We start from the raw sequence: 83,421 nt of genomic DNA, 5'->3' as shown, positions 1-83,421 counted from the left end.
CAACGCTTGCTGAAGCGCTTGAACGACCTCGGTTGCGAGGTTCAACCCGTTCTCGCTCCATAAGCGTTTCTTGCTAGAGAGTGGGCCTGCGATGGCTGTGGTGTCGTGCATGATCGTGATACCAACGCTGCGCTGAACATTCTCCGATGCGGACGTGCATCGCCAGGTGTGGGAATCCTCCGCCTTTAGGCGGAGGAGGACGTCAAACCCTCTCCGGTAATCAGGCGGACGGCACGCGTTCGGCGGCATGCGCCCACAGATCAAAGCAAACGCCGACGTGCGCGCGACGCATGGTAGCGATCGGTACCCGGCAACACGGCGCCCAACCCCGTCGGCGCGTGTTACCACCCCATCATCCTACGCGATGAAAATTCCCGTTGCATCGCCTATACTTAGCCGCATGGCTAACTTTCAACCCGGTATCAGCGACGTATTCCACGCCCTCGCCGATCCGACGCGCTGCGCGATCGTCGGCGCGCTCGGCAATGGCGGGCGGACCGTTTCGGAACTGGCCGCGCCGTTCGACATGGCGCTGCCGTCGTTCATGAAACATCTGGCGGTGCTCGAGCGCAGCGGCCTCGTCACGACCCTGAAAACCGGCCGCTCGCGCACCTGCGAGCTGGTCGGCAGCCGGCTGGCGGAAGCCGAGCAGTGGCTCGCCGAGCAGCGCGTGCTGTGGGAAGCGCGCGCCGATCGCCTCGTGGAATTCGTCGAACGCCGTCACCAGGAGGAACACGCGCATGTCAACCAGCCCCGTCGACCCCGCCGAAACCCATGACCTCGTCATCACCCGCACGCTGCGCGCGCCGCGTCAGGCGCTGTGGCGCGCGTGGACCGATCCTGAACTACTGAAGGAATGGTGGTGCCCGAAACCGTGGACCACCGACGTGCGCGCGTTCGACCTGCGTCCGGGCGGCGCCTTCCACACGTTCATGCGCGGCCCCGACGGCGGCACGAGCGACAACCCCGGCTGCTTCCTCGAAATCGTGCCTCAAGCGCGAATCGCGTTCACGTCGATGCTCACCGGCGGCTGGCGGCCACAGGTGCCGTGGCTGGGCTTCACGGCCATCATCACGATGGCCGACGACGCCGCCGGCTGCCGCTACGAGGCACGCGTGATGCATCCCGACGCCGCGACGCGCGAGCGCCACGAGGCACTCGGGTTCTTCGAAGGCTGGAACATCTGCATCACGCAGCTCGACGAATTCGCGGCCGCGTTGCGCTGAACGCGGGCGCGTGTACGGTCCGATTGCATGCCGTCGCGCGCGCGCCTAGGATTCCTGAAGGAAGCGTGACGACACGCCGGCATCCGGCGTGCACCGTCGCGCGCATCCCGCGGGAGGCGACATGCTGCACATGCACACGCATTCGACCCGGGTCAGCCGGCACCTGAACGCACCGCGCGGGCGCGTCTATCGCGCGCTGCTCGACCCGCACGCGGTCGAGCAATGGAAGGTGCCCGACGGCATGACATGCCGCGTCCACGCCTATGACGCACGCGAAGGCGGCGCGCTGCGCGTGTCGCTGAGCTACGACGAACCGTCGGACGGCGCCGGCAAGACCACCGCGCACACCGACACCTATCACGGCCGCTTCGTGACGCTCGTGCCCGACGAGCGGATCGTCGAAATAGACGTGTTCGAAACCGACGATCCGATGCTGCGCGGCGCAATGACGATCACGATCACGCTGTCCGACGAGGCAGGCGGCACGCGCGTCGAGGCGGTGCACGACGGTGTGCCGCCCGGTGTGCCGGTCACCGACAACGAAGCCGGCTGGCGCATGGCGCTCGCCCGGCTCGCGGCGCTGGTCGAGACGGGTTGAGCGCAAGGCGGCGCGCGCGATACGCGTCAGCCCCGAGCCGGTAGATGGGGGCGGCGCTCGCGATGCTGTTGCCGCTCGCACAGAAGGCCACCGTCGCGCTCGGCGGCGCAGGCGCGCGCTACGACGCGCAAACGGTGCGCGACAGTCTCGCGCGGTTCGCGGCGGCAGCGCACGACACCGCGCAGCCGTAGCCGTAGCCGCAGCGGGCCACGCGCGTGCGGCGTCGCGACTGCGCAAACGGCGGCCGCATGCGACACTGGCGGCCCACGCATGCACCGCGTCGCCCGTCGGCGTGATGCACGCAACCGCCGTCCGGACACGTACAAGGGCCACCACCATGAACGCCGCGCGCACCGCCACCTGGTATTTCGATTTCGTTTCGCCGTTCGCGTACCTGCAGCAGGAACGGTTCGACCAACTGCCGACTGCCGCCGCATACGAGCCGAAGCCGATCGTGCTCGGCGCGCTGCTCGCGCACTGGGGCCAGAAAGCGCCGGCCGAGATCGCGGCGAAGCGCGTCTTCACCTATCGCCACGCGCAATACCGCGCGGACAAGCTCGGCATTCCGTTCCGGATGCCGCCCGCGCACCCGTTCAACCCGATCCGGCCGCTGCGGCTCGCGATCGCGATGCGCAACACGCCCGATGCGATTCGGCGGATCTTCCGGCACATCTGGCGCGACGGCCAGGACGTGTCGACGCCGGAGGGCTTCGCCGCGCTGTGCGAGGCGGTCGGCTTTCCCGAAGGCGTGACGACCGTCGACGCCCAACCGGTGAAGGACGCGCTGCGCGCGAACACCGATCAGGCGATCGCGCACGGCGTGTTCGGCGTGCCGACCTTCGAACTCGACGGCGACTTGTTCTGGGGCGAGGATGCGACCGACATGTTCGTCGACTGCGCGACGTCCCGCGCATGGCTCGACTCGCCCGAAGTGCGCCGCATCAGCGCGCTGCCCGAAGGCATCCGGCGCGGCTGACGGCACGCGCGACGGCGCCTACCCGTCGCGCCCTTCGACGAGCGGCGGCACGGCGTCGCGCATCATCGCGACGAAGCGCACGAGCCGCGACGGATAGAACTGCGCGTGCGGGTAGGTGATGTAGACCGGCAACGGCGCGGCGTACCAGTCGGGCGCGAGATGCACGAGCTCGCCGCGCGCGAGATGATCCGCCAGCATCCAGGACGAACCGACGCACGCGCCGACACCGAGCAGCGCCGCGCTGCGCAGCGCGTAGAGGTTCGCGGTCGTGATGCGCGGGCGCATCGCGATGCGGCGCGTGTCGCCCGTGACGGTGTGCGTCAGCGTCAGCTCGGTCCGGTAATACGTGCGCAGCGCGAGCCACGGCAACGCGGCGAGCGCGTCGGGATCGGCGGGCACATCGGCGCCGTTCAGCACGGACGGCGCGGCCACCACGAAGCGCGGCACCTTGCTCAGCCGGATCGCGACGACGGACGGATCGGTCGGCTCGCCGACCTGGATCGCGCAGTCGATCCCGCTGCCGACAAAATCGCGCACCTCATCCTGCAGCAGCCATTCCACCGAGACGCGCGGATAGTCGCGCAGGAACCGCGCGAGCGGCTCGACGAAGCGCTCCTGCCCGAACGCATGCGGGACCGCGACCCGCAGCAGGCCGTCCGGCTCCTCCTGCGCGCCGCGCAAGTCGGCCTCGAACGCCGCCCAGTTCGTCAGCAGCTCCTTCGCGCGGGTGAAGCAGCGCTCGCCGTCGACGGTCAGCCGCATCGCATGGGTCGTCCGCTGCAGCAGCCGCATGCCGAGCGAGCGTTCGAGCGCCTGCAGCCGCCGGCTGATGGTCGGCTGCGTCGTGTGGAGCTGCGCGGCGGCGGCCGATAGGCTGCCGGCCTCGACTATGCGCACGAAGGTTTCCATCAGCTCGAAACGATAGCCGGCGCCGTCGACAGGCACGGCCTGAACGCGCGCAGACCCGCCTGTGGCGGGAAAATCCGGGATTTTCTCGGTCATTCGTCAAGCGTATAACAAATCTGCGCCCGACGGCACTACCGTGGCCGGCCCCGGGCCGGCACACTCGCGTCCATTCGATACCCGAACAAGGATGTACGCGATGTCCACTCCGACCCATCTCGACGCCGCGCCCCGCGCGGTGCATGCACCGGCCCCCGCGGCCGCTTCCTCGCTGCTCGATCGCCGGCTCGTGCTGCTGCTGGCCGCGGCCGCCGGCCTCGGCGTCGCGCCGCTCTACTATGCGCAGCCGATGCTCGCCGCGCTGGGGCCCGATCTCGGCGCGTCGGCGCGCGCGATCGGCTTCGTGCCGACGCTCACGCAGCTGGGCTATGCGCTCGGCATCCTGCTGCTCGCGCCGCTCGGCGACCGCTTCGACCGGCGCCGCGTGATCCTGACGAAAGCCGCCGCGCTGGTCGTCGCGCTGCTGCTCGCGGCGGTCGCGCCGTCGCTCGGGCTGCTGCTTGCCGCGAGCTTCGCGATCGGCCTGACCGCGACGATGGCGCAGGACGTCGTGCCGGCCGCCGCGACGCTCGCGCACGACGCGCATCGCGGCCGCATCGTCGGCACGGTGATGACGGGGCTGCTGCTCGGCATCCTGCTGTCGCGCGTCGTCGCCGGCTTCGTGGCCGAAACGGCCGGCTGGCGCGCGATGTTCGCGCTCGCGGCGGCCAGCGTCGCCGCCATCGGCATCGTGGCCGCACGCGGGCTGCCGCGCTTCGAGCCCACCACGCGGCTGTCGTACCGCGCGCTGATCGGGTCGCTCGGCGAACTGTGGCGCCGTCATCCCGCGCTGCGCCGCGCCGCGCTCGCGCAAGGGCTGCTGGCCGTCGGGTTCAGCGCGTTCTGGTCGACGCTCGCGGTGATGCTGCACGGCGCGCCGTTCCATCTCGGCAGCGCAGCCGCCGGCGCATTCGGCCTCGCGGGCGCCGCCGGCGCGCTGGCCGCGCCCGTGGCCGGACGCCTGGCCGATCACCACGGCCCCGAGCGTGTCACGCGGCTCGGCATCGGGATCGCGACCGTGTCGTTCGCCGCGATGGCCGCCGCGCCGCTGCTGACGCCGCATGCGCAACTGGCGCTGCTCGCCGCCGCGACCATCGGCTTCGATCTCGGCGTGCAGGCCACGCTGATCGCGCACCAGTCAATCGTCTACCGGATCGACCCGGCGTCGCGCAGCCGTCTCAACGCGGTGCTGTTTGTCGGCATGTTCATCGGGATGGCGACCGGTGCCGCGCTCGGCAGTTCGTTGCTCGCGCAACTGGGCTGGAATGCGGTGATCGTGCTGGCCGTGGCGACGTCGCTGGCCGCGCTGGCCGTGCGCATGTGGCGGCGGTAATGCACGGTGTCGCGAATGCGGGGCGGGCTTGCCCGCCTTTTCTTTTATTTTCTTTCGGTGCTGCGCGGCCGGGCGCGGCGCGATAGATCCACGCGAGACGCGGAGCGCTTTCGGTCATTCGGTGCAAGGTCCGCGACGGCTCGCCGAATTGTCCAGTTCAACCGATTATTTTTCGCCGGTGTGCAGAGATCCGCGGCCAACCGTCAGAGGATTCCGCATCGCCGCGCCGCACGGTCCGCTCCAATCCGGCCCCACCTGGAATTCGCGTTTTCTCAGGGGATTCCCGGTATTTTTTCCCATTTTCTTCGACATTACCGATGACATACTTGCCCCCCGTTGCGCTCCGGTGCGAGCGCGCTTCCTGATCCTGCCGGCCGCGTGTCATGTGTCGTGCGTCCGCCGGGATCGCAGAACATGAACAATTTCGACACCACGATCCAGACCTTCCTCACCCACATCACGTTCGGACCGCTGATGAACCATGCGATCCGCGTAATCGCCGGCCTCTATACGTTCAAGGGCTTCGTGCTCATCCCCGTGCTGTGCTGGCTATGGTTCCAGCCGGGCCCCGAACGCGAACGGCAACGCGAGCTGGTCATCGCGACCGTCGCGAGCGGGCTCGTCGCGCTCGCGTTCGGCCGATTGCTCGCGAAAGCCCTGCCGTTCCGCGTGCGACCCATCTACAACCCCGACCTGCACCTGCATTTCCCATCTGAGGAACTGCGCGCGGCCACGCTGCAGGCGTGGAGCTCGTTTCCGAGCGACCACGCGATGCTGTGGATGGCGATCGCGACGGGGATCTTCATCATCGCGCGCCGCCTCGGCGTGCTCGCGCTGCTGTATGCGATGGTGTTCATCTGCGTGCCGCGCGCGTATCTCGGCTTTCACTACCCGACCGACCTGATCGCCGGCGCGGCGATCGGCATCGCGATCGCATGGCTGCTGACGCGCGAAGCGATTCGCACGCGCTTCGCGCCGCAGGTGCTGGAGGCGATCCGGCGCTTCCCCGCGCCGGCCTATACGCTCGCGTTCTTGCTGTGCTTCGAGTTGATCACGCAGTTCGACGAACTGCTGACGCTCGCGCAGTCGGTCAAGCACACGACGATGTAACGGGACGGCGCCGCGATGCATCCGCTGCTGTCGTCACGACGCCCGGGCACGCGCTGCCGGCCCTGCGCGGCGGCATCGCGTCGTGCGCATGCCGCCGCCCGCGTCGCCTCCGCCGCAGCGATCGCCACTGTGAACGTCAGTCGCGATCGGGCGCGCCGAGCGGGAAGAACGCGCGGTACGGCCGGGCTTCGTCGACCGCACGCGCGAACGACGGCCGCGCCAGCAGCCGCTTGCGATACGCGATCACGTTCGCGAACGACGGATCGATCCGGTGTGTCCAGTCCGCGTAGAACAGGAACGGCGCCGCGCCGCAGTCGGCGAGGCTGAAGCGGTCGCCGGCCGCCCATTCGCGATCGGCCATCGTTCGATCCAGCCACGCGTACGACGTTTCGAGCATCGTACGTGCATCGGCGACACCCCGCGCATCGCGCTCGTGCTCCGGCCGCAGCGCGTCGTGCACGACCTTCTGCTGCGGCGTCGATACATAGTTGTCGAAGAAACGATCCATCGTCCGCACTTCCAGCGCCGCGCGCCGGTCGTCGGGCACCAGCCGCAAGGGGCCCGGATGGTAGAGGTCGAGATACTCGATGATGATCGTCGCCTCGACAACGGGGCGGCCCGCGTCCACGAGCACGGGGAACCGCTTCAGCGGCCACAGCGCAGCCAGTTCCTGCATCGGCTTCGGATCGTCGTGCGCGAGCACGCGATATTCGAATGGCGTGCCGTTCTCGTACAGCGCGGTCAGCACCTTCTGGCAGTAGGACGAAAAAGGATGGGCGTATAGCGTCGGTGTCATCGGGGGGCTCTCAGGGTGTCGGCGCCGCGTCGTGCGGCGCCATGGGATCGGATAACTTGACGACGAACGGCGCCACGCCAATTCGACAGCGAGCCGAATTTTTTTCGTTGCGCGACTTCGTGCCGCTACGACCGGCCGTCCATCACGACGCGACCTTCGCCCCGCCAGCGCAGCATCCCGCCGCCGAGGTTCGCGACGGCGTCGAACCCGGCCTTCAGCAGAATCACGGTCGCCTGCGCGGAGCGGCCGCCGGCGCGGCACACGGTCACGATCGGCCGGTCGCGCGCCAGTTCGCCGGTGCGCGCCGCCAGTTCGCCGAGCGGAATCGGTGTCGCGCCGGGCAGGTGGCCGAGCGGGCCGGTGAATTCGTCGGGCTCGCGCACGTCGACGACCTGCACCGCCGGCAGGTGATCCTCGAGCCACTGCGGATCGATTTCCCAGAAACCGGCGAACGTGTAGACGAGTGGGGCCCAGTCGGGTGCCGCATGCGTATCGGGCGCGTTCGCGGCGACGCCGCACTGCAGGTTCGCGGGCACCGCGACGTCTATCTGGCGCGGGTGGGCGAGCCCGAGGTTGCGCATGTAGCCGGCGAAATCGTCTTCGCTGAGATCGCCGCCGAGGCGTGGATTGAAGCGCCGCTCCTCGCCGACGCTCGTCACCGTCAGCCCGCGATAGTCGTGCGCGGGATACAGCAGGCAGGCGGCCGGCAGCGTGAAGAGGCGGCCATGCACCGCGCGATACAGCGCGCGCGGGTCGCCCTGCTGGAAGTCGGTGCGGCCGGTGCCGCGAATCAGCAGGCAGTCGCCGGTGAACGCCATCGATTCGTCGTCGAGCACGAGGCTGATGCAGCCGCTCGTATGGCCCGGCGTCGCGCGCACGGTCAGGTAGCGCGTGCCGAATGCGCAGCGGTCGCCGTCGTTCAGGTAGCGGTCGGCGCCCTGCGCGCCGCTCGCGGCCGAAATCGCGATCGTGCTGCCAGTGCGCTGCTTCAGCAGCCATGCGCCCGTCACGTGATCGGCGTGCACGTGGGTGTCGACGGTCGCGACGAGCCGCAGCCCGAGCTCGTCGAGCAGTGCCGCGTCGCGGCGCACCTGCTCGAACACGGGATCGATCAGCAGCGCTTCGCGCGACGCGGGATCGGCGAGCAGATACGTGTAGGTCGACGATTGCGGGTCGAAAAGTTGCCGGAAGATCATTGGGAAGTTGCTCCGTCGGCTGGGGGTGTCGGTTGTGCGGATGGCGTGGATGGTGCGGATCGTGCGGATGGTGCAACCCGGTCGGCATGCGTCGCCGGGGCGCGCGTTCCTACAGCGTAGTTCAAAACACACGTGGCGCCGGCCTCGTTGCATGCGGCGTCGTGCTGCGCCCTGATCGTCGCCAGCACTGCCTTACACTACCGCCTGTTCTCGTCTTACGTTCACAGGAATTGCGGCGATATGTCTCTGACGATCGATCCAAAGCAAGCCGCCGCGCTACTGGCCGTCGCCGACACCGGCAGCTTCGAGCAGGCCGCCGTGCGCCTGCACGTGACCGCGTCCGCCGTCACGCAGCGGGTCCGCGCGCTGGAGGCGAGCCTGGGCACGCCGCTCGTGCTGCGCACGCGGCCGTGCCGGCCGACGGTGGCCGGGCAGCGCGTGCTGCAGCATCTGCGCCGCGTCGCGCTGCTGCAGGCCGACCTGCAAAGCACGCTCGCGACCGAGCGCGAATCGCCGATCTCCGTCACGATCGCGTTGAACTCCGACAGTCTCGGCACGTGGTTCCTGCCCGCGCTGACCTCGGTGCTCGCGGGTGAGCGCATCCTGTTCGAGCTGATCGTCGAGGACCAGGACCACACGTTCGCGCTGCTCGAAAGCGGGATGGCCGTCGGCTGCGTGACGACCGAGCCGAAGCCGATGCGCGGCTGCGTCGCGACGCCGCTCGGCACGATGCGCTACCGGCTGCTCGCGGCCGCCGCGTTCGCGGGGCGCTGGTTTCCGCGCGGCCTGAACCGCACGAGCGCGCGCGATGCGCCGGTCGTCGCGTATTCGCGGCGCGACACGCTGCAGTCCACGTTCCTGAAGGAGAAGTTCGGGCTGCCCGAAGGCGCATATCCGTGCCATTACGTGCCGGGCACGCACGCGCATTTCGCGGCGGTGCGGCATGGGCTCGGCTACGCGATGGTGCCGGAGCCGCTGCTCGGCGGCGCACCGCTCGATGCCCAGGGGCTCGTCGATCTCGCGCCCGCGCACCCGACCGACGTCACGCTGTACTGGCACGCGTGGACGGTACAGTCGCCGACGATGGCGTCGCTGTCCGCACGGGTGGTCGAAGCGGCGCGCCGGTTGCTCGCGCCGCTGCCGTGACAAGCGGGTAATCGACAGCATTGGCGGGTCACGCGGTGCGGTACACACGGCGGCGAGGAACACCGCCGCGCCGCCTATACTTTTTGCATCGGCCTCGCGAACGCGCCGCGCGGCCGATCAGGCCAATCCGGCCGCTCGCTTTCCCGTGAGGAGAACATCATGTCCCGCCGCTATATCGATTGCCGCGACTTTCCCAGCGCGATGAACTGCTCGGTCGCGATTTCCGCCGACTCCGACAACGAACTGCTGGAGGCCGCCGTCCAACATGCGGTCTCGGTGCACCAGCACACCGACAGCGCCGAACTGCGCACGCAGTTGAAAGCGCTATTCCGCGACGGCACGCCGCCCGTCGATGCGCCCCGGCAAGCGTAATCCGCCGGCACGACACATTCGACGCACGCGTTGTAGCGTCACCCTCCCCCGCTTCGCGCCACATCGCGCCGGCGCTCCCCCGCCGGCCGGCGCATTCCGCTTTACGCGCGACGCTGCGCGAAATACGCGCCGACCGCGTCGATGAAGGTGTCGACGTCCGCGCGCGACACGTCGCGGTGCGTGACGAAGCGCGACGCGTACAGCATCTGCGTCAGGATCCCACGCTCCTTCAACCACGCCTCGAGCGGCGCGCAATCGGCTTCGGGAAATTGCGCGAACACCATGTTCGTCGCGTGCGACAGCACCTTCACCGGCTCGATGCGCGCGAGGCCTGCCGCGAGATGCGCGGCGTTCGCGTGATCGTCGGCCAGCCGTTCGACGTTGTGCTCGAGCGCATACAGGCAGGCCGCCGCGAGGATGCCCGACTGCCGCATCCCGCCACCGAGCACCTTGCGCCAGCGCTGCGCGCGCTCGATCGGCGCGCGATTGCCGACCAGCACCGAACCGACCGGCGCGCCGAGCCCTTTCGAGAAGCAGATCGACACGGTATCGAACGGTGCGCACAGTTCCGCGATCGGACGACCCGATGCGACGGCGGCATTGCACACGCGCGCACCGTCGAGGTGCGCGGCCAGCCCGCGGCTGCGCGCGAACGCGACGGCTTCCTGGACATAGCCTTCCGGCAACACGAGGCCGCCGATCGTGTTTTCGAGCGCGAGCAGACGCGTGCGGGCGAAGTGATTGTCGAGCGGCTTGATCGCGGCGGCGATCTTCGCGAGCGGCAGCGTGCCGTCCGGCGCGTTCTCGATCGGCTGCGGCTGGATGCTGCCGAGCACGGCCGCGCCGCCGCCTTCGTACTTGTAGGTGTGTGCGAGCTGGCCGACGATGTATTCGTCGCCGCGTTCGCAATGGGCCATCAGCGCGGCAAGGTTGCTCTGCGTGCCGCTCGGGAAGAACAGGCCGGCTTCCTTGCCGGCCCGCTCGGCGGTGACCGCCTGGAGGCGCAGCACGGTCGGGTCGTCGCCCCACACGTCGTCGCCCACTTCGGCGGCAGTCATCGCGGCCAGCATCGCCTGGCTCGGACGTGTCACGGTATCGCTGCGTAAATCGATCATGTTCGTGCCCTGAGTGAACGCGGACCGGAACCAATGCGCCCGGCCCTGCCGAAACGAGACTCAGAGTGTACGCAATTCACCCAGCGGCTGCCGACGACAAGCGCACCGCGATCCCGCATGCACGCGGTCGTTCCGATGATGCGACGCGCCATATTGACGCACGTGCGGCAGACCGCCACGCCGGGGCCGCCCCCGGGACGAACGACGTTCTTGATACGAATCAACGATTTATCCCGAAAACGCGCGCGGCGGGCTGGACATCTGCGACGAGTTGGCACATTTCGCGGCGCAACATCGCGCTCCATACTCCAGCCAACCCCGACGCCGGGTTCGGCCGGGGTCCGCCGGCACCCGCCGGCGGGTATCGTCAGCCTCGGTCAACTGGTATGGACACCGCTCTTTCGGCCCTCGATCTGGCCCGCCTGCAATTCGCGTTCACCGTTTCCTTTCACATCGTCTTCCCGGCGCTGAGCATCGGCCTCGCCAGCTTCATCGCCGTGCTCGAATATCGCTGGCTCAAGACCGGCAAGCAGTACTACAAGACGCTCTGCCTGTTCTGGTCGAAGATCTTCGCGGTCGCGTTCGGGATGGGCGTCGTCTCCGGCGTCGTCATGAGCTATCAGTTCGGCACCAACTGGTCGGGCTTCTCGAGCTTCGCCGGCGCCGTCACCGGCCCGCTGCTGATGTACGAGGTGATGACCGCGTTCTTCCTCGAAGCCGGCTTCCTCGGCATCATGCTGTTCGGCTGGAATCGCGTGAGCCCGCGCGCGCACTTCGGCGCGACGCTGATGGTCGCGATCGGCACGCTGATCTCGACGTTCTGGATTCTCGCGTCGAACAGCTGGATGCAGACGCCGCAGGGCTTCGAGATCGTCGACGGCCGCGTCGTGCCGACCGACTGGTTCGCGATCATCTTCAACCCGTCGTTCCCGTACCGCCTGTTCCACATGGCGATCGCCGCGTTCATCGTCGCCGCGCTGGTCGTCGCCGCGACGGGCGCATGGCACCTGCTGAAGGGCCGCCGCGACAAGGGCGTGAAGAAGATGTTCTCGATGGCGCTGTGGCTGCTGCTGGTGCTCGCGCCGCTGCAGGCCGTGATCGGCGACCAGCACGGCATCAACACGCTGAAGCACCAGCCCGCGAAGATCGCCGCGATCGAGGGGCTGTGGGATACCGAAAAGGGCGGCACCGCGCTGAACCTGTTCGGCATTCCGGACATGAAGGCCGAAACGACCCGCTACGCGGTGAAGGTGCCGCACCTCGGCAGCCTGATCCTCACGCACAGCTGGGACGGCGAGATTCGCGGGTTGAAGGATTTCCCGCCTGAAGACCGCCCGAATTCGACGGTCGTGTTCTGGAGCTTCCGGATCATGGTCGGCCTCGGCTTCGCGATGATCGGCCTTGCCGCGCTTGCGTGGCTGCTGCGCCGCCGCGGCAACCTGTATGAATCGAAGTGGTTCCAGCGCTTCGCGCTCGTGATGGGCCCGACCGGTTTCGTGTCACTGCTCGCGGGCTGGGTGACGACCGAAGCAGGCCGCCAGCCGTGGGTCGTGTATGGCGTGATGCGCACCGCGCAGGCCGTGTCGCCGCTGTCGGTGCAGCAGGTCAGCCTGTCGATGATGACGTTCGTGATCGTGTACTTCCTCGTGTTCGGCACCGGCGTGTACTACATGCTGAAGCTGATGAAGGCCGGCCCCGCGCTGCCCGACGCCCCGCACGACGCGGATCACGACAGGCCCGACACGCGCCTCGATCACACCGCGCGCCGCCCGATGTCGGCTGTCGACGAGCTGATCGAGACCGTCTGAGCCCACCCTTTTCGCAAACGAGAAAACCTATGGACGTCACCGTAATCTGGGCCGCGATCATCGCGTTGGGGCTCTTCATGTACGTCGTGCTCGACGGCTTCGACCTCGGCATCGGCATCGTCTTCCCGTTCTTTCCGGACGAGAAGGAACGCGACCTGATGATGAACACCGTCGCGCCCGTGTGGGACGGCAACGAAACGTGGCTCGTGCTCGGCGGCGCCGGGCTGTTCGCGGTGTTTCCGATCGTCTATTCGACGGTGCTGTCGGCGCTGTACCTGCCGCTGATCTTCATGCTGGTGTGCCTGATCTTCCGCGGCGTGTCGTTCGAGATCCGCGCGAAGGCGCGGCGCACGAAGCAGCTGTGGGATCTCGCGTTCATCGGCGGCTCGGCCGGCGCGACGCTGTTCCAGGGGATCGCGCTCGGCGCGTTCCTGCAGGGCATCAACGTGAAGGACGGCGTGTTCGCGGGCGACGCGTTCGACTGGCTCACGCCGTTCAGCCTGCTGACGGGCCTCGGCCTGATCGTGACGTACGCGCTGCTCGGCTGCTGCTGGCTCGTCGCGAAAACGGAGGGCGATCTGCAACGGCGCCTGCATCGCGTCGTGTGGCCGCTGACCGTCGTGCTGCTCGGCTTCATCGCCGTGGTCAGCCTGTGGACGCCGCTGCAGGATCCGGCCATCGCGCAGCGCTGGTTCGATTCGGGGCTGTTCTGGCGGCTGCTGCCGGTGCCGTTCCTGGTCGCCGGGTGCGCGGTGTGGATGCGTCGCGCGGTGCGCGAGCGGCACGACATGACGCCGTTCATGCTCGCGCTGGCGCTCGTGCTGCTCGGCTATGTCGGCCTGCTCGTCACGATGTTCCCGTATGCGATTCCGCAGACGATGACGATCTGGGAAGCGGCGGCGCCGCGTTCGAGCCAGACCTTCACGCTGGTCGGCGCAGCGGTTATCCTCCCGATCATCATCGCCTACACGACGATGGGTTACTGGGTATTCCGAGGCAAGGTGCGCCATGAAGACCAGCATTACTACCACCACTGATTCCGCCGCTCATTCCGCCGCTCGCCAACCCGACGCGCCGCGTCCCCGGATGCGCGGCTGGATGTGGTTCGTCGTTCTGTGGGCGGGCGGCGTGATCGGCGCCGTCACGCTCGGCTATGCGTTCAAGATCTTCATGAACCTGACGCTGTTTGCGGTGAAGTAGGCCGGCCGGCTGACCGGCATTCCGCCATCCGGCCGCATCGCGCATCTGTCGATTACCCGACGGATGCGCCACCACGGTACGGGTTATTGCGGCGCGCGCCGCACGACGCCGAGCTTCAACCCCAGCGTGCCGAATATGCGGTTCATTGTCTGGACGGTCCCGTCGCTGCGGCCCTGAAATGAAAACCACGCTGCTCCGCTGGCGTGGTGTGCCGCCTACCGCCGCTCGCCCAACGCCGCTTCGATCTTGCGGTCGGTCTTGTACTGGCTCAACGCATACACCGACCAGATCGCGGCGGGCAGCCAGCCGATGATCGTGATCTGCAAGAGCAGACAGATGATCCCGGCGATCGGGCGGCCGATCGTGAAGAACTGGAACCACGGCAACAGCAGGGCAAGCAAAAGGCGCATCGGGAATCCTCCGGGGGCGTCGTTGAAAGTTCAGGCGCAGACAATATGACGGGCCGCGCGCCCCATTTCAAGTCCGAACCGGCACTTGCCTGCCGACGCAGCGGGCGGTCAGTGCATTGCGCGTGATGCCGAGCCGCCGTTCGACGCACCGGTCGACGTGCACGTGCACGTGCAGGGCCACTACCTGTGCTACGCGCCGGAGCGCGTCGAAACGAGCGATGCGGTGCGGCGCTTCAGGGAACGGATGCTGGACGAATCCGCACGCGGGTGACGCGCACCGCGGCTACGCGAATCGCCATGGGGAAGGCGCCGCACGCGACCGCCCGGCCGCGCGCCCCCCGCGCCGGACGCCGCCGGTCGGCGGCATCCGGCCTGCTGCATCAACGCCCGATACCCAGCCCCGGCAACACGTGCGTGTTCTCGGCCACGACCGCGTTCAGCAGACGCGGTTCAGCGCCGAGCAGCCCGAGGATCGTCGGCGCGACCTGCTTCGTGCCGACGAGATCGCTCACGGTGCGCGCGCGATGGAGGCCCGGATACGACACGAGCAGGCCGAGGTGGCTGTCGTCGGGCGCGTTGCCGCCGTGCTCCTCGTCCTTCTTCGTGCTCGACGTGTAGATCACGCCCGGATTCGGCTGGACGATGATGTCCGGCGTACGGCCGTTGGCCGGATCGCCGAACCGGTCGGCCAGCGCCGCGCCGTACAGGATGGTCGCCTGAGCGCCGTCGGCACAGATCCCCGGCGCGTTGCAGCCGAGGTTCGCCTTCAGCGTCTGCACCACGGCCGCGCGCTGGCCGCGGTCGCGCAGCCAGATCAGGCCGACGTCGTCGGTCTGCACCAGGCCCGTGCCGACCAGGCCCGAACCGTCGTTCGGGTTGCCCGTCGTCGTGTTGTTCTGACCGAAGCTGCCGTTCGGGTCGATGTAGTTGTTCGCCTCCAGCAGCTTCGTCAGCGTGTCGCCGTTCTTCACGAGCTTGGTGTGATCGGCAGGCGACTGGCCGTGCTTCGCCGTGACGATCACCGCCGTCGACGAATACAGGTTGGCCTGCTTCAGCGCCGCGACGATATGGCCGATCGAGTTGTCGACGTACGTGATGGCGTTCGCGACCTGCCCGTTCGGCGTGAAATTCGCATCGAGGTAGCCGCCGCCCTTCGTCACCGGCGCCTTCTGCGCGACGCTCAGCGTCTGGAAGTCGGCGCCGAACAGCGTGGGCACCGGCGCGATCTTCGTGCCCGTCGAGTCACGGCCGTTGATCTGGTTGATCAGCGCCTGCACGTGCAGGTTATCGAATTGCGCGGTATGCGAATAGACGTCCGTATAGGCCGTTTGCGTCGCCGGATCGATCGAGTTGATCTCGGTGCGCATCAGATCGTCGACGCCCTTGCCCGACGGGCCGTTCACCCAGTCGTAGCCCCACGCATGCTTGTCGGCCCACGCGGTGTACGCATTCGGCACGCCGGCCTTCACGGCTTCGAACACCGTGTTGGTCTTCACGTAGTTGTGCGGGTACACCGGCACGCACTTGCCATTGACCTTCGCATGCGGGATCGCCTGCGGGTTGAACGCGCCGCCGCCGTCGAGGTGCACGAGCGCGCCGCCGTTGAATGCATCGATGCCGGTCGTCTCGTCGAACACGACGTTCCAGCCCTGCTTGCCCGCGCAGGTGGTGTCGCCCGGCGCGTACAGGTTGCGGTCGTACGACACGTCGTAGAACAGGCCGGCCGTCTTCGGCGAGCCGCCCGTCACGAGCGCCGCGAGGCCCGGGAACGAGTCCGACAGGCCCGGCGTATACGCGTTCGTGTACGTGACACCGCTTTGCGCGAGCACCGCGATGTTCGGGCACGTGTTCGCGCCGACGCAGCGCGCGAGATCCTGCTCGTGCAGGCCGTCGACGCTGATCAGCAGCACGTGCTTCACGACACGGCGCGCGTGGCCGCCGTTCTCGCCCTGGCTGTTGCCGTCCTGCTGCGCCGCGTAGGCGCCCACGCTGGCGAGCGCCAGCGCGCCCGCCACCATCACCGCCATTTTTCGTTGCTTAGCGAAACTGGAAATCATCACCCCACCTCATCGATTGACGTTGAACCGCATGACTTGCCAACAGGCGCGCCAAATATCGGCGCGTCGTGCGGCGGTCGCATGAAGCGGGGCTTTCTGTTTTCTATCAAACGTAACCAAACGCAATTGCCATCGCGCAGTCGCAATGCGGTGCGTGCCCGGCGCGGTCGCGCGCGACCGTATTTTTTTCCCGGTTGGCGCACGACTATTGGCGTGCGATAAAGGGTTTTCCCCTAGCCCGGAGCACGCGTATGTCGACCCTGGAAGCTCTCCGGTTCGTGCTGGACGATGCACGTACCCCCGAAATCATTCGCCACCACGTCGTTGACGCGCTGCAGTACGCGCTGCGCAACTACGGACAGGTGTTCACCGCGAAGGAAATCGAATGGCTCACGCAATGGGACGATGCCCGCCTGCCGCTGGCCGCGAAGAAGGAACTGGACAAGCGCGAACCGGCGATCGCCGCGCGCTGACGGGAAGCGCGCCGCCGCGCCCGATTGCCGGTCGGACGCGGCGGCGGCGGATGATGGATTGACCCGCGTTACTGCAGGCCGAAGTCGACGCGCGTCGTCGCGCCCTTGTCCTCGATGCCCTTCGCATCGAGCTTCGACGCCACGACGAACATCCGGCTCGAATCGATCTTGCCGTCGAGATACTGGCGCACGGCCTGCGCGCGCTGTTGCGCGAGCGCACGCAGCGCGTTGTCGTCGGCCGGCGCATGATCGGCCAGCGCCTGCTTCATGTCGGCCTCGGGCAGCGTCTTCTGCAGGCCGACCAGGTTGCGCGGCTTCTTGAAGTCGGCGGCCTTGTACGCACGCGTCAGGTACTTCGCGTACTCGGCCTGGTCGACCTTCACCGACATCGGATCGACGCTCTCGCCCTGGCCGATCACGTCCTTCAGCTTCTGCTGGCGCACCAGCCGGTCGACGTACGCGTCGCGCAGCCCCGGCGTGTCCTTCGCCGGATCGACGCGGCCGATCAGGTCGAGGCGGATCGACGGCTTCTCGGTCAGCATCTTCACGACGGTGTCGAGCTTCTTCTGCTGCGCGTCGGTCAGCTGGTACGAGCCCGGCGCGAACTCGACGTAGCCGAGATCCTCGCCGCTGCCGCCGAACGCATTCGCGAGCAGCGAGAACGGCGACGTGACGGCCTTCGCGATCAGGTTCAGCACCGCGCGCCAGATCAGCCCGCCGACGCTGAATTCCGGATTCGACAGCGAACCCGACACCGGCAGGTTCACGTCGATCTGGCCGCGGGTGTTCTTCAGCAGCGAGATCGCGAGCTTCACCGGCAGCTTCGTCGCCGTGTCGTTGTCGACGTGGTCGCCGAACGTGAGCTGGTCGATGAAGATGTGGTTGTTCGCCTGCAGCTGGTCGTTCGCGAGCTGGTAGTGCAGATCGACGTTGAGCTTGCCCTTCGTGATCGGATAGCCCGCGTACTTCGCGGAATACGGCGTCAGGTTGGTCAGCTCGATGTCGTGCGCGGTCGCCGTCAGGTCCAGCGCCGGCTTCTCGATCAGCGGATTCACCGAACCCTTGATCGAGATCGGCCCGTTGCCCTCGAGGTTCGCGGCGACGTCGACCGGTGCGGACGTCGTCGAATCCGTGCCGAACGCGCCGACCGTGCCCTTGATCGCGACGAGGTGTGCCGTGTAGTTCGGCTTGATGAAGTTGTCCGTGTACGTGACGCGGCCGTTCTGCAGCAGCAGCTCGCCGAAATGCATCCGCACCGGGTTCTGCGGCGGCGGCGCGGCCTTCACGACGACCGTCGCCGATGCGGCGGCCGGCGCGGATGCCTGCTGCGCGACCGCGGCCGATGCGGCGGCCGGTGCGGCGGCCGGCGACGTCACGCCCGGCGACAGCGGCACGGGCTCGCCCTTGCTCGCGTCGCGCGTGAGCGATTGGGCGGGGCCCGTCTCCTTCGCGACCACGTCCTTCAGGTTCAGCCGCCCCTGCGCATCGAGCAGCACGCGACCGTAGAAGTTCGAGAACGTCACGCGCGCGGCGTCGACGTCGGTGCCCTTCTCGTCGTAGTTCACCTTCAGGTTCGACAGCGCGAGCGAGCGCCAGCCCGCGAACGGATCGGACGTCGCCTTGTCGAGCATCCGCACGTCGACCAGCGCGGCATCGCCGCGATAGGTCGCGCGCGGCGCGTCCTTCACCTGCGCGAACGTCAGGTTGCCTTGTGCGTTGAGCAGCGCGCTCGCGATGGTCGCGTTCAGCGCGCTGCCGAAGTACGGTTCGAACGCGGCCGCGTCGAGGCGGTTGCCGTTGATCTTCAGGCCGAGCTTCAGCGGCTGCGCGGTGACGTCGCCCGACACGTTCAGCGCGCCCTTGCGGTTCAGCGTCGCCTTCAGCTGCACCGGCAGCGGCTTCGTCATGTCGTCGCTGATCTTCTGCACCGACAGGTCGAGCGGCTTGATCGCGAGCTTCACCGGGCGCGGCGTCGACAGGTCCGTGAAGTTCGCCGCAGAGTCCTTCACGTTCAGCGCGTCGATCCGGTAATGCCACGACGGCGCGGCCGCCTCGGCCTTGCGCGCGACCGTGCGCTCGGGCACCGCTGCCTGCGCGGGCTCGGCCAGCGCCGCGAGATCGATCTTGCCGTCCTTCAGGCGCTTCACGTCGAGCGCGAGCCCGGTCGCGTCGACGCTCGCGATTTGCGCGGTGCGCGCGGCGACATCGACCTTCGCGATCTTCGCGCTCGCGTCGGGCAGCACGATCGCGGGCGCCTTCGCGTCCGGCGTCGCGACCTTCAGCGACTTCAGGCTCACCGTGCTGTCGGCGAGCTGCGCATCGAGCGGCGTCTTGCCCCAGTCGGCCTTCGCGTTGACGATCGCGCCGAGCGTGCCGTCGAGCACGCGCGCACGGGTCGCCTCGCCGAGATACGGCTGCAGCGCCGGCAGCGCGAGCGCATCGACCGTCAGCTTCGTGTCGGCCTGCTTCGCCGCGACGCTGAATGCGCCCTCGGCCTTCACGTCGCCGCCATGCGACAGCGACGTCGACAGCGTGTACTTTGCCGGCGTCTTGCCCTGCAGCGTGAAACCGTCGAGCGTCGCGGCGAGTTTCGTCAGCGACATCACCGTGGGCGTCGCGGGCACGCGGTCGTCGACGTTGATCGTGCCGCCGTCGATCGCGAAATGACGGATCGTCAGGTCGAGCGGCGGTGCTTCCTTCGCGGCGGCTTCGGCTTTCGCACCGCTTGCACCGCTCGCGCCGTTCGCAGCGACGGTGGCGGCGGCCGTCGATGCGGCGGCGCCCGACGCGGGCGGCTTGCCCGCGGCAGCCTTCGGCGCGGCGGCCGGCTGACCGGCGAGCTTCTCGACGTTCAGCACGCCCTGCTTGTCGCGCGACAGGTCGACGACCGGCTGGTCGATCCGGATCTCGTCGAAATGCAGCACGTTGCGCAGCGGCTCGAGGCCGGCGGCCGCCACATGCACGCCGCGCGCGGCGAACAGCGGCTCGGACGCGCGGCCGGTGACCTTCGCGTCGTTCAGGTCGACGGTGCCCGACACGCGCAGCGCGGGCGTGTCGCCGCTCATCACGAAGTTCAGCGTGAGGTCGCTGCTCAACAGGCCGCTCGTGACGATCACCGGCAGCTTCGCCGGCGCGTACGAAATCAGCTTCGGCACGTCGAGCCGGTCGAACTTCAGCGCGACTTCCGACTCGCGCGACTGCGCGAACGGCTTCGTCTTGCCGTCGATCGCGATCGGGCTGCCGTCGAACCGCGCGCGCAGCTTCGGCTGCACGAAGATGTCGGTCTTCGACGCGAGCGTCGCGATGAACGGAATGCCGAGCGTCCAGTTGTCGACCACGTGCTTTTCGTTCAGCAGGCGGTCGTCGAAGTCGATCCGGCCGTCGTTGACCTGGATGTTCGACACCGAGAACTGCGTCGGCTTGCTTTCGGGCTTGGGCGACGGCTTCGAGAACTTCTCGATCAGGTCGGTGAAGTTGAAGCGCTGCGCGTCGTAGCGGACGATATGGAAGCGCGGCGAGTCGACGCGCACTTCGTTGACGATCGGCGCGCCGCGAAACAGCGACGACCACGACGGCCGCACGACGAGCTTGTCGATGTCGATGAAGCCGCCCTGGCCGCCGCGCTCGCCGACGTGCACGCCGTCGGCTTCGAGATTCAGCGTGTACGGGTTCAGCGCGATGCGCTGGATCGTTGACGGCCGGTCGAGCTGCTGGCTCAGTTGCTGTTCGGCGATGTGGCGGATCAGCGGCGGCGCCGCGAAGAACCCGAGCAGTCCAAATAAAACGATGAAGATCAGCACGCCAAGGCCGATACGCCGGGCCCGGCGCGAGCGTGCAACGCCGCCGAGGGTTTGAAGGGTCGAGGGTACGGTTTCTTTCTCTGCGCTTGCCATGCTTGAATATCTCGGAAATGGATGCCGGCCGCACCGGAAAACCGGCACGGCCGTGCACGCAATCCCGAAAGTATAGGCTCAGGTGGTGACGGGACGGCGTTCGGGTGCGAGCGCCGCGCCCGCGGATCGGACAGCGGCGGCGCCTATCCGTTCATTTCCGGACGACGGCGGGCGGCATCCACGAGCTATCGGTCGCTTGCGGCTTCGGCGCGTAGAGACGCAACGCGAGCGCGAAATCGGTGCGCGGCGCCGGCAGCCAGTTGGCCGCATGCGCGCCGCCCGACGACGCCGATACGACCACGTCGATCGAGCCGTCGTGATTGCGGCGCAGCCGGTCGCGGTCGCCGAGCGAGCGGCGCGCCGAGCCGACGTCCGGCAGCGCGCCGTTGGTGGAGTACGGTGTCAGCGTCCAGAACCCGCGCACCGGCGGCAGCGCGCCCGGCGCGAAGTGCAGCACGTAGCGGTTCGCGCCGTTCAGCGGATGGCCGTCGCTGTCGACGCGCACGAGCGCGAGCGTCTCGTCGTCGCGCGTCGCGGTGCCGAACTGCGTGTAGGCCGCGTATGCGCGCAGCGCGTAGTCCTGGCCATACTTGCCGGCCGCGTCGCCGATCCAGCTCCAGCCGTTCGCGTTCAGCAGGTTCGGCGGCGGCGCCGCGAGCCGCGCGCGCGCTTCGGCGACGCCGGCCGTCGCGGCGCTCAGGCGATCGCCCGTCCACGGCACCGGGTAGCCGGCCGACACGCCGATGTCGTTCAGCAGCTCCTGCGCGTGCGCGTCGTCGGCGGGCGCCGGGTTGTCTTGCAGCGCCCGCGCGAAACGCGTGAAGAACGCCTTCGGGTCGAGCGCGGCGACCTGCTCGGCCGGCGTACCGCCGCTCGCCGCTTCCGACGGCGCGCTGCCCGCATGGACCGCGACCGACGCGCCGCGCGCGCTGCCCGTATAGACGGACAGCGGCACCACGCGGATCGCCCGCTGCAGTTTCTTCACGTTCGTGAGGTCGCGCCCGCCGCTCGTCTGCAGCCGCACTTCGAGCCAGGCGTTGGCCGACGGCACGTCGACACGCAATACGCCCTTCGGCAGCGTGCCCTGCCAGTCCTTCGCGGCAAAGGCAATCGTTTGCGATCGCGCGGCGCCGCGAGCGCCACGCGCCGCAACACTCGACGACGACCACAGCACGTTCGTCCACATGTCGAGCGCCCGGGCATCCCAGTAGCGGCCGCGGGTGTCGGGCAGCGTGACGATCACCGGCTCGGCGCCGACGTCGAGCCAGCCGGTCGAGTCGAGCGTGTCGACGCCCGGCAGCGGCGGGTTGAGCGCGCCGACGGGCGGCAGCGCCTGCGCGTGACGCAGCGTGTTGAGCGGCGCCTGGCCCGGCTGCGCGCCGTCGCCGCCCGTCGCCGCTTCCTTCGCGACGTCCATCAGCACGAGCGGATACGCATAGATATAGGAATCGGCTACTTCGGCGCGCAGCCAGCCGGTTTTCCGCTGGATCGCGTCCGGTTGCGACGCGCAGCCCGCCAGCAGCGCCGCCAGGGCCAGCGACGCGCCCGCCGCGCGCCGCAGCGAAATTGATTCTCGTAGGTTTTCAATCATTGTGTACTGGCCGAATATCGTTCTTGTCAGTCAACGCCTTGTTCGACTCACGATCGGCGAAAGCAAGGCACCTCAGCCTGCCCGGTCGCCGCTTCGCTATGCGGGCGCTGATGTCAGGCCGGTATCATAGCGCCTAAGGGCATCCCCCAATATGCCGAATAACGGGCGGAGCGGTAGTTACGGCGTCGACAGTCCCCAGGCAGCGGAAGGCGAACCAGTCCGGACGCAATGCACTGGCTGCCCGGGCTCCGGCATATAAGGGGGACGCATCAGCAGCCCCCTGGCCGGTACGCACGTCCGTGCGTTGCATCGTCGCCCCCTTGACCTTCCCATCATGGGAACGTTGATACTGGGGCCATTCGCGGCACGAACCGCGCTTTTGGGGAATCCGACATGACTGAACCACTCGCGTCCGCGGGCTTGCAAACGATCGAACTGACGGTCGACGGCATGCATTGCGGCGGCTGCACGGGCCGCGTGCAGCGTGCACTCGCCGCCGTGCCGGGCGTCGTCGAGGCCGCGGTCGACCTTGACGCGCAGGCGGCCACGGTCACCGCGCAGGATACGGTCGAGCCCGCGCAGCTCGTCGCTGCAGTCGGCGCGGCGGGCTATCGCGCGACCGTGCGCGAAGCGGCGTTCGAAGCCGTTGCCGCAGCGCAGGCGCAGCCCGCGGCACGCGCCGAAGCACTGCCCGCCACGCCGGCCGCACTGCCGGCGAGCACCGCCACGATCGAACTCGATATCGACGGCATGACCTGCGCGTCGTGCGTGTCGCGCGTCGAAAAGGCGCTGGCGAAGGTGCCGGGCGTCACGCGTGCGTCGGTCAACCTTGCGACCGAGCGCGCGACCATCGACGCGGCACCGGACGTTTCCGCGTCGCGACTGGTCGAAGCCGTGCAGCAGGCCGGTTACGGCGCGACAGCGGTCGCAGCCACGCCGCCGGCCGCTTCCCGCGATCTCGAATTCGACATCGGCGGGATGACGTGCGCATCCTGCGCCGGCCGCGTCGAAAAGGCGCTGGCCGCGGTGCCAGGCGTCGCGCGCGCGTCGGTCAATCTCGCGACCGAGCGCGCGTCGGTGCACGGCGGCGGCGCGCTCGACGCCGCCGCGCTGATCGCGGCGGTCACGACGGCCGGCTACCGCGCATCGCTTGCCGCCGCGCCGGACGCCGGCGCCGCAGCCACCGCCGCAACCGAAGTCCGCGCCGGCGACACGGCGCAAGCCCCCGAGGCCCGCAAGCGCCGCGAAGCGATCCGCGAACGCAATCTGGTGATCGGCTCGGCCGTGCTGAGCGCACCGCTCATCGTGCCGATGCTCGTCGCGCCGTTCGGCATCGACGCGATGCTGCCCGGCTGGCTGCAGCTCGTGCTCGCGTCGATCGTCCAGTTCGGCTTCGGCGCGCGCTTCTACCGCGCCGCCTGGCACGCGCTGAAGGCGCGCACCGGCAACATGGACCTGCTCGTCGCGCTCGGCACATCGGCCGCGTTCGGCCTGAGCCTGTGGATGCTGGTGCGCGACCCCGTCGACCCGGGCCACCTGTATTTCGAGGCATCGGCCGTCATCATCACGCTGGTGCGCTTCGGCAAATGGCTCGAAGCCCGCGCGAAACGCCAGACGACCGAGGCGATCCGCGCGCTGAACGCGCTGCGCCCCGACCGCGCGCGCGTCGTCGAGCACGGCGTCGAACGCGACGTGCCGCTCGCGCAGGTGCGCGTCGGCACGACCGTCAGCATCCGTCCCGGCGAGCGCGTGCCCGTCGACGGGCGAATCGTGTCGGGCCGCTCGCACGTCGACGAATCGCTGATCACCGGCGAAAGCCTGCCGGTGCCGAAGGACGACGGCGATCCGGTCACGGCCGGCTCGATCAACGGCGAAGGCGCGCTCGTCGTCGCAACCACCGCGATCGGCGCGGAAACGACGCTCGCGCGCATCATCCGCCTCGTCGAATCCGCGCAGGCGGAAAAGGCGCCGATCCAGCGGCTCGTCGATCGCGTGAGCGAAGTGTTCGTGCCGGCGATCCTCGGCATCGCCGTGCTGACGCTGATCGGCTGGCTGATCGCCGGCGCCGGCACCGAAACGGCGATCCTCAACGCGGTCGCGGTGCTCGTCATCGCGTGTCCGTGCGCGCTCGGTCTCGCGACGCCCGCGGCGATCATGGCCGGCACCGGCGTCGCGGCGCGCCACGGCGTGCTGATCAAGGACGCGCAAGCGCTCGAACTCGCGCAGCGCACGACCGTGATCGCGTTCGACAAGACCGGCACGCTGACCGAAGGCAAGCCGTCCGTGACGGCGTTCGACGCCGTCGGCATCCCGCGTGAGCAAGCGCTCGCGCTCGCGGCCGCGGTCCAACGGCAAAGCGATCATCCGCTCGCGCGCGCCGTGGTCGCCGCGCACGAAGCGGACGTGGTGGCTCGCGGCGGCGGCGCAGGTTCGGCCGATATCATCGGGGCCGACGGGCGCGCGGTGGCTGGACGCGGCGTGCAAGCGCGCGTCGACGGGCAGCTTCTCGCGCTCGGCAGCACCCGCTGGCGCGATGAGCTCGGCCTCGTCGTGCCGCCGGAACTCGACGCGCGTGCCGCGGAGCTCGAACGCGCGGGCAACACGATTTCGTGGCTGATGCGCGCCGAGGCGCCGCGCGCGTTGCTCGCGCTGATCGCGTTCGGCGACACCGTGAAACCCGGCGCGCGCGACGCGATCACGGCACTGTCGGCGCGCGGCGTCGCGAGCGTGCTCGTGACGGGCGACAACCGCGGCAGCGCGGCGGCCGTCGCGGCAGCGCTCGGGATTAGCGAAGTGCATGCGCAGGTGCTGCCCGACGACAAGGCGCGCGTGGTGGCCGAACTGAAGCGCACGCACGGCGGGATCGTCGCGATGGTCGGCGACGGGATCAACGACGCGCCCGCGCTCGCCGCGGCCGACGTCGGCATCGCGATGGCGACCGGCACCGACGTCGCGATGCATACGGCCGGCATCACGTTGATGCGCGGCGATCCGGCGCTCGTCGCCGATGCGATCGACATCTCGAAGCGGACGTACCGGAAGATCCAGCAGAACCTGTTCTGGGCGTTCGTCTACAACCTGATCGGCGTGCCGCTCGCGGCGCTCGGCTGGCTGAACCCGGTGATCGCGGGGGCGGCGATGGCGTTCTCCAGCGTCAGCGTCGTGACGAACGCGTTGCTGCTGCGCAGATGGAAAGGACGGGCAAGGTGACGAGAGGAGGCGCGAATACGGGCGGAACGGGAGTCCGCCCGCTGTTTGGCGGTTTCATCGGCTTCGACGGATCCACCGCAGTACGCACCGATCGCGACCAACATCGCTGCGTCGATGACACCGGGAAACGGAAGCGGGCTCGTCCCTTTGTCCATATTGGTCGTGCGGGAGTAGTACGGCGGACCGTCGACGTATGCCTCGTTCAGATTGATCGCGTTGAATGCCAAAACGGAATTGACCTCAGCAGGGCCGCCCTGATCACGGTGCGCGACAGGCGTTTTCGCATGTCAATATTGAACCGTCAGCGGAACATAGCACCCGGGCATGCCCTTCGTTGCGGCTTCGATCTCGCGAACGAAATTTTCCATTCCCGAATGGAGATTGATGCATCCGGCGGAACCGGCATACGTGCCCCCGTGGATAAAGAATCCGCCGCGACCGAACGTCCGGGTCCCGGGCACGACGTGGATAGTCAGTCGGTAATCCCCGCACGCTACGCGCGAAGCAAGGTTGGACCCACGATTCGTCCACATTTCGGAAGGCTGAATCCAGTATCGACCTGATGGTATAGGCCCAACATTTTCCATCTGGTGGCGAGCGCTCGGATAATCGAAACTGCCGCGATTGTCGTGACGGCCGGAAACTGCAGGATAGACGCCCGTTGTATTCCCCGTCATGACCAAAAAACGCCCATCGAATCGGAGCGAAACGGAAGCGCGTGCGCAAGCGGGTAAGGTCGGAGTACCGCGTTCGGCGGCATACCTCTTCTCCATCGTTCGTTATCCTCGTTTATTGATGATTTGAGTACGCCGACTTATCGGCGACACATCATAAAAGGACAACGCTGGATTTCAGTCGCGGCGCAGAATGGCGCACACCGTGTTCAATGAGCTAAATGGGGCTGACGGGCCAGTCCAGAGCGCCTCGCGACCCCGGCGCGCTCCCATGTGAAAACATGTCGAATCGCAAACAGTGAGCGTCCGATACTCGTTTCTTCGCGGCTAGCCCGGGACGACCGGCTTGATCAGCGTCGTCGTGATCGGTGCGAAACCGCACGCCCGATAGAGCGCACGTGCGGCTGTGTTGTGATTGAACACCGACAGCCCGATTTCGGTGACGCCGTGGCGGCGTGCCTCGGCCTCGAGTGCATCGAGCGTGCGCGTGGCCCAGCCCTGGCGGCGCCGGGACGGGACGATGTCGAGGTCGTAGATGAACAGCGTGCGGTTCGGCCCTTCGGGCACGATCGCGTACCAGAGGTCGCCGACCGTGTCGCCGGTGGCGGTGTCGATCAACTGAACGAGTGTCTGGCCGGAGGTGAGCAGGCCGTCGGGCAGCAGCGTATCGAAGCAGGCGCGGGCGCGGCCCGCCGCGTCTTCGCTCGCGTTCTGCCCGGAGGACACGAGATCGCGCGCGTAGCCGTCGATGGCGCGCGTGCGGTATGCGTGGAATTCGCCGGCCGTCATCGGCCGCATCTGCAGCATGGCCCGGTGTCGCGAAGGAAGTCTGACTTCCAGTGTAGCGGGACGGTCGCACCGGCGCGCGATGCGGCGGTGAAAAACGGGCAGGCAATTGCGGCAAGCGCCGCGCCGAATCAGCGAATCAGCGAATCAGCGAATCAGCGAATCAGCGACGGTACACGACGATCGGCGCGAAGTTCGCACGACGCATGCGATCGGCTTCGGCGCTACGCGCAGCGTACGAGTATTCCGCGTCGAGCGGCAGGTGCGGGGAGACGAACAGATCGTCGATCTTGTGCAGCAGGGCAAGAATGAAGCTCATGTGAGACTCCTGAGAGGGTCTAGGGTTTTCCCTTAGATGGACTCCATTCTAAGGGTTTTCCCTGAACTTCGCCAGCTCACCGCATCAGTTTGCCGCACCCGCGCCACCCGGCGACGGAGGCGCCGCCCCGCCGGCCCCGTGCGGCCGAGGGTTGCGGGTAGGGTCGGAAGAGTCAGTGCGTTCGACGCGCGCGCTTCGCGGCCGCCGCGTCACGGTTCGCGTTGCGCTGAAGCCGGTCGACCTGCGACAGCATGGCTTCGTGGTGTTCCGCGAGTGTCATCAGCGTTGCCTGCTGCGTCGACAGATCGGCAGCTAGCCGGTCGATCCGCTGTTGCCGGGCTTCCAGATCCTGCTTCAGGTGCGCGATCTGCCGCGTTTGCAGCACCAGCGCGACAAGCCCAGCGAGCACGACGACCGCCAGTGCCAGCAGCAGCCGGTTGACGCGGCGCATCTCACGATCGGCCGCCTGCTTCAAGCCGGCCGTCTCGGCCTGCAGCGTGGCAAGCCGGTCCGACAGCGGGCGCAGATGAGTGTCGGGATCGAAGTTCGGCGCGCTCGGCCCACCCGGTTGCACGCGATCCGCCGACGGCTTCGTCACGAACGACGCGGCGGACGCCACCGGCTGCACCACCGGCGAGGCCGACGCTGCGGTTGCTCGCGCAGCGTCGCGGGGGGGCGCGGCGGGTGCGGCGGGTGCGGCGGGTGCGGCGGGCGCGGCGGGCGCGGCAGTCGCGGGAATCGCGGGAATCGCGGGAATCGCAGGACTCGCGAGACTCACGGAAATCGCGGCACCCGCGAGTTCGGCCGCCGCCTGCGGTTCAGCAGAGGGCGCGGCGTGCGCCGGCGTCGATTCCGGCTCCGCGCCGACAGCCGCCGCTTCCGGCGCGCCGGGCACCGCTGCCGTGTCGCGTCTGCCGGCGGCCGCACGTCGCCTGCCGCCGGAGGATGCGCGGCGCCCCTTCGTGGTCTCGCCGGGCGTCCGGACTGCTTCATCGTGCGTGACCGGCGCAGCGGCACCTTCCGCCTCGCCGTCCGCTTTCACCGGGCGGTCGCCAAGCGCCGCGTCGAGCGCACCGCCCACCGCCGCGGTATTCGCCGTCGCATGATCCGCGTTCGGCCCGGCCGCATCGCCCGCTTCCGGCACGCTGCCGGCCTTCACCTGGCCGTCGCCGCTTGCCGGCTCACCGGCCGCAGCCGTGGCGACGCCATCGGCGTGCCGCGCATCGGCGCGCTTCGTTGCGTCGGCATCGGCATCGGCATCGGCCGCGTGCGCGACCTCGGCATCGGCCACATCACCGTTTCCACGCGTCGATGTCGACGCTGCCGTCGTCGCAACGTCGGCAGCCTGCTCCCCCGCATCGACAGCGTCGCCGTCCGCATCGAAAGCGTGACCGGGCGCGGTGAATCCGTCCAGCATCGCCTGGCGACCGGCGTCCTCGCCGGCCGCAACAGCGTCCGTCTCGACGTCCGCCATTGCGTCATCGCGCGCGACGGCCGGCGCGCGCACAGCCGGCTCGAGCACCGGATCGCCAAACAGGTCGAGCGTGCGTTCGTCCCGCGGCGCATCACCGCCCGCCGCGAGACCGGACCGCGCGGTCGCCTTGGCGGCGGTGTCTGCCGCGGCCGCGGCGGAGCGCGGGCGCGAACGGGCCGACGAGCGGTCGGAGCGGGAACGGGGGCGAGGCAGGGAAACGGATTCGGTCATGGAGTCGGATTACAAGCCCGCGAACGCGGAATCGGAGGTCGAACGGAATCAGCGACGGCCATTGTCGCATGACCGATCGCCGATCCGGCCGATCCGATGCCGTCTATTCGTCGCCCGACAACCCGTTGCCTTCGTCGAACCGCGTCACGCACGACAGCGCGCGCAGTTTGTCGCAGATCGCGCGGTATTCGAGATCCGACACGCGGCCGAGCGCGATGCGCACCTCGTCGTGCTCGCCGGTGTCGTCGGCGCGCTGCACGATGAATTGCTTCACGCGCGCGCTGTCGGGGCCGAGCGCCGCATGCAGCGAATCGAACGTCAACGCGCCGCTCACGACCGTCAACGCGAACTGGCGGCGCTGCCGCACCGTGAAGTAGCGCCGCTCGAGCGGCTTGATGCCGGCCAGGATGATCAGGATGATGATCGTCGCAGAGATCGACGCGACGTACAGGCCGCCGCCCACCGCGAGGCCGATCGCGGCGACGGACCACAAGCTCGCGGCCGTCGTCAGCCCGCGCACGATCTCGCCGCGCAGCAGGATCGAGCCCGCGCCGAGGAAACCGATGCCCGACACGACCTGCGCGGCGATCCGCGACGGGTCGAGCACGATGTGGTCGTTGCTGCCGAGCACGTCGGCGAAACCGAACGCCGACACGATCATGATGAGCGTCGAGCCGACACAGACGAGCATGTGCGTGCGCAGGCCGGCTGCCCACGAAAGGCGCTCACGCTCGAAGCCGATGACGCTGCCAAGCGCCGCCGCGAGAACCAGCCGCATCACGAGTTCCAGGTTGCCGAGCATCCGATTTATCTCCTTTTTTTGGGGGCGGCCGCGCGGAATGGTTTATCCTTGGGCCCGGCCGCGCCGCTCCGGGCCGCGCCGACTCGATTCGATTCGATCCAAGCGCTCGATCCCGCCATGTCCGTTCCCGATTCCGCTTCCGCCCAGACCGCCCGATTGCGCGACCATTTCGCGCACGTCATCTTGCCGATCTGGCAGGGTTCAGGGTTCGACCACACGTTGCGGCTGCCGTTCGAGGCCGTCGATCCGGCCACCCATGCCCCGCTGCCGGTCACCCGTTATCGCGCAATGGCATGCGCGCGGCAACTGTTCGTGTTCGCACAGGCCGGCGACACCGCGCACGCGGCCACGCTGTTCGACTCGCTGTGCAGCCGCTTCCGCGACCCGCGCCACGGCGGCTGGTTCTACAGCGTCGACGCGCAAGGCGCGCCGCTCGACACGACCAAGGATCTCTATACGCACGCGTTCGTCGTGTTCGCGTGCGCCGCATGGCACGCGGCGTCGGGCGACGCCGCGGCGCGCACGGTCGCCGAGGACACCGCTGCACTGATCCAGGACCGCTTCGCGCCGCAGCCGGGCGACGCGCTGCTCGACGCCGCGCGCCACGCCGATTTCTCGTCATCGGGCAGCGGCGCGCTGCAGAACCCGCTGATGCACCTGACCGAAGCTTGGCTCGCGGCCGCCGATGCGTTCGGCGACGCGGCGTTCGACGATGCGCTCGCACGCACCGCGCAGGCCGTCGAGCGCACGTTCGTCGATCCGGCCACCGGCTGCGTCGCCGAGCTGCCGCTCGGGGCGCCCGACAACCGCTTCGAGCCCGGCCACCAGTTCGAATGGTTCTATCTGGTCGACGCGGCCGGCGCCCGGCTCGCGCAGACCGGGCTTCCCGCCGCACTCGCACGCGCGTTCGCGTTCGCCGAGCGGCACGGAATCGATCCGCAGACGGGCGCCGTGTGCGCGGCGGTCGACGCGCAAGGCGCGTGCATCGACGGCACGCAGCGAATCTGGGCGCAGACCGAATACCTGCGCGCGCTCGCGACGCACGGCGGCACGCCGGCCTCCGCGCCGCTCGCGCGGCAGATCGAGCGCTTCGCCGCGCGCTTCCTGCATCCGCGCGGCTGGTTCGAGTGCAAGACGGCCGACGGGCAAGTATCGCGCGCCGACATGCCGTCGACGACGCCCTACCACCTCGCGACCGCTTACGCGGCGCTGCCCGCCGCTTCGTAACCCGCGTCGGCAAACGACGACGCGCGCGCGTCGCGAACCTCGCGAGTTGCGCGCGCGTCGCCCAGTTCGAACACCGACACCGCCTGCATCAGGTGCGCGGTCTGCTCGTTCAGCGACGCGGCCGCCGCCGCGACTTCCTCCACCAGTGCCGCGTTTTGCTGCGTCAACTGGTCCATCTGCGTGACGGCCTGGTTCACCTGCTCGATGCCGACGCTCTGCTCGACCGACGCGGCCGTGATCTCCGACATCGTCTGCACGACGCGCGTGATCGACGCCGATACCGTCCGCATCGCGTCGCCGGCACGCTCGACGAGTTCCGAGCCGCCGTCGATCTGCGCGACCGACTCCTCGATCAGCGCCTTGATCTCCTTCGCCGATTGCGCGCTGCGCTGCGCGAGCGAGCGCACTTCGCCCGCGACCACCGCGAAGCCGCGCCCCTGCTCGCCCGCACGCGCGGCCTCGACCGCCGCGTTCAGCGCGAGGATGTTGGTCTGGAACGCGATGCCGTCGATCACCGAAATGATCTCCGCGATCCGCCCGGAGCTCTGCGCGATGCCGCGCATCCGGTCGATCACGCTGTCGACCACGCCGCCGCCGTGGCGCGTCGCGTCGAGCGCCGCGTCGGCCAGTGCGCTGGCCGCGCGCGCGCTGTCGGTGTTCTGGCGGACGGTCGCGGTCAGTTCCTCCATGCTCGCGGCGGTTTCCTCCAGTGACGCGGCCTGCGTGCCCGTGCGCGCGGACAGGTCCGCGTTGCCGCCGGCGATCTCGCCCGCGCCGAGGTGGATCGCGTCGGACGCGTGACGCACGGTGCGCACGGTGTCCGCGATGCTCGCCTGCATCGCGGCGAGGCCGCGCAGCATCCGGTCGATCTCGAACACGCCAGCCGCCCGCACGGCTTCGTCCAGCCGGCCCTGCGCGATCCGCTCGAAATGGCGACCGGCTTCGTCCAGCGGCGCGACCACCGCGCGCCGCGCGCCCGCGTAAATGGCGGCGCTCGCCGCCAGCATCGCCACCAGCAACACGATGCCGACCCACTTGAACCACTGCATCCCGCTGTCGATCGTGTCGAGCGCGGCGCGGCTCGACGCGCCGCCGTAGTCGGCGAAGCGGTGCAGTTCGGCGAGATACGCGTCCTGGAAGCCTTGCGTCGGCTGGTCGAGGAACGCCTGGATGTTGTCGGCGTCGAGGAACTGCACGAGTTCGCCCAGCGCGCCGCGCAGCGCGCGATAGCGCTCGGCGAGCGCCGCGACGCGCGCGCGGTTCGTTGCGTCGACGGCCTGCGCGGCCGTCAGCGCGGCGAACGCCTTGTCCGCTTCAGCGAGCGAAGCGCTTGCATGACGGATGATGTCGTCGGGTTTCGGGCCGCCGCGCACCATCCGCGTGCCGGCACGCGACAGGTTCACGCGCGCGTCGAGCAGGCGCTCGGTCGCCTGACTGGCCGCGTCGACCTGCGCGATCGCGACGTTCGACAGATCGTCGACGCCGCTGCGCGTCGACGCGAGCGCCCAGAAGCCGAGCGCCTCGATTGCGACGAGAAAGAGGCAAAACACGGTCAACACGCCGAGCAGACCCGACGCGAGCTTGATTTTTCCGAACATGGGGGGAGATTCCTGGAGAGCCGACGATGGAGCAATGCCCCGGCATTAGCGGCATTTCTTCGTCGGACTTTAGGCTCCCGGCCCGGCGATCTCCGTCATTCCCGCCGAATCGCCGGCAAACGAGCATGACTCGCGCGTTCGACGCAATAATCGCGGCGCATCGCGCCGGTAATTGCAAGAAACGTGGACGAATTTCCTTGCTTATCCGCAGCCCCCTTCCTAGAGTTCAGCGCAAGCGGACACGGATTGCGAGGAAGTCGATGACGGACATCACGGACCACGCGCGCGGCGCATTGCGCGCGCAACCGTTCAGCATGCTGCTGCGCACGGAGCTGATGCATATCGGCGACAACGAGGTGTCGCTGTGCCTGCCCGTGCGGGACGAACTGCGCCAGCAGCACGGCTTCGTGCACGGCGGCGTGATCGGCTATCTCGCCGACAACGCGCTGACGTTCGCCGGCGCGCTCGTGCTCGGCCCGCGCGTGATCACCGCCGAATACAAGATCAACTACCTGCGGCCCGCCGTGAACGGCACGCTCGTCGCGCGCGCGAAGGTCGTGTACGCGGGCCGGCATCAGGCGACCTGCCAGTGTCACGTGTTCGTCATCGACGGCGATCACGAGCGGCTCGTCGCGATCGCGCAAGGCACGATCAACCGCGTCGGCGACGGCAAGATGCCGGATTCGCCGGAGGAAACGGCGTGAGTTGCTTTGTACCCAAAGGCCGGCGGATTGTCGATCGCACGTCCGGACACCGGCGATGCAACGCGGCCCGCAAACCGCGGCAGCACACGCGTCGCGCGTCGTCCGGCCTACCGCTTCATCGCGGCAAGATAGACGGCATCGCGGTCACGGCGACCGACTGCGACAACCAGTACGATCACTTCCGTATCGCGCACTTCGTAGACGAGTCGGTAGCCGACGCTGCGCAGCTTGATCTTGTAGCGATCCGGATGGCCATGCAGCTTGGCCGACGCAATGCGGGGATTCTCGAGCCGCTCGGCGAGTCGGGATTTGAACTGGTCGCGGATGGTGCGATCGAGCTTGTTCCACTCCTTCAACGCAGGTTCGAGAAAGGCAAGCTCAAAGGTCATTCAGCTTGACCTTGACGACCTTGTCCTTCGCACGCGTATTGGCAAGCGCGTTGTCTTCCATATCTTCGAGACGTTCGACCATCGCTTCCCACGTCTTCGCCGGGACGCAATAGAACGCGGGCTCGTTGTGATTCAGAATCGCAACCGGAAAGCCCTCGCCCGCCGCGACGGTTCCCATCGGATTGCGCTTCAGTTCCGAAACGCTCGCCGTAACATTGGCCAGAATGGTGTGAGGCATATCGGCTCCTTCGTCGATCGAGGCCCGATTTTACTCTCTTTCGCACCAAATTTGATGCCATATTTGGCACCCACCGAATTGGCTGTCCTGTGCGCAAGCGCGTATTGTGAGTAGCGCTTTCGAATCGGCGAGCCGGCGCCACCTATTCCGTTTCGTCACCCCTCAACGGCAAAAATCGCGGCGCCACGCGCGCCCGAACGTTGCCGTTTCCGTCGACGCGATAAATCCCGCGCGCCGCATTGTGCGGGTGCTCCACCGCTTCGGCCACGCTCAGCACCGGCGCAAAGCACGCGTCGCTGCCTTCGAGCAGCGCGCGCCAGTGCGCGGACGGCTGCTGCGCGAATACCTCGGCGAAGCGCGCCTTCAACGCCGGCCAGCGCGCGCGGTCGTACTGCGACGCCGGATCGACGTCGGCCAGCCCGAGCCGCTCGACCAGCAGGGCATAGAACGGCGGCTCGAGCGCGCCGATCGTCACGCATTCGCCGTCCGCGCAGCGATACACGTCGTAGAACGGCGCGTCGTGGAAGAGGCTGGGCTGCGCGCCGTCGAGCTGGCCGTTCGCTCGCGCCCACAGCGCGAGCGAGCCGAGCATCGACACGATGTCGACGATCGCGCCGTCGACCACCCGTCCCGGGCCGCCGCCGCGCACGTCGAACAGCGCGCAGACGATCCCGAACGCGAGCCCGAGCGCGCCCCCCGCATCGCCGACGACGGTAGGCGGCACGCCGGGCCGGCCGTCACGCGGCGCCGACAGCGACAGCAGCCCCGTCAGCGCGACGTAGTTCAGGTCGTGCCCGGCGGCCGTCGCGAGCGGCCCGTCCTGGCCCCAGCCCGTCATCCGTCCGTACACGAGCTTCGGATTGCGGCGGCCACAAGCGTCGGGCCCGAGGCCGAGACGCTCCATCACGCCCGGTCGCAGCCCCTCGATCAGCGCATCGGCATGCGCGATCAGCGCGAGCGCCGCATCGCGGCCGTCCGGTGTCTTCAGATCGAGTTCGACGACCGTTTTGCCTTCGCGCAGCAGGTCGCCGTCGCGGCCCTGCAACGCGTCCGGCGCGCTCGTGCGGCCGGCCGGACGCGCGATCAGCGTGATGCGCGCGCCCATTCCGGCGAGCATCCAGCCCGCGAGCGGGCCGGGGCCGAGACCTTCGAATTCGACGATATGGATGCCGGAAAGCGGCGCATCAAGCGACATACGATTCTCCTGTCGACCACCGTTAGCGCTTCAGCGCTTACGCCTGCCCCATCCTTCGCGGTCGACCAGCGCCAACGACCCGCACTCCAGCGCGACACGTTTCCCACCAGATCGCATGCGTCAAATGAAAAAATCCCCGCGCAGCGGTTCCGCTTCGCAGGGATCGGGACGACGTTTGCTCGTGCAGGCTTGCACGTGAAAACCATCGTGCGTCAGAACGCATCCCCCGGCACGCGCACCCACCCTTCCATCAGCACGCGCGCGCTGCGGCTCATGATCGCCTTCGTGACGGTCCACTCGCCGTTCTCGAGCTGCGCTTCCGCGCCCACGCGCAGCGTGCCCGACGGATGCCCGAAGCGCACCGCGTTGCGCGCACCGCCGCCCGCCGCGAGATTCACCAGCGTGCCGGGAATCGCCGCGGCCGTGCCGATCGCGACCGCCGCCGTGCCCATCATCGCGTGGTGCAGCTTGCCCATCGACATCGCACGCACCAGCAGGTCGACGTCGCCCGCATTCACGCGCTTGCCGCTCGACGCGACATAGTCGGCCGGCTTCGCGACGAACGCGACCTTCGGCGTGTGCTGGCGCGTCGCGATCTCGTCGAGCGTGTCGATCAGGCCCATGCGCAGCGCGCCGTGCGCGCGGATCGTCTCGAACTTCTCGAGCGCCTTCGGGTCGCTATTGATCGCGTCCTGCAGTTCCGTGCCCGTATAGCCGATCGCTTCAGCCTCGACGAAGATGGTCGGGATCCCCGCGTTGATCATCGTCGCCCTGAGCGTGCCGATGCCCGGCACGGCCAGGTCGTCGACGAGGTTGCCGGTCGGGAACATCGAGCCGCCCGCGCCTTCTTCCTTGGCGGCCGGATTCATGAACTCGAGCTGCACTTCGGCGGCCGGGAACGTGACGCCGTCCAGCTCGAAGTCGCCCGTCTCCTGCACCGCGCCGTTCGTGATCGGCACGTGCGCAACGATCGTCTTGCCGATGTTCGCCTGCCAGATCCGCACGGTCGCGACGCCGTCGCGCGGCACGCGCGATGCATCGACGAGGCCGCCGCCAATCGCGAACGGACCGACCGCCGCCGACAGGTTGCCGCAGTTGCCCGTCCAGTCGACGAACGCGCGGTCGATCGCGACCTGCCCGAACAGGTAGTCGACGTCGTGGCCGGGCCGCGTGCTCTTCGACACGATCACCGTCTTGCTGGTGGACGACGTCGCGCCGCCCATCCCGTCGATCTGCTTGCCGTACGGATCGGGGCTGCCGATCACGCGCAGCAGCAGCGCGTCGCGCGCGGCGCCCGGCGTCTGCGCGGCATCCGGCAGATCCTGCAGCCGGAAGAACACGCCCTTGCTGGTGCCGCCGCGGATATAGGTCGCCGGAATCCTGATTTGCGGAATGTGAGCCATGTTTGCGTTATCCCTGTGCGATGCCGTCAAGCCGCCTGCGACGATTCGAGGAAGTCCTGCGCGAAACGCTGCAGCACGCCGCCCGCGTCGTAGATGGACACTTCCTCGGCCGTGTCGAGCCGGCACGTCACCGGCACCTCGACACGCTCGCCGTTCTTGCGGTGAATCACGAGCGTGAGATCGGCGCGCGGCGTACGCTTGCCGATCACGTCGAAGGTCTCGGTGCCGTCGATGCCGAGCGTGGTGCGGTTGGTGCCCGGCTTGAACTCGAGCGGCAGCACGCCCATCCCGATCAGGTTGGTGCGGTGGATCCGCTCGAACCCTTCGGCGACGATCACCTCGACGCCCGCGAGCCGCACGCCCTTCGCGGCCCAGTCGCGCGACGAGCCCTGGCCGTAGTCGGCGCCGGCGATCACGATCAGCGGCTGCTTGCGGTTCATGTACGTCTCGATCGCCTCCCACATGCGCATGACCCTGCCTTCCGGCTCGACGCGCGCGAGCGAGCCCTTCTTCACCGCGCCGTCGACGACCGCCATCTCGTTGATCAGCGTCGGGTTCGCGAAGGTCGCGCGCTGCGCGGTCAGGTGGTCTCCCCGGTGCGTCGCGTACGAGTTGAAGTCTTCTTCCGGCAGGCCCATCTTCGCGAGATACTCGCCGGCCGCGCTGTCCGCGAGGATCGCGTTGGACGGCGACAGGTGGTCGGTCGTGATGTTGTCGCCGAGCACCGCGAGCGGACGCATGCCCTTGAGCGTGCGCTCACCGGCCAACGCGCCTTCCCAGTACGGCGGGCGACGGATATACGTGCTCTGCGCGCGCCAGTCGTACAGCGGCGCCGCACGCTCGCCCGCATCGGCCGTGCGCGCGAACATCGGTTCGTAGACCTTGCGGAACTGCTCGGGTTTCACGCTCGACGCGACGATCGCATCGATCTCCTCGTCGGTCGGCCAGATGTCCTTCAGCGTGACGGGCTTGCCGTCGCGGTCGTGGCCCAGCACGTCCTTCTCGATGTCGAAGCGGATCGTGCCGGCGATCGCATACGCGACGACGAGCGGCGGCGACGCGAGGAACGCCTGCTTCGCGTACGGGTGGATGCGGCCGTCGAAGTTGCGGTTGCCGGACAGCACGGCGGTCGCGTACAGGTCGCGATCGACGATCTCCTGCTGGATCTTCGGATCGAGCGCGCCCGACATCCCGTTGCAGGTCGTGCACGCGAACGCGACGATGCCGAAGCCGAGCTTCTCCAGCTCCGGCAGCAGGTTCGCTTCTTCCAGATACAGCTCGACCGCCTTCGAGCCCGGCGCGAGCGAGCTCTTCACCCACGGCTTGCGCGTGAGGCCCTTCGCGTTCGCGTTGCGCGCGAGCAGCGCCGCGGCGATCACGTTGCGCGGGTTGCTGGTGTTCGTGCAGCTCGTGATCGCGGCGATGATCACCGCGCCGTCGGGCATCTCGCCCACCTTTTCTTCCCACTGGCCGGCGATCCCGCGTGCGGCGAGATCGGACGTCGGCAGCCGCTTGTGCGGGTTCGACGGGCCGGCCATGTTGCGCACCACGCTCGACAGATCGAACGTCAGCGTGCGCTCGTATTGCACGTTGCCCAGCGTATCGGCCCACAGGCCCGCCGCTTTCGCGTAGGTCTCGACCAGCTTCACCTGCTCGTCGCTGCGGCCGGTGAGGCGCAGGTAGTCGGTCGTCTGGCCGTCGATGAAGAACATCGCGGCCGTCGCGCCGTATTCGGGCGCCATGTTCGAGATCGTCGCGCGGTCGCCGAGCGTGAGGCTCGCGGCCCCTTCGCCGCGGAATTCCAGATACGCGCCGACCACCTTTTCCTTGCGCAGGAACTCGGTCAGCGCGAGCACGACGTCGGTTGCGGTGATGCCGGGCTGGCGCTTGCCGGTCAGCTCGACGCCGACGATGTCGGGCAGGCGCATCCACGATGCGCGGCCGAGCATCACGTTCTCCGCTTCCAGGCCGCCGACGCCGATCGCGATCACGCCGAGCGCATCGACGTGCGGCGTGTGGCTGTCGGTGCCGACGCAGGTATCCGGATACGCGACGCCGTCCTGCGCCTGGATCACCGGCGACATCTTCTCGAGGTTGATCTGGTGCATGATGCCGTTGCCCGGCGGAATCACGTCGACGTTCTCGAACGCCTTCTTCGTCCACTCGATGAAGTGGAAGCGATCCTCGTTGCGGCGATCCTCGATCGCGCGGTTCTTCGCGAACGCGTCCGGATCGAAGCCGCCGCACTCGACGGCGAGCGAGTGGTCGACGATCAACTGCACGGGCACGACCGGGTTCACCTTCGCGGGGTCGCCACCGCCGTCGGCGATCGCGTCGCGCAGGCCGGCGAGATCGACGAGCGCCGTCTGCCCGAGGATGTCATGGCACACCACGCGCGCCGGGAACCACGGGAAATCGCGGTCGCGCTTGCGCTCGATGATCTGCTTCAGCGAATCGGCAAGGATCGCCGGATCGCAGCGGCGCACGAGGTTTTCGGCGAGCACGCGCGACGTATACGGCAGCGTGTCGTAGGCGCCGGGCGCGATCGCTTCGACCGCGGCACGCGCGTCGAAATAGTCCAGCGACGTGCCGGGCAGGGGTTTGCGGTAGGCGGTATTCATCATGTGGGGCGGGAAATCGGGGTATGACGTCCGGCGCGCGCCGGCGCCCGTCTCGCGGGGCCGGCGCGCGGCTGGCGGATCAGCGCTTCTCGATCGGCACGAACTGCAGGTCTTCCGGCCCCACGTAGTTCGCGCTCGGACGGATGATCTTGTTGTCGACGCGCTGCTCGATGATGTGCGCGCTCCAGCCGGACGTGCGCGAGATCACGAACAGCGGCGTGAACATCGCGGTCGGCACGCCCATCATGTGATATGACACGGCGCTGAACCAGTCGAGGTTCGGGAACATCTTCTTCGCGTCCCACATCACCGATTCGAGGCGCTCGGCGATGCTGTACAGCTTCAGGTCGCCCGCTTCCTTCGACAGCTTGTGCGCGACGCCCTTGATCACCTTGTTGCGCGGATCGGAGATCGTGTAGACGGGGTGGCCGAAGCCGATCACGACTTCCTTGTTCTCGACGCGGCGGCGGATGTCGGCTTCGGCATCGTCCGGCGAGCTGTAGCGGCTCTGGATTTCGTACGCGACTTCGTTCGCGCCGCCGTGCTTCGGCCCGCGCAGCGCGCCGATCGCGCCGGTGATCGCCGAGTAGATGTCCGAGCCCGTGCCCGCGATCACGCGGCCGGTGAACGTCGATGCGTTGAACTCGTGCTCCGCGTACAGGATCAGCGACGTGTGCATCGCGTCGACCCACGACTTCGACGGCGTCTTGCCGTGCAGCAGATGCAGGAAGTGGCCGCCGATCGAATCGTCGTCGGTTTCCGTCTCGATGCGCTTGCCGTTGTGCGAGAAGTGATACCAGTACAGCAGCATCGAGCCGAGCGACGCCATCAGGCGGTCGGCGATGTCGCGCGCGCCCGGCAGGTTGTGGTCGTCCTTCTCCGGCAGCACGGTGCCGAGCACCGACACGCCGGTACGCATCACGTCCATCGCGTGAGCCGATGCGGGGATCTGCTCGAGCGCGGCCTTCAGCGCGTTCGGCAGGCCGCGCATCGCGCGCAGCCTGATCTTGTACGCGGCCAGTTCGGTCATGTTCGGCAGCGTGCCGTGCACGAGCAGGTGCGCGATTTCCTCGAACTCGCACGACTCGGCGACGTCGAGAATGTCGTAGCCGCGATAGTGCAGGTCGTTGCCGGTCTTGCCGACCGTGCACAGCGCCGTGTTGCCGGCCGTCACGCCCGACAGCGCCACCGACTTCTTCGGCTTGAATGCGCCCGCGGCGGCCGGTGCTGCTGCGTCTTTCGTCTCGCTCATGTTTCCGTTCTCCAATAGGTATCTGGGTAGCTGTCGACCGCAGTTGGCGCTTCAGCGCTTTGGCGCTCGGTGCGGTCGCGTGCAAAGCGTTCCGGGAACCGTGTCCCGGTGCGCGGGCCGCGTTACTTCTTGCCCTGCGCGAACAGTTCGTCGAGCTTCTGCTCGTACGCGTGATAGCCGAGGAAGTCGTACAGCTCCGCGCGGGTCTGCATGGTCGGCACGGCGGCCTTCTGCGTGCCGTCGCGGCGCAGCGTCTCGTAGAAGTTCAGCGCGGCCTTGTTCATCGCGCGATACGCGCCGCAGCAGTACAGCGCGATGTCGACGTTCGCCTCGCGCAGCTCGTCGAGCGTGAACAGCGGCGTCGAGCCGAATTCGGTCAGGTTCGCGAGGATCGGCACCTTCACGGCTGCCTTGAAGCGGCGGTAATCGTCGAGCGTCTTCATCGCTTCCGGGAAGATCATGTCGGCGCCGGCTTCCACGTAGGCAATCGCGCGCTCGATCGCGGCATCGATCCCTTCGGCGGCGGCCGCGTCGGTGCGGGCCATGATCACGAACTGGTCGTCGGTGCGTGCATCGACCGCGGCCTTCACGCGATCGACCATTTCCTCGGTCGGCACGACTTCCTTGCCCGGCCGGTGGCCGCAACGCTTCTGGCCGACCTGATCCTCGAGGTGAACCGCCGCGACACCGGCCTTGATGAACGAGCGGACCGTGCGCGCGATGTTGAACGCGCCGCCCCAGCCCGTATCGATGTCGACCAGCAGCGGCAGGTCGGTCGCGTTGGTGATCCGGTTCGCGTCGATCAGCACGTCTTCCATCGTGCTGATGCCGAGATCGGGAATCCCGAGCGAATTCGCGGCGACGCCGCCGCCCGACAGGTAGACGGCCTTGAAGCCGACGGCCTGCGCCATCTTGGCCGCGTACGCGGTGATCGCGCCGACTACCTGCAGCGGCTGCTCGGCCGCGACTGCTGCGCGGAATTTCGCGCCGGCGCTCTGAAGATGCGTGTTGCTCATGAACGGCCTCCTGAAGGAATGCCCATTAACAGCAAGGACCGGGCCAGGTCGCGAAATACCGCTAACCCACTGATTCTTAAGCAACCAACAGAGGCGGCGAATCGCCCGACGATTTCAATTCGGCAATTTCATGTTTCAAAATTGAAATCGCGCGCGCATAATCGGTCGCCATGGACCTCTCCTCGACCAAGCCCGTCGGCCCGGCCGACCGCACGGTGCGCCCGCGCATCTGGGCGATGGGCATCAGCCGCCTGCGCGACCTGTTTCGCGAGATCGCCGGGGAATTCGACGAACGCGCCGACGTGCGCATCGTCACGCGGGCCTACGAAGACGCGCTCAGCGCGATCGCGGAAGCCGGCACCGCGCGGCCCGACGTGATCGTCGCGGCCGGCTCGAACGGCGGCTTCCTGAAAACGCGCGCGCAAGTGCCGGTCGTGGTCGTGTCGCCGACCGGCTTCGACGTGATGCAGGCGCTCGCGCGCGCACGGCGCGACGCATCGCGGATCGCACTCGTCAGCGCCGGCGAGACGCCGCCCGAGGTGCGCCGCTTCGTCGCCGCCTACGGCCTCGACGTGCAGTTTGCGTCATATCAGTCGGCGCAGGAAGCGGAAGCCTGCGTGCACGACCTGCACGACCGCGGCATCGAGACGATCGTCGGCCCCGGTCTCGTCACCGATCTCGCGGCGAGTGCCGGTATGGGCGCGGTGTTCCTGTATTCGCACGCGTCGGTGCGCAAGGCGGTCGAAACGGCGCTCGAAGTCGCGTACGCGACGCACGCCGAGGCGTTTCGCCGTCAACGCCTCGACAACCTGTTGCAGCACCTGCGCGACGGCGTGGTCGCGCTCGACGCGCGCGGTCGCGTCGAGGCGATCAACGAGCGGCTCGCGTCGGCGCTCGGGGTCGAACCCGCGGCGGCGGTCGGCCGCGCGCTCGTCGACCTGCGGCCCGAGTTGCGCACGCTGCGGGGCGAGGACGGCGACGCGCTCGCGACGGTGCGCGGCGTGCGCTACGTCGTACATCGCGGGCCGCTCGTCGATCGCGGCGTCACGTCGGGCAGCGTGCTGACCTTCCAGGAATCGCGCGCGGTCGAACGGCTCGACCGCGCGCTGCGTTCGCAGCCGAACACGCAGCAGTTCGCGGCGCGCTATGCGCTCGACGACGTGGTCGGCGCGTCCGCGCCGATGGCGCGCGTGCGCGACCTCGTGCGCCGCTACGCGAAGTCCGACGCGACCGTGCTCGTGCTCGGCGAGAGCGGCACCGGCAAGGAGATGATCGCGCAGAGCCTGCACGCGTTGTCCGTGCGGCGCAGCTATCCGTTCGTCGCGATCAACTGCGGCGCGTTTCCGGAAGCGTTGCTCGAGAGCGAGCTGTTCGGTTACGAGGAAGGCGCGTTCACCGGCGCACGGCGCGGCGGCAAGACCGGGCTGTTCGAGGCCGCACACCGCGGCGCGCTGTTTCTCGACGAGATCGGCGAGATGCCGCCGTCGCTGCAAAGCCGGCTGCTGCGCGTGCTGCAGGAGCGCGAGGTGATCCGCCTCGGTTCGACCGAGCCGATCCGCATCGACGTGCGCGTGATCGCGGCGACGCACCGGCCGCTGCTCGCGGCCGTCGAAGCCGGCACGTTCCGCGCGGACCTGTATTACCGGCTCAACATCCTGAACATCGGCCTGCCGCCGCTGCGCGAGCGCGCGGCCGACATTCCGGCGCTCGCGGCCACGCTGCTCGTGCAGGCCGCACGGCGCGAGCCGCGGCTGGCCGAACGCGTGCGCGAGGTCGGCGATGCGATGCGCGTGCTCGGCGCGACGCAGGCGACGCTCGCCCGCTACCGCTGGCCCGGCAACGTGCGGGAGCTGCAGAACGTGGTCGAGCGGATCGCGGTGGAACTGGCCGAGGAAGTCGACGAGCAGGATCCGGGCGCCCCGTGCGCCGCGCTCGCGCCCGATGCGCTGCAGGCGATCGCGCCCGAGTTGTTCGCGACACCGCCCGAGGCGACGGATCCCGACGACGCGCAGACGCTGCATGCACGCCGCCGCCGCGCGGAAGCCGACGAGATCCGCGCGGTGCTCGACGCATGCGGCGGCGACCGCGATCGCGCGTGCACGATGCTGGGCATCAGCAAGACGACGCTGTGGCGCAAGCTGTCGGCGAAATAGGTCCGGGCGCGATACACGGGATGCGCGGATTGCGCGCCCCGGGCGGGACGCGCGCCGCCGTCAACCGGCCTTGTGATAGTGCCGGTATGCCTTCGCGCGATTGCGAGCTGGACAACGTCGTCTGATCGGCTTCGTACGGACGCGGATGAACGACAAGGGCCGATTTCCGCATCGCGCGGAATCGGGCGCTTGTCTTTGCCGCATCGGTGTCCGGTTCGCGAGGGTCGCCGCCGGCGATCATCCGGGGCAATCGGACCGCGCGGCGGGTTGCGGCGCGTGACGGCCGGTTCCGCCCGCCACGCGACCCGCGCGAGCGCTTACTGCGCGTTGCGCGTGCTCTGCAACTGCTCGCCGAGCCCGTCGATCCCGAGGCGCACCGTCTGACCGGCCTTCAGGAACACCGGCGACGGCTTGATCCCCATCCCGACGCCCGGCGGCGTACCGGTCGTGATCACGTCGCCGGGTTGCAGCGTCATGCAGGTCGACAGGTAGGCGACCAGTTGCGCGACGGTGAACACCATCGTGCGCGTGTTGCCGTTCTGATAGCGGTGGCCGTCGATCTCGAGCCACAGGTCGAGGCGCTGCGGATCGGGCACCTCGTCGCGCGTGACGAGCCACGGGCCGATCGGGCCGAACGTGTCGAAGCCCTTGCCCTTGTCCCACTGGCCGCCACGCTCGATCTGCCATTCGCGCTCGGACACGTCGTTGACGACGCAATAGCCGGCGACGTAATCGAGCGCACGCGCTTCGTCGACGTCCTTGCACGTCGTGCCGATCACGACACCGAGCTCGACTTCCCAGTCCGTCTTCACGGAGCCGTTCGGAATGTCGATGCCGTCGTTCGGACCGCAGATCGAACTCGTCCACTTGCCGAATACCACCGGCTCCTTCGGCACCGGCATGCCGGCTTCGGCCGCGTGATCGGCATAGTTCAGACCAATGCCGATGAATTTGCCGACGCGCCCGACGCACGCGCCGATGCGCGGCTCGCCGGAGACGAGCGGCAGCGCGGCCGGGTCGATCGCGCGCAGGCGCGCGAGACCGGCGTCGGACAGCGCGTCGCCGGCCAGATCCGGCACGTGCGCGGACAGGTCGCGAATCCGGCCGTCCGCGTCGAGAATGCCGGGCTTTTCCTGGCCGGACGGGCCATAGCGAAGCAGTTTCATCGTGCTCAACCTCTGTTGTCGAATGGGACAGGATACCGGCCGACGCAGCCGCGTGCAGCCACGCGCCGGACTGAATGTCGATCGTCGATGACGCGCGTCGGCGCCGCATCCGGCACACCGTTCGACACGCGAGGCTCGCGCGGGCGCAGCGATCGCGGCGTCGCACCGAAGTGCGACGCGCATCGAACGGGCGGCCGCCGGTCTGCGCATCGGCGACGACGGCCCGGTATCCGCGGCATGTGCCGGCCTGTGCCGGCCGGCTTCACGCGCGGCCACGCCGTCGCTGGCCCGCCGCTCTTTGTACCATCGGCGGCCCGCCGTGAAATGGCGCACGACGGATACCGACTATCGGTGTGCCTGCGGGTGTTGCATCGCAGCATCGGGGGCCTGTGCAACGACACGATGTCGCATGGCGCCTTGCGTTGCCGTCGGACCACGAATACACAGTATTTGTTGCGACCCTGTCATCTGAAACCGCGGTTGATCCGTTCTTGTTCGATAACGATCGGTAAAAACACGCTGCATTGCACACTCAAAGTTTGTTGTTAAGCTCGCGCGGACGGCGGTCAGAACCGCATGCGGCTGCCCGAATCCGCGTGTCAAGCCGGTCAGCGTGCGTCGCCCACCGATTGGCAACTCCCGGACTTCCTACTCATGACGCAAACGACCACTGACCCGCTCCCCGGCAGCGACGCACGGGAGTCGATGGGCGCAGCCGACCGCTATCGCGCGCCCGCGCTCGACAAGGGTCTCGACATTCTCGAACTCCTGTCGGAACAAAAGGAAGGGCTCACCCGCACCGAAATCACGAAGGAGCTCGGACGCAACGCGAGCGAGATCTACCGGATGCTCGAACGTCTCGTTGCGCGCCGCTATGTGATGCGTTCGAGCGGCGGCGACCGCTATACGCTCAGCTTGAAACTGTTCGCGCTCGCGCATCGGCATCCGCCGATGAACCGGCTGATCGCCGAAGCGTTGCCGCTGATGCAGCGCTTCGCCGACGCCGCCGAGCAGTCGTGCCATCTGAGCGTCTACGATCGCGGCAACCTGCTCGTGATCGCGCAGGTCGACGGCCCCGGCCCGTGGGGCGTATTGGTGCGGCTCGGCTCGCGCGTCGGGCTCGCCGACACGGCGTCGGGGCGGATGATGCTGTCGTTCCAGGGTTCCGAGCAGCGTGCGCACATGCTGGCCGAGCATCGCAAGGTCAAGGGCGAAACGCCGCTCAACGAGCAGGAACTGGCGTACGCGTGCCAGTCGATCCGGCAGGCCGGCTACGTGCGCCAGGACAGCCGCCAGGCGTACGGCGTCACCGACCTGAGCGCGCCGATCCTCGGCCCGTCCGGCCATGCGATCGCGGTGCTCACCTGCCCGTACATGCGCCGGATCGACGCGCACACGACGCCGTCCGTCGATGTGGCCGTTGCAGGGCTGCGCGATACGGCCGGTCAGTTGTCGATGTGCCGCGTGGAAATCAGCTGAATGTGCGAGCGCCGCGCGCCCGGCGCTACGCTAGAATAGCGGCCCTCTCAAAAACTACGGCGGCCGGCTGTTGCGGCCGTCGTGTCCGATGGATGTCATGGCCAAACTTCTGAACGATCAAGAATTCCAGCGTTTCTCCGAACTTCAGCAGAAGCAGGCGAGCTTCACGATCACCCCCGAGGAAGCGGACGAGCTGCGCGACATCGTCGCGCGCGCCCAGAAGAAGCGCGACGATCGTGCCGCGGCGATGCAGGCGATCGAGAACTACATCGAGCAATTCGGCATCACGCCCGACGAACTCTTCTCGCCCGAGCAGATCGGCGACGCCGCGCGCACCTACGGCCTCATCACGGCCACCAAGAAGGAACGCACGCTGCCGCCGTCGATCACGTTCAACGGCAAGCCGTACCAATGGACCAAGACGCTTCCGGACGACGTGCGCGGCGCGCTGTTCGACGCGTTTACGTCCGGCGAATCGGTCAAGCGCTTCATCGCGATGCCGAAGGACACCGCGCGTTGCGCGCTGACCATCGCCCGCCTCGAGCGTGAAACCGGTGGCGTTTATGCGGACGCGCACCTGGAGGAACTCGCGATTTCGCGTGACCAGGTGAACGACGCGGCGTCGAAACTCGCCGCGTAAACGCTGTCGCGGGCACGGTTCATGCGTGCCCGCACCGGCGCGGACGCCGGCAAAGGCCGGCGCCGCGCGTGGCGGAGCACTGCGTTCGCAGGCTCCCGAAAAGCCTCACCGAAGCGTCCCGTAAGCGCTCACCCGGGCATCCCGTAAAAGCTCACCCAACGCTCCCGAAGACGCTCACCGCGCCCTCCCGAACGTCCTCACCGACGCCTCCCGCAGACGCTCACCGCCCTTTCCCGGAAAGGCTCACCGGGGCTTCCCGCAAGGGCTCACCGGCCGTTCCCGGGAAGGCTCACCGAGTGCTCCTGTATCGGGTCACCCAGCCGCTCCCGGAAAAGCTCACTCGCGGCTCCCGAAAAATCTCACCTTCGCTTTGTTTCCGATGCTGCCGCGCGTTGCGCTGGTGGGTCGAGCAGCTCGATCGCCCCGATCTCGTCGACCGGTTCCTCGCGCTTGCGTGAGTGTGAATGCGGGTGTCAGCATGCCGCGCTACGCCACCCGAATCGGCGAAATGCGAAGGCCGTCGACGCACGCAACTCGCCCGCCGCGGATGCAGTGACTCGATGCAAACGCCTTTCCCCACTGGTCACAGAGCGTCGCATCGCTTCACGGATTCGATCGAACGCGCCGAATGATCTGCATCGCGAACCATGCAGAATCCGCGCAACCGCAGCCATGCGTCACGCGGCATCATGCGTTCCGCGTCGACAGCGCGATACTGCCGCACGTTCGCACGCCTCACCCCTGCGACTACGATTGCAGCTTCATCCTGAACCCGACCACGCCGGGTTCCTCCGTGGTCGACACCGCGAAACCGCATGACTTCGCCAGCGAAATCATCGCGGTGTTCTCGCGCAGCGCCTCGCCGATCATCCACGCGGTGCCGCGCGAACGCGCGTAGTCAATGATGCGGGTCATCATCAGCCGCCCGAGCCCCTTGCCCTTCTGATCGGGCCGCACGGCAATCGCGAACTCCGCCGTCTCGTTGTCGGGATCGGCGACCGCGCGCGCCACCGCGAGCGTGTGCGACCGGCCCGACACGTCGGTAAACGACACGATGAAAGCCATCTCGCGGTCGTAGTCGATCTGCGTCATGCGCGCGACTTGCGAATGATCGAAGCTGCGCACCGCACCGAAGAACCGCATTCGCAGATCGTCCGGCGTCATCGCGCCGAGCAATTCGTTGTGTGCCTCCTCGTCTTCCGGACGGATCGGACGGATCGTCACGGTCTCGCCGCGCCATTCGAGCGTCTGTTCGAGATGACGCGGATACGGCATGATCGCGAGCCGGCTGCGCCCCGCCGCCAGCGTGAGGCGCGGCGCGATGATGTAGGCGCGGTCGGACAGCACGCGCAGCGTGATCGACATCGCGACGACTTCGCGCACGTCGCAAACGACTTGCGACAGCGCCGTGAGCGCATCGAGCGTGGGTTCGACGGGCGCACGGCGCGCGTAGGGCGAGCGCTCCATTACCGCGCGGGCGAGCACCGTATTCAGCGGCGGCAGCCCGTACACGATGAATGGCGCCGATACGCCGTCCGCCGGCGGCACGGCATAGCGGAACACCGGACCGAAGTTCGAATCGTCGTACATGTCGACCGTGACGTCGACGACTCTGGCGGCCGCCGACGCGTCGGCCGGCTCACCATGCATCCCGAAGTGAGAGAGCCAGCGCAACGCTGCTTCGCCGGCCAGTTCATGCTCGCCGGCCTCGACCATCCGGCGGGCCTCGGTCTGGGCGGACGCGACGCACTCGACCGGCTGCAGCGGCGTGCCCTCCGGCGTCTGCATCAGCAACTGCCGCCCGAGGTTGTAGTCGACCAGCCGCGCGTATGCGCGCGCAAGCCGCTGCGGCGTGGTGTACACCGGGATCCCGTTTGCGTGCAGGGCGTCGCGCGTCGCCGCGTCAACAGCACCGAAGAAGCACGCGAGGATGCCGCGGTATGCGTATTGCCGCGATTCGATCAGCGTACGCGCGACCGCATCGGCCGGCGCGCTGTGGGACGTCGAATGCACGACGAACAGCGTGCCCGTTTGCGGAAACGGCGCGAGCGCCTTGACGGCGGCGCCGAAATGCTCGGGAAGCGCATCGTCGCCGAGCATCAGCGGATTGCCGGGCCCGGCGAGATGCGGCAGCGCGGCCGCTACCGCCGACGTTGCCGCCGCCGGCCAGTCGGCCAGCACGTCGCGCACCTCCGCGACCGCATCGCCCGCAAGCTTCGCGACGCCCGCGTCGCTCGTCACGAGCGTCGCCGAGCCATGCGCGGTGACGCGACCGACGCCGAGCGTCTCGATCTCGTCGAGCAGATCGTCCAGCGCATCGACACGCACCATCCCCGCACGCTGGAACGCCGCCGTGTAAAGCGCATCGCCGGGATCGGCGCGCCCGGTGCGCAGCGCGAGCACCGGCTTGTTGCGCGCCGCCGCGCGCGCGGCCGACATGAACTTGCGCGCGGCGCATACGGTGTCGAGCTCGAGCAGGATCGCGCGCGTGCCGGGATCGCTGGCGAGGTAGTCGAGCACATCGCCCGCATCGACGTCGGCCTCGCTGCCGAGCGCGACGACATGCGAAAAGCCGAGGCCCCGCGCATCGGCCCAGCCCAGTACCGCGTTCGTCAGCGCGTTCGACTGCGACACCCAGGCGACGCCGCCCGATCGCGCCGTATAGGCCGGCGCGCCGAAATGGGCACGCCGCGCGGGCGACAGCACGCCGAGACTGCCGGGCCCGACGATACGGAGCACGAACGGCTTCGCGGCCTTGAGCGTGCGATCGAGTGCCGCGCGATCGGCGTCGGTGCGCGCTTCGCCGACGATCACCGCGACGCGCGTGCCGAGCTCGCCGAGCTTGCGCACGATCCCGGCCCACGTGGCAGGAGGCGTGCAGATCACGGCGACCGATGGCGGCGCGGGAAGGCGATCGACATCGGCCACGACCGCATGCCCGTTCAGCCCGCGGTACTTCGGATTGACGGGCCACACGGGCCCATCGAACGCACCGTCGAGCACGCGCGCCCACACCATCGCACCGATACTGCCGGCGCGCGACGATGCACCGACGACGGCAACGGACCTGGGCTGGAACAATGCATCGAGATGGCGGACGGTCACATCGGCTCCCTGCGGTAACGAAAGACGATTCGACCGGCACACGGACCAGATGGCCACGTGCCGGCCGACGCGAACTCCAAGCATAGGCGAACGCGATGCGGCTGCCTATATGCCGAACGGCCGACTGTGCGACGCGCATCAATGCCCTCAACATGAGCCGGTAACCGACGCCTTCGCACGATGCGGCGGGCGAAGGCGACACGACGCGGTCATCCGGTCGCCGCTTCAAAGGTGAGGATTTACAGGAGCCATGGTGAGCAAGTTCGGGAATAGCATGGCGCAGCGTGTAAATACGCGAGAGGTGAAGGCAATCGGCCGTCCGTCAGCACCGCCAGGATCGAGCATGCCAATGCGCGCATGCCGCATCATTGCGCGATTGTTTACGGGAATTCGCGGTGATATCCGCGCGAATCGCAGCGAGTTCGCAAAAAGGTATCCGTTAATCGCACGGCATTGCCGCTCAATTCGCAGCCCCGAATCGCATTGCGGCGACCCAAAAACAAAACGGTGCGACGGCCGCAGGGCCGTTCGCACCGTCAGTCAGCGCACGAAAGGTGAGGATTTTCGGGAGTCAGTCCTTGATCAGGAAACGCGCGCGGTTCTTGCCGAGCCACGCCGGCGCACGCCCGCGGCCGCTCCACGTTTCGCCCGTCTTCGGGTTCAGGTACTTCGGCGGCAACGGACGCTTCGGCTTCGCGGCAGGGGCGGTGCCCATCGGAAGGAAACCGAGCTCCTCCGCCGTAATGTCGAATTCCTCGATTTTCGCCCGAATGGCGGCAATCGCATCGGTAATCGCCTTTTCGCGTTCCTTGTCGATCTTTTGCTGAAGTCTTTCGAGCTGCGCAGTCAGTTGCCTGTAGGTCGCCATATGGATGGGACTCCGTGAGTGTTATTCATGAAAAATAGCCGACTCCAAGCGAATAGAAAAGCGCTTCACCCGATCATGGTTTCCTCAGCCGGTCATGGCGGGATCAATAACCGCTTTTCTTCTTGCATGCGAAGAGAAGATTTCGCACGGCGTCATCGGTCGATCGCTGGATGACATCGAATTCCCCATTGCAGAGGGCTCGGGCGTTGTCCGTGCAATTGCTCCAGTCGCCGCCGGTGCACTGCACCTGCGTAGTGGGGCGTCCGTCCGAAGTGAACAGTGGCGCCCCGCCGCCGCACCCGCCGAGCCCCGCAACCAGGGCCAACAATCCGGCCCGACACCAATGCGTTCGAGGCCACCGACAGACCGCCGCAAGCATGTGTTTCATTGTTGTTTCCGTCAACCTATTTTTGAATGTCGCGAGTATGCCATGCACTGTCGCCCCGCGTTCAGTCAGGTGCCCGGTCGGGGCGTCCGCGTGTCTTGTATGGCACGGCCCGGTGCGGATCGTCGGTGATGCGAACGAATACCTGCTCGACGTCGGGAAGCGCGCCGAGTTCGCGCGCGAGCGCCTGCCGATCGAATGCGGGATCGGCACACCCTTCGACGTAAATGAAGCGCCGCTGCACGGTGATCCACAGGCTCGTGCCATGCAAACGATCGGTGCCCGCGAAATGCGCCTTGGCCGCCGCCGCGATCGGCGCGTCATACATATAGGAATTCTGTTTCGTGCAGCGGTGGGCGAGCCAGCAGGTGGTCCCGCGCTCGACCCGGTAGTGCGCGTCGTCCTCCATCTCGGCGTGCGTCATCCACGGGCCGAGCGGCAGCGGGCATTCGGCGAAATCGCGCGACAGCACGACGAACGGATCGTTGTACCAGTTGCGCCGCGCCGCCGGTACATCCGCGCCACTCGACTGCGCGAACGAGGATGTCGTCACCAGTACGGCCAGCCATCCGACGATGCCGATTCGCTTCATCGTTGTCTCCTGTCGGGCACTTCACCGGTGCCGTTGCTCATGTCCGCGCGCCTCCGCCGCCGCTGGCCAACGGTCGATTCCCAGCGCCGCCAGTTTCTTGTAGAGCGTCGCCCGACCGATGCCGATGCGCGCGGCCGCTTCCACCACCTTGCCGTCGCAAGCGGCCAGCGCATCGATCAGGAACTGGCGCTCCCACGCGGCCAATGCATCGGTATACGAAACGACCGGCGCACCAGCCGCAGCCGCAGCCGCAGCCGCAGCCGATGCGTCGCCGGCATCCCGGCCGGCCGGCGACGACACAACCCGCGTGCCTGCCGGCACACTGTCGGGCGCCACGCGCACGGGCCCGAGAAACGGCGCGAGCGCACGCGCGTCGATCACCGAGCGATCCGACAGCATCAGCGCACGCTCGAGCGTGTTGCGCAGCTCGCGCACATTGCCCGGCCACGGGTATGCGCACAGCACCCGCAGCGCATCGTCGGTCAGTTCGCAGTGCGCGGCGCGGCCATGCTGCGCGGCCAGTTCCTCGAGCGTCGCGTAGACGAGCGCCGCAATGTCGGATGCGCGCTCGCGCAGCGGCGGTGCGTGAATCGTCAACACGTTGAGCCGGTAATAGAGATCCGCGCGAAAGCGGCCGGCCTCGACCAGCGCGGGCAGGTCGGCCGACGTCGCGGCGATGATTCGCACATCCGCGCGCACGATCCGGTTCGAGCCGAGCGGCTCGAATTCCTTGTCCTGCAACACGCGCAACAGCTTGCCCTGCAGCGGCAGCGGCATGTCGCCGATCTCGTCGAGAAACAGCGTGCCGCGATCGGCCAGCTCGAACTTACCGACACGCCCCTTGCGGTCGGCGCCGGTATACGCACCCGGCGCCGCGCCGAAGAATTCGGTTTCGAGCAGCGTGTCGGGAATCGCCGCGACGTTGACGGTCACGAGCGGCTGGAGCGCGCGCGCCGACGCCGCGTGGATCGCATGCGCGAGCAGTTCCTTGCCGGTGCCCGTCTCGCCGAGCAGCAGCACCGGCGAATCGACCTGCGCCGCGCGCCGCGCCTGCCGCTTGGTTTCGAGGCTCGCGGCGCTCGTACCGACAAAGCTCGCGAACGTGTATTTCGCTCGGCGCGCCTGCGCGAGCGAACGCTGCGTCGCGATCAGCTGCTGCTGAAGCTGCACGTAGCGGGAAAAGATCGGCGTGAGCGTCTTCAACTGGTCGAACAGCGCGAAGCCGATCGCGCCAACCGTCTCGCCGGCCTCGTTCTTCAACGGCAGGCGTGTGACGACGAGCGGCTCGCGGCCCGTCTCCATGATGTCGAGCAGGATCGGCTGTCCGGTCGACACGACCTCGCGCATGAGGCTGTTCGGAATCACCGCCTCGCAGTCGAGGCCGACCGCCTGCTGCGGATCGGCGAACCCGAAACGCGCCGCATAACGCTCGTTCATCCACACGACGCGCGCGTCGCGATCGACGACCACCGTGCCCGCACTCGAATCCTCGAACGTACGAAACAGCGACTCGGCGGCGCGCCGCAGCACGTCGCCGTAATTGACGGGCAGGCGGGCCCAGTCGTTCATCATCGTGTCGTCGTCTCCGCATATGTGTGGCCGGATGTCTCCGGAACGAGACGAAGTATCTCACTTTGGAGACACACCGGAATGCCTCGTCGGGGAAAGCCCGGGCCGATTCGACCGGTTGTCCGGACGGCCAAATCGTCTCCGGATGGAGACGTTTTATGTAGAATCTTCAGACATGGGCCGGCGCGGGCCCGTCGGCCTGCACCGGATCCATGTCCGGCGGCGCAATCCGGCCGATGGCACGAAACCTGCACGAACCCGTCCCGGTCCGCGGCGCGTCCCGCGATCGAACAACAACCAAAGCCATTCCAAGCAATTAGGAGACTCCCTTGTCTTTCGTGATCGTCCTCGCCGCGCTGGCGTTCCTGATGTTCGCCGCGTATCGCGGCTACAGCGTGATCCTGTTCGCGCCGATCGCCGCGCTGGGCGCGGTCCTGCTGACCGACCCCGCCGCCGTCGCACCGGTCTTCTCCGGCATCTTCATGGAGAAGATGGTCGGCTTCGTCAAACTCTATTTCCCGGTGTTCATGCTCGGCGCCGTGTTCGGCAAGGTGATCGAACTGTCCGGCTTCTCCGAGTCGATCGTCCATGCGGCGATCCGCTACATCGGCCGCTCGCGCGCGAATGCGGTGATCGTCGCGGTGTGCGCGCTGCTCACCTATGGCGGCGTGTCGCTGTTCGTCGTGGTGTTCGCGGTGTATCCGTTCGCGGCCGAACTCTATCGCCAAAGCAACATTCCGAAACGATTGATGCCCGGCGCGATCGCGCTCGGCGCGTTCTCGTTCACGATGGACTCGCTGCCCGGCACGCCGCAGATCCAGAACATCATCCCGACCACGTTCTTCAAGACGACTGCCTGGGCCGCGCCGGTGCTCGGCACGATCGGCTCGCTGTTCATCGTCGTCGTCGGCCTCACGTACCTCGAATGGCGCCGCCGTTCGGCGATGGCGAAGGGCGAAGGCTACGGCACGTCGCTCGTCAACGAACCGGAACGCGTCGAAGCGAAGTCACTCCCGCATCCGGCGCTGGCGATCCTGCCGCTGATCCTCGTCGGCGTGTCGAACTTCGCGTTCACGAAACTGATTCCGCAGTGGTACGGCGCCGCGTCGTACACGGTCGCGCCGGAGGTGCTGCCCGGCGTGCACGCGCCGGTCACGACGTCGATCAAGACGGTCGTCGCGATCTGGTCGGTCGAGGCCGCGCTGCTGCTCGGCATCGTGCTGGTCATCCTGACCGCGTTCAAGCGCGTGAGCGGCCGCTTCGCGGACGGCTCGAAGGCGGCCGTCGCCGGCGCATTGCTCGCCGCGATGAACACCGCGTCGGAATACGGTTTCGGCGGCGTGATCGCCGCACTGCCGGGCTTCCTCGTCGTCAGCGATGCGCTGAAGAGCATTCCGAACCCGCTCGTGAACGCGGCCGTATCGGTCAGTTCGCTCGCCGGCATCACCGGTTCGGCGTCAGGCGGCATGAGTATCGCGCTCGCCGCGATGTCGGACCTGTTCATCAAGGGCGCGCAGGCGGCCAACATTCCGCTGGACGTGCTGCACCGGGTCGTCGCGATGGCCAGCGGCGGCATGGACACGCTGCCGCACAACGGCGCGGTCATCACGCTGCTCGCGGTCACGGGCCTCACGCACCGCCAGTCGTATCGCGATATCTTCGCGGTCACCATCATCAAGACGCTCGCGGTGTTCTTCGTGATCGCCGTGTACTACACGACGGGCCTCGTGTAAGCCTGTGCATCGGGCGGCGTTCCGCGCCGCCCCACCCCTCGGTCGGCCGCATCGACGCGGCCGGCGCTTCGTTCCCCCGCACCCTCTCGACCGCCCTGCATCGCCGTAACAGGCAGCGCAGCGCGCCGTCCATCACGCTGCACCTTCCCGGTAGATCCGCATGCAAACTGGGCGAACCGCCCCGTATTCGCCTCCACCGATCCGCTCCCTGACCGACCGGAACCGCCCAACGCCACACCGCTGCACGGCTCGCACGGCTCAGCATCCGCCACGCGCCGCCATCCGGCACCGCCGCCGCCGCCGCCACTCCCACTCCCACTCCCACTCCCACTCCCACTCCCACTCCCACTCCCATTGTTACCAACAGCAGAACACTGCATTGGGAGCGCTCGCATTTTTCCCGCGCGTGGCCGGGCCTACACTGTTTTCAACCGCAGCCGCTTCGTCGAACGGAGGCCGGCCGCCCAGTCGGAAACATGGAGGTCCCTATCATGAAGCGCCTGATTCATGCAGTTGCCATCGCCCTGGCCGTATCCGCCCCGCTTGCCGCGCACGCGCAGTCGAACCCGCCGCTCACGCGTGCGCAGGTCCACGCCGAAGTGAAAGCGCTCAAGCAAGCCGGCTTCCAGCCGAGCGACTGGTTCTATCCGGCCAGCATCGTTTCCGCCGAAGCGAAGATCGCCCGCGAGCAGAGTGCCGGGTATGGCAGCGATCGCGGCGCGTCGTCGGAATCGAGCCAGTAATCGCGGCCTCCGCTCCCCCAGCCCGCCCGACCGCACCCCCGGCCGCCTTTACGCCTTCACCGGCTGAATCAATTTCGCGCATGCCGCCGCCTGCGGATCGCCCGTCGGCAGCTTCGCGCATACCCCATCAAACTCCTTCACGACCGACCTGACCGACGCATCGTGCGCCCCGCCGCCGCGCCAGCGGTTCAGTTGCGTGACGACCTTGGTCAGCGCGCGCAGGTTCGCCCCATAAAACGCATCCCTCGTCTTCCCGGCCTGCGCGAGCACGCTCGCGGCGATCGCCTCGATCCGCGCCGAATCGTCCGGCGCCAGCGCGACCGCATTCGCGAAGTAGGTCGCACCCCAGCGCAGTTTCGTCGCCGGTCCGCTCGCCGAGTCGTACGCCTTGCGGTACCAGTCGAGCGCCGCGGCCTTGTCGCCGCGCGCCTTCGCATTCGCGGCCAGTCCGGACATGAAGTAGTACGGCGTCGCCGAACGCGGCAACTCGGCTCTCAACAAGACATCGGATTCGTCGTATAGCCCTGCGTCGGTCAACGTGTCCGCCGCTTCGCTGACGAGCGCCTGCCGCTCGTACGGATTCGCGGCGCCGTGCACCGATGCCGCGATCTGCTTGCGTGCGGCATCGACCAGCGCCGGCGCGGCAAGCGGCGCGCCGTCGTGCGCGTCGCCGCGCGCGAGCAGCACGCGGCCATGCAGCGCCATCAGGCGGTCGATCGACGACAGCGTCGTGTCGGTCGACAGCCGCGCGAGCGCCGCGTCGTACGCGCCGCGCAGCTTCGCGCGCTGCGCGGCATCGCCGCCGAGGTAGGCGACCACGCGCGCGGGCGCCGCGACGAGCACATCCGAATCGGCCCGCGCCAGCGCCGGCTCGCGCAGCACCGCGCGCAGTGCATCGGCGAGTGCGGCCTTGTCGAGCACGCCGGCCTGCGCGGGGTCGTCCGAGGCCGCGACCACCGCCGACTTCAGCGCGAACCGCGCGGCGTCCGCCTTCGCGCCGGCCGCACGCGCACGCTGCGACAGCGTCTGCAGCGTCACCGCGACACGATCGGCCGGCACCGGCAGCGCGCCGTCGGTGTCCCATGAATAGTCGGCGAGCAGATGCCATTCGTCCGGCGTCAGCGACGCGCCGTTGTTCAGCGCGGTCGTGAGCGTCTGCCGCACCGGATGCGCGGCCGTCATCCCGAGCGACAGCGCCTGCATGTAGCGATCGAGATCGGCTTCGCCCGGCAGCCGCGTCACTTCGGTGCCGTCCGGACGGAACAGGATCATCGTCGGATAGCCGTGCACCTTGAAGCGCTCGCCGAGCTTCTGCGCGCTTTCGGTATCGCCGTCGAGATACACCGGCACGAAGAACGACGAGCGTGTCTTGAACGCCTGCTGGCTGAAGATCGTCGACTTCACCTGGTTGCACGACGGGCACCACACCGCGCCCCAGTACAGCAGCAGGGGCTTGCCGGTGCGCTTCGCCAGCGCGAACGCGGCATCGACGTCGCCCTGCTGCCACGCGATGCCTGGCGGCAGATGCGCGCCGTCGCCCGACGGACGCGACACGGCGGCGCCCTGCGGCGCGGGGGTGGCGAACGCCGCGCCCGCGGCGGCGAACAGGCAGGCGGCAGTCAGGTTCCGGAGAACGGTTTTCATCGAGGGGGTTTCCGTTGAAAGAGACGGTTGCGGAAGCGGCGTCGCGCGACGATCGAAGCCGGCCTATCAGCGACGGCCGGCCCATGCGTGCGAAGCGGCGAGGCGAAAACACGACGAAACGGCGAAACAACGAAGGGCGTCGACGGATGGCGCCGCGCATGCCGGAACCGGCCGTGCGCGTCGTGCACGCATCGACGCAGAAAGCCGCGAGCGGCAAATCGCTCGACGATACGATTCACGCGGCCGGTTGAAAACGAACCAATTCTCGAATGGATATGACGTGCGGCATCGTCGTGGGCGCAACGATGCACCGCACTGCACGCTAGCATCCATTACTGCCGCCCTTTGATCCGCGCCATCTGATACACCGATGCATACGCGCCGTCGCGCAGCGCATAGTCAGCCGCCTCTCCCTCGATCCGGAAACCATGCTTTTCATACAGCGCGATGGCCGCCGGGTTGTCGACGAATACGGTCAATTCGAGGCGCGTGACGTTCAGCCAGTTTTCGGCGAGTTCGATGGCGGCGGCCAGAAGCCGGCCGCCGATGCCGCGACCATGATGCGACGCATCGACCATCATCCCGAGCGACGCCGCATGACGCCGGCGCGGGTTCTGCTCCGGATGCAGTGCGAGATGGCCGACCACCGCGCCGTCGAGCTCGGCGACGAGGCTCACGCCCTGTTCACCGAGGCGCTCGAGTCGCTGCCGCCATTTCTCGTGCGATGGAAACGGTTGCTGGAGCGTGTTCATGTACACCGCGGGATGCGCGACGATTTGCCGGATCGCGTCGACGTCGTGCGTCTCGCTGTGCCGGATCGTGATATCGGTCATGACTGGGTAGAGTCGAAAGTATCGGGCCGGGGCACGTTGCCGCGCGAACGCAACAACGCATCGAGCTTATCCGATTTCACACGAATGAAACATGGTCGCCGCGCAACGCGATTCCGTTGCACGCACAACCACACCGCATCACGCCGGCTTCACGCAATCGGTAATTCCTGACCACTCCCGTCCACCCGAATCGGTAATTTCCGACCCTTCCGATATCTTCGCTGCGCGTCGCCGATTAGTTGCGCTCGCAACGTCGCCGCCATCGGCACCGCACGTCATCGCGTGTCATCTGCGCATCACGTCGACGTCATCTGCGCTGCCTAGACTGGGCGCCGCCCCGCCCGGCACTCGCCGGGCACGCGTGGGCCGACATCCTGCTCCGCGCATCACGAGCGTGCGGCACGCAGGATCGCGACAACGGCCGACGCGCCGAAACGCACACGCATCGCGAGCCGTCCCTGAGGGCGGACGACGCACGGGCGCAACAGACGAAGTCACGAACGCTCCCATCATCACAGGATCAGAACGCCATGACGTCACGCCGCAAATTCCTTCAGCAAACCGCGACTTCCGGCCTCGCCGCCGCCGCGCTGTCCGCGTTTCCGCCAAGCATCCGCCGCGCGCTCGCGATTCCCGCGTTTCACGAAACGGGGACCATCAAGGACGTCAAGCACGTCGTACTGCTGATGATGGAAAACCGCGGGTTCGACGGCTACTTCGGCACCTTCAAGGGCGTGCGCGGTTACGGCGACCGCTTCGCGGTGCCGTCGCCGAACGGCCGCGACGTGTTCCACCAGACCTACACGAAAGCCACACCCGCCGCGACCATCACGCCGTACCACCTCGATGCGCGCCAGGGCAACGCGCAGCGCGCGGGCGGCACGCCGCATACGTGGGCCGACGCGCAGGCCGCATGGGACCATGGCCGGATGAACCGCTGGCCGGACGCGAAGACGCCGCTGTCGATGGGCTATTACGACGCGGCCGAAGTGCCGTTCCAGCGTGCGCTCGCCGACGCGTTCACGCTGTGCGACCACTACCACTGCGGGATGCACACGGGCACGATCGCGAACCGGCTGTTCTACTGGAGCGGCACCAACGGCCCGAACGGCATCAGCCCGGCCGACGGCGGCCGCGTGAAGCTCGCCGCGCTGAACAACCAGTTCAACGGCGGCAACGACATCGGCCCGTCGAGCCAGGGCTGGACGTGGACGACCTACGCGGACCGGCTGCAGCAGGCCGGCGTGCACTGGAAGGTCTACCAGAGCCTGATCGACAACTTCGGCTGCAACGAGATGATGAGCTTTCGCCACTGGCGCGCGGCCATCGAGCAGATGCCGGCCGCACGCCGGCCCGCGTACGTCGCGTCGACGGACATCACGCAGCCCGTGACGGCGGCCGGCGCGTTCTACGATCCGGCGATCGACGATCCGTTGAGCCCGCTCGCGAAGGGTTTCGGCAACACGATGCCGTACGGCTTCCTCGAAACATTCCGTGACGACATCCGCAACGGCACGCTGCCCGAGGTGTCGTGGATCATCCCGCCGTCCGTGTACAGCGAACATCCGGGGCCGTCGAGCCCCGCGCAGGGCGCGTGGTACGTGCAGGCGGTGCTCGACGCGCTGACCGCGAACCCGGACGTGTGGAGCAAGACCGTGCTGCTGATCAACTACGACGAGAACGACGGCTTCTTCGACCACATGCCGTCGCCGGCCGTGCCGTCGCGCAACGCGGACGGCTCGCTCGCGGGCGGCCATACGCTCGCGGCTGCCGACGTCGCCGTCGAGTATCACGACTTCGCGCCGGCCACGTCGAGCCAGCCCGCGGCCGACGGCCGTCCGTACGGTCCGGGCCCGCGCGTGCCGATGTGGGTCGTGTCGCCGTGGAGCCGCGGCGGCTGGGTCAACTCGCAGGTGTTCGACCATACGTCGACGCTCCTTTTCCTCGAGAAACGCTTCGGCGTGGTCGAGCCGCAGATCAGCGCGTATCGCCGCGCGGTGTGCGGCGACCTGACGAGCGCGTTCAACTTCCGCGCGCCGAACAACGAACCGCTGCCGACGCTCGCGGGCCGCACGACGAAAAGCCAGGTCGACGCACTGAGCGCCGCGCAGCAGAGCGCGCCGAAGATCACACCGCCTGCCACGCCGTCGCTGCCCGCGCAGGCTACCGGCGTGCGCCCGTCGCGCGCGCTGCCGTACGAGCTGCATGCGAGCGCGCAGGTCGATGCCGGCAAAGGCACCGTCACGCTGAAGTTCGCGAACACCGGTCGCGCGGCGGCGGTGTTCCACGTCTACGACAAGCTGCACCTCGACCGCGTGCCGCGCCGCTACGTCGTCGAGCCGGGCAAGGCGCTGCGCGGCGACTGGGCGGCGCTGGCCGACGACGGCGGCAAATATGACCTGTGGGTGCTCGGCCCGAACGGCTATCACCGCCGCTTCACCGGCGACCTGGCCCGGCTGGCCGGCGGGCGGGCGCCGCATCCGGAGATCCGCGTGGGCTATGCGGGCGCGAGCGGCAACCTGCATCTTCGACTGCGCAACGACGGCGGCAGCCCCGTGCGCTTCACGGTGAAGTCGAACGAGGTGTACGGCGCGTTGTCCGGCCGCGGCGCGAATGGCGATCACGGCCACGGCAACGGCAACGGCAACGGCAACGAGGACGACAACCGCACCGGTACGACGTGGACCGTCACGGTGCGCGCCGGCGGCCAGTCGGAACTGCACTGGAACCTCGACTCGACCGGCCACTGGTACGACTTCGTCGTCACGGTCGACAGCGACGCGAGCTTCTCGCGCCGCGTGGCCGGCCGCGTCGAAACGGGCCGCCACTCGGTCAGCGACCCGGCGATGGGGCTCGCCGACCGCTTCTGACGGCAGCCGCGCCCGCGCGGCCCGATTACCGGCCGGGCACCGGGCGCAGCGCACCCCGATCCGGCTGAAACGCCCGCCCGGCGCGGCTCAAACATCAGAAGGATGGGTGGTACAACCCTCTTTTCGCACCCACGAAAATGCTCCGTGTTGCGGCCCGTTCGCGTTAAACTTCGTCAAGCTGCATTCAACAACGACATCTTCGCCAATCTGGCACACACACGACACGAGGATAGGTTCGATGCGCACTACCGGCTCATCCGGGGCAATGACCCTGCTCACCGAACACGACCCGGCCGACGGCCGCGAACTCCGCTCGCTCAGGCTCGAATCGACCAGCGACGGCAAGAGCGTGCTGCTGATCGAGATCGACGAACGCAAGCCCGGCATTCATCGCGAGGTCCGCTACGAGATCACGCCGGCCGAACTGATCGCGGCGATCCGCTCGCACGGCGCCGAGCTGCCCGGCGAAAACCACGGCGCCGCATCGCTCGCCCGCACCCCTTCCTGAAGTCCGACGGTGAGCCGCGTGCAACGCATCGGCTCACCGTTCTGCCCGCATCTCCCTGCCGCCGTCAGGCGCTTTCCGTCATTCCCCGACGCACGGTTGAAAATGGCCGATAATCGGCCCATCTGTGTAGTCTCCCCACGCGCTTCCTTTTCGGCCAGCCGTCATGCTCCGTGACCTCGTCGCCCAATACGGGCCGCTTCTCGTGTTCGCCAACGTACTCGCGGCGGCCATCGGCCTGCCGGTGCCGGCAATGCCGACGCTCGTGCTGTTCGGCGCGATGGCCGCGATGCATCCGGCGATGATCGGCTCGCAGCTCGTGACGGTGCTGGCGCTGTCGGTGCTCGGCGCGCTGATCGGCGACACCGTGTGGTACGTCGCCGGGCGGCGCTACGGCGGCACGACGCTGAAGACGATCTGCCGGCTGTCGCTGTCGCGCGATACCTGCGTGAAGAAGACCGAACGTTTCTTCGGCCGCTACGGCGTGCGCGTGCTCGCGGTCGCCCGTTTCATTCCGGGGCTGTCGCTCGTGTCGGTGCCGATGGCCGGCGCGCTCGGCACGCGCTATCGCACCTTCGCCGGCTACGATGCGCTCGGCGCCGCGCTGTGGACGATCGTCGGGCTCGTCGCGGGGCTCGTGTTCTACCGGCAGATCGACTGGCTGTTCGCCGGCGCGGGCCGGCTCGGCCGCGCGGTGCTGCTGGTGATCGTCGCGCTGCTCGCGGTCTATGCGGCCGTGCGCTGGATGCGCCGCCGCGCGCTGATCCGCCAGCTCGCGAGCGCGCGCATCGGCGTCGACGAACTCGATCGCCTGCTGACCGATGCGTCGGCGCCCGTGGTGCTCGACGTGCGTTCGCCCGAGCACCGCAAGCTCGACCCGTTCACGATTCCCGGCGCGCAGTTCGCGGACGAGCGGCGCATCGCCGACATCGTCGCGCGCTATCCGCTCACGCAGAAGTTCGTCGTGTATTGCTCGTGCCCGAACGAAGTGACGGCCGCGCTGATGGCCAAGCGCCTGCTCGACGCGGGCTTCACCGATGCACTGCCGCTGCGCGGCGGCCTCGATGCCTGGCGCGACACCGGCCGCCAGCTCACGTCGCTGGTGGAAGAGATGCCGGCCGCGAACGACCCGGTGGCGGGCTTGCACAAGCCGGCCTGATCGAACTGACGGCAGGCCGGCCGCGCAAGACGGGAAATACCGCGGGGGACGTTGCATCCCCCTTCGATCAGAACGCGTGCAGCGGCACGTTCACGACCAGGCGATACTCGCGGTTCGTCGCGTCCGAAGAGTGCATGGAACCGTTGTGCCACATCGCGATGAACGTGACCTTCGTGTCCTTCAGCTTGCCGCTCTGGAACGTGTACGACGGGATGAAGCCGAACTCGTGGTGACGGCCCTGCACCGGTGCGCCGTTGCTCCAGTAGATGCTCGATTTGCTCGGATCGTTCGCCGCACCGGCGCTGCCGTCCGCCCCCCAGCCCGTCACGCCCCACACCATTGCCTTGAACCCCGGCAGGCCCGCTTCCTTGCCGTAGAACGTGTAACGCAGCTGCAGCGACTTTTCGTGCGGCGCGTTGTAGTCGACGTCCATCGAGTTGGTCAGGAAGATGCCGTTGGTTTCGTTCAGGTAGTCGAAGAACTGGTCGCCGAGCACCTGCTGGAAGCCGAGCAGCAGCTCGTGCGGACCGTGCTGCGCGGCCAGCGACAGGCTGTATGCGTTGTTGTCGATCTTGCCCTGCAGCGCGTCGCCGGTGTCGTGCGTCGAATAGACGTTGCCGAAGCCCGTCCACTTGATCGTCTGCGGGCTGCCGATGCTGTGCTTCACCGACGCGTAGTACTGGCGCCACACGTCGTCGGCCTGGTTCGCGTACAGCGCGACTTCGCCGTTCGGCGAGTAGTCCCACGTGCCGCCGACGTAAGTCAGGCGGTTGATGCGCGTGCCGCCGTATTGCGTCGTGAGGTTCGTGAGCGTCGTGTGGCCGCGTGCGTCGGTCTTCGTGAAGCTGCCGGCCTCGAGCATCACGTTCTTGAATTCGTTGCTGACGATCGTCGCGCCGAGGAAGGTCGGCGGCAGTGCGCGGTTGTCGTGCTGCTCCATGAACGGGTTGTCGACGGCCTGCAGGCCGTACTTGACCACCGTGTTCGAAATGCGCGCCTTGATGTCGTAGATGCCCGGGTACGCCCACGCGAGCTGGTTGCCGCCGCCGCCGCCCTTCGCGATGTGCACCATGCTGCCGGCGCCCTGGCCGCCGTCGAGCTTCAGCGCCGCATACAGCGACGCGTCGAAGCCAATCCCGATCAAGCCCGTCGTGAAGCCCGACTCGAAGTTCGCCATCGCGCCCTGGACCCACGCGTGGCGGTGCGGGCCACCCTTGCTGTCGAGCACGTCCGAGTAGTTGCGAAACAGGAAGTCGAGATGGCTGTCGGCAATGAAGCCCTTCGACTTCGACTGGGCCGACGGCTCGTCAGGCGGCGTGACGGCCTGCGTCGCTTCGGCGTTGATAACGGCGTTCGGGGTCGTTGCCTGCGCAACGGTCGAGCTCGCGCCGGCGGACGGCGCAGCCTGCGCGACCGTCAGCGGTGCGGGGGCCGCGTCGTCGGCGTGCGCGACGCCGGTCAGCGACACGCCCGCGAGCGCCGGCAAGCCCCATGCAAGCAGCATCTTCGATGCCGTCCCGATCGTCTTTTGCTTTTTCATCGTCATTCTCGTCTTGTGTTGATGTCGTCCACGCCGGTTGCGATCCGCTTCCAGCCCCCCGGCGAGCCCGGTTAAGGACGCGCCTTTACCCGCGGCGCGAAGGTCGTTCGCGCCGCACCCTACCCCTGTTGACCTGCCTGGTTATGTTTGCTGCGTCACTTCACGCCGCCACGCCCGCCCGGATGCACGCGACACGCGCCGCCGAGCCGTGCCGCACTTCCGGCAGCGGCACGTCCTGCGCGCACGCGTCGATCGCGACCGGGCAGCGCGTGCGAAACGCGCAGCCGGACGGCGGGTTGAGCGGCGACGGCATCTCGCCCGCCAGCAGCATCGGACGGCGAGCACGCTCGCGCGCCGGCTCCGGCGTCGGCGCCGCATCGAGCAGCGCCTTCGTGTACGGGTGCTGCGGCACGCCGTACACGTCATGCCGCGTGCCGAACTCCATCACGCGGCCGAGATACATCACGAGCACGCGCTGGCTGATGGCCTTCACCACCGCCAGGTCGTGCGCGACGAACAGATAGGACAACGACAGGTCGCGCTGCAGATCGCGCAGCAGGTTCACGATCTGCGCCTGGATCGACACGTCGAGCGCCGAGACGGGTTCGTCGCAGATCACGAGCTTCGGCTCGCTGATCAGCGCACGCGCGATCCCGACGCGCTGGCACTGCCCGCCGGAAAATTCGTGGGGATAGCGCAGCAGGTGATGCGCATTCAGGCCGACGCGCTCGAGCATCGTGATCACGCGGCGGCGCACTTCGGTGCGGCCGAGGCCCGCGTGGTGCGTGACGAGCGGCTCCGCGACGATCTGCTCGATCGTCATGCGCGGATCGAGCGACGCGAGCGGATCCTGGAAGATCATCTGGACTTCGCGGCGCATCGCGGTGCCGCGCAGATGATCGGGCGCGACGGCCTCGCCGCGCCAGCTCACCGTGCCGGCCGTCATCGGCACGAGGCCGATCAGCGCGCGCGCGAGCGTCGACTTCCCGCAGCCCGACTCGCCGACGAGCCCGACCGTCTCGCCGCGCTTCACGTCGAACGACACGCCGTCGACCGCGCGCAGCGTGCCCTTCGGCGACCACGGATAGCCGCCGAGCGGCACGCGGAAATGCACCTTCAGATCCTCGACGGACAGCAGCGTGTCGCCCGTCGCGCCGGCATTGCGGCGTGCTTCGACGCTCATCGCAGACCTCCCGTCAGATCGGCCAGCGGTCGGTGGCACGCGCGCACCGCGCCCGCCGCGCCATAGGTTTCGAGCGCGGGGCGCGCCGCACCGCAGCGCTCCTCCGCATACGTGCAGCGTTTCGCGAACGCGCAGCCAGCCGGCGCGGTGCCGGGCATCGGCGGATTGCCGGGAATCGCGACGAGCGGCGCATCGTCCGCGTCGGTCAGGCGCGGCAGCGCGTTGAGCAGCCCGATCGTGTACGGATGCGACGGCGCCGCGAAGATCGAATCGGCCGGCGCGTATTCGACGGTGCGGCCCGCATACATGACCATCACGTCGTCCGCGAGGCCCGCGACCACGCCCATGTCGTGCGTGATCAGCACGATCGCGGTGCCGCGCTCGCGGTTCAGCTCGCGCAGCAGGTCGATGATCTGCGCCTGCACGGTGACGTCGAGCGCGGTGGTCGGCTCGTCGGCGATCAGGATTTCCGGCTCGGACAGCAGCGCCATCGCGATCATCACGCGCTGCCGCATGCCGCCGGAGAACTCGTGCGGATACATGCGGATGCGGCGAGCCGCATCGGGAATGCGCACCGATTCGAGCGCCTCGATCGCGCGCTTGATGGCTTCCTTGCGCGACAGCTTGCGATGCAGCTGCAACGTCTCGGTCATCTGCCGCTCGATCGTCAGGAACGGATTGAGCGACGTCATCGGATCCTGGAAGATCATCGCGATCCGGTCGCCGCGCACCGCGTTCAGCGCGCGCGTATCCATCTCGAGCAGGTTGTCGCCGCGATAGCGCGCCGTGCCCGTCGTCGTGCCGTTGCCGGCCAGCAGGCCGAGCAGCGCCATCACGGTCTGGCTCTTTCCCGAGCCCGATTCGCCGACGATGCCGAGCGTCTTGCCGGCCTCGAGCGAGAACGACACGCCGCTCACGGCGTCGACGGGCGGTGCGTCCTTGCGCGTGAAGCGCACGCCGAGGTTGTCGACTTCAAGTAGTGATGTCATCTCAGCGATCCTTCGGGTCGAGCGCGTCACGCAGGCCGTCGCCGACGAAGTTCACGCAGTAGAGCGTCACGCACAGCATGACGGCCGGGGCCAGCAGCAGCCACGGCATCGATTCCAGTTTCTGCGCGCCGTCCTGGATCAGCACGCCCCAGCTCGTCATCGGCTCCTGCACGCCGAGGCCGAGGAACGACAGCACCGATTCGGTCAGCACGATATTCGGCACCGAGACCGTCGCGTACACGACGACCACGCCGAGCAGGTTCGGCACGATGTGGCGCAGCACGATCGAGGCCGGCGACACGCCGATCGCGCGCGCCGCATCGACGAACTCGCGGTTGCGCAGCGACAGCGTCTGGCCGCGCACGACGCGCGCCATGTCGATCCACGAGAACGCGCTGATGGTCAGCACGACCAGCATGAACGAACGGCCGAACAGGGTCATCATCAGGATCGCGATCAGCAGGTACGGGATCGCGTACATCATGTCGACGACGCGCATCATCACGGAGTCGACGCGGCCGCCCGCGAAGCCCGCGGTCGCGCCCCACGCGACGCCGAACAGGCCCGACACGAGCGTGCCGAGCAGGCCGACCTCGATCGATACGCGGCCGCCGATCAGCGTGCGCACGAGCAGGTCGCGGCCGAGCTCGTCGGTGCCGAACCAGTGCTGGTTGGTGAACGTCGGCGGCAGGCTGATCGAGGCCCAGTCGCTCGCCGCGGGATCGGCCGCGAGCAGCCACGGGCCGGCGAAGCACGCGAGCGTGATCAGCGCGAGCAGCACGAGGCTGAACACGGCCGCGCGGTTGTGAAGGAAGCGCGCGAACGCGAGCGCGAGCGGCGAACGCGAACGCGGCGGCGAGTCGGTCTGCACGGGCAGACTGACGACGGGAGTAGTCGGGGTCATCGCAGTGCCTCGCTCAATAACGGATGCGCGGATCGAGCCACGCGTACGCGAGGTCGACCAGCAGGTTGAACAGCACTGCAAACACGGTCGTCATCACGACGAGACCGAGCACCAGCGTGTAGTCGCGGTTGATCGCGCCGTTCACGACGAGCTGCCCGACGCCCGGCAGCGCGAACACCGATTCGGTGACGACGGCCGCCGTGATCGACGTGATGCAGACCGTGCCGAACAACGACACGACCGGCATCAGCGCGGGCTTGAGCGCGTGACGCAGCACGATCGTCGAGCCCGGCAGGCCCTTCGCGCGCGCGGTGCGGATGTAGTTGCTCGACAGCGTCTCGATCATCGAGCCGCGCATCACGCGCGCGAGCAGCGACACGTTGATGAGGGTCAGCAGCGCGATCGGCAGCAGCCGGTACTGCCAGCCGCCGTCGCCCCAGCCGCCCGCCGGCAGCCAGCCGTTGCCGGCCGACGTCTTCAGCAGGATCGCGAAGATCCACACCATGACGGGGCCGAGCACGAACGGCGGCACGACGTTGCCGAAGTTGCCGATCAGCATCACGAAGCGGTCGATCACGCTGTCGCGGCGCACGGCCGCGACGGTGCCGAGCAGCACGCCGAGCACGATCGAGATCGGGATCGACACGCCGCCCACGCCGAGGCTCACGGGCAGCGCCTTCTTCACGAGATCGTTCACCGACCAGTCGACGTAACGGAACGACGGGCCGAGATCGCCGTGCAGCAGCGCGCCGAGATACAGCAGGTACTGCTTCCACAGCGGCTCGTCGAGGTGATACTTCGCGTTCAGGTTCGCGAGCGTCGCCACGGACAGCTGCTTCTCCGTATCGAACGGGCCGCCGGGCGTGAAATGCAGCAGCAGGTAGCAGACGGTGATGACGGCGAGAATCGTCGGCACCGCCCACAACGTGCGTCTCAATGCGTAGGCCAGCATGATCGCTCCGCTCAGTGCTTGATCAGGTACAGGTCCTGCGACGCACGCATGTCGATCACGTTCTTCAGCGAGTAGCCGCCCACGTAGGGCTTCACGAGACGGTCGGCCGAGTACTGGAACAGCGGCAGCATCGGCGTGTCGTTCATCGCCGTGTCGTGCGCCTGCGTGAGCAGCGCGGTGCGCGCCTTGTCGTCGAGCTTCTGGTTGCCTTCGTCGACGAGCGTGTCCATCTGCTTGTTGCAGTAGCCGACGGTGTTCTGCGAGCTGCCGCAGCGGATCAGGTCGAAGAAGGTCATCGCGTCGTTGTAGTCGGCGAACCAGCCGTCGCGCGCGATCTGCACCTTGCCGTCATGCCGTTCCTTCATCAGCACCTTGAACTCGACGTTCTCGAGCTTCGTGTTGATGCCGAGCTTCGTGCGCCATTCCGATGCGGCGAACAGCGCGACCTTCTTGTGCAGGTCGTTGGTGTTGTACGTGAGCGTGAACGACAGCGGCTTCGCGTCCGAGTAGCCGGCTTGCTTGAGCAGATCTTTCGCGGTCGCGACACGCTTGGCCATCGGCCACGACGCCCATTCCGGCGTGAACGGCTGCGCGCCCTTCGTGCCGTTCGGCATCAGCCCGTACATCGGCTTCTCGCCGGCCTGCGTGAGCTTCGACGTCAGCACGTCGCGATCGATCACCATCGACAGCGCCTGGCGCACGCGCTTGTCCTTGAGCGCCGCGTCGCTGTTGTTCAGGTAGTAGTAGTAGGTCGCGAGCTGCAGGCCCGGGCGCAGCTCGCCGCCGAACTGCTTGCTGACCTGCTGGAAGATGCCCGACGGGATCGAATAGCTGTAGTCGATCTGGCCGGCCTGGTACATGCGCATCGCGGTTTCGTCGCTTTCGATCGGCAGGTACGTGACCTTGTTGATCACGACCTTCGACGCGTTCCAGTACTTCGCATCCTTCGTCGCCACGATGCGGTTGTTCGGCTGCCAGTCGACGAGCTGGAATGCGCCGTTGCTGACGATGTTGCCGGGGCGCGTCCATGCGTCGCCGAACTTCGCGACGGTGTCCTTGTTCACCGGTGCGAGCGGCGCCATCGCGGTCAGCTCGGGGAAGAACGCGACGGGCACGTCGGTCGTCACCTCCAGCGTGTACGGGTCGACCGCGCGCACGCCGAGCGCCGTCGGCGCGGCCTTGCCGGCGATGATGTCCTTCGAGTTCCTGATGAATTCGACGAGGATCGTGTACTTCGAGCCCGTCTTCGGATCGACGAGACGCTGCCACGAATAGACGAAATCGGCGGCCGTCACGGGCTGGCCGTTGCTCCACTTCGCGTCGTGGCGCAGCTTGAAAATCCACGTCTGCGGCGTCTTGCGCTCCCACGACTGCGCGACGCCCGGCACGACCTGGCCGGCCGCATCGATGCGGGCGAGCCCTTCGAACAGATCGAGGCCGATGGTGTTGCCGGTCCACGATTCGATGTGCGCCGGGTCGAGCGACTCGACTTCGGCGGGCACCTGGCGCGTCAGGTCCTGTTGAGGAGCGAGCGCGACGTTCGACGGAACGGTCACGGCGTGAGCGGCGGGCGTCGTCAGGGCGAGCGCGGCCAGCACGGCCGACATGGCATGCAAGGATTTCATCGTGGCGGTCTTGAGAAGGTTGTTCGGTGAGCGTCGCGCGGCGAATGCCGCGGATTACGCTTGAGACGCTGACGGGTGCAGCGATTGGGGAGGCCCGTGGTTCTCGTATTGCATATTAGTATTCCTTACGTTTCTTTCGACAGGCATTCCGTCTCTGAAACGAAGGAATACCTGTGCGTTAGAACAGCCTTGGTGTACCGACCCAGACCACCACCGACTCGATCTTCGCGGTGTTGACCCAGCTGTGCGGGACCGTCGACTGATAGTGCGAGCTGTCGCCGGCCTGCAGGACGAAGGTCTTGCCTTCCAGCGTCAGCGACACTTCCCCTTCAATCACATACAGGAACTCCTCTCCTGCATGCGTCGTTACTTCCGACCGTTTCTGCCCCGGCGGCAACCGCACGAGGATCGCCTCGAGCTGACGCCCTTCGGACACGTTCGTCAGCCTCGCGAACAGGTTCGCCGAATCGGCGAATCCGAAGAAGCGCAACTGCTCGCCTCTGCAGACCGAGCGTTCCTCGCTCGGCGTATCCACGAAGTACTGCACCGTCACGCCGAGCGCCTGTGCGATGCCGGCCAGCGACGTCAGCGACGGCGACGCGAGCCCGCGCTCGACTTGAGACAGAAACGGCTTCGAAATACCCGCGGCGGTAGCGGTGTCGTCGAGCGTGCGCTTGAGTCGTTGGCGCAACGCGCGAATCTTGCTGCCCAGAGCGGCAGCGTCTGCCGATCGCGAGTTTTCAGTGGGGGAAACCATAGCAGGCCGAAAAGTGGTCGTCAAAAAATGTTTGATGGAAAGTAACTAAGTTAAATCGAGATAGCTTAATCTTCAGGTTCGCACACGTCTTCGGTGTCGCGCCCGGTGCACTAAACAGGGCACGAAGCGTGCGAAACGACGCGCTATCTTGCCAGACTCGCCCGCTTCACAGGCACGCTGCAAGGGGCTCTCCGGGAATTTGCGGAGGACGGGCGCAAAGCTTACAAGTAAATAATGAGACAAATGTTCGTGAAAGCTGCTGCCATATTGGGAGTTTCCCTGAGTGGCGCGGACCCGACGCACCGGACCGGCAAACGTTACCATTCGCGCGCCGGTCGGGGCCGCGCGCCGCCATATCGGGCGGATTCCGGCCCCGGCCCGGGCTAACCCGCCCGACTGCTCCATCGCCGACGCAAAGCCTACCCGGCCCTCGTGCTACGGCGCCAGTTCGACCCCAAGGCGACGCGCGATCCGCGCCGTCCGTTTGAAACGAGATTGATGATGCACGCACCTGTTTCACAAACCCGATCGTTTACGACGGTCTTCCTCATCGAAATGTGGGAGCGCTTCGGCTACTACGGCATGGCCGCGCTTCTGGTCCTCTTCATGGTCGACCGGCTCGGTTTCACCGACAGCCATGCGAACCTGACCTGGGGCGCGTTTACCGCGCTCGTCTACGCGTCGCCGTCCATCGGCGGCTGGATCGGCGACAAGGTGCTCGGCGCCCGTCGCACGATGATCATCGGCGCGGCCGTGCTGTGCGCCGGCTACCTGATGCTGGCGGTGCCGAACGACGCGCTGGCGTACATGTACGCTTCGCTCGGCGTGATCGTCGTGGGCAACGGCCTGTTCAAGGCCAACGCGGCGAACCTCGTGCGCCGCATTTACGAAGGCGACGACGCGCGCATCGACAGCGCGTTCACGATCTACTACATGGCGGTCAACATCGGCTCGACCGTGTCGATGCTCGCGACGCCGTGGATCAAGGATCACTGGGGCTGGCACACCGCGTTCGCGGTCTGCTGCGGCGGCATGCTGTTCGCGATCCTGAATTTCATGCTGATGCACCGCACGCTCGCGCACATCGGCTCGCAGCCCGACGACGAACCGATCCGCTGGAAGCGCCTCGGCGGCGTGGCGGCAGGCGGCGTCGCGCTCGCGCTGATCACGCTGTACGTGCTGCAGCACAAGCAGCTCGCGGTCGCGAGCGTGTGGGCGGCCGCGTTCGCGATTCTGGCGATCTTCGCGTACATGATCGCGAAGTCGGAGCGTTCGGAGCGGGCGGGCCTGATCGCCGCGCTGGTGCTGATCGGCCAGGTGATCCTGTTCTTCATCTTCTACGTGCAGATGTCGACGTCGCTGACGCTGTTCGCGCTGCGCAACGTCGATCCGCGCTTCATCCTGTTCGGCACGACGCTGTTCACGTGGAGCGCCGCGCAGTTCCAGGCACTGAACCCGATCTGGATCATGATGCTGAGCCCGGTGCTCGTGTGGATCTACAACGCGTTCTCGAAGAGCGGCCGTGACCTGCCGGTCGCGGCGAAATACGCATTCGGCTTCGGCGCGGTGGCCGCCGGCTACCTGGTGTTCACGATCAGCGGCCGCTACGCGGTGGACGGTCGCGTGTCGTCGTGGTTCATGGTGTGGGGCTACGGCCTCTACTCGCTCGGCGAACTGCTGGTGAGCGGCCTCGGCCTCGCGATGATCGCCCGCTACGTGCCGGCGCGCATGAGCGGCTTCATGATGGGCGCGTATTTCGTCGCGACGGGTGTGTCGCAGTACCTCGGCAGCGTCGTCGCGAACTTCGCGCAGATGCCGTCGCACGACCTGCCGGCCACCGAATCGCTGCCGCTCTATCTGTCGCTGTTCGAGAAGCTCGGCTGGCTCGCCGCGATCGGCATGCTGCTGGCGCTGCTGCTGCTGCCGATGATGAACCGCCTGTCGCGCCAGCATCAGCGCTGCGCGGACGAGCGCCGCGAGGAAGAAGCGGTGCAGGCGCAGGCGATGGCCTCGGCTCAGTAAGTACTATCCCTCGGCGTGCGGCGTGCACGCCACATTCTCCCGCCGGCGCGGCCAGCACGTCCTACACTGGTTGCAACGGCGCAACCGTTCCATCGCGGTGCGCACTGGCGGGAGAAGATCATGAAAAGCAAAACGACTCGGCTCTTGAGGATACTGTCGGACATCCGGCACGCGCAGCGCTGCACCGCATTGCGCGCGGCCCGGGCCGCGGCCGAAGCCGACGCGGTGCTCGCGCAGCAGGACGATCCGAAGTCCGACGAACGCGACGACGCAGAATCCGACGACGCGACGGCGGTCCCCCGCTCCCGCATCGGCTCACCTCACTGAGCGCACCAACGCCGCGCGGGCCCTTGCGTGCCGCCTGCGCGCGCTCCCGTGCCGCTCATGCGGCCGCGCCGCGCCAGCGCGCGAACCACGATCCCGACCCGGCCACGGCCATCATCAGCCCGACCGCGCACGCGTCGGCCGCGAGGCCCACGCCGATATGCCGCAGCTCGGCGCCGTTCGCAACCGGATGCAGCAGCGAATCGATGACGAGCGAGATCGCCGCGCCGGCGACGAAGCAGATCAAGCCGCGCCGGCCGACCGCGACGACGGGCTGCACCGCTTGCGCAACGCGCGCGATCCAGCCGTAGCGCACGCAGTCGGCTATCAGCCACGCGAGCGCCGCGAAGCTCACGATGCGCGGCAGCGCGAGATCGCGCTTGAGCACCCCTTCCGGCACCGGCAGCCCCGAGAACAGCTTGTAGCCCGCGCAACCGAGCACGATCGCGCACGCGACGCCGGTCGCCGCGGCGCTCCAGCGCCCGATCGCCCGAGCGCGACACATTGACGATACGAAGCTGGCGACGCGGCCAGCGTGACGTCCGTGCGGCGCCAGTTCGACGCCAGGATCGAGGATTCGACTTCGCCGAACGCGGGGCGCGCAGGCCGTTTCCCCGCGGCCGTCGTGCGGCGGGAGATGGCGCTCAGCGACCCTCAGCGACGCGCGGGCAGGCGCCGCATCAGGATCGTGCTGTGCCACGCCGTCAGCGCGACGGCGACCCAGATCGGCGCGTACGTTGCGAGCTGCGCGACGCTCAGCGTCTCGCCGAGCAGCAGCAGCGACACCGCGACGAGCAGCACGGGCTCGACGTAGCCGAGAATGCCGAACAGCGCCATCGGCAGCATCCGGCTGGCCTTCAGATAGCTCGCGAGCGCGAGCGTGCTGAGCACGCCGAGCCCCGGCAGCAGCGCGGCCCACAGCAGCGGATGGCTGGCGACCGGCGTCGGGCTCGTCGACACCATCGCGAGCGCGACCGGACACAGCAACACGATCTCGACCGCGAACGCGGCCAGCGAATCGGCGTTGATCCGGCGGCGCAGCACGAAATACGGCGGATAGCCGAGTGCGACGACGAGCGTCGGCCACGCGAACGCGCGGGTCGCCCACACCTCGTGCGCGACGCCGAGCGCTGCTAAGGCGACCGCCGCCCATTGCAGCGGATCGAGTCGTTCGTGATAGTAGAAGCGGCCGACGAGCACCATCGTCAGCGGCAACAGGAAATAGCCGAGCGACACTTCGAGCATGCGCCCGTGCAACGGCGCCCACAGGAACAGCCACAGCTGCAGGCCTAGCAGCGCCGCGCTCGCCGGCAGCGCGATCAGCAGGCGCCGGTTACGCACGCTGCGTCGAACGAGCTCGACGAGCGCGGGCCAGCGGCCGCGCAGCGCGATCAGCGCGAGCGCGCCCGGTGCGGTCCACACTATGCGCCACGCGAAGATGTCGAGCCCCGTGAGCGGCGCGAGCAGTTTCGCGTAAGCGGACATCAGCGCGAACAGCGTCGACGCCAGCACCGACAGCATGATGCCGCGCCCGGCCTCCGGATACCCCGTCATGTTGTTTTCGCCTTACTGCTGCTGGAAGCGATCGAAGCGCCTTTCGATCAGACGTTCCTCGAACGTGACCTCGGTCACGCGTGCGCCCGGCGGCCCGTGGCGCAGCCACGCGAGCATCCGGTCGATCTGCGCGCCGGAGCCCTGGATCATGGCCTCGACGCTGCCGTCCTCGAGATTCGCGACCCAGCCGCGCAGCTTGAGTGCATGCGCCTCGCGCACCGTCGCGTGACGGAAGCCGACGCCCTGCACGACGCCGCGCACCCGCACGTAGTAGGTCTCGATCCGTTCGTCCAGTTCATTACGGCTCATCGCGTCGCCCTCCTGTTGCATTCAAGCCCGGCATTGTAGTCGCGTCGGCCGCTTCATACACGCGCCCGGCACGCCGGCCATCCTCCTCCGCCCGGTGCGGCCGCCCGCGCGGCGCTCGCGTCGCCGTGCGCGCCGACCACGTACAATCTCGCCGACGCACAACCGCCGCGCCGCCCGCGCGCGGCCCTGAAGGAAACGCATGACTGATACCTCCCGCGATCTCGTTCTCGTCACCGGCGCGTCCGGTTTCGTCGGCTCGGCCGTCGCACGCATCGCGCAGCAGAAAGGCTATGCGGTGCGCGTGCTGGTGCGCCCGACCAGCCCGCGCACGAACGTCGCGGATCTCGACGCCGAGATCGTCACCGGCGACATGCGCGACGAGACGTCGATGCGCGCCGCGCTGCGCGGCGTGCGCTACCTGCTGCACGTGGCGGCCGACTACCGGCTGTGGGCACCGGATCCGGACGAGATCGAGCGCGCGAACCTCGAGGGCGCGGTCGCGACGATGCGCGCGGCGCGTGCCGAAGGCGTCGAGCGGATCGTCTACACGAGCAGCGTCGCGACGCTGAAGGTCACGAGCGCCGGCGATCCGTCCGACGAAAATCGGCCGCTGACCGCCGAGCAGGCGATCGGCGTGTACAAGCGCAGCAAGGTGCTGGCCGAGCGCGCGGTCGAGCGGATGATCGCCGACGAAGGGCTGCCGGCCGTGATCGTCAACCCGTCGACGCCGATCGGCCCGCGCGACGTGAAGCCGACGCCGACCGGCCGCATCATCGTCGAAGCCGCGCTCGGCAAGATTCCCGCGTTCGTCGATACCGGCCTGAACCTCGTGCACGTCGACGACGTCGCGCACGGCCACTTTCTCGCGCTCGAGCGCGGCAGGATCGGCGAGCGCTACATCCTCGGCGGCGAGAACCTGCCGCTGCAGCAGATGCTGGCCGACATCGCGCAGATGACGGGCCGCAAGGCGCCGACGATCGCGCTGCCCCGCTGGCCGCTCTACCCGCTCGCGCTCGGCGCGGAGGCCGTCGCGAAGTTCACGAAGAAGGAACCGTTCGTGACCGTCGACGGGCTGCGGATGTCGAAGAACAAGATGTATTTCACGTCCGCGAAGGCGGAGCGCGAGCTCGGCTACCGCGCGCGTCCGTACCGCGAAGGGCTGCGCGACGCGCTCGACTGGTTCGGCTCGGCGGGCTACCTGAAATAGCACAACGCGGCGTGCTTCACGCCGCTTTGCGCATTTTGTTACACGTCACCGACGGACCGGCACCGGCGCAGCGGTTAAAATCGCGGGTCTTACGCAGAGAAGACACGCATGAACCTGAACGATCAGATCGATTCGCTCAACGCGGGCGTCGATCAGCTGCTTCACGATCACCACGCCGCGCAGCAGGCGGCACGCAGCGCGGAAGCGTTCGCGCGCGCCGCCGCGGCGCAAGCCCAGGCCGCCGCCGAGCGTCACGCCGCGGCGGAAGCCGAAGCGCAGGCCGCCGCGCAGCGCCACACGGCCGCAGCCGCCGACGCCACCGCCGCGCAGCAGCGCCACGCCGATGCCACCGCCGCGGCCGAAGCCGCCGCCCAACGCCACAACGAAGCCGCCGCGCAGGCCGAAGCCGCCGTCCAGCGGCACGCCGAAGCGACCGCGCTGACCGAAGCGCTCGCGCAGCGTCACGCGGATGCGGAAGCCGCGTCGCAGCGCCACGCGGCCGCGATCGCCGAAGCCGAGGCCGCCGCGCAACGTCATCACGCCGCCGCGACCGAAGCGGAAGCCGCCGCGCAGCGCCATGCCGCGGCCACCGCGGAAGCCACGGCCGCCGCGAAACGCCACGCGGATGCGACCGCCGAAGCCGAGGCCGCGACGCAACGCCACGCGGCCGCGATCGCCGAGGCCGAAGCGCTCGCGCAGCGTCATCTGCAAGCGATCGCGGAAGCGGAAGCCGCCGCGCAGCGCCACGCCGATGCGACCGCCCAAGCGCAAGCCATCACGCAGCGCCACACCGAAGCCATCGCGCAGGCCGACGCGGCCGCGCAACGCCACGCGCAGGCAACTGCCGAGGCGGAGGCCGTCGCGCAACGCCACAGCGAAGCGATCGCGCAGGCCGAAGCGGCCGCCGAGCGTCACGCGAAGGCGATCGCCGACGCGGAAGCGCTCGTCGCAGCCGTGGTGAACGACGCGGCGACGACCGCGGTCGCGTCGGAAACCGCGACGGCCGTCGCGGCCGAAGTCGTCGAACCGGTTGTCGAGCAGGCCGCCGCGCCCGTGGCGGAGACCACCGAACCGGCAACCGTCGAAGCAGTCGCTGCCGCGTCGGCGGACACGGTCACCGACGTCGTCGCGACGACCGCCGCCGACACCGCGATCGAAGTCGCCCCCGCCGCCGAAGCAGCGAACGCGCCCGCGGACAAGGCGACGCTGCACGTCGCTCGCCCGTCGCAGAACGAACTGACGCTGACCGTCAACGGCCAGTCGATCACGCTGCACCCGGAGCAACTGGGCCAGCTGATCGAGGAACTCGCGCACGCGCGCGCGTCGATGCAGCCGGAACCGCCGCCCGGCATCCCGGCCGGCTGGCGCTTCGTGACGACGAAGAACCCGACGATGGCCGTGCAGAAGCAGTCGAACGGCGACCGCCTGCTGGTCGCGCGCCACACCGGCTACGGCTGGGTGCCGTTCACGTTCTCGCCGGACGTCGTGATCCAGATGTACATGATGCTGACGCAGCGGTAAGCACGCGCAGCGCCGCCGCAAAAGAAACAGCCCGATCGGTTCGCACCGATCGGGCTGTCTGTTTTTTGAAGTCCCGGAGGTCAGCCGGCACGCGCCGGCGGCACTCGGTTCAACGCTCCACCGGCGCCTGCACCCGCGCCTTCCACTGGCCGCCCTTGCCGCGCCAGTAGCGCCACGCGGACGCGAACGTCGCACCGACGTAGAACAGCGCGACGAGCGGCAACGCGGGCGCCCACAGCGGCGAGCGCCGGTAGTAGCGCAGCATCGGCGCATACGCGGTGCACATCGACGCCCACGCAAGCCACGCCGGCCACGCGCGCGCGCCGTAGACCAGCGAGGCGACGGGCGGCACGAGGTAGATGATCGTCATCCCGAGCAGCGTGCCTGCGAGCAGCAGCGGCGAATAATGGAGCTGCGTGAACGCGGTGCGCGCGATCATGTTCCAGATGTCGCGCCAGCTGTCGTACGGACGCAGCGACACGCTGCGCTCGGCCAGATCGAGCCGGATCGGATGCCGGCCGCTACCGCGATGCTTGATCTGCGCGGCGAGGCTGCAGTCGTCGATCAGCGCGCCGCGGATCGATTCGATGCCGCCCGCCTCCTCGAGCGCGCTGCGCTTGACCAGCATGCAGCCGCCCGCGGCGCCGGCCGTCCGGTTGCGCGGATTGTTGATCCACGAGAACGGATAGAGCTTCGCGAAGAAGAACACGAACGCCGGGATCAGCGCCTTTTCCCAGAACGAATCGCAGCGCAGCCGCACCATCAGCGACACGAGATCGCGCTGCTCGCCCTGCGCGCGCGTGACGAGCTGGGCGACGGCGTCGGGCGGATGGCCGATGTCGGCATCCGTCAGCAGCAGGTAGTCGGCCGGCAACCCGAGCGTGCGCACCGCCGCGATGCCCTGCGACTGCGCCCATACCTTGCCCGACCAGCCGGCCGGCAGCGGCTTCGCGGCCAGCACCGTCAGGCGCTCGGCGCGGTTGATCGCGAGCGCGGCCGCACGGGCCGCGTCGGCGGTGCCGTCGTCGCTGTGGTCGTCGACGATGATCAGATGAAAATCGCCCGGATAGTCCTGCTCGAGCAACGACGTCGCCGCCTGCGCGATCACGTCGACCTCGTTGCGCGCCGGCACGACCGCGACGACGGCCGGCCAGCCCGCCTCTGCCGCCGCGCCGCGCGCCTGCGGCGGCAGCGCCCGCGCGGGCCGCGCGCGCCAGAAGCCGCCGCGCGCGACGAGCAGCACGATCCAGATCAGCAACGACAGGCCGGACACCAGGAAGGTAATCGCCAGCATCATCGGCAAGCCTCCTGCCGGACACCGGTGCGAGCCGCCCGACCGGCGGCAGCGCGCGATCGTTCGACCATAATCAGGGTCGGAGTAGAAACGCCCATGACCGCACAGGCAGCAGGGCAATACGCGTAAGAATCGACGGTCATCGAATGGCCTTGAAATGAGCGCGACGGCGGGCAGCCGGGACCGGCTGCCCGCGAAACCGCGCAGTTTACCGGGTTCCGCGCGCGCGAGCGCCGACGCGGTTCGGCTACGGATGCAACACGGTGTATACAGGACCAGAGCACGGACGGCCCGATAGGGTTAAAATGCGCGACTAATTCGGGGTTCCGGGGCCTGGCCTGGCCGGTTCGTTCCTGCCTTCATAACATCAAGCCGGGGCGAGCGAGCTGTGCCAGCTCCTCGAACCCCGGCGTCTGTCGTCGGAGTTCGCTCACTTATGCGAGTCATCCTTGCCCAGCCCCGCGGCTTCTGTGCGGGGGTTGTCCGTGCGATCGAAATCGTCGATCGCGCGCTGCAACAGCACGGCGCGCCGGTCTATGTGCGTCATGAGATCGTTCATAACCGGCATGTCGTCGAAAACCTGCGTAATAAAGGGGCACGATTCGTTGAGGAACTCGACGAGGTGCCGCACGGCGCCGTGGCGATCTTCAGCGCGCACGGTGTCGCCCAGACGGTCGAACGCGACGCCGAAACGCGCGGGCTCGACGTGCTGGACGCCACTTGCCCGCTCGTCACGAAAGTGCACGTGCAGGGCCGCCAGTACGTCGCGGCGGGCCGCCGGCTGATCCTGATCGGCCATGCGGGCCATCCGGAAGTCGAAGGCACGATCGGCCAGATTCCGGCCGAGGTGATCCTCGTGCAGAGCGAGGCCGAAGTCGATACGCTGACGCTGCCGGTCGATACGCCGGCCGCGTACGTCACGCAGACGACCCTGTCGGTCGACGACACGCGCGGCATCATCGAAGCGCTGCAGCGCCGGTTCACCGACATCGTCGGCCCGGACACGCGCGACATCTGCTACGCGACGCAGAACCGCCAGGCCGCCGTGCGCGAACTGAGCGGCCAGGTCGACGTGCTGCTGGTCGTCGGTGCGACGAACAGCTCGAACTCGAACCGCCTGCGCGAGATCGGCACCGAAAGCGGCGTGCCGAGCTATCTCGTCGCCGACGGCTCGGAAGTGAAGCCCGAATGGTTCGCGGGCGTGCAGACGGTCGGCCTGACCGCCGGCGCGTCGGCACCCGAGGAAATGGTTGAGGATGTAATCGGCGCGCTGCGCGCGCTGGGGCCCGTCGATGTCACGACGATGGCGGGCCGTGAAGAAAAAGTCGAATTCAAGTTGCCGGCGAAGCTTACGCAAGCTGTCGCCCGCGAAGTTTAAGGAGGACAACTCTTGTCTATTCCGCTGCTCCAGCAAGTCCGCGTCGGCGCATACATCATGCGCCAACACCTGTCCGGCAACAAACGCTATCCGCTCGCGCTGATGCTCGAGCCGCTGTTCCGCTGCAACCTCGCGTGCAACGGCTGCGGCAAGATCGACTATCCGGACCCGATCCTGAACCAGCGCCTGTCCGTCGACGAATGCCTGGAAGCCGTCGACGAGTGCGGCGCGCCCATCGTGTCGATCGCCGGCGGCGAGCCGCTGCTCCACAAGGAGATGCCGGAGATCGTCAAGGGCATCATGAAGCGCAAGAAATTCGTGTACCTGTGCACGAACGCGCTCCTGATGGAAAAGAAGATGGACGACTACGAGCCGAATCCGTACTTCGTCTGGTCGGTCCACCTCGACGGCGACAAGGAGATGCACGACCATTCCGTATCGCAGGAAGGCGTGTACGACAAGGCGGTCGCGGCCATCAAGGAAGCGAAGCGCCGCGGCTTCCGCGTGAACATCAACTGCACGCTGTTCAACGATGCGATCCCCGAGCGCGTCGCGAAGTTCTTCGACACGCTCGAGCCGATCGGCGTCGACGGCATCACCGTGTCGCCGGGCTACGCATACGAACGCGCGCCGGATCAGCAGCACTTCCTGAACCGCGACAAGACGAAGAACCTGTTCCGCGAGATCCTGAAGCGCGGCGAAGGCGGCAAGCGCTGGTCGTTCAGCCAGTCGTCGCTGTTCCTCGACTTCCTGGCCGGCAACCAGACGTACAAGTGCACGCCGTGGGGCAACCCCGCACGCACCGTGTTCGGCTGGCAGAAACCGTGCTATCTGGTCGGCGAAGGTTACGTGAAGACCTTCAAGGAACTGATGGAAGACACGAACTGGGACAACTACGGCGTCGGCAACTACGAGAAGTGCGCGGACTGCATGGTCCACTGCGGCTTCGAAGCCACGGCCGTGATGGACACGATCGCGCATCCGCTGAAGGCGCTGCGCGTGAGCAAGAAGGGCATCAAGACCGACGGCCCGTTCGCACCGGACATCTCGATCGCGAAGCAGCGTCCGGCCGAGTACGTGTTCTCGCGCCACGTCGAGATCAAGCTCGACGAAATCCAGCGCGCCGGCAAGGGCAAGCTGCAGAAGCCGGCGAAGCCGGCAACGGCGGCTTAAGCGCGTGTCGCGGCGCGAGGGCTGACGCCCCCGCGCAGGCAGGCAGCAAGGAAGCGCCACGGAGTTCGCTCCGTGGCGCTTTTGTTTTGTCGGGCCTCGTCAAGGGGGCCGCCGCGCATCCGCGCACGCATCGGAATGCGCACGCCGCTCGCCTGGCCTAGTGTCGCGACTCCGCAGCCGCGATCAGCTGCCATGCGGTCGGGCCGGGATCGAGCAGCGGGTCGGACGGCGGATCGAGATCGTGCCGATGGGTTTCCTCGGACGGCAGCGTCTGCCACTTCGCAATGCCGATCTCGTCGCCGCACACGGTGCATCGATAGATACCCGCGATCTTCACTTCGCTGCCCGGCGGCAGGTTCTCGCTGAATGCGCGGCCGATTCCGCACGTGAAATAGCCGCCGATCCTGTATAGCGCCATCGCTCCTCCTGGCCGAAACGAATGCGTTCGCGCCGACACGCACGATCGTCGCAAACGCGAGGATGGATCGTCATCGACCGAGCCCGTTCGGCTCCTGTCGTGACATTAGACGGCAAGAGTCAGCCCCCCGTGAATGGGACTCGTATGAAACTCGGCCCGGGTGTCCGTCGCGTGGCCGCCGCTCAATGCAGAACGGCCGGCTCCCGCATCTTCGCCGCCGCGTGCGCGACCAGTGCCGGCTGTTCGGCCGACGCAAACGTGCAGACGTGGTTCCATAGCTCGGCGAGCCGATGTCGCGTGAGCGTCGCGACGCACGCGTCGTTCGCGGCAAGCACGCGCTCGAGCACCGCGCATTCGTCGTCGTGCAGCGTCCATGCGCCGTTTTGCGCGGCGCGCGCCACGCTCGCGTCGAGCACGCGCTCCGCGTCGACGCAGAGGTCGATGCTCGCATCGGGGAATACCGCATCGTCGAGCGCGAGGAACACCAGATAGACGCTCGTGCGCAGTCGCATGAGCAACGCTTCGCTGCCGTGCTCGCCGCGCAGCGCGACGAGCGCCATGTGGCATTTCAGCGAGATGTCGCGCACATGGGCGGGCGGCAGCGGCAGCAGCCACTCGCGCGTCAACGGCGGGCGGCGACGGCCTTTCCGGACGGCCTTCATGATGCGTCCTCGCTTGCGGCAACGTCGTCCGCATCGAATGCCGGCCACCCGGTGCGGCACCCGACGGCACCGCGGCCTGCGTCGCGATTGCCGCTCGCGCGGCGCCGCGCGCTGTACACGTCGTCCCGCCGCCGCGTCGCGCCCGCCGCCGGCAGCCGGCGAATCAGCGACGCGCGCAATGCAGCGGGGAGTCGGTTCGCGCCTGCCATGCTCGCCTCCCGCATCAGAACGTGTTCTCGCCCTTCAGGTAGTACGCGGTCTTCACGAAGAACGCCTTCACCGGATGACCGCTCTGCGCGTCGCGCGCCGCACGCTGTTGCATTGCCGCCTTCTCTTCTTGCGAGCGGTCGGGCAACGGGTTGTGCACCCGCTGGAGCGCACGCTGCATCGCGAGCGGATAGTTCTGGTTGCCGGCTGTCGTCGCACGATAGCCGGCGCGCGTCATCTGCATCAGCTGCACGTCGGTCTCGGCGCGCGCCTCCTTCCAGTTCAACGGTGCGGCGTTCGACTGCCACTCGGTATCGACGGACTGCGCGAAGCTCGCGACGGGCAGCACGGCAAGCGCGCCGGACAGGACAGCAAGGGAAACAAAGGATCGCATCATGGCCTCCAGATGGTTGCTTCCGCATCGATCTTGATGATCGATGCGGTGTAGTCATCGTATGCCGCGGGGCCGTGCGCTTGAATAGCCGATTCCGCAATTGATATTTTCGGCACCGGCAGC

At 68.0% G+C, this 83,421-nt stretch carries 71 protein-coding genes and 4 pseudogenes; 32 read left to right on the top strand and 43 right to left on the bottom strand.

The features are described 5' to 3' along the window. Positions 1-75 precede the first annotated feature (75 nt). The 6 genes and pseudogenes from SB786_RS16900 to SB786_RS16875 form a co-directional block, all read left to right on the top strand. Positions 76-189: pseudogene (locus tag SB786_RS16900) on the top strand (zinc ribbon domain-containing protein); the annotation flags it as partial. A gap of 211 nt (positions 190-400) precedes the next feature. Next, positions 401-778, top strand: a complete 378-nt coding sequence (locus tag SB786_RS16895; RefSeq protein ID WP_410728430.1) for an ArsR/SmtB family transcription factor — start codon at positions 401-403, stop codon at positions 776-778. After that, positions 741-1,226 carry an SRPBCC family protein gene (locus SB786_RS16890; protein WP_410728425.1) on the top strand — a complete coding sequence of 162 codons (486 nt, stop codon included), beginning with the start codon at positions 741-743 and terminating at the stop codon, positions 1,224-1,226. The genes SB786_RS16895 and SB786_RS16890 overlap by 38 nt, the downstream gene beginning before the upstream one ends. Positions 1,227-1,347: 121 nt before the next feature. Continuing rightward, positions 1,348-1,824 (top strand): SRPBCC family protein, encoded by a 477-nt coding sequence (locus SB786_RS16885; protein ID WP_012367013.1) that lies wholly within the window; start codon positions 1,348-1,350, stop codon positions 1,822-1,824. A gap of 44 nt (positions 1,825-1,868) precedes the next feature. After that, a pseudogene (locus tag SB786_RS16880) lies at positions 1,869-2,015 on the top strand (IclR family transcriptional regulator); the annotation flags it as partial. A 146-nt stretch (positions 2,016-2,161) separates the two neighbouring features. Then, complete coding sequence (locus SB786_RS16875) at positions 2,162-2,800, top strand: 2-hydroxychromene-2-carboxylate isomerase (RefSeq protein ID WP_410728424.1); 639 nt, start codon at positions 2,162-2,164, stop codon at positions 2,798-2,800. Positions 2,801-2,818: 18 nt separating this feature from the next. Here the strand turns inward: SB786_RS16875 and SB786_RS16870 are convergent, their stop codons facing one another. After that, positions 2,819-3,802: a LysR family transcriptional regulator gene (locus tag SB786_RS16870; protein WP_410728423.1), complete on the bottom strand. Its 984-nt coding sequence runs from the start codon at positions 3,800-3,802 to the stop codon at positions 2,819-2,821. A 100-nt stretch (positions 3,803-3,902) separates the two neighbouring features. On the opposite strand from SB786_RS16870, the gene SB786_RS16865 reads away from it, so the two are divergent. Both SB786_RS16865 and SB786_RS16860 read left to right on the top strand, forming a co-directional pair. Next, positions 3,903-5,135, top strand: a complete 1,233-nt coding sequence (locus tag SB786_RS16865) for an MFS transporter (protein ID WP_410728422.1) — start codon at positions 3,903-3,905, stop codon at positions 5,133-5,135. Between the two features lie 414 nt (positions 5,136-5,549). Further along, positions 5,550-6,245 carry a phosphatase PAP2 family protein gene (locus SB786_RS16860; RefSeq protein ID WP_410728421.1) on the top strand — a complete coding sequence of 232 codons (696 nt, stop codon included), beginning with the start codon at positions 5,550-5,552 and terminating at the stop codon, positions 6,243-6,245. A gap of 136 nt (positions 6,246-6,381) precedes the next feature. On the opposite strand, the gene SB786_RS16855 is transcribed toward SB786_RS16860, so the two are convergent. Next, a complete protein-coding gene (locus tag SB786_RS16855; protein WP_410728420.1) occupies positions 6,382-7,041 on the bottom strand; it encodes a glutathione S-transferase family protein in 660 nt (219 codons plus the stop codon). A 125-nt stretch (positions 7,042-7,166) separates the two neighbouring features. Further along, entirely contained in the window at positions 7,167-8,237 is a 1,071-nt protein-coding gene (locus tag SB786_RS16850) for an MBL fold metallo-hydrolase (protein WP_175656745.1), read from the bottom strand. Between the two features lie 240 nt (positions 8,238-8,477). Between SB786_RS16850 and SB786_RS16845 the strand changes: the two genes are divergently transcribed. After that, positions 8,478-9,383, top strand: coding sequence for an HTH-type transcriptional regulator ArgP (locus SB786_RS16845; RefSeq protein WP_006750650.1), 906 nt, complete (start codon positions 8,478-8,480; stop codon positions 9,381-9,383). Between the two features lie 159 nt (positions 9,384-9,542). After that, complete coding sequence (locus SB786_RS16840; RefSeq protein ID WP_006758457.1) at positions 9,543-9,755, top strand: DUF1059 domain-containing protein; 213 nt, start codon at positions 9,543-9,545, stop codon at positions 9,753-9,755. 101 nt (positions 9,756-9,856) lie between these two features. Here the strand turns inward: SB786_RS16840 and ltaE are convergent, their stop codons facing one another. Next, entirely contained in the window at positions 9,857-10,870 is a 1,014-nt protein-coding gene (gene ltaE, locus SB786_RS16835; protein ID WP_410728419.1) for a low-specificity L-threonine aldolase, read from the bottom strand. A gap of 386 nt (positions 10,871-11,256) precedes the next feature. Between ltaE and SB786_RS16830 the strand changes: the two genes are divergently transcribed. Genes SB786_RS16830 through SB786_RS16820 form a run of 3 tightly spaced genes read left to right on the top strand, consistent with a single transcriptional unit; the run spans position 11,257 to position 13,878 of the window. Beyond that, a complete protein-coding gene (locus SB786_RS16830) occupies positions 11,257-12,678 on the top strand; it encodes a cytochrome ubiquinol oxidase subunit I (protein WP_410728418.1) in 1,422 nt (473 codons plus the stop codon). A gap of 29 nt (positions 12,679-12,707) precedes the next feature. Then, positions 12,708-13,715, top strand: a complete 1,008-nt coding sequence (gene cydB / locus SB786_RS16825) for a cytochrome d ubiquinol oxidase subunit II (protein ID WP_006758460.1) — start codon at positions 12,708-12,710, stop codon at positions 13,713-13,715. After that, positions 13,687-13,878, top strand: coding sequence for a hypothetical protein (locus tag SB786_RS16820; RefSeq protein ID WP_138849658.1), 192 nt, complete (start codon positions 13,687-13,689; stop codon positions 13,876-13,878). The genes cydB and SB786_RS16820 overlap by 29 nt, the downstream gene beginning before the upstream one ends. Before the next feature lie 215 nt (positions 13,879-14,093). Here the strand turns inward: SB786_RS16820 and SB786_RS16815 are convergent, their stop codons facing one another. After that, a complete protein-coding gene (locus SB786_RS16815) occupies positions 14,094-14,288 on the bottom strand; it encodes a YqaE/Pmp3 family membrane protein (protein WP_175708444.1) in 195 nt (64 codons plus the stop codon). A gap of 136 nt (positions 14,289-14,424) precedes the next feature. Between SB786_RS16815 and SB786_RS16810 the strand changes: the two are divergent. Next, positions 14,425-14,559 (top strand): annotated as a pseudogene (locus SB786_RS16810) (LysR family transcriptional regulator); the annotation flags it as partial. A 109-nt stretch (positions 14,560-14,668) separates the two neighbouring features. Here the strand turns inward: SB786_RS16810 and SB786_RS16805 are convergent. Beyond that, on the bottom strand, positions 14,669-16,345 hold the full coding sequence (locus tag SB786_RS16805) for an alkaline phosphatase family protein (RefSeq protein WP_410728417.1): 1,677 nt from the start codon (positions 16,343-16,345) through the stop codon (positions 14,669-14,671). A gap of 251 nt (positions 16,346-16,596) precedes the next feature. Between SB786_RS16805 and SB786_RS16800 the strand changes: the two genes are divergently transcribed. Then, a complete protein-coding gene (locus SB786_RS16800; protein WP_006750658.1) occupies positions 16,597-16,818 on the top strand; it encodes a hypothetical protein in 222 nt (73 codons plus the stop codon). Between the two features lie 68 nt (positions 16,819-16,886). On the opposite strand, the gene SB786_RS16795 is transcribed toward SB786_RS16800, so the two are convergent. Together SB786_RS16795 and SB786_RS16790 are read right to left on the bottom strand one after the other, a co-directional pair. Further along, a complete protein-coding gene (locus SB786_RS16795) occupies positions 16,887-20,711 on the bottom strand; it encodes a DUF748 domain-containing protein (protein ID WP_410728416.1) in 3,825 nt (1,274 codons plus the stop codon). A 151-nt stretch (positions 20,712-20,862) separates the two neighbouring features. Further along, the gene (locus tag SB786_RS16790) at positions 20,863-22,302 is read right to left on the bottom strand and encodes a DUF1254 domain-containing protein (protein WP_410728415.1); all 1,440 of its coding nucleotides are present in this window, start codon (positions 22,300-22,302) and stop codon (positions 20,863-20,865) included. Positions 22,303-22,695: 393 nt separating this feature from the next. Between SB786_RS16790 and SB786_RS16785 the strand changes: the two genes are divergently transcribed. Next, positions 22,696-25,512, top strand: a complete 2,817-nt coding sequence (locus SB786_RS16785; protein ID WP_410728414.1) for a heavy metal translocating P-type ATPase — start codon at positions 22,696-22,698, stop codon at positions 25,510-25,512. A gap of 287 nt (positions 25,513-25,799) precedes the next feature. Here the strand turns inward: SB786_RS16785 and SB786_RS16780 are convergent, their stop codons facing one another. The 5 genes from SB786_RS16780 to SB786_RS16760 all read right to left on the bottom strand — a co-directional run bounded on the left by SB786_RS16780 (position 25,800) and on the right by SB786_RS16760 (position 29,798). After that, on the bottom strand, positions 25,800-26,189 hold the full coding sequence (locus SB786_RS16780) for a tlde1 domain-containing protein (protein WP_410728429.1): 390 nt from the start codon (positions 26,187-26,189) through the stop codon (positions 25,800-25,802). Positions 26,190-26,513: 324 nt separating this feature from the next. Further along, complete coding sequence (locus SB786_RS16775; protein ID WP_410728413.1) at positions 26,514-26,993, bottom strand: GNAT family N-acetyltransferase; 480 nt, start codon at positions 26,991-26,993, stop codon at positions 26,514-26,516. A 142-nt stretch (positions 26,994-27,135) separates the two neighbouring features. Further along, positions 27,136-27,291: a hypothetical protein gene (locus SB786_RS16770; protein ID WP_410728412.1), complete on the bottom strand. Its 156-nt coding sequence runs from the start codon at positions 27,289-27,291 to the stop codon at positions 27,136-27,138. Between the two features lie 172 nt (positions 27,292-27,463). Continuing rightward, positions 27,464-28,996, bottom strand: a complete 1,533-nt coding sequence (locus tag SB786_RS16765; RefSeq protein WP_410728411.1) for a flagellar hook-length control protein FliK — start codon at positions 28,994-28,996, stop codon at positions 27,464-27,466. A 103-nt stretch (positions 28,997-29,099) separates the two neighbouring features. Beyond that, positions 29,100-29,798 (bottom strand): MgtC/SapB family protein, encoded by a 699-nt coding sequence (locus tag SB786_RS16760; protein WP_410728410.1) that lies wholly within the window; start codon positions 29,796-29,798, stop codon positions 29,100-29,102. Positions 29,799-29,915: 117 nt separating this feature from the next. Here SB786_RS16760 and SB786_RS16755 point away from each other — a divergent pair, with 117 nt between their 5' ends. Continuing rightward, positions 29,916-31,025, top strand: coding sequence for an AGE family epimerase/isomerase (locus SB786_RS16755; RefSeq protein ID WP_410728409.1), 1,110 nt, complete (start codon positions 29,916-29,918; stop codon positions 31,023-31,025). Here SB786_RS16755 and SB786_RS16750 read toward each other — a convergent pair. Further along, positions 30,998-32,623 carry a methyl-accepting chemotaxis protein gene (locus SB786_RS16750; RefSeq protein WP_410728408.1) on the bottom strand — a complete coding sequence of 542 codons (1,626 nt, stop codon included), beginning with the start codon at positions 32,621-32,623 and terminating at the stop codon, positions 30,998-31,000. The two genes, SB786_RS16755 and SB786_RS16750, sit on opposite strands and share 28 nt — an antisense overlap. A 260-nt stretch (positions 32,624-32,883) precedes the next feature. On the opposite strand from SB786_RS16750, the gene SB786_RS16745 reads away from it, so the two are divergent. After that, positions 32,884-33,327 (top strand): PaaI family thioesterase, encoded by a 444-nt coding sequence (locus tag SB786_RS16745; protein WP_006757720.1) that lies wholly within the window; start codon positions 32,884-32,886, stop codon positions 33,325-33,327. A 107-nt stretch (positions 33,328-33,434) separates the two neighbouring features. Here SB786_RS16745 and SB786_RS16740 read toward each other — a convergent pair whose 3' ends face one another. The 7 genes from SB786_RS16740 to prpB form a co-directional block, all read right to left on the bottom strand. Continuing rightward, a complete protein-coding gene (locus SB786_RS16740) occupies positions 33,435-33,716 on the bottom strand; it encodes a type II toxin-antitoxin system RelE family toxin (RefSeq protein ID WP_410728407.1) in 282 nt (93 codons plus the stop codon). Continuing rightward, positions 33,706-33,954 (bottom strand): type II toxin-antitoxin system Phd/YefM family antitoxin, encoded by a 249-nt coding sequence (locus tag SB786_RS16735; RefSeq protein ID WP_410728406.1) that lies wholly within the window; start codon positions 33,952-33,954, stop codon positions 33,706-33,708. The genes SB786_RS16740 and SB786_RS16735 overlap by 11 nt, the downstream gene beginning before the upstream one ends. Positions 33,955-34,096: 142 nt before the next feature. Further along, complete coding sequence (locus SB786_RS16730; RefSeq protein ID WP_410728405.1) at positions 34,097-35,149, bottom strand: CaiB/BaiF CoA transferase family protein; 1,053 nt, start codon at positions 35,147-35,149, stop codon at positions 34,097-34,099. Positions 35,150-35,361: 212 nt separating this feature from the next. Further along, a complete protein-coding gene (prpF, locus tag SB786_RS16725; RefSeq protein WP_410728404.1) occupies positions 35,362-36,552 on the bottom strand; it encodes a 2-methylaconitate cis-trans isomerase PrpF in 1,191 nt (396 codons plus the stop codon). A gap of 26 nt (positions 36,553-36,578) precedes the next feature. Then, complete coding sequence (gene acnD, locus SB786_RS16720; RefSeq protein ID WP_410728428.1) at positions 36,579-39,173, bottom strand: Fe/S-dependent 2-methylisocitrate dehydratase AcnD; 2,595 nt, start codon at positions 39,171-39,173, stop codon at positions 36,579-36,581. 79 nt (positions 39,174-39,252) lie between these two features. Continuing rightward, positions 39,253-40,425, bottom strand: coding sequence for a 2-methylcitrate synthase (prpC, locus tag SB786_RS16715; RefSeq protein ID WP_410728403.1), 1,173 nt, complete (start codon positions 40,423-40,425; stop codon positions 39,253-39,255). Between the two features lie 122 nt (positions 40,426-40,547). Continuing rightward, positions 40,548-41,441: a methylisocitrate lyase gene (prpB, locus tag SB786_RS16710; protein ID WP_057925585.1), complete on the bottom strand. Its 894-nt coding sequence runs from the start codon at positions 41,439-41,441 to the stop codon at positions 40,548-40,550. A 170-nt stretch (positions 41,442-41,611) separates the two neighbouring features. Here prpB and prpR point away from each other — a divergent pair, with 170 nt between their 5' ends. After that, a complete protein-coding gene (gene prpR / locus SB786_RS16705; protein WP_410728402.1) occupies positions 41,612-43,594 on the top strand; it encodes a propionate catabolism operon regulatory protein PrpR in 1,983 nt (660 codons plus the stop codon). A gap of 317 nt (positions 43,595-43,911) precedes the next feature. Here prpR and SB786_RS16700 read toward each other — a convergent pair whose 3' ends face one another. Continuing rightward, complete coding sequence (locus SB786_RS16700) at positions 43,912-44,760, bottom strand: ureidoglycolate lyase (RefSeq protein WP_410728401.1); 849 nt, start codon at positions 44,758-44,760, stop codon at positions 43,912-43,914. 654 nt (positions 44,761-45,414) lie between these two features. Here SB786_RS16700 and SB786_RS16695 point away from each other — a divergent pair. Both SB786_RS16695 and SB786_RS16690 read left to right on the top strand, forming a co-directional pair. After that, a complete protein-coding gene (locus SB786_RS16695) occupies positions 45,415-46,239 on the top strand; it encodes an IclR family transcriptional regulator (protein ID WP_410728400.1) in 825 nt (274 codons plus the stop codon). 88 nt (positions 46,240-46,327) lie between these two features. After that, positions 46,328-46,879 (top strand): hypothetical protein, encoded by a 552-nt coding sequence (locus SB786_RS16690; protein WP_006757733.1) that lies wholly within the window; start codon positions 46,328-46,330, stop codon positions 46,877-46,879. 747 nt (positions 46,880-47,626) lie between these two features. Here the strand turns inward: SB786_RS16690 and SB786_RS16685 are convergent. The 5 genes from SB786_RS16685 to SB786_RS16665 all read right to left on the bottom strand — a co-directional run bounded on the left by SB786_RS16685 (position 47,627) and on the right by SB786_RS16665 (position 53,401). Further along, the gene (locus SB786_RS16685; protein WP_410728399.1) at positions 47,627-49,984 is read right to left on the bottom strand and encodes a GNAT family N-acetyltransferase; all 2,358 of its coding nucleotides are present in this window, start codon (positions 49,982-49,984) and stop codon (positions 47,627-47,629) included. 571 nt (positions 49,985-50,555) lie between these two features. Beyond that, complete coding sequence (locus tag SB786_RS16680; protein ID WP_006757735.1) at positions 50,556-50,852, bottom strand: H-NS family nucleoid-associated regulatory protein; 297 nt, start codon at positions 50,850-50,852, stop codon at positions 50,556-50,558. A 103-nt stretch (positions 50,853-50,955) separates the two neighbouring features. Then, entirely contained in the window at positions 50,956-51,240 is a 285-nt protein-coding gene (locus tag SB786_RS16675; protein ID WP_012367057.1) for a hypothetical protein, read from the bottom strand. A 61-nt stretch (positions 51,241-51,301) separates the two neighbouring features. Further along, the gene (locus SB786_RS16670) at positions 51,302-51,829 is read right to left on the bottom strand and encodes a BON domain-containing protein (RefSeq protein WP_410728398.1); all 528 of its coding nucleotides are present in this window, start codon (positions 51,827-51,829) and stop codon (positions 51,302-51,304) included. Between the two features lie 21 nt (positions 51,830-51,850). Then, positions 51,851-53,401, bottom strand: a complete 1,551-nt coding sequence (locus SB786_RS16665) for a sigma-54 interaction domain-containing protein (protein ID WP_410728397.1) — start codon at positions 53,399-53,401, stop codon at positions 51,851-51,853. A gap of 326 nt (positions 53,402-53,727) precedes the next feature. On the opposite strand from SB786_RS16665, the gene SB786_RS16660 reads away from it, so the two are divergent. Further along, complete coding sequence (locus tag SB786_RS16660; RefSeq protein WP_410728396.1) at positions 53,728-55,131, top strand: GntP family permease; 1,404 nt, start codon at positions 53,728-53,730, stop codon at positions 55,129-55,131. A 491-nt stretch (positions 55,132-55,622) separates the two neighbouring features. Continuing rightward, positions 55,623-55,874, top strand: a complete 252-nt coding sequence (locus SB786_RS16655; RefSeq protein ID WP_006760818.1) for a DUF4148 domain-containing protein — start codon at positions 55,623-55,625, stop codon at positions 55,872-55,874. Between the two features lie 48 nt (positions 55,875-55,922). On the opposite strand, the gene SB786_RS16650 is transcribed toward SB786_RS16655, so the two are convergent. Beyond that, positions 55,923-57,518, bottom strand: coding sequence for a thioredoxin family protein (locus SB786_RS16650; protein ID WP_410728395.1), 1,596 nt, complete (start codon positions 57,516-57,518; stop codon positions 55,923-55,925). 332 nt (positions 57,519-57,850) lie between these two features. Next, positions 57,851-58,351, bottom strand: a complete 501-nt coding sequence (locus tag SB786_RS16645; RefSeq protein ID WP_410728394.1) for a GNAT family N-acetyltransferase — start codon at positions 58,349-58,351, stop codon at positions 57,851-57,853. A 530-nt stretch (positions 58,352-58,881) separates the two neighbouring features. On the opposite strand from SB786_RS16645, the gene SB786_RS16640 reads away from it, so the two are divergent. From SB786_RS16640 to SB786_RS16630, 3 genes are all read left to right on the top strand, one after another. After that, complete coding sequence (locus tag SB786_RS16640) at positions 58,882-61,221, top strand: phosphocholine-specific phospholipase C (RefSeq protein ID WP_410728393.1); 2,340 nt, start codon at positions 58,882-58,884, stop codon at positions 61,219-61,221. 238 nt (positions 61,222-61,459) lie between these two features. Beyond that, positions 61,460-61,729 carry a hypothetical protein gene (locus tag SB786_RS16635; RefSeq protein ID WP_006753639.1) on the top strand — a complete coding sequence of 90 codons (270 nt, stop codon included), beginning with the start codon at positions 61,460-61,462 and terminating at the stop codon, positions 61,727-61,729. A gap of 163 nt (positions 61,730-61,892) precedes the next feature. Continuing rightward, a complete protein-coding gene (locus tag SB786_RS16630) occupies positions 61,893-62,885 on the top strand; it encodes a DedA family protein/thiosulfate sulfurtransferase GlpE (RefSeq protein WP_410728392.1) in 993 nt (330 codons plus the stop codon). A 67-nt stretch (positions 62,886-62,952) separates the two neighbouring features. Here the strand turns inward: SB786_RS16630 and SB786_RS16625 are convergent, their stop codons facing one another. From SB786_RS16625 to SB786_RS16595, 7 genes are all read right to left on the bottom strand, one after another. Further along, a complete protein-coding gene (locus SB786_RS16625) occupies positions 62,953-64,425 on the bottom strand; it encodes an OprD family porin (RefSeq protein ID WP_410728391.1) in 1,473 nt (490 codons plus the stop codon). A 160-nt stretch (positions 64,426-64,585) separates the two neighbouring features. Further along, positions 64,586-65,608, bottom strand: coding sequence for an ABC transporter ATP-binding protein (locus SB786_RS16620; protein ID WP_410728390.1), 1,023 nt, complete (start codon positions 65,606-65,608; stop codon positions 64,586-64,588). After that, positions 65,605-66,597 carry an ABC transporter ATP-binding protein gene (locus SB786_RS16615; RefSeq protein ID WP_410728389.1) on the bottom strand — a complete coding sequence of 331 codons (993 nt, stop codon included), beginning with the start codon at positions 66,595-66,597 and terminating at the stop codon, positions 65,605-65,607. Before SB786_RS16615 ends, SB786_RS16620 begins: the two co-directional genes overlap by 4 nt. A 1-nt stretch (position 66,598) precedes the next feature. Next, on the bottom strand, positions 66,599-67,501 hold the full coding sequence (locus SB786_RS16610) for an ABC transporter permease (protein WP_410728388.1): 903 nt from the start codon (positions 67,499-67,501) through the stop codon (positions 66,599-66,601). A 13-nt stretch (positions 67,502-67,514) separates the two neighbouring features. After that, positions 67,515-68,453, bottom strand: coding sequence for an ABC transporter permease subunit (locus SB786_RS16605; protein ID WP_410728387.1), 939 nt, complete (start codon positions 68,451-68,453; stop codon positions 67,515-67,517). Positions 68,454-68,464: 11 nt separating this feature from the next. After that, on the bottom strand, positions 68,465-70,078 hold the full coding sequence (locus SB786_RS16600) for a peptide ABC transporter substrate-binding protein (protein ID WP_410728386.1): 1,614 nt from the start codon (positions 70,076-70,078) through the stop codon (positions 68,465-68,467). Positions 70,079-70,256: 178 nt separating this feature from the next. Continuing rightward, on the bottom strand, positions 70,257-70,835 hold the full coding sequence (locus tag SB786_RS16595; RefSeq protein ID WP_006753630.1) for a cupin domain-containing protein: 579 nt from the start codon (positions 70,833-70,835) through the stop codon (positions 70,257-70,259). A 498-nt stretch (positions 70,836-71,333) separates the two neighbouring features. Here SB786_RS16595 and SB786_RS16590 point away from each other — a divergent pair, with 498 nt between their 5' ends. Together SB786_RS16590 and SB786_RS16585 are read left to right on the top strand one after the other, a co-directional pair. Next, a complete protein-coding gene (locus SB786_RS16590; protein ID WP_410728385.1) occupies positions 71,334-72,857 on the top strand; it encodes a peptide MFS transporter in 1,524 nt (507 codons plus the stop codon). 120 nt (positions 72,858-72,977) lie between these two features. Beyond that, entirely contained in the window at positions 72,978-73,184 is a 207-nt protein-coding gene (locus SB786_RS16585; RefSeq protein WP_006760925.1) for a hypothetical protein, read from the top strand. Positions 73,185-73,239: 55 nt separating this feature from the next. Here SB786_RS16585 and opgC read toward each other — a convergent pair. The 3 genes and pseudogenes from opgC to SB786_RS16570 all read right to left on the bottom strand — a co-directional run. Next, positions 73,240-73,680 (bottom strand): annotated as a pseudogene (gene opgC / locus SB786_RS16580) (OpgC domain-containing protein); the annotation flags it as partial. A 155-nt stretch (positions 73,681-73,835) separates the two neighbouring features. Next, positions 73,836-74,735: an EamA family transporter RarD gene (gene rarD / locus SB786_RS16575; protein ID WP_410728384.1), complete on the bottom strand. Its 900-nt coding sequence runs from the start codon at positions 74,733-74,735 to the stop codon at positions 73,836-73,838. 12 nt (positions 74,736-74,747) lie between these two features. Beyond that, positions 74,748-75,044 (bottom strand): acylphosphatase, encoded by a 297-nt coding sequence (locus SB786_RS16570; protein WP_410728383.1) that lies wholly within the window; start codon positions 75,042-75,044, stop codon positions 74,748-74,750. A gap of 199 nt (positions 75,045-75,243) precedes the next feature. Between SB786_RS16570 and hpnA the strand changes: the two genes are divergently transcribed. Both hpnA and SB786_RS16560 read left to right on the top strand, forming a co-directional pair. Next, a complete protein-coding gene (gene hpnA / locus SB786_RS16565) occupies positions 75,244-76,251 on the top strand; it encodes a hopanoid-associated sugar epimerase (protein ID WP_006760929.1) in 1,008 nt (335 codons plus the stop codon). 108 nt (positions 76,252-76,359) lie between these two features. Continuing rightward, positions 76,360-77,772 (top strand): phage tail protein, encoded by a 1,413-nt coding sequence (locus SB786_RS16560; protein WP_410728382.1) that lies wholly within the window; start codon positions 76,360-76,362, stop codon positions 77,770-77,772. Between the two features lie 109 nt (positions 77,773-77,881). Here SB786_RS16560 and SB786_RS16555 read toward each other — a convergent pair whose 3' ends face one another. Further along, entirely contained in the window at positions 77,882-79,069 is a 1,188-nt protein-coding gene (locus SB786_RS16555) for a glycosyltransferase (RefSeq protein ID WP_410728381.1), read from the bottom strand. Positions 79,070-79,502: 433 nt separating this feature from the next. On the opposite strand from SB786_RS16555, the gene ispH reads away from it, so the two are divergent. Both ispH and hpnH read left to right on the top strand, forming a co-directional pair. Further along, a complete protein-coding gene (gene ispH / locus SB786_RS16550) occupies positions 79,503-80,444 on the top strand; it encodes a 4-hydroxy-3-methylbut-2-enyl diphosphate reductase (RefSeq protein WP_410728380.1) in 942 nt (313 codons plus the stop codon). Between the two features lie 12 nt (positions 80,445-80,456). Continuing rightward, positions 80,457-81,617, top strand: coding sequence for an adenosyl-hopene transferase HpnH (hpnH, locus tag SB786_RS16545; protein WP_410728379.1), 1,161 nt, complete (start codon positions 80,457-80,459; stop codon positions 81,615-81,617). Positions 81,618-81,774: 157 nt separating this feature from the next. Here the strand turns inward: hpnH and SB786_RS16540 are convergent, their stop codons facing one another. From SB786_RS16540 to SB786_RS16530, 3 genes are all read right to left on the bottom strand, one after another. Continuing rightward, the gene (locus tag SB786_RS16540) at positions 81,775-82,035 is read right to left on the bottom strand and encodes a hypothetical protein (RefSeq protein WP_410728378.1); all 261 of its coding nucleotides are present in this window, start codon (positions 82,033-82,035) and stop codon (positions 81,775-81,777) included. A gap of 182 nt (positions 82,036-82,217) precedes the next feature. Then, the gene (locus SB786_RS16535) at positions 82,218-82,697 is read right to left on the bottom strand and encodes a hypothetical protein (protein ID WP_410728377.1); all 480 of its coding nucleotides are present in this window, start codon (positions 82,695-82,697) and stop codon (positions 82,218-82,220) included. A 223-nt stretch (positions 82,698-82,920) separates the two neighbouring features. Next, positions 82,921-83,298: a hypothetical protein gene (locus tag SB786_RS16530; RefSeq protein ID WP_410728376.1), complete on the bottom strand. Its 378-nt coding sequence runs from the start codon at positions 83,296-83,298 to the stop codon at positions 82,921-82,923. Positions 83,299-83,421 lie beyond the last annotated feature (123 nt).

The organism is Burkholderia sp. SIMBA_062 (assembly GCF_046534765.1).
Taxonomy (GTDB): Bacteria; Pseudomonadota; Gammaproteobacteria; order Burkholderiales; family Burkholderiaceae; genus Burkholderia; species Burkholderia ambifaria.
This window is presented reverse-complemented; position numbering and strand designations above follow the sequence as displayed.

Coding starts and splice junctions, on each gene's coding strand:
- SB786_RS16530 (WP_410728376.1), bottom strand. CDS start 83,298: ATGCGATCCTTTGTTTCCCTTGCTGTCCTGTCCGGCGCGCTTGCCGTG.
- SB786_RS16625 (WP_410728391.1), bottom strand. CDS start 64,425: ATGAAAAAGCAAAAGACGATCGGGACGGCATCGAAGATGCTGCTTGCA.
- SB786_RS16760 (WP_410728410.1), bottom strand. CDS start 29,798: ATGCTCGGCAACCTGGAACTCGTGATGCGGCTGGTTCTCGCGGCGGCG.
- SB786_RS16780 (WP_410728429.1), bottom strand. CDS start 26,189: ATGACGGGGAATACAACGGGCGTCTATCCTGCAGTTTCCGGCCGTCAC.
- SB786_RS16765 (WP_410728411.1), bottom strand. CDS start 28,996: ATGACCGAATCCGTTTCCCTGCCTCGCCCCCGTTCCCGCTCCGACCGC.
- SB786_RS16555 (WP_410728381.1), bottom strand. CDS start 79,069: ATGATGCTGGCGATTACCTTCCTGGTGTCCGGCCTGTCGTTGCTGATC.
- SB786_RS16585 (WP_006760925.1), top strand. CDS start 72,978: ATGAAAAGCAAAACGACTCGGCTCTTGAGGATACTGTCGGACATCCGG.
- SB786_RS16800 (WP_006750658.1), top strand. CDS start 16,597: ATGTCGACCCTGGAAGCTCTCCGGTTCGTGCTGGACGATGCACGTACC.
- SB786_RS16740 (WP_410728407.1), bottom strand. CDS start 33,716: ATGACCTTTGAGCTTGCCTTTCTCGAACCTGCGTTGAAGGAGTGGAAC.
- SB786_RS16830 (WP_410728418.1), top strand. CDS start 11,257: ATGGACACCGCTCTTTCGGCCCTCGATCTGGCCCGCCTGCAATTCGCG.
- hpnA (WP_006760929.1), top strand. CDS start 75,244: ATGACTGATACCTCCCGCGATCTCGTTCTCGTCACCGGCGCGTCCGGT.
- SB786_RS16560 (WP_410728382.1), top strand. CDS start 76,360: ATGAACCTGAACGATCAGATCGATTCGCTCAACGCGGGCGTCGATCAG.
- SB786_RS16570 (WP_410728383.1), bottom strand. CDS start 75,044: ATGAGCCGTAATGAACTGGACGAACGGATCGAGACCTACTACGTGCGG.
- SB786_RS16605 (WP_410728387.1), bottom strand. CDS start 68,453: ATGCTGGCCTACGCATTGAGACGCACGTTGTGGGCGGTGCCGACGATT.
- SB786_RS16690 (WP_006757733.1), top strand. CDS start 46,328: ATGGATGTCATGGCCAAACTTCTGAACGATCAAGAATTCCAGCGTTTC.
- rarD (WP_410728384.1), bottom strand. CDS start 74,735: ATGACGGGGTATCCGGAGGCCGGGCGCGGCATCATGCTGTCGGTGCTG.
- SB786_RS16875 (WP_410728424.1), top strand. CDS start 2,162: ATGAACGCCGCGCGCACCGCCACCTGGTATTTCGATTTCGTTTCGCCG.
- SB786_RS16840 (WP_006758457.1), top strand. CDS start 9,543: ATGTCCCGCCGCTATATCGATTGCCGCGACTTTCCCAGCGCGATGAAC.
- SB786_RS16735 (WP_410728406.1), bottom strand. CDS start 33,954: ATGCCTCACACCATTCTGGCCAATGTTACGGCGAGCGTTTCGGAACTG.
- SB786_RS16695 (WP_410728400.1), top strand. CDS start 45,415: ATGACGCAAACGACCACTGACCCGCTCCCCGGCAGCGACGCACGGGAG.
- SB786_RS16770 (WP_410728412.1), bottom strand. CDS start 27,291: ATGAGCTTCATTCTTGCCCTGCTGCACAAGATCGACGATCTGTTCGTC.
- SB786_RS16675 (WP_012367057.1), bottom strand. CDS start 51,240: ATGAAACACATGCTTGCGGCGGTCTGTCGGTGGCCTCGAACGCATTGG.
- ltaE (WP_410728419.1), bottom strand. CDS start 10,870: ATGATCGATTTACGCAGCGATACCGTGACACGTCCGAGCCAGGCGATG.
- SB786_RS16645 (WP_410728394.1), bottom strand. CDS start 58,351: ATGACCGATATCACGATCCGGCACAGCGAGACGCACGACGTCGACGCG.
- SB786_RS16640 (WP_410728393.1), top strand. CDS start 58,882: ATGACGTCACGCCGCAAATTCCTTCAGCAAACCGCGACTTCCGGCCTC.
- prpR (WP_410728402.1), top strand. CDS start 41,612: ATGGACCTCTCCTCGACCAAGCCCGTCGGCCCGGCCGACCGCACGGTG.
- SB786_RS16855 (WP_410728420.1), bottom strand. CDS start 7,041: ATGACACCGACGCTATACGCCCATCCTTTTTCGTCCTACTGCCAGAAG.
- SB786_RS16745 (WP_006757720.1), top strand. CDS start 32,884: ATGACGGACATCACGGACCACGCGCGCGGCGCATTGCGCGCGCAACCG.
- SB786_RS16845 (WP_006750650.1), top strand. CDS start 8,478: ATGTCTCTGACGATCGATCCAAAGCAAGCCGCCGCGCTACTGGCCGTC.
- SB786_RS16890 (WP_410728425.1), top strand. CDS start 741: ATGTCAACCAGCCCCGTCGACCCCGCCGAAACCCATGACCTCGTCATC.
- SB786_RS16820 (WP_138849658.1), top strand. CDS start 13,687: ATGAAGACCAGCATTACTACCACCACTGATTCCGCCGCTCATTCCGCC.
- SB786_RS16795 (WP_410728416.1), bottom strand. CDS start 20,711: ATGGCAAGCGCAGAGAAAGAAACCGTACCCTCGACCCTTCAAACCCTC.
- SB786_RS16600 (WP_410728386.1), bottom strand. CDS start 70,078: ATGAAATCCTTGCATGCCATGTCGGCCGTGCTGGCCGCGCTCGCCCTG.
- SB786_RS16665 (WP_410728397.1), bottom strand. CDS start 53,401: ATGATGAACGACTGGGCCCGCCTGCCCGTCAATTACGGCGACGTGCTG.
- SB786_RS16615 (WP_410728389.1), bottom strand. CDS start 66,597: ATGACATCACTACTTGAAGTCGACAACCTCGGCGTGCGCTTCACGCGC.
- SB786_RS16535 (WP_410728377.1), bottom strand. CDS start 82,697: ATGAAGGCCGTCCGGAAAGGCCGTCGCCGCCCGCCGTTGACGCGCGAG.
- SB786_RS16630 (WP_410728392.1), top strand. CDS start 61,893: ATGCTCCGTGACCTCGTCGCCCAATACGGGCCGCTTCTCGTGTTCGCC.
- SB786_RS16805 (WP_410728417.1), bottom strand. CDS start 16,345: ATGATTTCCAGTTTCGCTAAGCAACGAAAAATGGCGGTGATGGTGGCG.
- SB786_RS16785 (WP_410728414.1), top strand. CDS start 22,696: ATGACTGAACCACTCGCGTCCGCGGGCTTGCAAACGATCGAACTGACG.
- SB786_RS16620 (WP_410728390.1), bottom strand. CDS start 65,608: ATGAGCGTCGAAGCACGCCGCAATGCCGGCGCGACGGGCGACACGCTG.
- SB786_RS16850 (WP_175656745.1), bottom strand. CDS start 8,237: ATGATCTTCCGGCAACTTTTCGACCCGCAATCGTCGACCTACACGTAT.
- SB786_RS16680 (WP_006757735.1), bottom strand. CDS start 50,852: ATGGCGACCTACAGGCAACTGACTGCGCAGCTCGAAAGACTTCAGCAA.
- SB786_RS16655 (WP_006760818.1), top strand. CDS start 55,623: ATGAAGCGCCTGATTCATGCAGTTGCCATCGCCCTGGCCGTATCCGCC.
- SB786_RS16750 (WP_410728408.1), bottom strand. CDS start 32,623: ATGTTCGGAAAAATCAAGCTCGCGTCGGGTCTGCTCGGCGTGTTGACC.
- SB786_RS16590 (WP_410728385.1), top strand. CDS start 71,334: ATGATGCACGCACCTGTTTCACAAACCCGATCGTTTACGACGGTCTTC.
- SB786_RS16595 (WP_006753630.1), bottom strand. CDS start 70,835: ATGGTTTCCCCCACTGAAAACTCGCGATCGGCAGACGCTGCCGCTCTG.
- SB786_RS16895 (WP_410728430.1), top strand. CDS start 401: ATGGCTAACTTTCAACCCGGTATCAGCGACGTATTCCACGCCCTCGCC.
- ispH (WP_410728380.1), top strand. CDS start 79,503: ATGCGAGTCATCCTTGCCCAGCCCCGCGGCTTCTGTGCGGGGGTTGTC.
- SB786_RS16635 (WP_006753639.1), top strand. CDS start 61,460: ATGCGCACTACCGGCTCATCCGGGGCAATGACCCTGCTCACCGAACAC.
- SB786_RS16790 (WP_410728415.1), bottom strand. CDS start 22,302: ATGATTGAAAACCTACGAGAATCAATTTCGCTGCGGCGCGCGGCGGGC.
- SB786_RS16670 (WP_410728398.1), bottom strand. CDS start 51,829: ATGAAGCGAATCGGCATCGTCGGATGGCTGGCCGTACTGGTGACGACA.
- SB786_RS16775 (WP_410728413.1), bottom strand. CDS start 26,993: ATGCTGCAGATGCGGCCGATGACGGCCGGCGAATTCCACGCATACCGC.
- SB786_RS16730 (WP_410728405.1), bottom strand. CDS start 35,149: ATGTCGCTTGATGCGCCGCTTTCCGGCATCCATATCGTCGAATTCGAA.
- SB786_RS16540 (WP_410728378.1), bottom strand. CDS start 82,035: ATGGCGCTATACAGGATCGGCGGCTATTTCACGTGCGGAATCGGCCGC.
- SB786_RS16700 (WP_410728401.1), bottom strand. CDS start 44,760: ATGAAACTGCTTCGCTATGGCCCGTCCGGCCAGGAAAAGCCCGGCATT.
- prpC (WP_410728403.1), bottom strand. CDS start 40,425: ATGAGCGAGACGAAAGACGCAGCAGCACCGGCCGCCGCGGGCGCATTC.
- SB786_RS16815 (WP_175708444.1), bottom strand. CDS start 14,288: ATGCGCCTTTTGCTTGCCCTGCTGTTGCCGTGGTTCCAGTTCTTCACG.
- prpB (WP_057925585.1), bottom strand. CDS start 41,441: ATGAGCAACACGCATCTTCAGAGCGCCGGCGCGAAATTCCGCGCAGCA.
- SB786_RS16755 (WP_410728409.1), top strand. CDS start 29,916: ATGTCCGTTCCCGATTCCGCTTCCGCCCAGACCGCCCGATTGCGCGAC.
- acnD (WP_410728428.1), bottom strand. CDS start 39,173: ATGAATACCGCCTACCGCAAACCCCTGCCCGGCACGTCGCTGGACTAT.
- SB786_RS16650 (WP_410728395.1), bottom strand. CDS start 57,518: ATGAAAACCGTTCTCCGGAACCTGACTGCCGCCTGCCTGTTCGCCGCC.
- prpF (WP_410728404.1), bottom strand. CDS start 36,552: ATGGCTCACATTCCGCAAATCAGGATTCCGGCGACCTATATCCGCGGC.
- cydB (WP_006758460.1), top strand. CDS start 12,708: ATGGACGTCACCGTAATCTGGGCCGCGATCATCGCGTTGGGGCTCTTC.
- SB786_RS16860 (WP_410728421.1), top strand. CDS start 5,550: ATGAACAATTTCGACACCACGATCCAGACCTTCCTCACCCACATCACG.
- SB786_RS16865 (WP_410728422.1), top strand. CDS start 3,903: ATGTCCACTCCGACCCATCTCGACGCCGCGCCCCGCGCGGTGCATGCA.
- SB786_RS16610 (WP_410728388.1), bottom strand. CDS start 67,501: ATGACCCCGACTACTCCCGTCGTCAGTCTGCCCGTGCAGACCGACTCG.
- SB786_RS16885 (WP_012367013.1), top strand. CDS start 1,348: ATGCTGCACATGCACACGCATTCGACCCGGGTCAGCCGGCACCTGAAC.
- SB786_RS16870 (WP_410728423.1), bottom strand. CDS start 3,802: ATGACCGAGAAAATCCCGGATTTTCCCGCCACAGGCGGGTCTGCGCGC.